General features: G+C 43.0%; 72 protein-coding genes, 3 tRNA genes, 1 pseudogene and 1 riboswitch (1 of these 77 only partly in view). Of the genes and pseudogenes, 47 read left to right on the forward strand and 29 right to left on the reverse strand.

From position 1 onward, the window contains the following. From DI53_RS20660 to DI53_RS15735, 4 genes and pseudogenes are all read left to right on the forward strand, one after another. Window positions 1–490, forward strand: a pseudogene (locus DI53_RS20660) (RagB/SusD family nutrient uptake outer membrane protein); it begins 1,121 nt to the left of the window's first position. Window positions 491–660: 170 nt separating this feature from the next. Then, window positions 661–1,626, forward strand: coding sequence for a glycoside hydrolase family 18 (locus tag DI53_RS15725; RefSeq protein ID WP_037501842.1), 966 nt, complete (start codon window positions 661–663; stop codon window positions 1,624–1,626). A gap of 26 nt (window positions 1,627–1,652) precedes the next feature. Continuing rightward, on the forward strand, window positions 1,653–2,771 hold the full coding sequence (locus DI53_RS15730) for a DUF1735 and LamG domain-containing protein (protein WP_037501845.1): 1,119 nt from the start codon (window positions 1,653–1,655) through the stop codon (window positions 2,769–2,771). 39 nt (window positions 2,772–2,810) lie between these two features. Continuing rightward, window positions 2,811–4,256: a BT_3987 domain-containing protein gene (locus tag DI53_RS15735; RefSeq protein ID WP_037501848.1), complete on the forward strand. Its 1,446-nt coding sequence runs from the start codon at window positions 2,811–2,813 to the stop codon at window positions 4,254–4,256. A gap of 173 nt (window positions 4,257–4,429) precedes the next feature. Here the strand turns inward: DI53_RS15735 and DI53_RS15740 are convergent, their stop codons facing one another. The 8 genes from DI53_RS15740 to DI53_RS15775 form a co-directional block, all read right to left on the reverse strand. Then, window positions 4,430–5,722, reverse strand: a complete 1,293-nt coding sequence (locus DI53_RS15740; RefSeq protein WP_037501851.1) for a hypothetical protein — start codon at window positions 5,720–5,722, stop codon at window positions 4,430–4,432. 18 nt (window positions 5,723–5,740) lie between these two features. Beyond that, window positions 5,741–7,801 (reverse strand): hypothetical protein, encoded by a 2,061-nt coding sequence (locus tag DI53_RS15745; RefSeq protein WP_037501853.1) that lies wholly within the window; start codon window positions 7,799–7,801, stop codon window positions 5,741–5,743. A 1-nt stretch (window position 7,802) separates the two neighbouring features. Then, window positions 7,803–8,486, reverse strand: a complete 684-nt coding sequence (locus DI53_RS15750) for a hypothetical protein (RefSeq protein WP_241462450.1) — start codon at window positions 8,484–8,486, stop codon at window positions 7,803–7,805. A 584-nt stretch (window positions 8,487–9,070) separates the two neighbouring features. Then, window positions 9,071–10,252, reverse strand: coding sequence for a homoserine dehydrogenase (locus DI53_RS15755; RefSeq protein ID WP_037501856.1), 1,182 nt, complete (start codon window positions 10,250–10,252; stop codon window positions 9,071–9,073). 70 nt (window positions 10,253–10,322) lie between these two features. Next, on the reverse strand, window positions 10,323–11,630 hold the full coding sequence (locus DI53_RS15760) for an O-acetylhomoserine aminocarboxypropyltransferase/cysteine synthase family protein (RefSeq protein WP_037501859.1): 1,308 nt from the start codon (window positions 11,628–11,630) through the stop codon (window positions 10,323–10,325). Between the two features lie 230 nt (window positions 11,631–11,860). After that, window positions 11,861–11,974, reverse strand: a riboswitch (SAM riboswitch). A 157-nt stretch (window positions 11,975–12,131) separates the two neighbouring features. Next, a tRNA-Phe gene (locus DI53_RS15765) sits at window positions 12,132–12,204 on the reverse strand. 78 nt (window positions 12,205–12,282) lie between these two features. Next, window positions 12,283–12,358 (reverse strand) — tRNA-Phe (locus DI53_RS15770). Window positions 12,359–12,437: 79 nt separating this feature from the next. Next, a tRNA-Phe gene (locus DI53_RS15775) sits at window positions 12,438–12,513 on the reverse strand. A gap of 181 nt (window positions 12,514–12,694) precedes the next feature. Here DI53_RS15775 and mnmA point away from each other — a divergent pair. Continuing rightward, on the forward strand, window positions 12,695–13,786 hold the full coding sequence (gene mnmA / locus DI53_RS15780; RefSeq protein ID WP_037501862.1) for a tRNA 2-thiouridine(34) synthase MnmA: 1,092 nt from the start codon (window positions 12,695–12,697) through the stop codon (window positions 13,784–13,786). A gap of 82 nt (window positions 13,787–13,868) precedes the next feature. Here mnmA and gap read toward each other — a convergent pair whose 3' ends face one another. Genes gap through pfkA form a run of 3 tightly spaced genes read right to left on the reverse strand, consistent with a single transcriptional unit; the run spans window position 13,869 to window position 16,709 of the window. After that, a complete protein-coding gene (gene gap, locus DI53_RS15785) occupies window positions 13,869–14,864 on the reverse strand; it encodes a type I glyceraldehyde-3-phosphate dehydrogenase (protein ID WP_037501864.1) in 996 nt (331 codons plus the stop codon). 4 nt (window positions 14,865–14,868) lie between these two features. After that, window positions 14,869–15,717, reverse strand: a complete 849-nt coding sequence (locus DI53_RS15790; RefSeq protein ID WP_037501867.1) for a hypothetical protein — start codon at window positions 15,715–15,717, stop codon at window positions 14,869–14,871. An 8-nt stretch (window positions 15,718–15,725) separates the two neighbouring features. Continuing rightward, complete coding sequence (pfkA, locus tag DI53_RS15795; RefSeq protein WP_117624904.1) at window positions 15,726–16,709, reverse strand: 6-phosphofructokinase; 984 nt, start codon at window positions 16,707–16,709, stop codon at window positions 15,726–15,728. Between the two features lie 156 nt (window positions 16,710–16,865). Here pfkA and DI53_RS15800 point away from each other — a divergent pair, with 156 nt between their 5' ends. The 6 genes from DI53_RS15800 (at window position 16,866) to DI53_RS15825 (ending at window position 24,762) form a co-directional block, all read left to right on the forward strand. Beyond that, complete coding sequence (locus DI53_RS15800) at window positions 16,866–17,528, forward strand: NUDIX hydrolase (RefSeq protein WP_052072471.1); 663 nt, start codon at window positions 16,866–16,868, stop codon at window positions 17,526–17,528. Between the two features lie 135 nt (window positions 17,529–17,663). After that, entirely contained in the window at window positions 17,664–18,269 is a 606-nt protein-coding gene (locus DI53_RS15805; protein ID WP_037502027.1) for a TetR/AcrR family transcriptional regulator, read from the forward strand. Window positions 18,270–18,292: 23 nt separating this feature from the next. Further along, entirely contained in the window at window positions 18,293–19,636 is a 1,344-nt protein-coding gene (locus DI53_RS15810; RefSeq protein ID WP_037501876.1) for a TolC family protein, read from the forward strand. A 93-nt stretch (window positions 19,637–19,729) separates the two neighbouring features. Beyond that, complete coding sequence (locus DI53_RS15815) at window positions 19,730–20,788, forward strand: efflux RND transporter periplasmic adaptor subunit (RefSeq protein WP_037502030.1); 1,059 nt, start codon at window positions 19,730–19,732, stop codon at window positions 20,786–20,788. A 17-nt stretch (window positions 20,789–20,805) separates the two neighbouring features. Then, the gene (locus DI53_RS15820; protein WP_037501879.1) at window positions 20,806–23,991 is read left to right on the forward strand and encodes an efflux RND transporter permease subunit; all 3,186 of its coding nucleotides are present in this window, start codon (window positions 20,806–20,808) and stop codon (window positions 23,989–23,991) included. A gap of 180 nt (window positions 23,992–24,171) precedes the next feature. Then, window positions 24,172–24,762: a cupin domain-containing protein gene (locus tag DI53_RS15825; protein ID WP_206538047.1), complete on the forward strand. Its 591-nt coding sequence runs from the start codon at window positions 24,172–24,174 to the stop codon at window positions 24,760–24,762. Between the two features lie 19 nt (window positions 24,763–24,781). On the opposite strand, the gene DI53_RS15830 is transcribed toward DI53_RS15825, so the two are convergent. Beyond that, entirely contained in the window at window positions 24,782–25,927 is a 1,146-nt protein-coding gene (locus DI53_RS15830) for a cytochrome-c peroxidase (RefSeq protein WP_241462451.1), read from the reverse strand. Window positions 25,928–26,034: 107 nt separating this feature from the next. Between DI53_RS15830 and DI53_RS15835 the strand changes: the two genes are divergently transcribed. The 4 genes from DI53_RS15835 (at window position 26,035) to DI53_RS15850 (ending at window position 32,998) form a co-directional block, all read left to right on the forward strand. Continuing rightward, a complete protein-coding gene (locus DI53_RS15835; protein ID WP_037501885.1) occupies window positions 26,035–28,812 on the forward strand; it encodes a TonB-dependent receptor in 2,778 nt (925 codons plus the stop codon). A 96-nt stretch (window positions 28,813–28,908) separates the two neighbouring features. Continuing rightward, the gene (locus tag DI53_RS15840) at window positions 28,909–30,225 is read left to right on the forward strand and encodes a DUF4876 domain-containing protein (protein ID WP_052072473.1); all 1,317 of its coding nucleotides are present in this window, start codon (window positions 28,909–28,911) and stop codon (window positions 30,223–30,225) included. 52 nt (window positions 30,226–30,277) lie between these two features. Continuing rightward, a complete protein-coding gene (locus DI53_RS15845; protein ID WP_131555321.1) occupies window positions 30,278–31,831 on the forward strand; it encodes a DUF6850 family outer membrane beta-barrel protein in 1,554 nt (517 codons plus the stop codon). A gap of 174 nt (window positions 31,832–32,005) precedes the next feature. Continuing rightward, window positions 32,006–32,998, forward strand: a complete 993-nt coding sequence (locus DI53_RS15850) for an NADP-dependent oxidoreductase (protein WP_052072474.1) — start codon at window positions 32,006–32,008, stop codon at window positions 32,996–32,998. 126 nt (window positions 32,999–33,124) lie between these two features. Here the strand turns inward: DI53_RS15850 and DI53_RS15855 are convergent, their stop codons facing one another. After that, a complete protein-coding gene (locus DI53_RS15855; RefSeq protein ID WP_037501891.1) occupies window positions 33,125–33,478 on the reverse strand; it encodes a hypothetical protein in 354 nt (117 codons plus the stop codon). A 295-nt stretch (window positions 33,479–33,773) separates the two neighbouring features. On the opposite strand from DI53_RS15855, the gene DI53_RS15860 reads away from it, so the two are divergent. Beyond that, on the forward strand, window positions 33,774–34,271 hold the full coding sequence (locus DI53_RS15860) for a glutathione peroxidase (protein WP_037501895.1): 498 nt from the start codon (window positions 33,774–33,776) through the stop codon (window positions 34,269–34,271). A 289-nt stretch (window positions 34,272–34,560) separates the two neighbouring features. Here the strand turns inward: DI53_RS15860 and DI53_RS15865 are convergent, their stop codons facing one another. Beyond that, window positions 34,561–35,775, reverse strand: a complete 1,215-nt coding sequence (locus DI53_RS15865; RefSeq protein WP_071790514.1) for an NYN domain-containing protein — start codon at window positions 35,773–35,775, stop codon at window positions 34,561–34,563. 83 nt (window positions 35,776–35,858) lie between these two features. Further along, window positions 35,859–36,221: a hypothetical protein gene (locus DI53_RS15870; RefSeq protein ID WP_052072475.1), complete on the reverse strand. Its 363-nt coding sequence runs from the start codon at window positions 36,219–36,221 to the stop codon at window positions 35,859–35,861. 185 nt (window positions 36,222–36,406) lie between these two features. Here DI53_RS15870 and DI53_RS15875 point away from each other — a divergent pair, with 185 nt between their 5' ends. The 3 genes from DI53_RS15875 to DI53_RS15895 all read left to right on the forward strand — a co-directional run bounded on the left by DI53_RS15875 (window position 36,407) and on the right by DI53_RS15895 (window position 39,916). Then, entirely contained in the window at window positions 36,407–37,468 is a 1,062-nt protein-coding gene (locus tag DI53_RS15875) for an AI-2E family transporter (RefSeq protein WP_037501898.1), read from the forward strand. Between the two features lie 875 nt (window positions 37,469–38,343). Further along, a complete protein-coding gene (locus tag DI53_RS15890) occupies window positions 38,344–38,577 on the forward strand; it encodes a 4a-hydroxytetrahydrobiopterin dehydratase (protein ID WP_037501906.1) in 234 nt (77 codons plus the stop codon). A 577-nt stretch (window positions 38,578–39,154) separates the two neighbouring features. Next, entirely contained in the window at window positions 39,155–39,916 is a 762-nt protein-coding gene (locus DI53_RS15895; protein WP_037501909.1) for an SDR family NAD(P)-dependent oxidoreductase, read from the forward strand. Window positions 39,917–40,003: 87 nt separating this feature from the next. On the opposite strand, the gene DI53_RS15900 is transcribed toward DI53_RS15895, so the two are convergent. Next, window positions 40,004–40,417: an OsmC family protein gene (locus DI53_RS15900; RefSeq protein ID WP_037501912.1), complete on the reverse strand. Its 414-nt coding sequence runs from the start codon at window positions 40,415–40,417 to the stop codon at window positions 40,004–40,006. 212 nt (window positions 40,418–40,629) lie between these two features. Between DI53_RS15900 and DI53_RS15905 the strand changes: the two genes are divergently transcribed. From DI53_RS15905 to DI53_RS15955, 10 genes are all read left to right on the forward strand, one after another. Beyond that, window positions 40,630–41,181: an RNA polymerase sigma factor gene (locus tag DI53_RS15905; RefSeq protein WP_241462452.1), complete on the forward strand. Its 552-nt coding sequence runs from the start codon at window positions 40,630–40,632 to the stop codon at window positions 41,179–41,181. A 12-nt stretch (window positions 41,182–41,193) separates the two neighbouring features. Then, the gene (locus DI53_RS15910) at window positions 41,194–41,517 is read left to right on the forward strand and encodes a hypothetical protein (protein ID WP_037501917.1); all 324 of its coding nucleotides are present in this window, start codon (window positions 41,194–41,196) and stop codon (window positions 41,515–41,517) included. Between the two features lie 246 nt (window positions 41,518–41,763). Next, entirely contained in the window at window positions 41,764–42,057 is a 294-nt protein-coding gene (locus DI53_RS15915; protein ID WP_131555323.1) for a hypothetical protein, read from the forward strand. A gap of 24 nt (window positions 42,058–42,081) precedes the next feature. After that, window positions 42,082–42,549, forward strand: coding sequence for an Hsp20/alpha crystallin family protein (locus DI53_RS15920; protein WP_052072476.1), 468 nt, complete (start codon window positions 42,082–42,084; stop codon window positions 42,547–42,549). Between the two features lie 234 nt (window positions 42,550–42,783). After that, window positions 42,784–43,494 carry a DUF4198 domain-containing protein gene (locus tag DI53_RS19725; protein ID WP_052072477.1) on the forward strand — a complete coding sequence of 237 codons (711 nt, stop codon included), beginning with the start codon at window positions 42,784–42,786 and terminating at the stop codon, window positions 43,492–43,494. Between the two features lie 437 nt (window positions 43,495–43,931). Continuing rightward, window positions 43,932–44,231, forward strand: coding sequence for a hypothetical protein (locus tag DI53_RS15935; protein WP_037501926.1), 300 nt, complete (start codon window positions 43,932–43,934; stop codon window positions 44,229–44,231). Next, window positions 44,221–45,855 carry a PepSY-associated TM helix domain-containing protein gene (locus DI53_RS15940; RefSeq protein WP_037501928.1) on the forward strand — a complete coding sequence of 545 codons (1,635 nt, stop codon included), beginning with the start codon at window positions 44,221–44,223 and terminating at the stop codon, window positions 45,853–45,855. Before DI53_RS15935 ends, DI53_RS15940 begins: the two co-directional genes overlap by 11 nt. A 299-nt stretch (window positions 45,856–46,154) precedes the next feature. After that, window positions 46,155–46,343, forward strand: coding sequence for a hypothetical protein (locus tag DI53_RS15945; RefSeq protein WP_037501931.1), 189 nt, complete (start codon window positions 46,155–46,157; stop codon window positions 46,341–46,343). A gap of 121 nt (window positions 46,344–46,464) precedes the next feature. Beyond that, window positions 46,465–47,334, forward strand: a complete 870-nt coding sequence (locus tag DI53_RS15950; protein WP_037501934.1) for a DUF808 domain-containing protein — start codon at window positions 46,465–46,467, stop codon at window positions 47,332–47,334. A gap of 226 nt (window positions 47,335–47,560) precedes the next feature. Further along, window positions 47,561–48,742, forward strand: coding sequence for a metallophosphoesterase family protein (locus tag DI53_RS15955; RefSeq protein WP_052072479.1), 1,182 nt, complete (start codon window positions 47,561–47,563; stop codon window positions 48,740–48,742). A 22-nt stretch (window positions 48,743–48,764) separates the two neighbouring features. Here the strand turns inward: DI53_RS15955 and DI53_RS15960 are convergent, their stop codons facing one another. Beyond that, complete coding sequence (locus DI53_RS15960; protein WP_037501937.1) at window positions 48,765–49,457, reverse strand: arylesterase; 693 nt, start codon at window positions 49,455–49,457, stop codon at window positions 48,765–48,767. 37 nt (window positions 49,458–49,494) lie between these two features. Here DI53_RS15960 and DI53_RS15965 point away from each other — a divergent pair, with 37 nt between their 5' ends. Beyond that, on the forward strand, window positions 49,495–50,163 hold the full coding sequence (locus DI53_RS15965) for an ABC transporter ATP-binding protein (protein WP_037501941.1): 669 nt from the start codon (window positions 49,495–49,497) through the stop codon (window positions 50,161–50,163). After that, on the forward strand, window positions 50,160–52,691 hold the full coding sequence (locus DI53_RS15970; RefSeq protein WP_037501944.1) for an ABC transporter permease: 2,532 nt from the start codon (window positions 50,160–50,162) through the stop codon (window positions 52,689–52,691). Before DI53_RS15965 ends, DI53_RS15970 begins: the two co-directional genes overlap by 4 nt. 157 nt (window positions 52,692–52,848) lie before the next feature. Here DI53_RS15970 and DI53_RS15975 read toward each other — a convergent pair whose 3' ends face one another. Together DI53_RS15975 and DI53_RS15980 are read right to left on the reverse strand one after the other, a co-directional pair. After that, complete coding sequence (locus DI53_RS15975) at window positions 52,849–53,040, reverse strand: cold-shock protein (RefSeq protein WP_037501947.1); 192 nt, start codon at window positions 53,038–53,040, stop codon at window positions 52,849–52,851. Window positions 53,041–53,076: 36 nt separating this feature from the next. Next, window positions 53,077–54,216 (reverse strand): DEAD/DEAH box helicase, encoded by a 1,140-nt coding sequence (locus DI53_RS15980; protein WP_037501950.1) that lies wholly within the window; start codon window positions 54,214–54,216, stop codon window positions 53,077–53,079. 526 nt (window positions 54,217–54,742) lie between these two features. Here DI53_RS15980 and DI53_RS15985 point away from each other — a divergent pair. Next, window positions 54,743–56,233, forward strand: a complete 1,491-nt coding sequence (locus DI53_RS15985; protein WP_037501953.1) for an acyl-CoA dehydrogenase family protein — start codon at window positions 54,743–54,745, stop codon at window positions 56,231–56,233. A gap of 114 nt (window positions 56,234–56,347) precedes the next feature. On the opposite strand, the gene DI53_RS15990 is transcribed toward DI53_RS15985, so the two are convergent. Then, complete coding sequence (locus tag DI53_RS15990) at window positions 56,348–56,599, reverse strand: hypothetical protein (protein ID WP_037501957.1); 252 nt, start codon at window positions 56,597–56,599, stop codon at window positions 56,348–56,350. Window positions 56,600–56,922: 323 nt separating this feature from the next. On the opposite strand from DI53_RS15990, the gene DI53_RS15995 reads away from it, so the two are divergent. Further along, a complete protein-coding gene (locus DI53_RS15995) occupies window positions 56,923–59,112 on the forward strand; it encodes a GH92 family glycosyl hydrolase (protein WP_206538048.1) in 2,190 nt (729 codons plus the stop codon). A 273-nt stretch (window positions 59,113–59,385) separates the two neighbouring features. Here DI53_RS15995 and treZ read toward each other — a convergent pair whose 3' ends face one another. Together treZ and glgX are read right to left on the reverse strand one after the other, a co-directional pair. After that, complete coding sequence (gene treZ, locus DI53_RS16000; protein WP_037501963.1) at window positions 59,386–61,203, reverse strand: malto-oligosyltrehalose trehalohydrolase; 1,818 nt, start codon at window positions 61,201–61,203, stop codon at window positions 59,386–59,388. A 23-nt stretch (window positions 61,204–61,226) separates the two neighbouring features. Beyond that, entirely contained in the window at window positions 61,227–63,365 is a 2,139-nt protein-coding gene (glgX, locus tag DI53_RS16005) for a glycogen debranching protein GlgX (RefSeq protein WP_037501966.1), read from the reverse strand. A gap of 216 nt (window positions 63,366–63,581) precedes the next feature. Here glgX and DI53_RS16010 point away from each other — a divergent pair, with 216 nt between their 5' ends. Then, on the forward strand, window positions 63,582–64,394 hold the full coding sequence (locus DI53_RS16010) for a DUF421 domain-containing protein (RefSeq protein ID WP_241462453.1): 813 nt from the start codon (window positions 63,582–63,584) through the stop codon (window positions 64,392–64,394). Window positions 64,395–64,409: 15 nt separating this feature from the next. Here DI53_RS16010 and treY read toward each other — a convergent pair whose 3' ends face one another. Continuing rightward, window positions 64,410–68,513: a malto-oligosyltrehalose synthase gene (gene treY, locus DI53_RS16015; RefSeq protein ID WP_037501972.1), complete on the reverse strand. Its 4,104-nt coding sequence runs from the start codon at window positions 68,511–68,513 to the stop codon at window positions 64,410–64,412. A gap of 201 nt (window positions 68,514–68,714) precedes the next feature. Here treY and DI53_RS16020 point away from each other — a divergent pair, with 201 nt between their 5' ends. The 6 genes from DI53_RS16020 (at window position 68,715) to DI53_RS16045 (ending at window position 73,360) form a co-directional block, all read left to right on the forward strand. Continuing rightward, a complete protein-coding gene (locus DI53_RS16020; RefSeq protein WP_037501975.1) occupies window positions 68,715–69,221 on the forward strand; it encodes a hypothetical protein in 507 nt (168 codons plus the stop codon). Window positions 69,222–69,324: 103 nt separating this feature from the next. Then, the gene (locus tag DI53_RS16025; RefSeq protein ID WP_037501978.1) at window positions 69,325–69,831 is read left to right on the forward strand and encodes a pyridoxamine 5'-phosphate oxidase family protein; all 507 of its coding nucleotides are present in this window, start codon (window positions 69,325–69,327) and stop codon (window positions 69,829–69,831) included. Window positions 69,832–69,899: 68 nt separating this feature from the next. Next, window positions 69,900–71,648 carry a glycoside hydrolase family 15 protein gene (locus tag DI53_RS16030; protein WP_052072480.1) on the forward strand — a complete coding sequence of 583 codons (1,749 nt, stop codon included), beginning with the start codon at window positions 69,900–69,902 and terminating at the stop codon, window positions 71,646–71,648. Window positions 71,649–71,872: 224 nt separating this feature from the next. Continuing rightward, entirely contained in the window at window positions 71,873–72,352 is a 480-nt protein-coding gene (locus DI53_RS16035; RefSeq protein ID WP_052072481.1) for an adenylyltransferase/cytidyltransferase family protein, read from the forward strand. 35 nt (window positions 72,353–72,387) lie between these two features. Continuing rightward, on the forward strand, window positions 72,388–72,858 hold the full coding sequence (locus DI53_RS16040) for an adenylyltransferase/cytidyltransferase family protein (protein WP_052072482.1): 471 nt from the start codon (window positions 72,388–72,390) through the stop codon (window positions 72,856–72,858). 49 nt (window positions 72,859–72,907) lie between these two features. Next, complete coding sequence (locus DI53_RS16045; RefSeq protein WP_037501981.1) at window positions 72,908–73,360, forward strand: PA2169 family four-helix-bundle protein; 453 nt, start codon at window positions 72,908–72,910, stop codon at window positions 73,358–73,360. Between the two features lie 193 nt (window positions 73,361–73,553). Here the strand turns inward: DI53_RS16045 and DI53_RS20790 are convergent, their stop codons facing one another. The 5 genes from DI53_RS20790 to DI53_RS19730 form a co-directional block, all read right to left on the reverse strand. Beyond that, a complete protein-coding gene (locus DI53_RS20790) occupies window positions 73,554–73,709 on the reverse strand; it encodes a type II toxin-antitoxin system mRNA interferase toxin, RelE/StbE family (protein ID WP_206538049.1) in 156 nt (51 codons plus the stop codon). Window positions 73,710–73,824: 115 nt separating this feature from the next. Further along, window positions 73,825–74,019 carry a hypothetical protein gene (locus tag DI53_RS16050; protein ID WP_037501984.1) on the reverse strand — a complete coding sequence of 65 codons (195 nt, stop codon included), beginning with the start codon at window positions 74,017–74,019 and terminating at the stop codon, window positions 73,825–73,827. 158 nt (window positions 74,020–74,177) lie between these two features. Next, entirely contained in the window at window positions 74,178–75,095 is a 918-nt protein-coding gene (locus DI53_RS16055) for an AEC family transporter (protein ID WP_037501987.1), read from the reverse strand. 2 nt (window positions 75,096–75,097) lie between these two features. Continuing rightward, on the reverse strand, window positions 75,098–76,615 hold the full coding sequence (locus DI53_RS16060; RefSeq protein WP_037501990.1) for an FAD/NAD(P)-binding protein: 1,518 nt from the start codon (window positions 76,613–76,615) through the stop codon (window positions 75,098–75,100). A gap of 120 nt (window positions 76,616–76,735) precedes the next feature. Then, window positions 76,736–79,330, reverse strand: a complete 2,595-nt coding sequence (locus DI53_RS19730) for a PAS domain-containing protein (protein ID WP_052072483.1) — start codon at window positions 79,328–79,330, stop codon at window positions 76,736–76,738. Window positions 79,331–80,119: 789 nt separating this feature from the next. Here DI53_RS19730 and DI53_RS16070 point away from each other — a divergent pair. From DI53_RS16070 to DI53_RS16080, 3 genes are all read left to right on the forward strand, one after another. Further along, window positions 80,120–82,066: a PEGA domain-containing protein gene (locus DI53_RS16070; RefSeq protein ID WP_131555325.1), complete on the forward strand. Its 1,947-nt coding sequence runs from the start codon at window positions 80,120–80,122 to the stop codon at window positions 82,064–82,066. A gap of 26 nt (window positions 82,067–82,092) precedes the next feature. Further along, window positions 82,093–82,332, forward strand: coding sequence for a hypothetical protein (locus DI53_RS16075; protein WP_037501993.1), 240 nt, complete (start codon window positions 82,093–82,095; stop codon window positions 82,330–82,332). Between the two features lie 238 nt (window positions 82,333–82,570). Next, window positions 82,571–89,380, forward strand: coding sequence for an RHS repeat-associated core domain-containing protein (locus tag DI53_RS16080; RefSeq protein ID WP_052072485.1), 6,810 nt, complete (start codon window positions 82,571–82,573; stop codon window positions 89,378–89,380). Between the two features lie 59 nt (window positions 89,381–89,439). Here DI53_RS16080 and DI53_RS16085 read toward each other — a convergent pair whose 3' ends face one another. Beyond that, window positions 89,440–90,294: a DUF6263 family protein gene (locus DI53_RS16085; protein ID WP_037501996.1), complete on the reverse strand. Its 855-nt coding sequence runs from the start codon at window positions 90,292–90,294 to the stop codon at window positions 89,440–89,442. A 457-nt stretch (window positions 90,295–90,751) separates the two neighbouring features. On the opposite strand from DI53_RS16085, the gene DI53_RS16090 reads away from it, so the two are divergent. From DI53_RS16090 to DI53_RS16105, 4 genes are all read left to right on the forward strand, one after another. Continuing rightward, window positions 90,752–91,414: a hypothetical protein gene (locus tag DI53_RS16090; protein ID WP_131555327.1), complete on the forward strand. Its 663-nt coding sequence runs from the start codon at window positions 90,752–90,754 to the stop codon at window positions 91,412–91,414. A 3-nt stretch (window positions 91,415–91,417) separates the two neighbouring features. Beyond that, complete coding sequence (locus DI53_RS16095; protein WP_037502001.1) at window positions 91,418–91,927, forward strand: PH domain-containing protein; 510 nt, start codon at window positions 91,418–91,420, stop codon at window positions 91,925–91,927. Between the two features lie 209 nt (window positions 91,928–92,136). Next, entirely contained in the window at window positions 92,137–92,610 is a 474-nt protein-coding gene (locus DI53_RS16100) for a hypothetical protein (protein WP_131555329.1), read from the forward strand. Between the two features lie 498 nt (window positions 92,611–93,108). Next, window positions 93,109–93,441 (forward strand): DUF1493 family protein, encoded by a 333-nt coding sequence (locus DI53_RS16105; RefSeq protein WP_157836790.1) that lies wholly within the window; start codon window positions 93,109–93,111, stop codon window positions 93,439–93,441. The last annotated feature ends 581 nt before the right edge of the window (window positions 93,442–94,022 follow it).

Consider the following 94,022-nt stretch of genomic DNA (forward strand, 5'->3'; position numbering starts at 1 on the left):
ACGCGGCTGGAATATGGGTGGCACTGCCCAGAGTTTTTATGAAGACGGAGTTCGGCTGGCTTTTACTCAACAAGGCGTTTCAATGCCTGCGGACTATTTGAGTAATGCCACTGCGCGACCGGCTAACTATGTGGACTATTCAGCGGGCAATAGGTACAGTATGGCCGCACGCAGTAATATCACGATCCAATGGGAGGGTGCGGCCAGCTTCGAAAGAAATCTAGAGCGCATTATCACCCAAAAATGGATCGCGATGTATCCAAATGGTGCTGAGGCTTGGGCGGAGTTCCGGCGTACCGGTTACCCGAAAGTATTTCCTGTCGGCCTGAATAGAAGTAATGGAACAGTAAACACAGAAACTCAGGTGCGTAGATTACCGTATCCGCTGCAACAATATCAGGAGAATGGAGCAAATGTTGCAGCTGCGCTGACTCTTTTAGGTGGGCCAGATAATGGAGGTACCAGATTGTGGTGGGATGCGAAGCCGTAATGAGCTATTGTAATCGAGGGTACAAAAAATGAAAAGATCATCTGTACGAAAAAAGACCATATAAAAGGCTTATGATTATCAGATACGAGCATCTTGGAAAAAAAACAGGAATGTTTGATATGACAGTAAAAATAACGAGCGTAATGCGCTCATGAACTAATTATTTACACATGAAAGATACAAAGATCATACTATATACATTGTTGGGAGTCAGCACCCTACTTTTAGGAGCTTGCGAAAAGCAAAATCTACCGACACCAGAAGCTGTTGAGCGTCTTGTTGAGGCGCGTAGCGAGGATTACTATACCAACCTTCGCGCTTATAAAAAAAGTGATCATCAGATCTATTACGGTTGGTTTGGTGGCTCCGGGGCCGCCGGCGGCCCTGATATTATAACGGTTATGGACCATATCCCGGACAGCGTGGACATCGTAAGTATGTGGGGCGGGTTGCCACCGTTAGGATCCTACAATCACAAAAAAATGAACGAAACACAGCGTATTAAAGGTACGCGTTTTATTAGTGTGGCGCTCGCATTTGATACTTTCTTAGACCGTTATGCTGAACAAGACTTCGTGACAACATTTGCTGGACAAGGTGAGGCACGATTGATTGAGGGATTTAAGCTGGTGGCGGAGAATGTGGCCAAGCAGGTAAATGAATACGGTCTGGACGGCTTTGATTTGGACTATGAACCGAGTCCTCGAGATTTGTTATACAACAATAGGAATGCGGAGTTACTCATCATCGAGTTGGGAAAAGTTCTCGGGCCGCAGTCCGGCAGCGGTAAACTATTGGTTGTAGATATGTTCACCGAAAGGTTGCCCGCCACTGTTGTTCCGTATCTGGATTATTTCGTCGTACAGGCATACTCACCCCAGGGGGGCAATGTAGCTTCCCTACCTAATCGTTTTCGTCAGATCCCCGGTATGCCCTTTGAAAAATGCATTGCAGGCGAAAATTTTGAGACACTTTGGGAAACGGGTGGGCTCTTAGCGGCATACGCTGCCTGGAATCCACAAGGTGGCAAAAAAGGCGGTATTGCGGCCTACTTGCCTAATTACGAGTATGCACTGAATCCAGAGTATCGCTGGACTAGAGCGGCCATTCAAATCATGAACCCAGCCGTTCGCTAATTATACATTTATAAATAGGAATTATTATGAAAATTAACATATTTCATTTTTTAACTAGCCTCGTTTTATTGGGAGGAATCGCCTCGAGCTGTAAAAGAGAAAATCCGAATACCGCCTCCATTTATCTCACCATGGCTGAAGAAACGACGGATGCACGATTGACCGTAGATGCTACCGGGGGTGCCCAGGTGATAACGATCAGCTCATCAGCGCTTGCTGACCGCGAAGTATCGGCAGAGATCGCGGTAGATACGCTATTGATACAAGCTTATAATGAGCGAAATGGTACCGCTTACAAAGCACTTCCTGATGCTGCTTATTCCTTATCAGCAAATAGGGTGGCGATATCTCCCGGTACGAATGTGTCGAATGCTATTTCTTTTCAGGTACATGGTACGGAGCATTTTCGGGTAGGTGAAGCTTATATGATGCCGATTACAATCCGCAATGCATCTGGGATGCCCGTTATCGATGCTTCCAAAACAATTTACCTTGTTGTCAACCAAGTAATAATAACCCGTGCAGCATCCCTTGCAAGCAACTACTTGCGGGTAGATTTTTCGACCAATAATGAAGCGCTACGCGCAATGCGAACGATCACGATGGAGACACGTGTTATGGTCAATAGTTTTGCTACAAGAACACCTTTTATTAGTTCCATAATGGGTATTGAGGAAATGTTTTTGATGCGCTTCGGGGATGTAACGGTAGCACCTAATGTCTTGCAAAGTAGTGGCATCAATGTAGATCGATCATTCACGACAAATACCTGGTATCATTTGGCCGTCGTCTCCGACGGAAGCCAAGTGCGGATTTATGTAGATGGGCAGCTGGCAGGAAGCCGAAGCGGTACTCAAACAGTTGATTTGACTAACATGTGGGCAGGGGGATTTCATTTTGGGTATTCCGCAAATGGTCGTTTATTGAATGGTGCTATTAGCGAGGCTAGACTTTGGTCAAGGGCACTATCGCAAGCAGAAATTAATAACGGACGCTGTGGGGTTGACCCGAATAGCCCTGGCTTGATCGGGTATTGGAAATTTAACGAAGCCGAAGGGCGTACGGTACCGGACATCAGCGGAAATAACCGCCATGCAGTAGCCACTCGCGATATACAATGGGTATCTGGCGTGCGCTGTGAATAGTAAAACTAACCGTTATAAGAAACATAGATTAATTATTTTATGAAAAGAAATTTAAAGAAATGGCGTTTCGCTCAGCTGCGCAGCCTCCTGTTACTGACGCTCGTCGCCATGCTTAGCAGTTGTAGTCGGAATGATCTACCTACGCCACAGGATCTTATTATATATATGCCTACTGGATCAACTGCAAACAGCATGGATGCTACCTTTGTCACGGCGCGCGGTAACGTTCTAGAGGGATCAGGAACGGCATTCCCGGTACTGCTTACCCGCGCGTTTGATCGTGATGTGCAGGTCACTGCAGCAATTGATACATCCCTGCTTGCGGTTTACAATCGCGAGCACAACACTGAAACCATAAAAATACCCGATGGCAGTTTTATATTAGAGGGCAATGGTCAGGTACATATTCCCGCAGGTCAAGAGCGGTCTGCTGATTCGTTGAGGATAGCACTAGGCACGCAGGCAGGAAGCTTAGACTTCACAAAGGAGTACGTATTGCCCATTCGTCTATCTAGTAGCAATTCCGATCTACCCTTAAGCAGCAATCGCGCAGTTATGTATGTTCGGGTTAGATTCAGCCAGATTACAACGCAACTAAATGGTGCGCCGGCCAATCGCGTCATACCTCTCCGTATCAGTCGGACGCCCGCTGGTGATATTGTAAGCGGTAACCTTAATCTAACTGCGGCTATTAATACGCGTTTTGCAACACCGCTAACGATCGCTCTTTCGGATCGGCAAGATTGGTTGGCAAGTTACAATCAAGCCAATCAAACCAATTATATAGCGTTTCCTACGGGTACTTTCTCACTTAGTCCAAACAATGTATCTATCAATAGTGGAACGTTATCGGCCGACATGCCTTTCAGCTTGATGCTAAGTAATATGCATGCGTTTGAAACTGGACGTAGTTACTTGCTACCGGTAGGTATTGTGGATGAAGGGCCGGTGCCGCCGCATGAGGCCGAAGGTCGCGCCTATTTTGCTTTAGACATAGCATTGCAAAACATTCATCCTGATAATCCAGCACCATCGGGTAGCCGTGTCGATCGCGCAGATTGGACGGCAACGGCTAGTTCGACAGATACACAATATGCCCCAGGGGGGACGCCCGCTATGGTCTTCGATGGTAACCCCGCCACTGGATGGCATTCGGACTTTGGAGCGCAGAATGTCGTTTTCACTGTAGACATGCGAAATACCAAAAATATTCGAGGCTTCAGCTTTACGCCGCGATATTGGAATTTCTATAATTCTGTCTTCATCTCCGCGATAACGGGGATGGAGATTCTTTCCAGTAATGACGGTATTAACTGGACAAGTCAAGGTTCCTATGCTGGAAGTATGCCAGGTGGTACCCCTAGCAACCCAGAGCTTCGCAACCTCAGTTTTTATACGCCGGTACAGGCTCGCTATTTCCGGTTTGCCATTACGCAATATGGACAGTATATGCCGGGCTTTGGAGAACTATATGCCTACGAATAGCTAGCTGAAGTTCGAAGACATTTTTCATACTTAGTTGTTGTTTGTTAGGAAGCGTCCGGTATTATGCCGGCGCTTTTTTATTGAAATAGATTGAAAAGGAGGTACTTCACCATAACCTAGCGCATTTGCTATACAAAGACCCTTTTAAAACATGCCTGCAAGGTTCCAGATGTCTAAAATAATGATAAGAGTGGTTCGTTTGCGCTGATTTCGCCCGCTATTTTTATCCCGTTTTCTCCTACTGCTGTTGCCCTTAGTGTGGCTTCAACTCCCGCCTGCTGCATGGTGTTGAAAGGCGCTATCAACCAGTTGTCCGGCCAATTAACCATACGCAAACAAAGCATAAAAATATATGGACTTTCCTGGTAGCTGATGTTATGCTCAACGGATTTCTTCGTGGTAAGCATTAGGGCATCTGCCTGTTGGTGTTTGTACAGCTTATAGAAAAACTTGTCAGGAAGTTGTTGCGCAAGATCTGTTTTACCTTGCCAAAGGCTTTCGATAAGGGGAACATTAACAGTCTGCAGTACATTTGTTTCCATGCTATTGAAATCTTCATCGTATTCATAGCTAATAATAGAATCCTGCTGTTCGACAAGTTGCCTGCGAATAAGCAAGTCAAGGTAGTTTGGCGGATCACCGCGCAGGCCATCGGCATCTTGTCCTGAAAATCGAGCTATTGTTTTGTAAATCGCAGGTATATCCTGCAATGGCAGTCTGCTCCAAAGCATCAAAGCCATATCCTCGCTATCCATTTTCCGAACCATATAGGGAGCGGTTTGTACTTTTGTGCGGGTGGTCCAATGGCCGTCGATAGCAAGTTTTTTGCCGGAAAGTTTTGCCGTCGCAGACAATCTCCCATTCGACTGCCAATAGGTTACATGATCTTTGTGTTTTAATTTTTGATAAGAGTCAATCTCTGCAAGCGGTATCAAATCGCCCGATTGTTCTAACAAAATCATCTCCTCTTTATTCCAGCTTGCATCTGTTGCCCCAAATCGAAAAAGAACATGAGTGCCGTTTTCCGCCGCCTGCACATATTGATGTAGCTGATGAAACCTCATCTTTTCTGTGTTGTGGGGGGACGAATTCCCCTGCGAATATTTTGTTAACAATTGACCCCAATCTTCTCTATCTTTTATTTTGTGGATACTGTAAAAAGTCTCCCGGTGCTGCGGTATGCTGAATAGCAGCAGGTCGGCGGGAATAGCAAGACCACTGTGCATGAAGTCTCCCAGGGATGGGAGTTTAGTGCTGTCCGTTTTAAGGGTATCTTTCGAAGTTGAACGTATTAACTCGCTGATATTATCGATAAATAGATCGTCGACGGATAGCATAAGAAAAGATTCGCTATCCTTATGTACCAGTTGGCGTTTAGCCCGATAATCTCTTACATAGTAAAATACTATTGCCGCAATAACAATTGCGGCAATAGAACTTCCAACTATAATTGCGGCTTTTCTCATGTGCTAGCGAAACTCTTTTTAATTCATCGTATCGATAATGCTCTGAAGCAAGTATTGTAGCGCATTATTTTCTTTTAGCGGAAAAGCCACAGAAAACTCACCTTCAATTCTATTCTTTTTTATCCCATTCGCTTTTAACGTGATGTCGCCATACTCCGCCAGTGAACTGACAGTTTTGTGTTCCCTACCGACAATCGGGATGCCCAGTTTACGAATAACTTCTGGTATTTGAGGAGTATGAACCGTAGCGGTCATGTTGTTTGCAAAAATTTGCTTTTTAACGGATGCGTCTTTGCTCGTTTCAAATCGGTTGTCTTTAATAGCCGAAAATTGCGCTTCATCGTTCCCCACAAAAACAAGGTCATCTTTGAAATAAATATAGACGGGCATCGATTTTTCATCTTTCGCAATCTTGAATATGCCTTCGGACTGGCTTGCCTGATTCTTTTTCTCAGCAAAAAGTAATAAGCGTTTAAAGATACGCTGATCTTCTGAAGTAAACATCCAAAGGAAGTTAGGGATCTCTTCCTCTTTTGTCTTAGTAACTTCTTTGTAATTATAGTCCTCGTCGTATTCGTAGTCTATGTAATCTGTTTTTACTTTTTTGAGATCGTTGATAAATACAACGTGATCCCCTCTCATAACTTTCGCAATCGCTTTTTCATCAAGGGCAATTTGCAATGTCGTCCCCGCAATATTGATCAAATCGTCATATTGAAACAGCATAGGGGCATACCACCGTTCAAACAAGAGCGGAATACTATTGAGGTAAGCTTCTGTGTTGATGTTCAATGAAACATAGCCTAAATGATTTTCTGGAATATATTTCGCAAATTTACGATTCACTTTGCTTTTATACATCTTAGCAAATAATCGCTGTATGTCTTTATCTAAACCAACAGAGCCTTTAAGTGTCAGTACATTTTTATCTTGAACGAGGTCCAGCACGGCATCCTGATAACCATAATTCAAATTTTTCATATCTATACCAAGTCCCATTCCCAGTTCGTCGAAAGGAAGCGCACTGCGATAAACTTCATCCAGATCTTTTACCCAAACATGAACAAGCGTATTGTTTTTATCGTACTTGCCAATTTGCTTATGCACGGTTGACGCTTTTGCTAGGTGTAAGTGCTGTTCCAGCTCTGTAGTTATCCATGCTTTAAAAAGGGAATTTTTTATTGAATCGTTTTTTGCATTACGGATCATTTCTTCTTTGTAGCTATCATCATTATAGCTATCATATTGCGTGTCGTAATAGTCATCGTATGCTATAGCGGTATCAATAAGTGCATCATCCTCATTCCAGTCTTCCGTGAGGACGGGTGGGGGTACTGCTATTACCACAGGTGGAGCAATACTATCTTGCGGCGTTATTGTAGTTGTCTGCATGGCTGTATCTGCCAGGGCCACATTCAAATCTGCAATACTGTCTGCTATCACTTGAATGCTGTCTGCTATTGCATCAATGTTTTCAGTGCTAACATTTGTCGGAGGCGAATATGCCAAATCAAGTGGGCTAAAAGGACGATCATACCCATTATCTGCATAGGCTGGCTGTTCAATGCCAAAGGAGGCAGCAACGCTATCGTTTCGAAAATAATGACTTTTGTAGTTGCCCGTGAGGATAAGCAGACTATTTTCATTCCAGGCCAGTTGTGTTTTTTTATCTTTGGTCGTGGTTTGTCGAAAACCGTTGGATAATGTTGCGGTAGGAAGCGCGGAAAAGAGGTTTTTCTCGATGTTGTGTCCGGATTTCAGCGGAATTAGTATCCCTACATAGTAGGCACTATCCGAATCTGTTCGATACAGATAAGCATTACGGTCGTAGTCCAAATCGAAATCCTCAATGTTGTCCACAGTACGTTGTTGATCACCCTGCAACGCATCAAAAGCACCGAGCTGAGATAAAACTTGGTTCAGTTTTTCAATAGAGCTGTGTTTTACTATAGCTTGATTATTCAGCACCGCGACCATATCCGCATGAGCGGGTATACGTTGCGCTAATTCTTGTCCATAGGTTAAGCTCGAGAACGCTATGGTGAATAACCCGATCAGGCATTTCTTTGAAGACGTCATGTTATTTTGTTAGTGTAATAGTATTTGCTATACTTGTTGATCCATTGATCAGGTTGGTAGCCGGAATTTTTAACAGTACGGCTTTGCTATTGCTTGCCACCTTCGCCGATTTATTGACTTGCGACTTAACCGCACTTTCAAATCGGATGATGTTTGTGTAATACGCATCCTTAAACAGTTGCCGATCATCATTCGGTATTCGTGCAAATTGCTTGGCAATATCCGGCGAATAGGTATAATTGCGCGAGAAAACCTGGGCCGAAGGATTGAAGGCGTAACTGTTATAGCTTGTGAGCTTAACTTTGAACTGCTTAGATAACGTGCTGCTAAATTCATTCAAAGCTTGAATCGATTTAAAATCACAGGACAGCGTTGCAATATAATTTGTGAAATCGAGGCTGTATTGTACGTTGCTGATGCCGTTTGTGGTCCTTAGCGTTTTAACCGCATTTTCCATTTCCTTCTTGACAGTTGCTTCCGTTGGTATTGTAATGCCATTAACGGATTTCAACCTCATCAGCGAGGCCACCTTTGTTTTGCTTTTGCTTAAATTCAGCGTTGCTTTTATAGTTCCCGATCCATTTCGCTTCATGTCTATTTGCTCCACTAAATCAAAACAACCCGTCAGGAGGGAGCAGCCAAAAAAAGCGATCAAAAGGGGTAAAATTCGTTTAACTATCTTCATATATTTCTGCAATGTTAATAAGCGCGTAAGTTTTTAGCTCCTATTCAGCCGGGGAAAGTTCATACCTCAGCTTGGCTTAAACCTGTCGATTAAATCAAGCCAGGTAGAGCAAAAAGAACGCCAATATCTATCTTCAGATACCTGTTTTTATGCATTTGATAAGTAAATAGCCGCATCCGCAATTTTCGACTGGGCGAGAGCTATATCCCCTAAATCCACCATTTTTTACATGCAACATCAAATGGCATATTTACGAGTGACAAAAAAGAAAATCCTGAAGTAGAGCACTCCAGGATTTTACCAAACCAATTATTAACCTAAATTATGAAATTATGAAATTCTCTTGCTTTCAATATATAAACGCTATTGTTATACCGATCGTATGTCAATATTTCATTTTAACATTTTTTAACATATGAACGTTGATCTGTATCGCGCAACTCTTGCTCGGCAAAGATTTCGTCTTTTTTCCAATCGAGCCGTGAAGCGCTCATCAGGCTATAGCAGATCATTTGGGCATTGCAATCTCCAAAAGAGTCAAAGCCTGCGGTGGGAAATACTAAATCAGGATCGGCGGTAAGTGCCTACAAGATTTCCGCTATAAAATTTCCTGCTTGATTGATGATATGACGCTTGGCAATAATCTCCTGCAAATTTATCTTTCCGATAATATACATAAAATCTTCCCCATAAAAACGCTCAGTTACGGAATCGAAATGTATCTCTTCTAAGCTGCTGTCATCGGCGTATCTGAAATAAACGGATAGTTCGTAATTGGTGCTGTATTCAATCTGCCCCGCATCAATATGTTTTTTATACTCATAGCGATATCCATAACGCAGTGCGGCGATATCAGATAGGACGGCTGATCCTGTTGGATGTCCACCAGCCCCTTTACCGTAGAAGAACTGCTCATCGGCGAATGCCGCTTTCACCAGCACACCGTTATTTTCATTTTCAACGTTATATATAATGTTATCCGGTCGGACGAATTTGGGAAGAACATACAAAACCACCTGTTTGCCATTGGTTTCTTTCGCCAAGGGCAGTAGTTTAATTTTAAACCCTTTTTCCTTCGCAAAGCGAATATCCTGGTCACCCAGCTTATCGATGCCGAGATTAAGTATTGTTTCCGGATCCACGTAAATACCATACGCATGGGATGCAACAATAGCCAATTTATATTTCGGATCGTATCCGCCTACATCCAGCGTAGGATCGGTTTCGGCAAAACCCAATTCTTGCGCTTTTTTTAGCGCATCCTCATAACTCTGTCCTTCATTAAAAATCTTTGATAAAATATAATTGGAAGACCCGTTAAAGATACCACTCACGGAGTGTAAGAGTTCATTATCGTAATACTCTTCCAAATTCCTGATAATTGGAATGCTCCCGCAAACGGCGCCCTCATAGAGTAATGAGGTACCATGGGTCTGTTGTAATTCTGCCAATTCTTCGAGATGCGAGGCGATCATTTTTTTATTTGCAGAAACCACGTTTTTTCCCTCGCTGAGTGCGCGTTTTACAAAGGTAAATGCTGCATCGGCATCATCTATAAGCTCTACCACCGTATTGATTTCGGTATCAGCAAGGATTGATTCTGGGTCTGTGCTGAACAACTCCGCCGGCAGGGTTCTTTTTTTGTCGGCATTTTTTATGACGAATCTTTTAATCTCTAAATTAAGCTTTTTGGTTTTTATAATATCATATAGACCTTGCCCTACAACGCCAAAGCCAAACATGCCTATTATCAATTTCTCTCTCATTTTCTGTGTTATTTTTTATTTAAAATCTCGTCAATACTATTTTAATTTTATGAGCGAATAAAGTTGCTCCCTAGCTCACCTTATCAAAGGCGGTCTGTAAATCGTCTTTAATATCATCGATATGTTCGATCCCTACGGATAGGCGTAGCTGCCCCGGGAACACCCCGGCATTGCGCTGCTCTTCGGCTGATAATTGCTGATGTGTGGTGGCTGCTGGGTGAATGATTAATGTCTTGGCATCGCCGACATTTGCCAAGTGGCTAATTAGTTCGAGAGCATCAATAAATTCATTCGCTTTTTCAGGTCCTCCTTTGATGGTAAAAGATAGCACAGAACCATAACCATTTTTAAGATATTTTTGAGCGCTTTCATGGTACGGGTGGTTTTTTAATCCCGGATAGCTCACCTTTTCCACTTGTGGATGGGCTTCGAGCCATTGCGCTATTTCATATGCATTATCAACATGTCTTTGTACACGTAGCGATAGTGTTTCCAACCCTTGCACGAGGAGGAATGAATTGAAAGGAGACAGTGCAGGGCCGAAGTCGCGCAATCCTTCCACGCGAGCGCGGATGATAAACTGTATATTTCCGAAGGGCCCGTTTGCACCAAAAACGTCAGCAAAGACTAAGCCATGGTAACCTTCCGACGGCTCGGAAAATTGTTTAAACTTGCCATTGCCCCAATTGTAATTCCCACCGTCAATGATCACGCCGCCAATACTTGTGCCGTGCCCACCGATCCATTTTGTTGCTGATTCAACAACGATATGGGCGCCGTGTTCCAACGGTTTAAAAAGATAACCACCGGCGCCAAATGTGTTATCAACGATCAGCGGAAGATCGTGTTTTTTTGCTAAGGCGGATATCTTGTCGAAATCAGGTATGATATAACTGGGGTTACCTATTGTTTCTACGTAAATTGCTTTTGTCTTATCATCGATCAGCTTTTCAATATTGTCGGCATCGGAATTTGCCGCAAAGCGGGCTTCTATGCCTAGGCGTTTGAAAGATACCTTAAACTGATTATAGGTACCGCCGTATAGGTTTGCGCCCGCTACAAAATTTTCGCCGCTCTCGAGAATATTTGTCAATGCGATAAACTGCGCCGCTTGGCCTGATGCTACGGCTAATGCTGCCACGCCGCCCTCTAATGCCGCAATTCGTTTTTCGAAGGCATCAGTAGTGGGGTTCATGATACGCGTATAGATGTTTCCAAACTCTTTTAATGCAAAAAGATTGGCGCCATGCTCGGCATCGTTAAAGACATATGAACTTGTTTGGTAAATAGGCAGTGCACGTGCTCCTGTAGTGGGATCTACTTCTTGACCGGCATGCACTTGCAACGTTTCAAATTTATGGTTTTTATTTAACGACATTTTTCTAGATTTTAAGGATTATACAAGATGTTTGTTTTACACTCGCAGCGATCGGGGCATGTGGTCATTCTCAAGGCTGATGTACAAAGATAGGGGAGTGCATGCCTATCCATAATCAAGAATGACTAACGCATTCGTGCAATGAACGCGGTTAGAAAACTCGCCAATGCTACTGAATATACTACTAAATTGAAAAAATGTAACTGTTGTTCTGCTATCATGTCTTATCTCATTTATATGCTCCAAGGCGGTATTGCCTCAGACAGGAATTGGCACCTTTTCAACATGTGCTGAAGGTTGCCAGTGGGTCATCGAGCCAGTCTCTCGCCACTTCTTTATAAATCAAGACCTAGTAAGGAAGGTGCTGATTAGTGTACCACGATTGAGGTACAGGGGCAAATATAGTTGTTTTTATAGATAATCCAAATTATATTTTAGAGGGCGGGCAGGTTTTATAGGCGTTAAAAAAGAGAAAAGCCCCATCTACAGACGAGGCTTTCGTGGTGCCAGCTGGATTCGAACCAGCGACACAAGGATTTTCAGTCCTTTGCTCTACCAACTGAGCTATGGCACCATTGCGCTTATTTAAATTTCACTGAGTGAGTCTTAATACGCTAAGTTTTTGATTATCCTCTGTTACTTTCAGATTTTGTGGTGGTGCCAGCTGGATTCGAACCAGCGACACAAGGATTTTCAGTCCTTTGCTCTACCAACTGAGCTATGGCACCATTGCGTTTATTAAAAATTCATCAGGTGAACCTAAACACGCGGTAAGTTTTTGATTATACTCTGTTACTTTCAGATTTTTGGTGGTGCCAGCTGGATTCGAACCAGCGACACAAGGATTTTCAGTCCTTTGCTCTACCAACTGAGCTATGGCACCTTTTGCAACTATTTTTCCTTCGTTGCGTTGCAAATCTAGGTTCTTTTTTCGAATTCTAAAACTTTTGCTGCAAATATTTTTGCTGGTAGAATCAACTGATTGATTCTGATCGAGATAAAATTACATCAAATAAACACTGTAGAAGACCAAATACGCTATCTTTGCACTTCACAAAATTAATATGAGTAAAAGAGGAAGAGTTTTGGTCGCAATGAGTGGTGGAGTAGATAGTTCTGTTGCGGCCGTGATGTTGCATGAACAGGGCTATGACGTCATCGGGATTACGATGAAAACTTGGGATTATGCTTCGGCAGGCGGGTCATCCAAAGAAACCGGATGCTGTAGTCTGGATAGCATAAATGATGCGCGTGCACTGGCAGTTGGCTATGGCTTCCCTCACTATATTTTGGACATTCGCGATGAGTTTGGTGATTACGTCATTGATAATTTTGTTGACGAATATATTGCAGGCCGAACGCCTAATCCCTGCGTATTATGTAATACACACATCAAATGGTCGGCATTAATGAAGCGCGCGGACAAGCTAGATTGTGAATTTATTGCCACGGGGCACTATGCAAACATCCGTATGCATGACAATGGACGTTATGTCATATCCAAGGGTCGTGATGAGAATAAAGATCAGTCGTATGTGCTTTGGGGTGTTTCGCAGGAGAACTTAGCGCGCACACAGTTCCCGTTGGGAAGTTTTACGAAGAAAGAAATTAGACAGATGGCGATGGAGATGGGACAGGCAGAGTTAGCTCAAAAATCAGAGAGTTATGAAATTTGCTTCGTGCCAGATAATGATTATCGTGCGTTTTTACGCCATAAGCGACCAACACTTGATACCGAAATAGGGCCTGGGAATTTTATCTTAGCAGATGGTACGGTGGTTGGACAGCATATTGGCTACCCCTATTTCACGATAGGGCAACGCAAAGGATTAGGAATTGCTTTGGGCAAGCCTATGTTTGTCATTGAAATTTTGCCGGAAAGCAATTCCGTGGTTCTGGGTGAGGAGCATGAGTTGGAGAAATCACAAGCTTTTGTTCGTGATATCAATTTAGTCAAGTATGCATCGTTAGAACAGCCGCTGGAAGCCGTTACAAAAATTAGGTATAAAGATGCGGGTGCGCAATCGATCTTGACACAACAAGGGAATGTGATGCAAGTGGATTTTGCACATCAGGTGAAAGGAATTGCGCCTGGACAATCCGCTGTATTTTATGAAGGAAATGACCTCTTGGGCGGTGGATTTTTAATGAAGTAGTCCGCTGTTGTCCAGAACCTTATTACAAAAAAGGGGATGCATTTTAAATGGCATCCCCTTTTGTAGGAGTTATCGTCGCCGATTAAAGTTTAGCAACTTCTTGTGCTAGGTCGATAATTTTGTTGGAATATCCCCATTCGTTATCATACCATGCAACAACTTTTACGAAGTTGTCATTTAGAGAGATACCCGCTTTTGCATCAAAAATTGATGTGCGCTCATCGCCTAAGAAGTCTGTAGAAACAACTTCATCTTCTGTATAACCAAGAATTCCTGCCAAGTCACCTTCAGCAGCCTCTTTCATTACTTTCTTGATATCTTCGTAAGAAGCACCTTTCTCTAAACGTACAGTCAAGTCAACAACAGAAACGTCCGCTGTAGGAACACGAAGTGACATACCTGTTAATTTACCTTTCAACTCTGGTAAAACCAATCCTACTGCCTTAGCTGCACCTGTAGATGAAGGGATGATGTTTTGGTAAGCACCACGTCCACCTCTCCAATCTTTAGCAGATGGTCCATCGACCGTTTTTTGCGTTGCTGTAACCGCATGTACTGTGGTCATCAATCCTTCAACAATGCCGAAGTTGTCGTTTAGTACTTTAGCGATAGGAGCTAAACAGTTCGTTGTACAAGACGCGTTAGAAACAATATTATATTCCGCTTTAAGTTGTTTATGGTTTACGCCCATCACGAAAGTAGGGGTGTCATCCTTTGCCGGAGCGGACATTACTACTTTCTTCGCACCAGCATCGATGTGTTTTTGCGCTAGTTCCTGCGTCAAGAAAAAGCCTGTAGACTCGATGATTACTTCAGCACCAACTTCGTCCCATTTTAGGTTTGCAGGGTCTTTCTCCGCTGTGATACGGATAGTTTGTCCGTTGACGATTAGGTTGCCATCTTTTACTTCCACAGTACCATCAAACTTGCCATGTGTTGAATCATATTTAAGCATATAAGCCAAGTAGTCAGGCTCCACCAAATCATTTATACCAACAATTTCGATATCGCTGCGCTTGATTGCTGCTCTGAATGCTAAGCGGCCGATACGGCCGAATCCGTTAATTCCAATCTTCATTTTATTAATTTTTATTAATGTAATACTTAACTAAATTTTGAACCGGCTCTTTTATGATTTCGCCGATGTTCAGTCCATACTCATTTCCCAACTCCCGCAGGGTGTCTGCATAATTGCTCGCTACGGAACCCGTAAAGTTTAATTGATTATCGGGGTACAGTTCAGCAAGTGGGATAAGGTAGGTTTTTATGTAAATTTCCAGCCCCTTTTTAATCTGCTGTGCGAAATAGGTTTCTTCTCTGTTTTCGTAAATAAAATCTGCGAAGCTTGTCAGGAAAAGGTTGGGGTTGGGGTTGTAGTATATTTTATCCAAAATAAGGCGGCGGTCTAGGCTGTGTTTCTGCAGTAGCTTTTCTTGTATACCGCTCGGCATGCTATCTGTTAGGAAATCTTTCAAAAGCTGTCTGCCAAGCCAGTTTGTAGATCCTTCATCCGCCAGGATATAGCCCAGGCCATAATTGTTGGGCATGAGCTTTTTCCCGTTGTAATAAGCCGCATTGGATCCGCTTCCTATAATGCCGATGATTCCTTTTTCGTCGCCAAACGTGGATATGGCCGAAGCCAATACATCATGACTCGCTTTTACCTTTGCATTTTTGAAAAATTGCATAAATACGCGCTCTATCTTTTCCTGACGTTCAGGCGAAGAAGCGCCGGCACCGAAAAAATAAATCTTTCGTATCTTCTCGGCATTATTTATAAGATGTGTGTTTTTATTCAGCAGTTGCGTGATGTAGCGGTCGTCTTGAATATAGGAATTTATTCCAGACGTTCGAAAACCGTGGAGAACACGATTTTTATCGGCTATCCGCCAGTCTGCATATCTTGAACCACTAAAAACAACTACAATCATATCCTTTATTAAATTGCCATAATCTTTGCAATCTCGACGAGGTCTTCATTTAGCTTCAGCTCTTTCTTGCTCAATGCTTCTTCCAAAGGTGTCGTCACGATCTCCGAACCACGGATGCCCACAGTTGCTCTCGAATTCCCTTTCAATAGTTCATTGACAGCGTAATATCCCATACGCGTGGCCAAAACACGGTCTGCGCTACTCGGGGATCCGCCTCGTTGCAAATGCCCTAAGATACTAACTTTTGTGTCAAAATTATCAAATTTTTCTTTGACACGTTTTGCCACGTCGGTCGCGCCGCCGTTTTTATCTCCTTCGGCAACGATGACGATCATCGATGATTTGTTGCTGTCCGCACCTTGAGATAGCATGTCTATCAACTCTTCAATGGCGGTATCTTTTTCAGGGAGCAAAATCGCTTCCGCACCCCCAGCGATCCCCGCATTCAACGCGATACAGCCCGAATCACGGCCCATCACCTCTACAAAGAAGAGACGGTTGTGGGACGCTGCCGTATCTCGAATCTTATCTATGGCTTCAATGACGGTATTGTTTGCGGTGTCATAACCAATCGTCAAGTCGGTGCCATTTAAATCGTTGTCGATAGTGCCGGGAATACACATCATGGGGATATCGTATTCTCTGGAGAAAATCTCTGCACCTGTAAAAGTACCATCCCCTCCAATAGCTACTAATGCATCAATACCTGCGGCCTTGACATTTTCATACGCTTTCGCGCGTCCCTCCACGGTTTTAAACTCCATGCAGCGGGCTGTCTTTAAGATGGTACCCCCCTGTTGTATAATAGAGCTGACCGAAGGGCTATCCATGTCAAACATGCTGTTATCAATCATGCCTTGATAACCGTGGTAGATGCCTGTCACTTTTTTTCCTTTGTATATGGCGGTTCTTACTGCGGCGCGAATTGCCGCGTTCATGCCAGGCGAATCTCCACCTGAAGTAAAAACACCTATTCTTGTTATTTCTCTCACGCGATTAATCATTTTAGGTATTACGAATATAGTGTGTATTTTTTACACTATTAAATTTTTTTTGCTTTTTTTGGATTATTGTGATATAATTGGGGAGGATTGGCAACGCTTTTGACAATTTGGTTATGAAAGAACGCACTTAAATTTGAGATTATTTTGCAGACTCATTTTACGATAGACTGTGTCATCTACAGTTTTAACGAAGGAAAGTTACAGGTATTGCTGACGGAGAGAAACGAATATCCTTACAAAGACTGGTGGGCATTGCCCGGATTTTTCGTGGATAAGAGCGAAGAAATGGAAGGCGCGGTCAAACGTATACTCTATGAGCACACAGGGCTGAAAGATATTTTTATGGAACAACTCGGCGCTTTTGCAGGAGTAAAACGCCATCCCCAAGGTCGGATTTTGACCGTTGCGTTTTCTACTATTGTAAAGTACGAAGACGTGAAATCAAAAATTAAACCTACAACATCCTATATGCGACAAGCACGTTGGTTTCCTATTGACGCTCTACCAGAGTTGGCGTTTGACCACAACCAGATCATTCAACAAAGCTTGCAAAAATTAAAATATACCATAAACTATTCCACCGCGGTTTATGAGTTTCTACCCGAAAAATTCACATTAACCCAACTCCAGCAGGTTTACGAAGCAATACTGGGGAAAGAGCTTGATAAACGCAATTTTCGAAAGAAAATAGCCAACGATGGATTTTTAAAAGAGTTGCAAGAGGTGCAGAAAGGAGTTTCTTATCGTGCCGCAAGACTCTATAAATTTGACAAACGCAAATTTCAAAAGCACATCGGCGTAGCGTAAAACCGACTTAATCGTCATCCATTTGTTAATTTACTATTAAATTTCAATTCTTAAGCGGTTGATCCTTTGACAGTATTTGACTTTTTTATATTTTTGAACGTTTTTAGAAAAAAGTCAGAAAGTATAAAAGTAAAAATGGATAACAAAAAGGAACAGATCATTCAGTCAGCTTTAAAAAGATTTGCACATTATGGTTATAACAAGACGACCATGAGTGAGGTTGCTTTAGACATGAATATCACCAAAGCTAATCTATACTATTACTATTCCGATAAGACCGCACTGATTAAAGACGTGATGGTTTATATTTTCACGGACATGCTTAAAAACGAGTACGCTATTATCGATAGCTACCGTGCAAATTTGCTGGACGTGTTAAATCTACTTCTGGAAACCCGGGCTAATTACCTGCGTGATTATTATGTGTTGTATATCAGCGAAAACCACGAGTGGATTAAAGGGCAGGGGGTGAGTACGGTTTTGGAAGCGATGCACGAGAAGCATATAGAAATGATGACGGTATTATTTACCAAAGCGATAGATCAGGGAGAGGTGGTTTTGAACGATGTGAAGCAGGATGCAGCTTGCTACATCGAATTGATAAAAGGTCTTAGCTTGATTCGTAGCGTAACGGACGTATTATCGGGAATGCCAAATGTCGAACATGTTGATGAGATTTTGGACACCCAAAAACGTGCTACCGCTTTTATCTTTGAAAATAAATTAATCAGCAAAAACTAATATACAGATAATCCTTCTTAAAAATGAAATTTAAATTTTTGAGTGTTATAACCGCTAGTCTGCTCTTTTCATGGGGACAGACCTATGCGCAGGAAATTTTGACACTGCAGCAAGCTGTAAAATTCGCTTTGGATAATAAAAAAGAAGCTAAAAATTCAAAGCTTGATTTGGAGAATGCGCAGTATCAAATCGACGAAGTGCGTTCTGGCGCATTGCCTCAGGTAACGGGCGTCGGTAGCTTGACCTACAACCCCTTAATCCAGCAGAACGTGATCGTCATGGAGGATCCCGCTACAGGGCAATCTGTTTCTACTGTGATTCAGTTTGGACAACCTTGGCAGGCAAATTCGAATCTACAGGTTACGCAGCAGATCTTTAATCAAGCTCTTTTTACAGGATTGAAAGCCGCCAGAACAACGCGTGAATTTTATCAAGTGAATAAAGAATTAACAGACGAGCAGCTGATTGAGAAGGTAGCTAATGCTTACTATCAAGTCTTCCAATCGCAATTGCAAGTGGCGACGGTGGAAAGCAATTTAGGAAATACCGAGAAAAACCAGCGTGTTATCCAAGGCTTGGTAGACGCAGGTTTAGCGAAAAAAATTGATTTGGATCGTACCACAGTTCAGGTCAACAATCTCAAAGCCCAATTACAGCAGGCGAAAAATACAATGGAAATTCAGGAGAATGCATTGAAATTTGCGATGGGAATGGAAATTACCAATCAAATTGATTTACCAGACGAAACGTTTGCTATTGACGCGCAAGCATTGGAAAATTTACCGATCGATCTGGATAACCGCACAGAGATCCGCGTATTGGAAAAGCAAACGGAATTGTTGGAGCTGGATAAAAAGGCAAAAATTGCGGACTACTATCCTACATTATCTTTTTCCGGAAATCTAGGTTATATGTCTTTCGCTCAACGATTCCCTATTTTCAATGGCAACGCGACGAAGACAGCCTATTCGGCACTCGGACTCAATTTGTCAATTCCAATATTTAATGGGGGAAAAACAAAATCGCAAGTCAGTCAGAAAAATATCGAGATTTTACGTGCTAAAGTAGAGCTGGAAGATACCAAACTGGCATTGACTATGGCTAGCGAAAATGCGAGAACACAGGTTAAAAATAGCTTAATCACGATCAATTCCAACGAAGGGAATGTGAAGCTGGCCAAAGAAGTGCTAGACAATACGGAAAATAACTATAAGAATGGATTAGCGACATTAACGGAGCTCCTCGATGCTGAAAATGCTTACGCCGATGCGCAAAACAACTTAAACAACTCGCTACTAGATTATAAAGTGGCAGAGGTTCAGTTGATCAAATCCAAAGGAAATTTAAAAACATTAGTAAACGAATAACTAACTTACCTTTGAAGTATCCACGATTGCAAAGCAGGTACGCTTAAATTTTGGATGTTAGATAAGGACCATAAAAAGACAAATTATACAGATATGAAACGTACAATAATTACGATAATCGTCGTAGCTGCTGCTCTAGCAGGGATCATGTTGTTATTGAATAAGAATAAAGCGAAGAACGAAGCGCAAACCGCCGTCGTAGCACAAAAGAATGCGGCCGTTGCTGTGCGCGCAGATGTGGCGGATATTCGTGAAGTTAATACGCAATATATTACCAATGGTTCTTTTTCGCCAAAGCAGGAGGTTATTCTTTCCTCAGAAGCAGCAGGCCGCGTCATAAGAGTTTTGGTAGATGAGGGCGACGCTGTACGTCCGGGGCAAACCTTGGCTATCGTCGATGGGGATAAGCAAAATGTTGATTTAGCGAATACACAAGCAAATTACGAGAATGCGAAGGCAGACCTCGCGCGTTACGAAAACGCGTTTAAAACAGGTGGCGTTACACAGCAACAGGTAGATCAAGCAAAGTTAAAGGTTGAAAACGCAAAGAATAGCTTGCAATCTTCCAGATTGTCTGCTTCCGATGCTAATATCTCGGCTTCGTTCGCCGGTGTGGTTAATGCACGCCATATTGAGCCGGGTACATACGTTTCTCCGGGTACACAGATGTTTGAAATTGTTAATGTGTCCACATTGAAGTTGTTGGTCAATGTTGATGAAAAAAATATTGGACAGGTAAAGGTAGGGCAGTCGATTAAGGTGGAATCTACCGTATTGCCTGACCAAACTTTTAATGGCGTGGTTAAGTTTATCGCACCTAAAGCGGACGCTAGTCTGAATTTTCCAGTGGAACTGGAAATCAGAAACAATGCGTCTAACGATCTTAAAGCAGGTATGTATGGCACAGCGTATTTTGGTAGTGACGCCAAATCTAATGTGCTTACGGTTCCCCGCAGTGCATTTGTTGGAAGTGTGAGCTCCAATCAAATATTTGTAGTTAAAGACGGTAAAGCTACCCTAACCAAGGTGGTGTCTGGAAGAAGTTTTGGTGACTATATCGAGATTGTATCAGGCATAGAGCAAGGTGCACAAGTTGTCACTTCTGGACAAATCAATCTCTTGGACGGAGCCGCCATTGAAATCATTAAGTAATTAGCGAAATCTATTCAATGAAAATATCAGAAATATCCATAAAAAGGCCAAGTATAATTATAGTACTCTTTATTATACTTACGCTTGGTGGTATCTTCTCTTATTCCCAGATGGGATACGAGCTAGTGCCGAAATTTGAGGTTAACGTAATCAACGTTCAGACGGTTTATCCAGGAGCCTCGCCTTCTGAGGTGGAAACATCAGTGACGAAGGTTATTGAGGATGCCGTGGCGAGTTTGGAAAACGTCAAGAAAATAGAGGCAAAATCGATGGAGTCTGTATCCATGGTTATGATTCAGCTGAACACGGGAGCCGACGTAAACTTTTTGCTCACGGATGCACAGCGGAAGATCAACGCCGTAATCAATGAGCTTCCTGATGATGCCGAGACACCTGCGTTATCGAAGTTTTCGATTGATGACGTGCCGATCATGAACCTATCGGTGACTTCTAAATTGACTGAAAAGGAACTTTACGATCTTTTGGATCAGAAAATACAGCCGGTCTTTGCCCGTATCAACGGTGTCGCAAAGGTTGACATGGTTGGTGGTGAGGAGCGTGAAATACAAGTAAGCGTCAATCCTGGCAAGCTGGAGGGCTACGGCCTGTCCATCATGCAGGTGCAGCAAGCTATTGCTGCTGCTAACTTGGATTTTCCTACAGGAAATGTGAAGACGCGCGACAACCAAACCACCTTACGTTTATCCGGTAAATTTACATCGCTTGATGAATTGCGCGAACTGCCGATCACAACGCCCCGCGGCGTTATGATTCGCTTGAGCGACGTGGCTGACGTACAGGACGGTATCAAGGACATTGAGAAAATAGCACGTATTGATCGCCAAAATACGATCATGCTGCAAGTGTTTAAACAGTCAGATGCAAACGCCGTGGCGGTTTCGGAGCTTGTTCAGGAGATGATCGGGACCGTTGAACAGGATTTTTCGGATCAAGGGGTAAAAGTAGGGCTTGCAAACGATACGACGGAATACACCTTGACTGCTGCGGACAACGTGGTGCACGATTTAATGATCGCCATTGCATTGGTCGCATTTATCATGTTGTTTTTCTTACACAGCTTGCGCGATGCATTTATAGCTGTTGTAGCGATACCTTTGTCGCTTATCGCAACATTCATCTTCTTGAATGCGTTGGGGTACACGCTTAACTTGATGTCGCTTTTGGGCTTATCGCTTGTGGTTGGTATTCTTGTGGATGATGCAATCGTAGTTATCGAGAATATACACCGCCACATGCAAATGGGCAAAAACAAAGTGCGCGCAGCATACGATGGTGCGAAAGAAATTGGGTTTACGGTATCTGCTATTACCTTGGTAATTGTGGTCGTGTTCTTACCTATTGCGATGTCTTCCGGGCTGGTATCTGATATCTTACGTCAATTCTGTGTGACGGTGATGGTATCGACACTGTTATCGTTATTAGTGTCGTTTACCGTTGTGCCTTGGTTGTACTCCCGTATGGGACAATTAACGCATTTGGATAATAAAACGTTATTCGGACGTATCTTGACCGGGTTTGAAGCCGGGTTAACCAAGTTGACGCATTGGATTTCTGACATTTTGGAATGGGCGTTAAAAAGTCGCTTGAATAAAGTGTTGACCTTATTGCTTTCCGTTGTATTGTTGGTTGCTTCCTTCAGTTTGGTTGGGATGGGCTATATCGGGTCGGATTTCTTCCCGGGCAATGATAAAGGCGAGTTCTATCTGCAAATAGAGATGAACAAAGATGCTTCGTTGGAGCAAACCAACTTTATGACGCAAAAGGCAGAAAATTACCTCTCGCAGAAACCAGAGATTGAGCGTATGATTACGACAGTAGGGCAAGCGTCTGACGGTACGATGAGTACATCTGGAACGAAATATAAAGCTGAAATACACCTTATTATGAAAGATGGGTTTAATAAAGAACATCCAACCAAGGTATATTCCGCTGAACTGCGTCGGGAAATGGAAAATGTGCTTGTGGGCGCAAAGGTGAAAACAGTAAACATGGGTATTATGGGTGCAGAGCAAGCGCCGCTAATGCTGACTTTGATTGCTTCATCACAGGCTGATGCCTTGGATGCTGCTCGCAAATATGAAGCTATCTTACGCAATATCCCAGGTGCATCCGAAGTGAAGTTAACATCGGAAGACGGTAATCCTGAAATTAGCGTGAAGGTAGATCGGGACAAAATGAACTCTCTTGGCCTTGATGTTTCCACCGTTGGTATGACTATGCAGACAGCCTTCTCTGGAAATGATGATACGAAATTTCGCTCAGGTGATACAGAGTATGACATCAATATCCGATTTGATGAGATTGGTCGTGGTAACATCAGCGATGTACAAAACCTGAAATTCATCAACAAAGATGGACAGGCAATGCGTTTAGAGCAGTTTGCCGATGTATCTTACACCTCAGGTCCAAGTTTATTGGAACGCCGCGACAAATCACCTTCGGTATCCGTTCAGGCGCAGGTCGTCGGTCGTCCTTTAGGATCCGTCGCAGCAGACTGGCAAGCTGAGTTTGAAAAAGTGCAGTTGAAACCTGGCGTATCGTACAAGTGGGGCGGTAACATGGAGAATCAGGAAGAAGGTTTTGGTACCTTGGGTATCGCTTTATTGGCCTCTATTCTATTGGTTTACTTGGTAATGGTAGCGTTATACGATAGTTTTGCCACCCCATTTGTCGTGTTATTCTCTATCCCGTTATCGTTTATCGGTGCGCTTTTAGCCTTGGCCTTGACAAATCAGACCTTGAATATCTTTACGATCCTCGGTATCATTATGCTTATCGGGCTGGTAGCGAAGAATGCGATTATGTTAGTTGACTTTGCAAACCACAAGAAGGATGCTGGTGCGACGACTTATGATGCGTTGATTGCAGCAAACCATGTGCGTTTCCGTCCGATTTTGATGACTACGATAGCCATGGTTATCGGTATGGTGCCTATTGCGTTGGCAACAGGTGATGGAGCTGATATGAACCGCGGTATAGCAATCGTTATTATTGGGGGTTTACTATCGTCACTATTCCTGACCTTAGTTGTCGTGCCTGTTGTGTATTCAATTTTTGATGGTCTAGGGCGTAGATTCGGTAAAAAAGAAAAAACACCATACGCCGAGCTGATAACAGCTGAATATGAACAAAGTGAAGACTATGTGGATGAGATGGAGGTTCAGCACGAACCCGTATCTTAAATACATTTTAGACAATCTAGTAAGGCGAGCGATGTTTCTACATCGCTCGTTTTTTTTATTCGAAGAGGCTGATGGATAGCACATGGCTTTTCGGATGTGTAAATCGGTAATACTTTCTCCAGATAAAAACCGAAACGTATTTGGCCTGTTATTGTGTTGACGACTTTTATATTATTGCTTATGAAAAGTTTTAAATTTCTAAAGGGCACACCTGTGCTAACAGTAATGAGTTTACTTTTTCACGAAAACGGATCTGTTCATACGCACAGCGATCCGCAGACTTATTTTTTTGAAGACGATGGCGTCATTCCGAACAATACCTTGCCTTTACTCATTTATCAAGATGCTTTCAGACAGCATGGGGAGGAAGGTGCAAGCTGGTTGGAAAAGTATTTCGAAAGTAACAACTGGCGTAATAGTTGGCGATCGGGGGTATACCCATTTCAACACTACCATAGCAATGTGCATGAGGTGCTCGGTTGCTATCAAGGGACAGCTTTGCTACACATGGGTGGGGATCGCGGTGAGAAGATAGCAGTTAAGGCTGGCGATATCTTGATTATACCTGCCGGTGTAGGGCATAAATGCTTAGAGCATAGTGCAGATTTTAGGGTTGTGGGCGCTTATCCAAACGGAGATAATCCCGATTTGATGAGAGGGGAGGCCGACGAACGACCTGCTGCCGACGAACGTATCGCTGGTGTGCATATTCCTCATAAAGATCCCCTGACTGGTGAGGAAAGTGGTTTAAAGACGCTTTGGACTATTTAAAACATTGAAGTAAATATCCTTATCGCGGAAGACTGTCGGGACGGCGCATACGATATTTCGTTGCGGTGATGCTATGCAAAAATGCCTCTATATCCTGGATCTCTGTTTTGCTGAGGTTCAGCTTTTTCATTAATGGATCCGTGACGGGATAGTTGGGGTCTGCTGCTTTCTGTGCAGGGCTAGCCGAATTCATCTGCATGCCGCTATTGTATAGGTTTAGCAAGCCAGTCATGTTCCAAAATAACCCGTTGTGCATCCATGGATCCGTATTCATAACATCCCGGAGTGATGGCGTTCTAAACTTTCCGATATCTGCTGGATCGTTCGTAACAAGGTAACGACCTAAATCCTCGTATTTCCGCTTATAGTATGTAAGACCTATGTTATGGAAAGCTTCGTCAGTAAAGAACTTGCCGTTATGGCAATTCATACAGCGCGCTTTAGTTCGGAATAAGTGCAGCCCCTTAATTTCTTGGTCGTTAAGCGCATTGTAGTTACCTTCTATAAATTCGTCAAACCGGCTTCTACGACTCGTTAACGTTCTTTGGAAAGCGGCCAGCGCTTTCATAATTTCGGGCATAGCGTAATCTTCATCGCCAAAGGCCGCTATAAAGAGTTTGTTGTAAGCGGGGATAGCCTTTAACTTTGGAACAAGTTTATTCAGCTCCATGTTCATTTCATGATGAGCCGCAATAGGACCAAGCGCTTGCTCCTCAAGACTTCCCGAACGGCCATCCCAGAATAGGGTTTTACGAGCGTACACATTTAATAAAGAAGGCGTGTTGCGTGTGCCCTCCAAATGGTCATTGCCGATGGGCACGGTATTTTTATCGGCCCATGAAGTTTGTGGATTGTGGCAACTGCTGCAGGATATTTGGTTAGAACCCGACAATATTGGATCGAAAAACAGGTATTTACCCAGGACTACCTCCGGTGATTCCATCAGGTCGAAGTAATCTCCATCCACCTTGGGCAAGGAACTAAACTCTTCCCATTTTACACCTGAATCGATCGTAGGTTTAGGCCACTTTGCAACCGGCTGTCGATAGTGCTGTACTAAAGAATCAATTTCACCTCCCCAATATTGGGTTGGCATTTGATTCACCCAAGATACTGATATCACCATTAATAGAACTAAGCCTGTTGCTGCAATTTTATTCATCATCTTCTTACAATGCTGCAAAAATACAAATTGTTTATAATTAATCTAAATTAAATAATTGTTTTGCTATATTTGCAGTCCTATTTAAAATCATTCAAAATAATAACCGAATGAAAGTAACGCAAAAAAATGCAGGCGCTGTAATGTGGCTCGTCTGTATTTTTATACCATTTTCAGTATGTTTTTCGCAGTCCAGAAATTTCACGGGCAGGGTTGTCGATGAAAACGGACAGCCACTCGTTGGCGTATCGATCAAAATTGAAGAATCTAATATACAGCTTCATTCAGATAAGAATGGACTTTATGAGTTAGTGATGTACGATAAGCTAGATCGTCTGACCGTTCGATACAGTTATTTGGGACGTAATGCCGAAGTGAGGGTATACGATAAGCCTACGGCGCAAGAATTACCCAATGTTATTTTGGCGCTCTCCACCTTGTCATTGGAGAAGATTGATATACAGGCTAAAGTCGGTGCACAAAGCAATTCCTCGCTGGTCATTGACCGAGAGATGATCGAGCGATATCCCTCATTAAGTTTAAATGATTTGTTAAACTTCTTGCCTAATAGAAAAATAGTGGCGCCATCGGTACAAAGCATGCAAAATTTGACGCTCCGTGGAGCATTTGATAGGCGTACTGGCGCAGCCCGCAATGTAGATGAAATGAATAACGCCTTCGGCACCGCGATCATAATCGATGACATGGTGCTGAGCAATAATGCGAATATGCAAAGCCGCAACCCAAATGTCCGGGGTATTTCCAATGCGAACCTTTCCGTTACCAACGGATATGGGTTACGCGGGGATAACACTGCGCAAAGTTACAGTGGCGAGAGCTCGTTTGGCGGTATAGATCTCCGGCAGATACCTACCGAAAACATCGAGCGATTGGAGGTGATTTCGGGCGTAGCACCTGTTCGTTACGGCGATATTTCCGACGGTGCCGTCATATTGGAGCGACAAGCTGGGCAAACACCAGCTTTTTTAAGGATTCAAAGCCGCGATAACGCAACATCATACGGCATATCGAAAGGCTTCAGCTTATCACCAAGTTTGGGCGACCTGAATGTAGATTTTTCCTACTTAAACTCTTACGCCGATAATCGGGATAAACTGAAGCAATATAGACGGATAGGAGGGAGCGCTATATGGACGACGCGCTATGGTAACGACGACAAATGGAAGCAGACTTTTTCGGCAACGTATAATAAAGTGCTGGATGGTGTGAATAAAGATCCAGACGATCCGGAATCTACTGCAATATCATTTGGAAGTTGGAATTTTAATGCGTCGAGCCGCTTGGCCTATCAGCCTAATGGCAGTTTTCTAAAGCGTGTGGGGCTAAACTTAGGGATACAGAATGCGCATCAAGTTTCTTACCGCGAATCGTATTACAATATACCATATGTCCTTTATACGGATACATTGGGCACTGGAATCGTGGAAGGCATCTACGATCAAGGTCAGTACACCGCTGTAGAGCATATCGATGGTCGGCCATTGACGCTGAGCGCCCGTTTGGAAGCAAACGCAACATCAACCATTGCAGGTGTAAAGCATCATTTGAACTTCGGCGCTACGGTAGATTATTCCAAAAATAATGGGCGGGGCAGGCTCAGTGATCCCAGTCGGCCGCAAAGAAATATACAAAACTATTCAGAAAGATACTATGACTTCTCTTTATTGCACCCAACAGTCAATGTTGGTTTATACTTGGAAGATAGGGTTCATACCTCGCTTTGGAACCGGCCTTTAAATGTCACGGCAGGTGTACGTTATGACATCCAGAATGGAAACCCATCCATCTCACCCCGGACGAATATCAACTACGTGGTAAGTCCAAACGTCAATGTGGGATTCGCTTACGGGATGGCATTCAAGTCTCCAAGTTTAGCACATTTGTATCCAGGACCCACATTTCAGGAAGTATTATTACTTAACGCTTACAACGGCAAAGTTAATGAAAGCACCAGCCGCATCTTCGTCCAACGTTTTGACCCAGTAAGTGATCAATTAAATGCACAGTTTTCGCAAACCTTCGAAGCCACATTCCGCTGGCGTAAAAATGGACATGCGTTATCGATAAACTCATTTTATAAGGAGAATAGACGGGGGATAAATTCGGTCTCCGTCAAGCAAATTACAGCGTTGCCGATGTACAGTTCCACGCCGGTTACCGGTCAGAAACCATATGTAGAGATTGTCGGGATGCGGAAATACATGTACGATTTTTCCAATTTGCAGAATGCTAATGACCGAAACAACTACGGGTTTGAAGTCATGTACGCCTCGCCAAAAATAGCCTCAATTTTTACTTCCTTTGTGATGGCGGGCGGATTTACCCTGGCGCATTCCAATGACTACTACAATACCCAGAAAGGGTTCAATGAATCTGGTTCTGATCTGAACGACATCGTAATCGGTGTTTTTCGACCATTCAGAGATCGCAATTATCTAAGCAACGGTCGGGTTGGTTCTGTAACGCACCTTTCACATTTGCGGCTGGTGATTGAATTAACCGCTGATTTTCAGTTCTTAAATAGACGACGCTTGGCGGAAAGCCAATACATCCCCGTGGGCTATTATACCCGCGATTTAGAATACCATGCAGTGGATGCATTTGATATGGAGAACGTAAATCACCGCTTCCTTTATGATCAGCGAAGATTGGAAGTAATTGATGCGAACGCCGCCGCCGATCTTATATTTGGTAATTTCCACCTGAATGTGGCGAAGGAAATTGGGAAAAACCTTCGTTTTTCGTTTAACGTGTACAACTTTTTGGACTACCAGCCTCGCATGCGGCCCGCTGCTGGCTCTTCGACAACGATCTTGACACCCAACCCGCCGCCAAGTTATGGCGCACAGATAACGTACAAATTCTAACAAATTTATATAAAATGAGCTGTATATACGATCGATATTTGGAATGAACATCATCTGCAGCCAATCCCTCAACAAATCTCAAACACAAATTAAACAATGAAAAAAATCATCTTACTCTTTCTAGCCATCTATAGTTTGGCAGCTTGTAAAAAAGATGGCCCAGACGCGGTCACTTCTAATTTAAATGTAGACCTCTCATTTTCAAATACAGCATATCAAGAAGCTCTTGGAAATGGCGAAGTAACAATTCGCTTAAAAAATCTTCTAAACGGGTCTGTTGTAGAAAGCAAGCATAAGATGGGCGCGGTGCAGTTTACATCAATAGCTTCAGGTGCCTACGATATCGAAGCAAGCGTTTCCTTTACGAAAGACGAGTTTTTAAGTCTTACGGGCGAAGATGCAGGGGCAGCAATAATTACGTTCAACGCGTCGGCAAAAAATGTTAACATTACCAGCGATACGCAATTGCAGTTGCAGCTTATTGCGGGCGTAAGCGGCGACTTCGTTATCAAGCAAGTTTACTACGCAGGTTCAGATAATAGAGATGGTGCCAGCTTCCGCGATCAATTTTTTGAAATATACAACAATACAGATCGCGTATTATATGCGGATAGCCTTTATTTCGGGCGTTTGTGGGGTAAACAAAGTGCAAATGATGCATCGCACCACTTTCAAGCAAACGGTCAGTTTGATTGGAGCAAATCAATCGACATGACCATAGGAGCGGAGGCAAATAGTGATTATATCTATGCGCGTGATATTTTTATGATTCCGGGTTCTGGTAAAGACCATCCTGTAGCGCCAGGTGAAAGCATTGTTATTGCACAAAATGCGTTAAACCACAAAGTGCCGTTTACGGGAAATAACGGCCGGGAAGTGACGGTAAGAGACCCATCTCTAACCATCGACCTAAGCGGTGCAGATTTCGAAACTTACTTTGGGGATTTGCCGGGCGAAACACCTTTCGCATCTGATATTGATAACCCTAACGTGCCAAATGTGCAGGTTATCGTTTACCAAGGTAATGATTGGCTATTGGATGCGCCAGGGCGAGATAGCTATTACATATTCAAGGGCAAAACGCGGCAAGAGGTTACGGCTTTGAAAAATTACTATGCGCCGTTGTTAAGAACGCCTTCTACATCAACAAGAAAATATACGCAAATACCTGCTGCTTGGATCATGGATGGCATTGATACACAACCCAGTGTGGCAAGCAGCCAAATTCCGAAGAAATTATTTCCCAGCATTGATGCGGGCTATACGTTTGTTACCGAAGGATCATACTCTTCGCAATCTGTGATGCGGAAAGTGGCTCGTGAAGACGGTGGACGTAAGATTCTGCAGGATACCAATAATTCCACAAATGATTTTGTAAGTGGAAGAGCAAATCCGAAAGGCTTCGCAAACTAAAGCACATTTTCGGCAGGCGCTCCATAGCGCCTGCCTGATTAAACAGACAGCAATGAGAATACCTATTGTTTTATCAATTTTTCTGGCAGCTATAAAGTGCATGTGTATCGCTGATGTCAACGCGCAAAGTACAGCGATGGATAGCTTGTCCAATTCGGCTTATGCACAATCGTATAGCTGGCAGCAGCTTTACGACTTCACTGTGTTGAACAAGGTGTGGTTAAAGGACGAAGTGAAAAGCAATTTCAATCGTTTAGACGCAAATGCTTTTTTAGCAAAGGGAAAGTGGATCGATGCACAAGGAGCCACCCAACTGCGCACCCTCAATTTGGGTACTGAAGGTAAAACAAATCTTGGCCGTTTCTCGGTGTGGGGGAAATTCAACTACCACCGCTCGATGGAAGATAGTACCCGATTGCGGCATCAAACGCGAACGAATGCTGACGCGCCAGTGTATTTTGGATCCCTGAGAAATAACTATTACGAGCGTAACGTATATACGATGCAAGCACTCGTCCAGTACGGTTTTGATCAGCAACGTCTGCCCGTGACCTTGGGTGTGGACTATCTTGTGGGAAACCATTTTTCAAACAACGACCCAAGAGGCCGGGTCTCTGACTTTCAACTTGATCTGTCCGCAGCTGTGGGGCGGGTATTGTCAAATGGAGATATACATGTAAAGCTGTTATATGGTTATGGACGTGAGCGGGTAGGCGTGGGTTACAAGAACGATAGATACGCAAATAATACCGCTGATCCATTATATATAAACTATTACATGAACGGCTTTGGTCGTGCGAAGGATCAGGTTCGAGACATTCGCTACAATGATGATTTTATCCGATATGGCACCGATCTCTTATTCTCGTGGAATGTCTTTACAGACTACAAGGTATTTGCAAAAGCTGGGTGGCTTTATGAACAGCAGTTTTTTAAATTTTATGACAGTACACCCTTAACCTATAGCCCTCTAAATAAGTATAAGCGAAATACTTATGACTTGGATGTCTTGTTAAAATCGAGTGCTTCGGATGCAAGTCCACGAGTGTACCGATTGCGTGCGGGTGTTGTCGATGGACGGGACTATAATTACGAAATAGCACAAAATAATTATGTTTATAGAAAGGAGTCGTTGTTGCTCGAAGCCTCAGATCGGTTTAAAAATACGAGTGTTAAAGCGGCATTAGGATACGAATCTACGGATTCTGAAGATGGTTCTGTAGCCGTTAGCTTAGCTTATCAAACGCTTAAACCTGCTTTAGAGATCAATCAGCAAATACCAGTAGCGGTACAATCTTCCCTCATTCCTCGTATTTCTATTTCATATAATCATGTGCTGGATTCCGAATTTTCACTTCCATCGGCTTTCATTCCCATTTTCACACAGACGATCATGCAGCACAACTATCTCTATTACAGCACATCGTCTTACCAATTAGGGCTTGGCTTGGATTATCAGGTAAATCATGCGCGGTTGGGCAATGTAGTAATTGGTTTGTATAGCGACTATTGGCAACCCAGCGCTAGTATGGAAAAAACAAACGATATAGCCGCCCCAGGGAAGGATCGTTTTCAAAGCGGCATTCGCCTCACTGCATTCTTTTAATAAGCTGATTGATTGAGGTATCATTTCTTTTTTCGTGATGTGTGTCTCTTCGTTTGCATAATCGTAAATTAGGCTGTACGATCCAACGGTCATTTAATAAGAACATAAAACGAATTCGATATGCTCACCGTTCTTTAACCGAACAATTTTTTTTGGCATTTAAGTAAAGAGGAAATGAGTAAGCAATGGATATTAAAAAATAGGCCTGACGGTACGCCCAAAGACAGCGATTTTGAATTGAAAGATGTGGAGCTGCCAAGCCTAAAGCAAGGAGAAATCAAGATCAGAAACAAATATATTTCTGTCGATCCCTATATGCGGCCCAAGATGAGCGCAAACGAAGACAGTTATACCGAGGCTTATGCGTTGAACGGTGTCATCGATGGCATGTCAATTGGCGAAGTAGTAGAATCGGAATCCGATAAGTTTGAAAAGGGTGATCTCGTAATGAACTTTTCAGGTTGGGTTGATGAAGCTATAGTGAGCGAAGATAAGGCGAAGAAAGTGGACACCCGTGGACTGCCTGATGTCTACTTTATGAGTATCCTGGGGATGACTGGCGCTACGGCCTATTTTGGTCTTTTGCATGTGGCGCAGGCAAAATCGGGAGATACCGTTTTTGTTTCCGCAGCGGCTGGCGCTGTCGGATCCACCGTTGTACAAATTGCGAAAGCAATGGGCATGACCGTTATAGGCTCGGCCGGGGGGCGGGAAAAGGTAGAATTTGTAAAAAGCTTGGGCGCCGACGATGTGATTGACTATAAGGATGAGCAGCCTGTTTACGAACAACTCAAAGCATTTGCGCCGGATGGAATCGACGTATATTTCGATAACGTAGGCGGTGACCATCTCGATGCTGCGCTGGGAAATGCAAAGGTCAATGCCCGTTTTGCTATCTGCGGGATGATCTCAGGCTACAACAAATCGGACAACGTCGAATTTGAAAATTTTTGGCAAGTCATTGCAAAAAGAATACAAATACGCGGATTTTTGTATAACGATTTCCAGTCGAGCTTGCCAGAATTTGAATCCCAACTAGCGGTTTGGTTGCAAAAAGGTTTGGTAAAAGAAAAACATTCGGAAGTGCAAGGCATTGAAAACGTAGTAGAAGCTTTCAAAGGTTTGTTTGAAGGAAATAACATCGGGAAAATGATTGTTAAAGTTTAATAAGGCAAATTGAAAGAATTCTCAAGATAAGGTCATATCTAGTATGATTTGAAAAGATAAACTTCTCACCTGAAAAATCAATACGTTAAAAGTTCTTTGCATGCAAAAAAAACTTTAACGTATCGATTAGCTGTTAAGCAAAATAATGATTTTTGGAACAATGAGAATTGTGATAAGTATACAAAAGCAAACGACGGTCGTTGTAAATCTATGTCTAAATGACATCTTCCAAATCGGGAGCAATATGATTGGAAGAATGAGCGCTATCCAAAATATTAACCCTGCTAAACGACTGATACTTCTTGACCCCTCGGTCAGGTCTCCTTTTGTGATTTCTTTAAGATATTTTACACTATACAAACCATCTACCACATAATGGCGAATGGCATTTGTTCCTCCAAAAGGGCCAAACATGTAAAGTAGAAAAACGAATAGGCAAATGCCAACAATAATGAAATACAGAATTTTTTTTATCATCATAATACTATCTTAAGTCAATTTCGATTACGTTCGAACAATTATTTTCTATATCGCTTATAGGCCTTTTTCCGTATAGAACATCTTTAACTTTCTGCCAATCTGTTCTTACGGAATTTGCAGCACCGACCGTAGCTGAACCGCCATTCATATTTACAAAGTTAGAAAAACCCGACTGAAAGGGGGTCCAAAGATTATCAGCTCGGCTAAATGGAAAACTTTCGTTAAGAAAAAATTCCGTTAAATCATGAAGATCAGTACTAAGAATATCGTATATTTAATATTTACACATTTCACAATGAAAGAAGCTACGTCGCAATCATTCTATGATCTATCTGCAAAATCTCCCGCAGGGAGGGAAATCGCTATGGAAGATTTTAAGGGAAAGGTCGTTCTTATTGTCAATACGGCTACGCGATGTGGCTTGGCTCCGCAGTTCGAAGGATTGGAAGATTTGTATCAGCAATATAAGGATCAAGGACTTGTTGTACTTGGCTTTCCATGCGATCAGTTTGCTGGACAGGAACCTGAAAGCAATGCGGATATGGAAGAGGCTTGTAAAGTCAACCATGGCGTTACCTTTCAGCTTACCGAAAAATGTGATGTGAATGGTTCCCATACGCACCCCGTCTTTAAATATCTGAAAGGCAAACTACCAGGCATATTGGGTAACCGAATAAAATGGAATTTTACCAAATTTCTGGTCGATCGACAAGGGAAACCGGTCAAACGTTTTGCGCCTATAACTAAGCCGGAGAAGATCGAAAAGGACATTGTGAGTCTACTGCACGCGTAATTTTTGCTTGCCAGGCGTTATAGCTGCGAAATCCGTATTAATTTTTGTGATCTGAATGATTGCGACGACGCCTTGTCTTTCGCGTCCTGTTAATGATTAAAACGCATATGGCGACAAAGAAAATTCCGAAAACATAAGGATATAGCATAGTTAATTATTTGCTATATGAACAGCTTAAGATGTGAAATGGTTTCCAACTTCTTGAACAGCTATATCAATATGGAAAAAGCCTTGATTGTGTGTACAACACGTGTCAAGGCTTTCCGAACGTTCATTAATCGCTATTGTGCTATGCTTTCATATCCTTCTCTTCTAGTTTTTCCAATTTGTAAACGAATTCATCAAGCTTTGTTAAGCTATAGGATGCTCCTTCTTGCAATTGAAGTTCAGCTGCGGCGACTTTTCCTAAATTAAGTACATGTGATCTATCCCCCCGGTAAGAAAACCGGCATTCGAATTCGTTAACAATAACAACCTTAATCTTTCTCGTGCGATTGGGGAATAAGGTTTTGAAATCTTTTGTTATCCGTATTTGGTTTTTCTTAACGTCATCCGCCGTAATTTTATTGCCGCGTGATGGTAGTATGGCTTGGATAGGAGGCTGCGCATCAGATTCTGCTGTACTACTGTCTGCAGGAGTAGTAGGAGTCGCCGTTTTATTGATGATGTTTCGGATGTAATAGAGTCTGTTGCGCGATTTTTCATTGGAGCGCTCATCGATTTCGAAATCATCTTTTCTGGATTTAAATAAATGGGATACTTTTTCAAACCCATAATTTCTCGCATCAAAATCCGGTTTTCTTTTCAAAATAAGGCTGCCGATCTCGCCCAAAAATGCCCACCCGTTTTCATCAGCAGTGTCATCCACTGCATCTTTAAGCATCAATAGCGTGTCATCATCGAGTTCGGTGATGTTTACCTCCTCCGGTAAAGTCTGCGGTTCAATGCTGGCCATGTCGTTACGACTGGTAGCTTGATTATCTTCTGGGGATGGCGTCTCCACTGGAGGCGTCTTAGGCGTCGTATGATTATTTTTCCTATTATTCTTCTTTGCCGGAGCGACCTTCTCCAAAATTTCTACATAGATAAACTTGTCACAAGATGCAATAAACGGTTTTGGCGTTTTACGTTCACCGATGCCGATCACAAGTTTACCTGATTCCCGCAGCCGCGTTGCCAGTCTTGTAAAGTCGCTGTCACTGGAAACGATACAGAATCCATCCACCCGATCAGAATGCAAAATATCCATTGCATCGATAATCAACGCTGAGTCGGTAGAATTCTTTCCCTGCGTATAGCTGTACTGCTGGATAGGCGTTATAGCATGAATAAGAAGGCTGTTTTTCCAATTTTCCACATAAGGTCGTGTCCAGTCTCCGTAAATTCTTTTTATTGTTGGAATCCCATAGCGGTTGACTTCGTTCAATATTTCCTCAATCTTCTTCGACGATACATTATCTGCATCGATCAATATTGCAATTTTTAAATCTTTTTGATTTGCCATTATTGTGCTGTCCGTAATACAATTTGCCCAACTATCCGCTGGGCAAATGACAAAATACGATATTCTAGACGTGTTTGCAAGTACTAAGACTGAGGCTCAGTAACCTGCATAACCTCATCCTGGCTGACACTGACTACGCCTTTCACTTTTTTAAAATAGGCAATGGCCTTTTCAATAGACTTGCCTTTTGGAATCTGAATGGCCACCCCGTGCAAGTTTTCATAATCAAATAGAAGTTTAGCGCCATACGCTTCAATAGTTTCAAGCAGTTTTTCTTTCCCAACCGCAGGGTCGTAATACATGATCAAGTTTCGACTTGCGTTAGCTGCTTGTTCATTTTGTTTGCTTGTTGGCGTTTTACTACGCATGCTGGTGCTGCTACAATTTGTAAGAAATAGGCCGCTGATGCAGAGCGGCAGTAGGAACTGAAGAAATCGTTTGTTCATTGTTTTTACGCATGTTGTTTATAACAGGAGGATGTCAAAAAACTTGCCAACAGCATAAACGGTTACCTATTTAAGCGCTTGGAGATATATTTTATAAGAATGAATGGCTGAATAGGCTGTTCGCTTAGCTTCTAAACAATTGTACAACGATCGTTGTTATTTGGAAGACCAAAGTTCTACGACACATGAAGGAAAGCGTTAAGAAGCTTACAGTATTAGGTAGTTTCAATCAGGTATTAATTTTTTTAGTGCTTTTATTTGCCATTTTACATTTTGCAAAATCTTTTTTAGTACCCATCGTTACTAGCGGATTATTTGCTATGCTGCTGGTGCCCGTATGCCATAGATTGGAACATTGGGGCATGAAGCGCGGCTGGGCCGCAGTACTTGTGGTACTCGTTACGATGCTATTGATTGTAGGCGTGTTGTACGTTTTAGTAAAGGAGCTTGTGGGGCTTGGGGGAGATTTGGTCATTATTGGAGATCGGGTAGGAGAGATGTTGGATCAAGGCTATAATTTTGTTTCAGATCGATTTAATGTATCAAAGTTAAAGCAGAAGGAATACCTCAACAAGCATATAGCGCAGTGGTCAAGCTCGGCAGGTAAAATGGTGGGTGGGGCAATATTTTCTACGGTTTCCGTCTTGGGCAATATGCTCATTATTACCATTTACACCATTTTGATGTTGATCTACCGAATTCGTATCAAGCGTTTTGTGTTTCAGTTGGTGAGCAGACATGCTGGATTCAATGAGGTGGGGCATGCCCGTAGTATTGTTGAAAAAATCACGAAGGTTTCCAGTTTATATGTCGGTGGTATTTTTTTGGTCGTATTCATACTATCCATCATATACTTTCTCGGGCTTACCATTATTGGTGTCAACAATGCATTATTTTTTGCTATTCTAGCCGCTTTAATAAATGTGATCCCTTATATAGGCTCGGTAGCCGGTGGCGCCATTGTGGTGCTTTATACTTTAGTAACTGGGGATACAATGACTTTGCCCATCGTGGTGGCTGTGTTCTTTACCGCAGTGCAACAGCTAGACAGTTATGTGTTGACGCCGAAAATAACAGGCGGACAGGTAAAACTAGGGCCACTATTTACAATTATGGTGTTACTTCTCGGGGGTATGGTGTGGGGTGCCGCAGGTATGATCTTGTTTATCCCTTTGCTAGGCATTTTTAAGGTGATTTTTGATAATGTGGATCCGTTAAAGCCTTACGGACATTTGATAGGAGATTAATCAGGATTCACTTTTTTCACCCTTTTTAGCAGTCAATTTTTTGTAGTATATTATACATTTTATCACAAAGTAGCTTAGCGCAATAAGCATCGCAGTCAGTCCAATAGCGATCGACACATAGTTGATCGACAAAGAATTAAATTTGTGCGCGAAGCCCATGAACGTTAAATGTAAGCCACCGTAAAAAAACGCTGTGAACATTAAAACCCGCTGTATGACTTTCCTCTTCAACTATAGATAGCTTTGTGTAAAATAAAATATGCGTGAGACCCCTGTCGTTAGTTGTCTGATAGAAACGGTCTACTTTCTAACACCTGATTTAACCAAAGATATTATATTCACCGCTGCTTTGCAAAAAATGAAAGCGAATATGTATTTGAAACGCCCATAATAAATTGATGAACAATGGTTTCTACCCGTGGAAAATATGTTATTTTTAATACTTACCTGACCTAACTCGTTGTGGAGTCCTGCTCGCGACATTGGTCAGGTTTAAATAAGTGATCACGCATTTAGTAATACAGTAGGCTGTCGCGATAAATATGAACAATGCGCCCACAATTAAGGATGAAAAATTAAATATGTTTTCATCAAATTTCGATTCCAAACCCACACCAACTAAATTGATCCCTACATAGAACAGGACGAATAACTTAACGAGTTTTTGTATTAACTTTCTTTCCATTGTACGCAGTTTATAATGTGAAAAAATGATTAGCACTGTTGATAGAACAAAGCTAGACGTTTTTCATTTTGGCTACAAATCGAGCTTTTGAAATGTAGTATTTCAATTACACTCGAATACTATTTATAAACAATTACTCGAGGAAATCGTTTCCTATAAAATGTTGACAATCATCTAATACAACTAGAATATGTGGTCCCAAGAAGAAAATTGTTTATACGGCTCGTTTAGATTTACGGATTTTTCAGAAGCGTTTGCCTTTATAACACAGGTTGCACTGTTAGCGGAAAAATACCAACACCATCCTACAATAAAAATTACATTTAATAAAGTCGAACTTTGGCTCAATACGCACGATGCAGGTGACATCATCACAAGTAAAGATACCAAACTTGCAGAAGCGATATCGGAACTACTCGCTTGATAAATGACATGTATATCTCGGTAAGTAAATGGGAATTCTCGATGAGGAATTTCGATCTATTGCCAATAGTAGGTAAATAAAAAAAGGTTTTCAAACGGGGAGAATGAAAACCTTTGCTAACCAATTATAAACCTAAATTATGATGGTACAAATATAGTGTAATTTATACACTAAGTGCAAATTTATTTTTATTTTTTTTGAGGGCCTTTAAAAAAGTAAGATGCGCTAGCAAAAGAAATCCCGGAATGGAGTGTCCCGGGAATCCTAACTTAATTACTAACCTAATTTATGAATAATGAATCTTGCCTATAGAACGATGCAGAAGTGAATTGGTTCTGACGATATGATAGGCATGTTGAAGTTTCCTGCCTGAACCATCGCGCTTCTCGCATAAAAAAATGGTATTCAAAGAGGAATTGTCTTCAAGAATCTTATTTATTATTATGACCTACAGATGAAAGGAACGTGATCGATAAAAGATTAGCTTTACCTAACGTATTTTTAAATGGAGTGTTGATTCATACAATAACCTCAACCTGTTTACGACTAAAGCGTTTTTAAATAAAAATAACAGCATATGAACACAGCAAAACTAGCCCTTATTACGGGAGGAAGCCGCGGTTTGGGACACGATATGGCTTTAAACCTGGCAAAAAATGGTAATGATGTCATTCTTACCTACCTCAGCAACGAAAAGCAAGCCCTCGAGGCAGCAGCACAGATTGAAAAGTTGGGACAGCGAGCCTATGTTTTTCAATTGGATACCCGCGACAGTGGTAAATTTGATGGCTTTATCAAGCAGCTGATGGATGGTTTAGAGGCGGAGGGACGCGAGCCCAAAATAGATTTTCTAATTAACAATGCGGGCACGGCACTTTATGCCAGTTTTATGGAAACTACCGAGGAGCAAATAGACGAGATGTTTCATATACATTTTAAAGCGGTGTTTTTCTTAACGCAAAAATTAGTGCCTTATTTGCGAGACGGCGGCCGTATTGTAAATATCTCATCCGGGCTAGCACGCTTTTCTTTTCCCGGCAGCTCCGGTTATGCCGCTATGAAGGGGGCTGTGGAGGTCTTGACCCGGTACTTGGCAAAAGAGCTGGGTAGCCGGAATATCGCGGTAAATGTAGTCGCACCTGGCGCTATTGAAACTGATTTCGGTGGCGGCCGCACACGCGATAATAAAGAGATTAATGCAAATATTGCGGCGGCGACGGCACTCGGTCGTGCCGGTCTTCCTGAAGATATCGGCGCTGTCGTAGCGTTTCTCTGCTCCGATGATGCACGCTGGATTAACGGCCAACGAATTGAAGTTTCCGGTGGGATGCTGTTGTAAAAATTTTTTGAACGCAAACAAAAAGGATTTCAGCATTGACGCTGAAATCCTTTTTGTTTTAATATGTTAAGTCTATTCTGTATTGCGTTACTGCGCTAGGCTGGCGGTCAACGTAATTTCAAAGCTAAATGCACCGCTTACTGGGCAATTCTCTTTTGCTCCTTTTGCAATTTCTTGAAACTGGTCATCGGAGATGTTAGGTACGGTGGCCTCTAAAGTTAGCTCAGATTTTACAATTTTTCCATTATCTAAAGATATGATGGATTCAGTTTGCAATTTTTCAGGTGTAAACCCTGCCTCGGTAAGATCCAAGCTTAACTTCATGGTGAAACACCCGGCATGTGCAGCCGCCAAAAGTTCCTCGGGGTTAGTGCCTATGCCATCTGCGAAGCGGCTATTAAAAGAATATTGGGTTTGGTTTAGTACTGTACTCTGCGTAGTGAGGTGTCCTTGTCCTTCTTTTACGGTTCCGTTCCAAACGGCTGTTGCTTTACGTTTCATATTACTTACCTTTATTTTACCTATATAACAATCGCTATCATAAATGGTGTGTGTATTTTTTGAAAAAAAAACGCTCGCGTTCGTGTACAAGCATATCGGTTTGGTACGTTATCGACTATTCATCAAGTCCTTTGTCATTTTTATTCTTATTTTTAAAGTAATTAACAACATCAGACGTCTTACTTACCATGGACGTTTCACAGCATTTAGAGATGGCAGACAGAAATTCCAAATCAGTAGCAGATTTGATCAAGACTTACAGCGGTCAACTCTTGCGTTTTGTGAAGGGAAGGGTGAAAAAAGACGAAGACGCGGAGGATATTTTGCAAGATGTCTGGGTTCAGTTTAGTCGGTTAACCAATATCGAAGATTTGGAAAATGTGGGCGCCTGGCTATACCGCGTTACCCGCAATAAGATAACGGATAGCTACCGGAAGAAAAAGGTAGACACCTTGGACGACATGCTCGACACGAGCGATGAGGAGAGCTTTCCTATACGCCAGCTTTTGATAGCGGACGATTCGCAAAATCCGGAATTGAAAATGTTCAAAGACATTTTTTGGGATGAGTTAATGAAAGCGTTGGCGGAGCTGCCGGAGAAACAACGTCAGGTCTTTATTATGAATGAAATCGAGGATATGACTTTGCAAGAGATTGCAGACCAGGAGAACGAGAAGCTGAAAACCATCATCAGCCGAAAAGGATATGCGGTGAAACACCTGAGGTTGCGGTTGCGGAGTTTGTACGAGGAATTAAACTATTAAAATATACAGCACATGGGATTCACGACGAAAGGAAAAAAGAAGGGCAAATTTGTATTTGTTTTGTTCGCCATACTTCTTGGTGTTGGGCTACTAATTGCGTTCCTGCAGTTTTTATGGAATACATTAGTGACCGATATTTTTGGATTGCGGGCGATCGGTTATTGGGAGGCCTTGGGATTATTTATTTTATCACGAATACTCTTCGGACATGGTTTCGGTAAGCAAAAAAGAGGGGTAAGAAAGCGTTCCGAAAATGAAAAAGAGCTAAGCGAGCAGGACAGGGAGAAGTTGAAAAGTGAATGGCGCCGCCGCTTCGAAGAACGTTTTAAATGTTAACGATAGCGGGCAAAGATGAGATAGTACATCAGTATTCGCCATCTAGGGACTTGTCAGTATGTGCGATAATAAATACCGTAAAGTTGAGGTATATTAAAGTAAACAGCGCACACAACCGTCTGCTTCAACAAAGGCCTTTAGCAGTTTTAAACGAAGTCAACGCGACCAGCTAGCTATCTTACAGCAAGTGATGTCTCGATGGCTTCAAACCTCAAAAAAATGATTTATTTAAAAAAAAAGAAAAAAATGAAGAACAGATTTAAACATGGGCTACCCAGATTATTCGGTGGAATTGTAGTCATCGGGTTGGTCGGCTTTTTAATTATAAGCATTATTAAAGCTTTGTTGCTTATCGTATTTACGGGTGCTTTTGTAGCCTTAATCATGGCTTACCTTTACAAAAAGCGTTTAAAACGACGGAACCGATCGGCTTTTAGCAGCCATGCGAAACGCAGCCGTTTTGACGGTTTTCCAAATAGCGTAACGCCTGCTCCATTATTTGCCAGCAGGACGAAGGCAGCAATAATGCCTATTCGATAACCGCCATATCTAAATCTTGCTATTATGTTTAAAAGAGATCAAAACACAGCGACCGATCAAGATCGATCAGGCCCATGGAGTGGACGATTCCGAGAAAAATTTGAAAGAATACAAAAGCATCTGTTTGATGCGGATGCAGCGCTAGGGGGGAGTGGTTCCATGAGCGCAAGATACGATGCGCCTGTTAATATTGTTGAGCACTTGGATTATTTCGAACTACAGTTATTTGCAGCTGGAAGAAAAAAAGAGCTTTTTACTATAGCTATTGAAAATACTATATTATCGCTGTCTTACGAGGAGCCCGCCGAACATAATCAATCGACTTTTGCGTACCGCGAACACATACCGTCCTCCTTCAAACGTAATTTCCTGTTGGATGAGCAGATGCTGACCGACAACATTCAAGCCAGTTTTGAAGAAGGAGTGCTGACTGTAATTTTGCCTAAAAATCCGGAGGCAATAAAACCGGCGAGAGTAGTGAAAATAGATTAGACCATCAAAAAGTATTTAGTTCTGTAGCAACCTTCGGGTTGCTTTTTTTTGTCGAAAGGCAAAGGCAGTACTTGGCCAAGTAAAAGAAGACATGATTTATTGGTCTTTTTATGTAATTTAATTATACTAATTCTAAATAATAAAAGTTTGTTTATATTTGCCCAAACAACATACGGGTTATCCAAAGAGTGGACCGTTGTTTAGAGCGCAGTTTAATACGTTAAATTACATACAATGAAATCATTACCTTATTTATTTCTTGCTTTTATAGCACTTGTGCTAGGTACACAAGCGGCATCTGCCCACGCCATTTGGTTAGAAAGTTCAGCAAAGGCTACAAAAGGCCAAGCTCAGGAAGTTCGTGTTTATTACGGCGAATATGCTACAGGAGAATTGGAAAAAACGACTGCTTGGTATTCCGATTTAAAATCATTGGAGGTATTTGTAGTGAAGTCTGACCAGTCTGAAGAAAAATTGACCTTACAAGATAAAGGCGATCATTTTGTAAGTACATTCACACCGACGGAAGATGGCGTTTATTTAATTTATACCTCGCATCCAACGAAAGATCTGGGCGGAAAAACGCGCTATGAGTTTACATCGCAAATTGCAGTTCAAGCGGGGAAGTCTGAAGCAGTGGCCAAGAGCAAACTACCTTATCAACTGACCATAGGTACAAAAGCTATAAAAAAAGGTGGAAAAGTTGCACTTCAAGTGACGAATAACGGTCAGCCGGTAAAGGATCAAGATGTGTTGTTAATGTCTGAAGCAGGTTGGTCAAAAACATTTAAGACCGATGCACAAGGCATTGCGAATGTTGATGTGCTTTGGTCTGGGAAATATGTGGCAGAATTTGGTCACAGCGAGGAAGTGAAAGGCACTTGGCATGGACAGGAATATAACGCGACTTGGCAAGGGCTAACGACAAGTTTTTTAGTAAAATAGCTGCATAAATTTTCATATGTTGTATCGCCACAGTTGGTGGTGGTACAACATATATCTAAGAATTAATCTACATCACTTATAGCAAATTTCGATAGCACCACGTCATGTTTACCTTGATCATATTTACCTTTTTTGCAGGCTTTCTATGTCTAATGAATACTTCCAAGCGCATCAGTTGGCCGGAGAAGCATCCTTACCTGCTACGCCTGAGCGGCAACACCATGAAATGCCGACTTTCCGCAGGTACACTGTTCATTTTGGCTACTGCGTTAAGCATCTATTTTCTGGGCCTAGGAAGCGGAATATTCAGTGCTATCGTTATTTTGATGGCTGTTGGTTGTCTTTGTGTACTTTTTTTTCCGTTTCGTTATATCAACCGCGTTGGTATCCTTTCTTTATTATGCATCAGCTTGTTGCTAGAATTGCTATTTTAAACCATGCCAGCAAATAAAAAATACTTAACCAAATCGCCATGGCTTCGCCTCAGCAAAATATTGGCAGGGACTATTGGTGGTTATACCGTAATGATTAGCTTCCATCTAGCGCTAGCCACATTTTTGCCGAAAGATGCTGTAGTAGCGACATCGTTTATACTTGGCTACCTGATGTGGGCGTTTCTATTATTGTGGGCGTTTGTGGCAAAAAACGTATGGCGCGTTTGGCTCACATACCTCATACTTACAATACTTTTTCTAATACCTTACTTGTCTACCACAACCTTTAATTATGGATCCTAGAAAATATAATATCTATTTCCATACGCATACCATCAGTGGCATTATCATCGCCGCACTTCTCTATGTCATTTTTTTTGCAGGCTCATTTTCTTTTTTCAAAGATAATATTACCGCTTGGCAAAAAGGAAAATCTACTAAAGCAGAGCCTATATCTGCCGATTACAACTATCTCTTAGATTCGCTGGGTAGCAAATATGACCTTCGCGGACGTAATATTGATTTTTTCTACCTCAAGCAAGGGCAGGGAGCGTATGTCAGCATGAGTACCTCACAGGATACTATGGTGAGCAAACCAAAACCTGTTGTTAAGAAGGAAGGCAGGAGGGGGCGGCGCGGTGCGGAAGAAGATTCAGCCTATTTCCTATATTACTTTGCCGATAAAACGCCGAGCTCCTACGCTGAGGGCTACGATATGGGTGAATTCCTTTACCGCCTCCACTTTCTGGCGCAACTAAACCAGTTGCCTATTCGTATAGGAACACCTTTCGGCTATCTGCTAGCCGGTATTGTGTCGTTTTTATTCTTGTTTGCGCTTATCACCGGGCTATTTTTGCACTGGGAGAAAATTAAAACTAACTTCTTTCTATTTCGACCATTCAGTAAATGGAAGACCGTATGGACAGATATGCATACGGCATTAGGTGTTATTGGCTTTCCTTTTCAACTTGTATTCGCTATTACAGGGATCATTCTCATCGTAAATTTTGTGCTTATTACGCCATTCAGTAAGTTGCTCTACGAGGGCAATGAAGAACAGGTGTATGAGGATATGTTGTTCAACAAAAATATTAAGGTGGACTACACCTACACGCCTATGAAGGAGGGCTTCGATCTAAACGCTTTTGTGTCCAGCTGGGAGTCGAAATGGAAGGATGCTACGATTTCCCGGATGTATATTCGTAATTTTCAGGATCAAAGTATGCAGATAGGCGTTGAGTTTAAACCAACGTCTTCTGCTGCGTTCTCCGGTTCGGGCTATGCTTTGCAGGAAATTTCGTCGGGTAAGGTTCTTTCCTATAAATCTCCTACAGAAGATGCTACGTATGTTGATGGCGTTAAGAGCATTATCTACCACCTACATTTCGGCGATTTTGGAGGCAAACCGTTGCAAATTGTATTCTTTATCCTTGGATTGACAGGTTGCTTGGTGATCATATCAGGCATCGTAATATGGCTGGTAGCTAGAGATAAAACAAATGTTCCACACTATAAGCGTAAATTTAATTTTTGGGCATCCAATTTTTTCTTAGCAGGATGCCTGAGCATGTTACCCGTTACTGCGTTTACTTTTGTCATGCTAAAGGCGCTGCCCGTAATTAATCAATCTGTTATTTACAACGTATATTTCTACAGTTGGCTTATTTTAGGTATTTATTTAATGGCGCTGCGCAACCTAGCCCGGATGAATAGGCATGTGCTTTTTCTTTCTATTATTACCTGTTTGGCTGTTCCTTTCGCAAATGGATTTAGCACGGGGCTTTGGATGTGGAAGGCTTGGGCTATCGGTGCAACGGATATCTTCTTTATTGATGTGTTATTTATTGTCTTGTCTGGTTGTTGTCTATATGCCTTTCTCAAAATGAAGAAACAAGCTAAACCTTTTCAGGTGTTGGCAAAAAAATAGCTATTTCAATATTTTAATGGTAAGAAGGTGTTTAAAAGTGATTAGTTTCCGTTCATTGCGAGAAGGAGGGACGACGCAATCTTAGCAAACAACAATCCAGATTGGATTGCTTCGGAGCTGCCATCGGCGGTCGTCATACTTCCTCGCGATGAGGCATTTTGATGTTAATCAATTATCTTTTTAGACAGTCCTTTTTGTTGTAGGCGCATGATTAATTTAAACATGGCTCATCAGCTCGAGCGAGGTCAGTCAAACGTTTTTCCGATGTTGCTTGTTCATCATAAAAACTAAAACATCATATGGAACAGATCACAGTAACAACAGAGCGAGGTATTGAAAAAACAACGACATTAAAAAATGGCGATGTGCTTCTTGAAATAGCCGCTCTTGAAAAAATTGATCAGTTGGAAAACCATGCCGTTGCCTACTTTATCAATCATGAACCCGTTGATCAGCAGACCTATCGGACTCGACTGCAACAGGGATAATCTATGGAGTGGGAGACCTCCTGCTTCATCGTGGCATTTACGTATATCATGAGGTTGTGCAAATGTTTGCCCGCAAAAAATTGGATAAAATTTTATATTTTTAGCGCTTAAAAAAAGATACATGGCATCAGGAATTTTTGCAATATTCGACGATATTGCGGCTTTAATGGACGATGTTGCGGTAGCGAGTAAAGTGGCTACGCAAAAAACGGCAGGGATCCTCGGCGACGATTTAGCGGTAAATGCAGAAAAAGCTACAGGATTTCTTTCTTCTAGAGAGCTTCCTGTTTTATGGGCAATCACAAAAGGATCTTTATTGAACAAGATTATTATTGTACCCATCGCCTTGCTGTTAAACATTTTCTTTCCCATTGCCATTACGGTTATTCTCGTATTGGGTGGGTTTTACCTAGCTTACGAGGGTGTTGAAAAAATTATCGAGTACATATTTCATCGGTCAAAGACTGGCGAAGAGGTCATCGAGGAGCGGAAGGAGAATGGAGCTGACTTGGAAAAAGCGAAGATCAAGTCTGCAGTGATGACGGATTTCATACTGTCGGTGGAAATTGTCATTATCGCGCTAGGCACTGTTCTGGATCGCGAATTAACCGTACAGATCTTAACGGTATCTGTGGTGGCCATAATTGCCACTGTTGGCGTGTATGGGATAGTCGCGTTAATCGTGCGGATGGACGATGCCGGCTACGCGCTCATTAAGAAATCCGATGATAAAGGTATTTGGTCGAAAGTTGGACGTATCTTGGTAAAATCTCTGCCAATTATTATCAAGTCATTAGCCGTGATTGGTACAATCGCCTTGATATTGGTGTCTGGCGGTATATTCGTTCACAACATTGCTTTTTTCCATGATCTTCTACCTGGGAAACCGTCTATCGTTAAAGAAATGGGAATAGGGTTACTCGCCGGCTTATTGGTTGTCGGTGTGGTCAATATCTTTAAAAGTATATTCAAAGTGAAGCCGCAAAGCTAGCGAAGTCTCTGATAAATTATATGGCCATTGTTGGACGGAGAAGCATGTTAATAGAGAGAGGCTATCTTTTGTATCCTCGCCTGGCTACCGATTAGACAATTGGCTTCTCTATAATCGTTAGCTAGGGTTTCCTCTACACAACGGAGAAGTTCGTTACGATTTCTTGCCATACCTTGAGTCTATCGCTGTTAATCTGTTCTTAATATTGGTTTCTTATATTTGAGTTATGAAAGAAAATAGAGTCAAAAGCGCGGTAATTTTAAAAGAAACTGTCGACGATTCCCACAAATTTAGACCGCTGCCAGTTGCCACAGGATCCTACCCTTATAGGCTGAGGTTGGATGATGTCCTGGATGATGCGGCTGACGCTTTTCAGGATAAAATATCTTTTCATATGCTTGGCGATACAGGAAGTCCGAGATATTCCGCGTTTCAGGCCGTTGTTGCACATGTTTTGAACGGACAGAGTAATCGCGAATTGCATGCTGAAAATACACCAGCCTTTTTATACCATCTTGGTGACATCGTCTACAACCATGGTGAGGCTTCCGCCTATCCAGATCAGTTTCTAAAGCCATATGAGCGCTATGAAGCACCTATCTTTGCCATTGCAGGCAACCATGATGGAGACATCAACCCGGAGAGTAAGGTTCCTTACAAAAGCTTAGCAGCTTTCATGGATGTTTTTTGCGATACGGAACGTCGACCAATAGATTTTGCAGGCGGTACTACGCGCAAAAGTATGATTCAGCCTCATGTTTATTGGACACTGGAAACGCCTACGGCCCGTTTTATCGGCCTATATCCAAACACTCCTAAACATGGCGAAATCGACGCCGAACAACGCGATTGGTTTATCAATGAACTTCGGCATGCGGATACCTGTCGCAGCGAGCAAGCTATTATTGTTTGTATTCATCATGCACCATTTTCTGCAGATACGAATCATGGTTCAAGTGAAAAGATGATTGATTTTCTCGAGAGCGCTTTTCTGGAGGCCAATGCAAGACCCGATATTGTGTTTAGTGGACATGTGCACAACTATCAACGCTTTTCGCGCAGCTACACCGATGGACAAACGGTTCCTTTCATCGTAGCTGGCGCCGGCGGCTATGTAGATTTGCATAGTGTAGCAACAACTGACGACGATTTCGTCAAAGAGATGCCGGTAACAGAAGGCACGGTGTCTTTAGAATCGTTCTGTGAAGATCGTTATGGTTTTCTGAAAGTAAGTGTGGAACGTGCACCGGAAGGGTTGCTCCTTCATGGTGAGTATTACATACTTCCTGAAACGGCTGAGGATTTGCAACGTGTGGAAGCGTCTTTATTTGATCGTTTTTCCGTTATAATTAATCGGAAGACGCATGCATCACAGGTCGTTTCAGCATATACAGCTTCGCTTGATTAATGGAGGTGTAGTGGTTCTATTTTCAGGGTTGTAACAGTGGTTTTATTGTCTGCCAGACATTTTCTGCCACTTTAATTTGGCCTTCCTTAGTAGGGTGTATACCATCCGACTGGTTTAGCTGCTGCACACCGGCCACATCTGCCAATAAAAACGGTATCAAATGCATATTTTGCTCCTTTGCTAAGGCTGGATAAATAGCTTTAAATTCTTCAAAGTATTGGGTTCCCACATTGGGTGGCACGAGCATGCCGGCAAGCACAAGTTTGCATGAAGGGTATTTATCACTAACCTTTTTGACGATATTACGCAGATTCTTATACGTCGTGCTAGGATCGACGCCACGCAGGCCATCGTTAGCGCCCAACTCTAAAACAAAAACATCAACGGGGTTTTTTAAAAGCCAATCAATGCGTTCATTACCTCCAGCACTTGTCTCGCCGCTTAGTCCAGCATTCACCACTTTATAAGGTAGATTTAGCGCATCTATCTTCGTTTGTATAAGCGCCGGAAATGCATCTTCCGGATTGTCAAGGCCATATCCCGCCGTTAGGCTATTTCCAAAAAACAAAATAGTTTTGCTGCTATCTTTTTTCGTGACGGATTTCACCGCTGCATCTTTATTTTGCTTATCAGCATTGCTTTTCACGCTGTTGTTGCAGGCAATTGAAAAAATGACAACGAAAAGAAACAGGCAATGTTTATAAAGTGAATTCATATTACTAATTTAATAACAAAGTAATTAAACGACAAGTATGTCATCAACTATATTAGCGTTAAAAAACGTGTCAAAATCCTACGGACGTGGTGCTGCCGCCGTCCAGGTGTTAAACGATATTGATTTGAAGATTGAAGGCGGCACATCACTTGCGATAGTTGGTCCTTCTGGAAGCGGAAAGACCACTTTGCTTGGATTGTGTGCAGGTCTTGATCAATCGACCGGTGGCGAAATTACATTAAACGGCGTTTTATTGAACGGCCTCAATGAAGATCAGCTCGCTGCTGTACGAAATGAACATGTCGGATTTGTGTTTCAGAACTTTCAATTGTTGCCCACGCTTACTGCACTCGAAAATGTGATGGTTCCTCTCGAGCTGCGAGGTATGAAAAATAGGAAGGCAAATGCACTTAACCTTTTAGACAAGGTCGGCCTTGCCGACCGCGCTACGCATTACCCCTCACAGCTTTCTGGCGGCGAACAGCAGCGCGTTTCATTGGCGCGAGCATTTGCGAACAACCCCAAGATCTTATTTGCCGATGAGCCTACAGGAAATCTCGACGCGGAAACCGGCGCACTGGTTGAAAGTCTGCTGTTTGATTTAAACCGTTCTTCGGGCACTACCTTGGTGCTGGTGACGCACGATTTAGATCTCGCAGCGAAGACAGATCGTATTGTACCGATAAAGGGGGGAAGGATAGGATGAGTTGGAAATGGATATTTCTCATGGCTTGGCGCGACAGTCGCCGGAGCCGATCTCGCTTATTTTTGTATATATCGTCCATTATCTTAGGTATCTCGGCGTTTGTGGCGATGGATTCGTTCAAATCAGATCTGCAGCGCAATATTGATAGCCAAGCGGCGGAATTACTTGGCGCAGATTTCGAACTGTCTGCACGAGCAACACCAACTAAAGTCGCTTCTGCCTTTATCGACAGCATAGCAAAGTTAAGCGACCAAGCGGCGAAGGAAGAGCGTTTTGTTTCCATGCTTCGCTTTTCAAAGAAAGATGAATCGCGTCTTATACAGGTGCGGGGCCTGTCATCGGGCTATCCATTTTACGGTAAGGTGGAAACCCAGCCGCAAGACGCTTTCCAACTTTTAACGGATTCATCTGTCGTCTTGCTGGAAAACGAACTAATGCTACAGTTTGATGCGGAGGTAGGCGACTCGGTGCAGATTGGGAAGAAGGTGTTCACTATCGGCGGTAGCATAATAAAAATGGCTGGGCGTACTTCTTTTGCCAGCAGTATGGCTCCCTCGGCCGTCATGTCTCTAGAAGCGATGGCACAAACTGGGCTAAAGCAGACAGGAAGTCGGGTGGAATACTTTTACTATTTCAAAATGCCCAGGTCATTTTCTACCGAGGCGTTCGTAAATGCGAATGATGAACGGTTTGAACAAACAAAATTGCGTGCGGCCAGCGTGGCCTCCACGAAGGAAAATACAGGCAGATCATTTGCTGATGTAACGCGGTTTATGCAATTGGTAGGCTTTGTGGCCCTACTTCTGGGAGCTATCGGTGTTTCAAGCGCGGTGCACGTTTACGTACAAGAGAAAATGGTAACCGTCGCTATACTGCGCTGTCTCGGTGCCACAGCCAAAAAGACATTTGCCATATTCTTGGTTCAATTTGCCTGTATAGGTTTGCTAGCTGGTGTATGCGGCGCAGCATTGGGCATACTTATCCAGTATCTGTTGCCTTTTGTTATGCAAGAATTCCTTCCTGTCGCATTATCGTCTACAATATCTTGGACAGCAGTTGTACAAGGCATTTTCCTAGGCTTTACAATCGCAGTTTTATTTGCGCTCCTGCCCTTAGCAAATGTGCGAAGAATTTCGCCCTTAAATACCCTTCGTGTGGTTGCCGATTTGCCAAAAACCGGCTTTGATGTTTTAAAAGTTTCCCTATATATCTTAATTACGCTATTTTTAATCGTCTTCTCACGATTGCAACTCGAAGACTGGACGCAGACCATGTTCTTTATTTTGGGAATTTTTGTCACGTTTCTGACATTGTACGGAACAGCTGCACTTTTGATGTTTCTTGTCCGCCGTTTTTTTCCACATAAATGGCCGTATGTATGGCGGCAGGGTTTGTCCAACTTGTTCAGACCTCGCAATCAAACAACAATCATTATGCTTTCCGTAGGCTTTGGGACAGCTTTGATCGCGATTTTATTTTTTGTGCAGGATATGTTATTGACCCGGGTTAATTTGGGAAACAGCGACGATCAGGCTAATGTGGTATTATTTGATATACAGCCGGCGCAACGTGCAGGTCTTAAAGCAATTATTGAGGCGCAAGGGTTGCCTTTGATGGAAGAGGTTCCTATCGTCACCCTGCAAATAAGTGAAATTAACGGGCAATCGTTGCAGAACGTTGTTGCAGATTCTACGTTGGGATATTCCGCCAATGCATTCAGGGGGGAGATCCGCGCTACCTACCGTGAATCTTTGGGCGAATCTGAAACGTTGACCGACGGGAAATGGGTGGAGGAGGTTGCACCGGATGATACCGCCGCAGTATCGTTGGAAGAAGGGTACGCAAAACGGATAGGAGTGAAGATCGGTGATGCCTTATTGCTTAATGTTCAGGGGCTGTTGATGCCTGCGAAGGTGTCAAGTTTTCGTCGGGTAGACTGGAATAGATTTCAAACGAACTTTAGAATGGTATTTGCCAAAGGCTCTTTGGAAGAGGCTCCGCAATTTTATGTATTTATGACCCGAACAACGGATGAATCGCAATCGGCACTATTGCAACGCGATGTCGTTCGTACCTTTCCCAATGTGTCTATTGTAGATTTGCATAGCCTCATTGTCGTCCTGAACGAGTTGCTAGACAAAATTGGCTTCGTTATCACCTTCATTGGTTCATTTAGCATTTTTACGGGAATTGTAGTGCTATTATCATCGTTGATGATCAGCAAATTTCAGCGTCTAAAGGAAAATGTATTGCTACGGACGCTCGGCGCTACGAAAAAACAGATCCGTTACATCTTACTTTCCGAATACCTCTTCCTAGGCTTATTCGCAGCGCTTACGGGTATCTTGATCGCTCTTTTAGCAACAAACCTGCTCGCAGCCTTTGTGTTTGAAGCCGTATTTGTGCCATCTATTCTGTTCATCTTACTATTGATTTCAGCCGTCACACTGATCACCGTTTTTATTGGCGTTTTTAACAGCCTTGGTCTTTTAAATAAGCCGACATTGACCGTACTAAGAAGTGATTAACAGCGAATATTCATCTTTGTAAGAGGTTGAAAAGACCTCTTACAACAATCCTTATTTATCAAAGGAGTTTTAGAAATGAAGCACATACCAGTTGGCACAAAAAAAGCTCGCTATTCCATGCGGAACAGCGAGCTGATTTTTACCTTACGGCGTTGGATTAGATAACGCGTACACGTACAGCGTTAACACCTTTTTTACCGTTTTCAACTTCGTAGCTTACGTTGTCATCTTCTCTTACTTCGTCGATCAAACCTGATACGTGTACGAATATGTCTTGACCTCCATTAGATGGAGTAATGAATCCGAAACCTTTAGTTGTGTTGAAAAATTTGATTTTTCCTTCTTGCATGATAATTGTTATTAAATGTATTTTTTATTTTATTGTTTAAGCCATTGCGGCATATTTATTTCTGGTTTTAACGACCTGAATAACATTGCCGGTAAGTTTTTGTATACCTTCGAGATTTTTCCTTTCCTCGCTACTGCATAGAGAAACTGCTGTTCCTGTTTTTCCTGCTCTTCCTGTACGGCCTATTCGGTGCACATATGTTTCAGGAACCTCTGGAAGCTCATAGTTTATCACATGCGGTAGTTCTTCTATATCTATCCCACGCGCGGCAATATCGGTAGCTACCAATATCTGTACCTTGCCATTTTTAAATTCGCTCAGCGCCTTTTGACGGGCATTCTGCGATTTATTACCATGGATGGCCAGCGCACCGAACCCTTTTTTATTCAGCATTTTGCTCACGCGGTCGGCACCGTGTTTCGTGCGGGTGAAGATCAATGTTTGCTGCGCACCATCTGTTTTAAGTAATGAAACAAGGAAAGAAGGCTTATCCGTCTTCTCTACATGGTACACAGATTGCTCAATTAGTGGTGCTGCAGACGATACCGGATTAACGTTGATCTCTACCGTATCGCGCAATATGGAAGTTGCGAACTTACGGATGGGAGGGGGCATCGTTGCCGAGAAAAATAACGTTTGACGCTTGGTAGGCAGATACGTTAATATCTTCTTAATATCGTTAACAAAGCCCATATCCAGCATGGTATCGGCTTCATCCAATACCAAAATTTCTATGGCTGATAGTTTGATTTGGTTTTGACGAGCCAGGTCTAGCAAACGGCCAGGAGTAGATATGATAATATCTGTTCCCTTTTTTAAGTTGGCAATTTGATTGTTGGCAGATACGCCACCGAATATCAACGTTTGTCTGCTTTGTACATACTTTCCGTAGAAACGAAAATTTTCTTCTATCTGTACCGCTAATTCACGGGTAGGGGTCAAAACCAATACACGTGGGGCACCGACTATTTTAGCTTTTGACTGTGTAATTTTTTGTATAGCAGGGATTGCGAAAGCAGCAGTCTTTCCAGTACCCGTTTGCGCACAACCAATGAGGTCGTTATTACCTAAGATGACAGGAATTGCCTTTTCTTGAATCGGGGACGGACTGCTATAGCCCATTTCGCTAATCGCTTTTAATATGGGAGGGATAATGTTTAAATCTTGAAATGTCATGATGGATACTCCATCTTATCGTTCTTTGTTGGAATGTGATAAGTATCGAGCGTATGGAGGATTAAAATTAAATATTTTTGTAAACTAAATCAACTGCAGTCATCTCTTATAATGTAGATTTCCTAATATGGGCAGCTGATAAAGCGACAACTGAAAGAGAAACGATATGCTAGACTCGATCAGAAATAGCAGAGGCAGTAGCCTTATACTTTACAAAAGTAAGTTAAATTTTTTATAAACCGTGTATTTATTTTTTTAGTGGCATGATGAACTTATTCATCCCCGCTAGGGGGATAGTCAAAAAACAACGTTAGCGCATCATTGATGGATTTGATAGACAGATTTATTCAATACTACGTATTTTGAATTTTATTTTTAACGAACTGATAAACAATAATTTTTATCGCGTTTCCCCAAAATAACATCTATCGACACATTTTAGCAAGCAAAGAGCCTATGTTGAATAGTTATTTTATTTTGTACATTTACAAAAATCGATATAGTATACATTTCGTCGGTTAGCCATATGAAAGAAAATTATCAAGTGTTTTTAGACCGCTTTGAACAAAGTTTGCATAACCTTTTCCATAGCGAAGCTAATATTAATGAGTTGAGTGTGAACCGTGGTCTTCCGAGCGAGATATGGAACGGAATTATGGAGCATAAGCCCTTATCGGTAGCCATACCTGAAGCCTATGGTGGTCGGGGAAGTCATGTAAAAGAATGTTTGGGTATTCTTGCTGCGGCCTCCTACGAATCGCTCCCGCTCTCACTAACCTTCGGAATAAATATTGCGCTGTTTTTGGAACCGCTCTCCAAATATGGTGCTGATAGTATTAAGCCTTACATTTTCGGCAGATTTTTGGAAGGACAGGCTATGGGTGGATTGATGATCACGGAGCCGGATTTCGGAAGTGATGCGCTCAACATGCGAACCTATTACACGCAAGAACAAGATTCGTATCGTTTGAGTGGTCAAAAACACTGGCAGGGGCTGACCGGAATGGCCGAATTTTGGCTTGTAGCGGCGCGCAAGCAAGTTGCGGGCGGCGAATTGGCTCGCGATATCGATTTCTTCGTTACAGACAATAACAAAGATGGTCAGCGTATTCATGTTGAGCATTATTTCAATAATTTGGGTCTATATATGATTCCATATGGACTAAATACAATTGATATTACCGTTCCTGCCGAACAAAAGCTACAGCAACATAGTACAGGCATAAAAATGATGCTTGACATCTTGCATCGTAGCAGGTTGCAATTTCCAGGAATGGGCATGGGCTTCATAAAACGCATGCTGGATGAAGCTTTGGCACACTGTATCAACAGAAAAGTTGGCGCACAAAAGCTGTTGGAACTGGATTCTGTACAGTATCAATTATCGCGTATACAGGCGTCCTACTCCTTATGTTCGGGAATGTGCGCACGAAGTTCTTCCATCAGCGGTATCGAGCATGATCTTGCCACAAAGGGACTAGAAGCAAATTCTATGAAAGCATTGGTAACTGACCTCATGCAGGAGGCGGCGCAAATCTGTGTGCAGCTTTCTGGTTCAAGTGGTTATAAAATAGATCATGTTGCTGGACGTGGCATTGTAGACAGCCGCCCGTTCCAGATTTTTGAAGGATCCAACGAAATGCTCTACACGCAGATTGCCGAGATCATCGTCAAGCAGATGAAAAAGGAAAAGCAAACAAATCTTGGCCAATTTATCCAATCGCTAGAACAAACGAAATTAATCGGCGACAGATTTACTAAGTTGCTCGATTTCAGCTTGCCTGACGGATTAGTACAACGTCAACTTATTGTTCTTGGTAAAGTAATTGCGCGTTTGATAACCCTTCAATATGTTTATGATATGACCGGAAAAGGTTTCCGCAGTGATCTTTTTGAGAATAGCTTCAAGCATATGCAAACCGATATCCGTAAACTGTTATCAGATTTTTCTAATGTGAACAGCGCTTCGCCGATTGTGGAATATCAAGATGCCTCCAATTGGATGGATTTTATTTAGCAGACAAGACGCAATCAAATACGGATATTTAAGCAAACAGAGCGAGGAACGAAATGGGTTCCTCGTTTTGTTTATTGCGTTTTGCCATTTCCGCTACAAGCGGCACCGTCGTTCTTATTTGGAACGTGTGTAATCGAACCGTGTGTCTTCAGGTTCGAGGTATATAATGCTTTGCGGCTTGTTTAGCAAAGCAGCCACTTCGCGAACGGAACCCTTTACATCGAAATACAGCTCGCCCGACAGTTTGATACGTGTAAATCGCTTCTCGTCCAAGTCTTCTTCTTCATCTAGATTGGTAATGTTTGCCACGCCAAAAACTTGTGTTATTTCGTCCTCAGACGCTTGCAAGGTGAAAAATAGTGCCATAATTTATCCTTATTTGCTGTTACATCAGCGCAACGCCCTGTAACTTTTTTCTAAGAACGTGTGCTAAACGATATTGTTCTTCAGAATTTTTGACGATTCGTCGATGTCAAACCCACGCGTTGCGTTATCAGGATATGCTGATGGGGCGAGGATAAACTATAACGAATAAATTACCGCGTGTTTGTGATAGAATTAGTTTCTTTGTCTATTGGGCGAACGACGTTTCAGAATTCTTCATACGCCCCATTTGTTACTATCTTATTTTCTATATGCATCGATTCATTACATGTTATTTAACTTTTAGCCTACTATTTGGCGTTGCTATGGCACAGAAGCAACCTGTCGACTATGTCAATCCGTTCATAGGCACTACGAACTATGGTACTACGAATCCTGGCGCGCAGGTTCCGCAAGGACTCATGAATGTATCGCCTTTTAATGTGATGGGCTCAACGCTTAATAAGGTCGACAAAGATGCGCGCTGGTGGTCCACACCCTACGAGCATAATAATAAATTTTTAACCGGCCTTGCGCATGTCAATTTAAGTGGCGTCGGGTGTCCTGATATGGGAAGTTTACTCCTTATGGCGAGTAGCGGCAAATTGAACGTGGATTACCATGCCTACGGGAGCACTTACCGGGAAGAAAAAGCCAGCCCAGGATATTACACAGCTTTATTGGACAAGTATAATATCCGGCTGGAATCTTCAGCTACGGCACGTGTCGGCATTACGCGCTTCACTTTTCCTAAGGGCGAGCATAACATTTTATTAAACCTCGGCGAGGGATTAACCAATGAAACTGGGGCTACTGTGCGTCGTGTAAGCGATACGGAGGTGGAAGGATCCAAGCTACTGGGGTCTTTTTGCTACACAAATAACCAAGCTGTGTATCCGATTTATTTTGTTATGCGTATTAACAAGGCGCCGGTTAGTGCCGGATACTGGAAGTTCCAGCGTGCCGGAGAGGAATGGGAAAATGATTGGAACAAGGACGCTGGCAAATACAAGATTTTCACAGACTATCGGGGCGAGCTATCGGGCGATGACATCGGCACGTTCTTTACGGTGAAAACCGACGAGAACGAAGCGGTGGAAGTACAGTTGGCCGTATCGTTTGTTAGCATGGAGAATGCACGCCGCAATTTGGAGGCGGAACAACCTGTGGGCGGCTTTGACGCCATTCATAAGCAAGCAAAGGCCGCATGGAACAAAGATCTATCAAAGATAGAAGTGACCGGCGGCTCCGAAGATGAACGCACGGTGTTTTACACGGCTTTGTATCACGCACTCATCCATCCAAACGTCTTTCAGGATGTCAACGGCGAATATCCAGCCATGGAAAGCAGACAGACGTTGCATACCGATAGAAATCGTTATACTGTGTTTTCGTTATGGGATACCTATCGAAACGTGCAGCCGTTGATGAGTTTACTTTTTCCGGATAGGCAAACGGATATGATTCGTTCCATGATCGGCATGTACAAAGAGAATGGTTGGATGCCCAAGTGGGAGCTTTACAGTCGGGAGTCCTACACCATGGACGGAGACCCTGCTGTCCCGGTTATCGTAGATGCGTGGATGAAGGGTCTACGCGATTATGATATCGAATCGGTATATGAGGCTTTTTATAAATCTGCTACGGTGACGGATAGCACAAACCGCATTCGTCCAGACAATGCCGACTATACAAAATTGCATTATGTGCCTTTGCGAGACTCATTTGATAATTCTGTATCGCATGCAATAGAATATTACGTAGCGGACTGGAATTTAGCGCAACTTGCAGCATCCTTAGGAAAAACGGCAGATGCCGAAATGTTTGCAAAGCGCGCGCAAGGGTACAAAAATTACTATTCGAAAGAATATGGGACGTTCAGACCTATTTTGCCAAACGGCAGCTTCTTAACGCCATTTGATCCTTTGATGGGCGCAAACTTCGAACCAAACCATGGTTTTCATGAAGGAAACGCTTGGAATTATTCCTTTGCGGTTCCGCATGACATCCCCGGGCTCGTTAAGCTTATGGGAGGCAAGAGAAATTTCGTGGATAAGCTTCAATCGACATTTGATAAGGGCTTCTTTGACGTAACGAATGAGCCGGATATGCTATACCCGCATATATTTTCGGAGATCGATGGGGAGGAATGGCGTACGCAAAAGTTGGTCAGCAATATCTTAAAAACACATTTCACCAACATGCCCGGCGGTATTCCCGGAAACGACGATACCGGCACAATGTCGACTTGGGCACTGATGAATATGATGGGCATTTACCCGTTATGCCCCGGGCGTCCAGACTATACTGTCGTGACACCGGTTTTCGATAAGGTGGTTATCCACTTGGATCCGGCTTACCATGATGGTGCTTCGCAAGTCGTTATTCGTAAAGCAGGTACAGGAAACTATATTAAAAACATCCGCATCGACGGGAAATTAAATAAAGGTTTCAAAATAGCCCATGATAAATTGATTCATAGTAAGGAAATTGTTATTGAGACAATGAATAGGTAGTGTTTTGAATTAGCGTTTTACCTGTTGACGGTAGCGCGTTTTTTAACGGATTGTCCCTCGCATAACTAATTCAAAATTCAAAATTAAAAATTAAAAATTCAAAATTAAAAATTAAAAATTAAAAATTCAAAAGTGAAAATTCAAAAGTGAAAATTAAAAATTCAAAAATAAAAAAAGTATATACCATAGCAACTCTATATACTCTCTACTGATAACTAATCTTTATACGCACTACGCACTACGCACTACTCATTACTCACTACTCACTACTCATTATGCACTAACTAACGCAAGCAATATCCCTGACGTTGAGGCGACGGTCACACTGCTATCGACAGCATCCCCCATATTACTGTCGCCCGCCCATTGCCTGTCGTTGCTGTCGAGCATAATCTTCCACTGGCCATCAACTTCATAGCTTTGCGTCTCTGCTGAAAAATTTAGGATTGCCAACATCTGGTTTTTTCCGCTGCCCATTGTAAGAAGGATGCTATCCTTTTCTTTATCATGCTCTACCGCTAATTGCTCTCTTCCGAAGCTGCCCGACGCCTGCAGCTCGCGACGTAGCTTTATCAACTTCGTGTAGTAGTTCAACATTTTTTGCTGTGTGTCTGCTTCAACTTCATTCCAGTCTAATACGCAGGTATTAAAGGTCGCTGTCGCTTGCGGATCGGGCGGTGTACCTTCGCTTTGGAAATCTGCAAATTCAGCTTTTCTGCCTTCTCGTACAGCTTCAATCAGCTCTTCATCGCCATGGCTCACAAAGTACTGAAACGGTTTTTCGGTACCCCATTCTTCACCCATAAATAACATCGGTGTATACGGGGAAAGTATAACAGCCATGGCCATGAGCCGTTGCACGCTTTTCGAATATAAGGCTGCACTACGTTCACCCAGCATTCTATTTCCTACCTGATCATGATTTTGGGAAAAGACAATAAAGCGCTCCCCACTTAGCCCGGCTGCTGATGTGCCGAAAAACTTCTCCCGATGTGTAGAATAATTGCCATCAAAAACGTAGGCTTTTTCGTAGGCCTTTGCCAAGTCTTCCAACCCATTAAAATCCTTGTAATACCCTTTTTTCTCTTCTCCGGCTGCCACCCGTAGGGCGTGATGAAATTCATCAATCCACTGGGCATCCATTGCAAATGCATTGTTCTGCAGCGGATCTAAGTACCGCCTGTCGTTTAAATCGCATTCAACGATCAGGTAATGCGGTTTTTTGCGAGCTGCGATAATATCGTCTGTGAGTTGACGTACCTCCTGCAAAATATGTTTTGGGCTAAAGTCCTTTATAGCATGCACGGCATCCAGTCGTAGCCCATCGATGTGGAAATCTTCAAACCACATACGGATGTTGGCCAATACAAAATCGCGAACACCGTGGCTATAGGCATCGTCATAATTGATCGCTTTACCCCAGGGCGTGCTGTATTTTTCCGTGAAGTAGGGACCAAAGTTGGGAAGATAGTTCCCTTCTGGTCCGAAGTGATTGTACACCACATCAAGAATCACGGCTATCCCTGCTTCATGGCAAGCATCAACAAGTTGCTGCAAACCCTTTGCGCCGCCATAGCTGTGTTGCACGGCGAAAAGAAAGACGCCATCATAGCCCCAGTTTCTATCACCTGGAAACTGGGCTACGGGCATAATTTCAATGGCATTGATCCCTAATTTTAGCAGATGCGGAATACGTTCGATAACGCCAGAGAAGTCATGGCTAGCGGTAAACGTTCCTACATGCAGCTCATAGATAATGAGCTTATCCAAAGCGGGAGGGTGGTAATTTTCATCCCGCCAAGGATACTGCAGATCGACGATTTGCGAAGCGCCATGCACGCCCTCGGGCTGCGCTAGCGAAGCAGGGTCGGGGTAAGGCTCGCCATCAATTTGAAAGCGATAGGAATCGCCTTCCTTTAAGGCATCACTCTCCGCATACCAATAGCCATATTTTCCAATGGCTAAAGGAATGTCTGCACCACGTTTCTCCACTCGGCAAATAACCGACTTCGCGTCTGGCGCCCATACATTGATGTGCGCCGTTCCATTTCGAAGTGATACACCTATATTATTAACTCCTGTTTCAAACATAAATTTAAATCGTTGCAAAAAAACTATTTTGTTGGCTGTTCGATTTCTTTCGACATAAGTAGCACGATAGAGCGCGATTGTACGGCAATCTTGCTACCAGCATCATACTCTTCATGCGCTTCAATAACGTCCAAGCTGGTGTCTAACATCTTGACCCATTTTTTGCCATATTTTTCTGATGGTAATTGGTAGTCCAACGTTTCCCAGTACGCATTGAACATCAAATAAAAGCTATGATCCAAAATCTTCGTACCGTCTTCATTCACGGAACGGATGCCGTGACCGTTTAGGAATACAGCCAAAGAGCGTGCGAAATCGTGCTGCCAGTGCGAGTCTTCCATTTCTTGGCCTTCTGGTAAGAACCACGCGATATCCTCGAGTCCTATCCCTTTTATTGGCATGCCTTGAAACCATTTCCGACGTGAGAACGTAGGGTGTTCTTTGCGAAACGCTATCAACTGTTGTGTGAATTTTAGCAAACTTTCGTCCTTACCAGCCCAGTCCAGCCATGAGATCTCATTATCTTGGCAATAGGCGTTGTTATTCCCGCCTTGCGTGCGGCTAAATTCATCACCAGCAACAATCATAGGAACACCTTGCGATAGGAACAGCGTTGTCATCAAGTTTCGCTTTTGTTTAGCACGAAGGGCATTTATCGCTTTATCATCTGTAGGGCCTTCGGCACCGCAATTCCACGATCTATTGTGGCTTTCACCATCATTATTATCCTCGCCATTTGCCTCGTTGTGTTTCTCGTTATAGGAGACGAGGTCATGCAACGTAAAGCCATCATGTGCGGTAATAAAATTTATGCTGGCCGTCGGCTTTCTGTAATCATCCTGATAAAGGTCGGACGAACCCGTTAACCGATCTGCAAATTCGCCCAACATACTATCCGCACCAATCCAATAATCGCGGATGCAATCCCGATACTTGCCGTTCCATTCCGCCCATCCCGGAGGAAATTTACCGACCTGATAACCACCCTCGCCGATGTCCCAAGGCTCGGCAATAAGCTTCACCTGAGAGATAATAGGATCTTGGTGTATGACATCAAAGAAAGAGCTTAATTTGTCTACCTCATGCAACTCTCTAGCCAATGCTGAAGCCAAATCGAAGCGGAAGCCATCAACATGCATCTCCTGAATCCAATAGCGTAGACTGTCCATGATCAACCGCAAAACACTCGGATAGCGTGCATTTAGCGTGTTCCCTGTTCCCGTATAGTCTGTGTAATAGCGCGCATCCTCCTCCAAACGATAATAGGCTGCATTATCTATTCCTCGGAACGACAAAGTCGGCCCCATTTGATTGCCCTCGCCCGTGTGGTTATACACCACATCCAAAATAACTTCAATGCCGGCCTTATGCAAGGCTTTCACCATTTCCTTAAATTCATTAACTTGTTGTCCCTGGATACCGTTTCCGGCGTAGCGCACATCAGGAGCAAAGAAGCCTATTGTATTGTAACCCCAATAATTGGTCAAGTCATTATCTTTCAGGTGCCGATCTGTTATAAAATGATGCACCGGCATCAACTCTATAGCCGTGATGCCCAAATCCTTTAAGTAATTGATGGTAACAGGATGTCCCAAGGCTGTGTAGGTTCCCCGAATTTCTTCCGGAATATCAGGGTGCTGCTGCGTAAAGCCTTTGACATGTGTTTCGTATATGATGCTCTTATGCAAAGGAGTGTGCAGCAGCTTGTCGCCTTCCCAATCAAAATTATTGTCTACTACTACACATTTCGGTATAAACGGGGCACTGTCGACATCGCTAAAACTTAGATCTTGGTCCGGGTGTCCAACATCGTAGCCAAAAAGCGCATCGTCCCACTGCAAGGTACCTGCAATCGCTTTTGCATATGGATCGATAAGCAATTTATGCGGGTTAAAACGGTGCCCGTTCTGTGGGTCGTAAGGGCCATACACACGGTACCCGTACAATTGCCCGGGATGCACATCGGGAATGTACACGTGCCATATTTGGTGTGTACGTTCCTTAATACGAATTTTTAAAGATTCTGTAGGGTCTTCGCTACTATTAAAAAGACAAAGGTCTACGCCTTCAGCATTTTCGGCGTAAATAGAAAAGTTCACCCCCTGTCCATCATACGTTGCCCCTAAAGGGTAGGGCGACCCCGGAAATACTTTCGTGTCCATGTTTTAAATAATTTCTTGTAAGGTTATGGCGTACATATCCTGCTTCATACAATACCCATACATGTAGTGCTATCGACAAAACATGTGTAATGGTATTCCAGCATGACGTACGTTATGTTTGTGCTATCATAACAACTTACCGACTCGCTAAGTTTTGCGAATAGTATTTTATTTTATTGCGGCATACCCTCGCTCAAATGTTTTAGTAAGCTTTTGATGGAGTGGACGAACGTTGGACCACATCGCGCCTGCAGCTTCATGAATAGATATGTAGGGCATTCCTTAATAAGGCTTTGTGTAACAACTTTTTTCTGCAAAATAGGTTATACATTAAAACGTATTCCTGCTATGCTAGAAATTGAAAAGTTGTTTGTGGGTGGTGCCGATTTTGATTTTTTGACAGAGATTATTTGGCGAACGGTCATCATGTTTATTTTGATATTGATCATCTTGCGTTTGTCCGGCAGGAGAGGGGTTCGGCAGCTCACGCTTTTCGAAGTGGCAATAATTATAAGCCTCGGCTCCGCAGCGGGCGATCCCATGTTTCAGGAAGATATTCCTGTTGTCTATTCAGTGATCGTTTTTGGTTGCGTGATGGGCGTATATAAGCTTGTTACGTGGTTGGCTTCGCGTCTTAAGTGGGTGGCCGTCATGATGGAAGGCAAGGCAATGACGATCGTGAAAGATGGAATGTTTGATGTGCGCCATGAGAATCAGCACGATTTTTCCAAAATGGAATTTTTCGCCGAGCTTCGCAACCTTTCTATCGAGCACCTCGGCCAAGTGCGTGAAGGCATCCTGGAAGTTGATGGCACGATGAGCGTGCTATACTATAGCGATGAAGATACGAAACCTGGGCTGCCGTTATTTCCGTCACACTATATTGAAGTTAAACCGGCTGAGCGTACCGGACCTTTCGCATGCATGTATTGTGGCGCGGTGCAGCATGAAGTTGTGCTAGGCACCCACAAATGTGATCGTTGCGGACGAGATAGGTGGACTTTAGCTTTAAAAACCAAGCGCGCCTAATCTCGCCCGATAACTTTACAACCTATCGTATAGCGTAGCGTATAGCTTTAGCTGCTGTATCTTCGGCTGTTTAAAAGCGTTAGGCAGCATGCGCCACGACCAATTGCTTACTGTACTCGATGGCGTGTTCATGCGGTGTTTTTTTCCAAGCGATAATACGTCTTGCATAGGGATAATGACCGTGTTTGCTACCGATCCATAAGCCACTTTTGTAAGCAGGTCCGCCACGTTCTTGGCATAAACCGTAGAGGATAAGTATGCCTGCAGTCGGCTGCGGGAATTTTGGTCTATATCCGCCTTAAACCATCCCACCGTCGTATTGTTATCATGCGTGCCGGTATAAACGACAAAGTTTTTCCGGTAGTGATGCGGTATGTGTGGCGACTGCGGCAGGTCGTCGCCAAAAGCAAATTGCAGCACTTTCATTCCTGCCAATCCATATTTGTCGCGGAGCGCGTAAACCTCGTCATCAATATCTCCTAAGTCTTCTGCGATAAAAGGCATCTCACCGAAAGCAGATTTAAGCCTATTGAACAAGTCCCTTCCGGGGCCGGTCTTCCATTCACCTTCTGCTGCAGTTTCAGCGGAAGCGGGGATACTCCAATAGGCGGCAAAGGCCCGGAAGTGATCCAAGCGAACCTGATCGAATAAAGCTAAATTTTGCTTCACACGAGCGACCCACCACTGGAAGCCTTCTTTCTTATGGTTTGCCCAACGGAACACGGGCATTCCCCACTGTTGACCGTCAGCGTTGAAGTAATCTGGCGGAACGCCGGCCATTTCCTTGATCTGTCCATTATTATCGAGCGCAAATAAATGGCGGTTTGCCCATACATCGGCAGAGTCATGGCCGACATAAATAGGAATATCACCAAGAATCTCGATATTCAATCCATAACAATAGGCTTTAAGTTGAGCCCACTGCTTGAAGAATATGTATTGCAACCACTTTTCGCGCTCCAGAAGCTTTTTGTTTTCATGTGTGAATAGTTGTAAGGCTTGCGGATCACGTTCTTTGTATTCTTTTGCCCATTCGTGCCAAGGAGCATCTTGATGGTACTGCCGCAAGCTCATAAATAGGGCGTAGTCATTGATCCAAAAATCTTGTTCTGAACAAAATGCAGAAAAAGCAGCGTCATTACTAGGGTCGGCACGTTCAAAGGCTTGGTACAGGCATGGCATTTTTGACGATACGACGCTATCGTAATCTATGTTATTGGAAGCTTCTGCTAGTTGTTGTTGTAATTCTTCTTCATGCAAGAGATTTTCTTTCACCAAGGTCTGAAGATCAATAAAAAGCGGATTGCCTGCCATGGCACTTAATGTGCTGTATGGCGAGTATTGTTGCTGCTTGGAAAGCGGGTTAAGCGGAAGCACTTGCCAAAAGCGCTGCCCGGCAGCATGTAGATTCCGGGCAAAGGAAAATGCGCTGTCGCCTAAATCGCCGATACCATAAGCGGATGGCAGAGAGCTGATGTGCATCAATATGCCGGCACGACGTGGGTTTGGCGCTATTTCATACGCCAACACCGCAATAGGAAGCTCTTGGAATAATTCGTTTAAATTTACCTGACCTCCCGATCCTTCGCCTGTGTACAACACACTTTTCCATGTTATAGCAGCCTGTGTAGGTAGGATTACCCGTGTATCTTCCCAGTCGAAGTCACGTAATTGGTTTTGCTGTAGCTTGGTGATACCGGCGAGGTGCAAAGGCAAAATCACGACAATTGACTTGTTGTGGTATTGTCGTGCAAAAGCCATAACATGCTGTTGATATTTCCCTTCGACCGGCAACGGTTGATAACTTCCCTTCTCAAAAGCCTCGGTTGACGAATGCCTGAGTTGCGCTAGCGTATGTAACAACCATAGTTTAATCTTCCCGTTTTCACGTTCTTCCCAAAGGTTAGCCAGCCGGTTCTGATGAGGTATCTTGGTTATGTCATCCAAATACTCCCTTCGTTTCTGATAATCGACAGGTCGGCGGTTATCCGGATCCACAAAGCTAAAATCCCATAGTTCTGTACCTTGATAGACATCAGGCACACCTGGCGCGGTAAATTTTAGTGTGAGTTGTGCTAACGAATTGATGACGGCGAAATCGTTGAAACTGCGGAGTAGATCCTTTAGCGACTTAATAAACTTGCCTTCCGGCTGAAGCAAGAAGCGGGCAAATTGATGTACAGTGTCTTCATACTCCTCGTTCGGTGTTGCCCAATCCGATCGTTCCTTACCTTCGCGCAAGTACTTTGTCAAGAATGCTAAAAAGCGTTCCTCGAACGTCGTATCCTCTTCTCCCGACATAGGGTATGCGCCATATAGCGATTGGTAAATGGTATATTCATCATTCGGATGAGGGAAGGGGCCATCATACGTTTTCTCCAATATGCTGTGCCATTTTTTTACCGCTGCTATCCAGCGTGATGGCCATGCCGTGATCACTTGCAGACGGCTTCGGGTGTCTTCTGCTCGCTTCGTGTCATGCGTACTGCTGCCGTTCAGCGCCAATGGCCAGTGCTTTTGCCTTGCCGCCATCAGTGTATGGAAATCTTCTACCAACAGTCCGAAATTTTCCGGATGGTCGCCCACTTCGTTACTACCTAGATAGCGGTTGTATGTATACATCAATGTATCTTCAACCCCTTTCGCCATAGCAGGGCCGGCGAATTGCATACAGCGTGTAAAAAATGTAGCTGCTCGTTTTTTGTAATCTTCGCTATCGGAAACTTGTGCCCGTCTTAGTGCTTCGACAAATTGCATCACTTCTGATTTATGATCAGGGTTCATCTTTTTGACCTTTTTAAACACCTTTTCCAACTGCTGATAATTCTTAGCGGCTAAGGGAAAACTGCTGTCGTAAAACCGATAAACGGGAAATTCAATCAATAAAGATGTGATAACCTCTGTCATTCTCCTTTTATCAAGGACTTTACTATCTTCTGCAAGTTCAAGATCAAAGAACAGCGCGCAAAGATTATCCATTTCGCCTTGCATATGCTTCTGCAAAATAGCCGTCTTCTTTTCGCGCTGCTGCTGCTTAATAGATAGTTGCTTTCCTACAAATTTGTTGTAAAATTTATCTAGCTTTTTTCTCCCCCCACGGTCTACCAGTAGATTGTTACTTGCGGCTAAAAACTCATAACCAGAGGCGCCCTGGATGGGCCAGTCCGCAGGCAGGTCTTCTCCATGTTCCAAAATCTTCTCTGCAACGATGTAAGTCTCCGGACCGCAGAGCTGGCGAAGATCATGAAGGTATGCGGTGGGATCGTAAATACCATCGATATGGTCTATGCGTAAACCATCAATAAGCCCTTCTTCGAGTAATTGGGCAATAAAACTGTGGACATCGTTGAAAACCGCTGCTTTATTAATATTTAAGCAGATAAGGCTATTAACAGTAAAAAATCGTCGAAAATTAATTTGACTGTCGGTTTCCTGCCAATGACAAAGCCGATAGTGCTGCTCTTCTAATAGGCTTTCAAGTTTGTCGGGAGACTCGTTGATTTCCGTAAGGTATGCAGCTAACTTTTTTTGATCAGAATTGCTAAGATTCGTTCCATCAACGTCGCTAATACGATATTTTGAGAGGATTGCCTGCGCGCTTTCAGCTGATAGTGGCCATTGTTGGTCAAAGTATTTTACGTACAGTTTTTGATCATGGTAGCATATACCGATTTCCTGATCAGCAATTGCCTCCGAAAGAGATTTCCCTAGCGTAGGAACCATCAATTTTTCCTTTGCAAACCAATCTCCGCTGTAGCTGGTGTCGAAATAATCTTTGTACTTCGATTCAGCGCCGTATTCGAGTAAGTCCATCAGCCATGCATTAGATGGATCAAATGCCATATGGTTAGGTACAATGTCTTGTAGCCAGTTTAAACCTTCAGTGTCAAGTTTGCTTTTAAGCGCTCGCAACTGTTCCAGACTGCCTATTTCTGGATTTACCTCCTGCATATTGATACCATCGTAGCCGTGCATGCTACCTGATACGGCACTTAAAATCGGTGACGCATAAACCGTATCTATGCCAAGCTTGCTGAGGTAGCTGTGTACATTTTCTAAATCGCGCAGCGTAAAGTCTTTATTAAATTGTATGCGGTAAGTCGCTAGTGGAGCTTTCATGGTTTGTTTATCGTTCTTTATCTAACAGGATGAACAACGTTTTATGCGTAAAGTTTTAGATTGAAAAACGGTAAAATTTGCAAACGATTTCATATCCTGAACGTTCATCTCGTGTATGAAATGTTTAGCATTTTCAAACTGAAATAAGCTTGAAAATAATCGGGACATTTCAGTTGACGGATAATAGAATGATGAGACACTATGAAATGGCAAACGAAACTCCAGTATTACAATAGTTATTTTAGAGCTACTTACAATCTTGGCGATTTTGATCTCCCTTTCGGCATTGATAAGCTCCTTTGTAAAAACGAAGCACTCCGCTCGAAGAATAGAACGCTTTTCCGTGATTTCCTTTTGGAACATGACGCTGCTCATCTGGAAGAAGAGATGCAAAGTTTTGACCACGCAGCAAACAATCTCATTATGTTGGATCAGGCAAGTGTGCAGTATTTCCTTGAAGAATCTGGTGTTAATATGCTTCGCTCGGATATTTGGATAGACGACGAAGACTGCATTTTTAAGGTAGTTGACGTCGCTGAAAAAGACGTACTATTTGAGCTGGATAAAACCTTGACCGCTATTGTCGGTGTGAATGTGCTTCCGCAGGAAATAGTGGGGCACAGCTGTTCATGGATCGATGTGAGCGAATTTAGCCACAATCTTAACCGCACGAATTTAGATAAGTACCGCGCCAGAATCGCCTCGTAGCTTACCGACGGCTACGAGCGTTCCTCGCTGAAGAGCCGAAGATAATCTCTACGTTTCGATTCCGATAAGCGTCCGCAAAGCAAACCACAAAAAAGTAAATAATATGAGTACAGAAAATTTATACAACGCAGAAGCTATTAGCAAATTAAAAGAATTGGTTGATAGTATCGATATCGGTATGTTGTCGTCATACCCTGCAAACAGTGATTACGTCCACGCGGTGCCGATGAGTCGGCAAGAGGTAGATGACGAAGGAAACATTTGGTATTTGTTTTCATCTGAAAGCGAAAGTTTTGACCACTTAAGTGCAGATGATAAAGTGAGTCTATTGTACAGTGATGTCAGTGACTACAAGTTTTTAAGTATAAATGGTACAGCCGAAATTAGCGAAGATCGAGCGCGTATCGACAAATATTGGAATAAGATGGTGGAGGGCTGGTTTGACAAAGGCAAGGAAGATCCGCGCATCCGTGTTCTGAAAGTAATCCCTGCTGAAGCACATTATTGGGACACCAAGTCCAATAAGTTGGTAACATTCTTCAAAGTTGCCGCCGGTGCGATAACAGGCCAAAAAACTGATAGCGGCAGACAGGGCAACTTGGAATATTAATTTGCCTTTTTTAACTTCTTTCGCAAAGCAGTCTTATAAACTGCTTTGTTCTAATTTTTACATACCATATGGTAAAGACACCGCTAATAGAAGACTTAGCAGTTTTGAGCGATAGAAATACGTGTGCGGTCCTAGATCGGTCGGGCAGCATTGCTTGGTACTGTCCTGACAGGTTTGACAGTGAGCCGCTTTTATCGTCCCTCGTTGATCCTGCGGACGGCGGCTATTGGTCTGTCAGTGTGGAAAACTCTGTTCCAAAGGATCGCCGATATTTGGATGGAACGAGTATTTTGGAACATGTCTTTGAAGATACTTCCGGAGCGAGAACAATCTTTCGCGATTGGATGCCAGTTTCCAAGACACAGCACGGCATAATCAGAGAAGTCGTTGAATCGGCACAGCCACTGCATGCAACACTCCGTATTTGGAACACCGTAAAGCAACGCGCTGGCCTACCCGAAATGGTTCACCAAAATGCGGTGAGATTTGCGAACGAAGGATTATACCTGGTGAGCAGCCATCCGATTCATATTCTGGATGATGCTACGGTTAACTTCAGCATAAATACCGGTGAAAGCGGTTGGGCTTTTTTAACCAAGGATGAAGAAAGCCTGGAGCTTTCAGCCCTTGATGAACTCTTTGAGGACACCAACGATAGCTGGCGGGAGATAACGGGTCTTTTTGACTACGAGGGGCTATACAGGGAAGAGGTGTTAGCTTCTATACGCAGCATCCAGCAGCTTACATGTGGTGTTACCGGCGGCGTTTTGGCGGCAGCTACCACCTCCTTACCAGAGGTGATTGGTGGGGAACGAAATTACGATTATCGTTATGTATGGGTGAGGGATGCGGCGCTTATCACGGCGGCTTTGACGACGCTAGATGTGGAAGGAAAAGTCGAGGTGAAGTTTCTGGAGTTTATCTATCAAGCGATGCGGAAAAATAGGGATAAATGCGTTTATCCGCTTTACACCATTGATCACGAAATTATTGATCATTTGGATGAGCTCCTGGCTGATGGCTATGAGGGAAGCAAGCCCGTGCAGATTGGCAATATTGCGGGGGATCAGCGGCAGTTAGATGCTGAAGCGAACATACTCATATCAGCAAAAATGATCTATGATAAGTATGGCGAGCGCTATCACTGGAAATCCGTTCGTGCAGTCGCTAATCATGTCTGCGATCATTGGCAAGCTCCTTGTCATGGAATATGGGAAGAGGGCGCGGAATTGCAATATACCTGCGGTAAAGTGTTTGCCGCGATCGGCTTGGAAATGATCGCTAAGTTTTCGGATAACCCCGTAGAGGCAAAGCGCTGGCGGGATGCAGCTAAAGAAATTCGGAATTTTGTAAGTACCCATTGTTTAACAGATGATGGAGCCTTCGCTAATTATGCAGGCTCGCAAGACGTGGATGTATCTGCAGCACTGTATGTGCTTTGGGATTACGTAGCGGCAGATGCGCCTGAAATGCGGGCCACAGTACGCCGATTGGAGACGGATTATTGTCAGGACAACCTTTATTGGCGCACCCTTGTGGAATTTGAGTCCAAAAAGGAAGGTGCTTTTCTCGCTGGGTCTTGCTGGATGGCTCATTACTATGCCGTCGCTGGCGATTTTGATAAAAGTAAGGCGATTCTAGATGCGGTGAAATCATTCCAAAATGATTTAGGTTTTTTATCTGAAGAGGCTGACGTAAAAACAGGTCGCTTACTGGGCAATTTCCCGCAAACATTTGTGCAGTCGTCTTTCATATGTGCAGCAAATGGATTAAGTCGCGAGCAAGAGGGGGTAGATACCGTTACACGCGTTGAATAAATACGTGGCTACTAAGGATAAATCCACTTTTATTGAACATAATTGTCGTAAAAACTCCTGTTTTGATAATATACAAAGATAAGTGAAAACTTGGTCGCAAAATTGCCGTTATCTATGTACTAATGATGCTCTGATGCTGTTACCATTTACAGGTATGATGAAGGATGATGCTGTGCTAGGGTGTTTATTAGTGAAACTACTTGGAAAAACATAAGATTTATACGATGAAAATAGGTATCACTTTCTCTGCTTTCGACCTCTTACATGCGGGACACATTAAAATGCTTGAAGATGCAAAAGATCAATGCGATTACTTGATCTGCGGTTTGCAAACAGACCCAACACTTGACAGGCCTGAAAAAAACAAACCTACGCAAACGGTTTTTGAACGGTATATGCAACTGAGAGGCTGCAAACACGTGGACAAAATTATCCCGTATGCAACAGAACAAGATCTAGAGGATATTATGCGCTCTTTTAAAGTACATGTTCGCATTTTGGGAGACGAATACATGGATAAGAATTTTACCGGAAGGTCTTACTGTGAGGAGAAAGGAATCGAATTGTATTTCAACAGACGTGAAAATCGTTTCTCCAGTTCATCGTTGCGCAAGATCATCGCGACAAAGCAGGATGCAGCTGATACAGCCATCGTCACGCTGAAAGAAAATTTTGAGTTTGAAACGAAACGGGCTAACGCTTAATTCAAGGTAACGTCTCTTAAAATTGGGAATAAAAGATGAAAATAGGAATCACGTTTGGAGTATTTGATTTATTACACATTGGGCATTTAGTGATGCTTGAGGAAGCGAAGCGCAATTGCGATTATCTCATCGTAGGTTTGAAGGCGGATACGATGGATATTGACGCGGAAAAAGCGGCGCCTGCACAAACAGTCGTAGAACGCTTTATAAAGTTGGAAGGCTGCCAGTTTGTGGATGAAATTCTTCCATACGAGTCTGAAGAAGATTTGATGGATATATTGCAGTCGCTTTCTGTAGACGTGCGGTTTATTGGTGAAGAATACAAAAATGTAAATTTTATCGGTAAGCAATATTGTATTGAAGAAGGGATTGCCATCCATTATACGAAAAGAAAACATCGTTTTTCAAGCAACGGGCTGCGCACCATTGTTACGGAGAAGGAAATCGCGAAGTCGATGTTGTCGAAACCTGCAGAGAAATCGACATTTACGCTCCAACGTTCATAATAGAAATTAATAATTAATAATTTTTTTAATCATAAACAATATATACATTATGGGAAGTATAGCAATTTTAAACGATTTGACAGAAATCAATAATGATCGTGTAGCTGGGTTTGAGAAAGCTTTAGCGGATATCAATGACGAAAATGTAGATTTAAAAGCCATTTTCCAACGTTATGCTGAACAAAGCCGCAAATTTAGCCAGGAACTTAGTGCGTTAGTTGCTAGTCACGGCGGAGATATCGAAACTGGAAACAGTGTGAGCGGTACATTGCACAGAGCGTGGATTGATGTGAAAGCATTGTTTGGAGGATCTGATCGCGTAAGTATCTTAAACGAAGCTGAACGCGGTGAAGATGCGATCAAAGCTGCTTATAAAACAGCATTGGAAAGAGGCGAGCTAAGTGGTGAAGCACATTCAGTGGTTACCAATCAGGCTGCCGAAATCAACGAAGGGCACGATGAAATTAAGGCACTTCGCGATGCAGCGCGTTTAAGCGAATAATTTGTTCAATATATTTTCAATGAAGGCTGTGCTTGTGCATGGCCTTTTTTTGTTCATGGGCCGTGCAGGCTACCCGACCGCATCAAACCAATTTTCTTAAACGCCTTCCTATTTTGACAAACGGTAGAAGTGAATTGAAAAGCGTGTTTTTAGTGAAAATGTAGCTGTTTCTTCTAAACGATCAGAACGATCCTTAAAACAAGTCGCCATGTGTACCCGTTCTTGTCAATGTAATGAGCCGAATGATGTCATCCTGCTCCCAAACTAGCAGCCAATTTGGTTGGATATGGCATTCCCAAAATCCCTTATAATTACCTGTTATTTTTGGGGTTTGTTTTTTTGAGGCAATACACCGCTTGTAATTAGACGGGTAACGACCTCATCGAGGAGTTGCATATCTAAGCCACACTTTTTTGCGAGCTTGATATCTTTTTTGAATTTCTCTGTCAGTTCAAGCTGATACCTTACGAGTAAAGATCCTCTCTGAAATCCTCAAGCGTGGTTTTCGTTGTCTTGCGCAATTTGACTTCTTTAATTGCCTTTTCCGTATCTTTAATATAACGCGGCTCTTCAAGCTGTACAAAAGGGAGTGTTTTGAGATATTCGTAGAAGACCTTCGCTTGTTTGCTTCGCTTATCTATTCTTATTGTGATTTCCATATCCTTATATTTTAGTGAAATCTATTTCAAAGTTATTAAAAATATGAAAAATGGGATAATATCTAGTATTACATAATACAAATTAAGATGTTAGAATATAGTACCTAGCATGTAGAGAGGGGGTGAGTGTAGCATCAGTAAAACGTAAAACCTTGACTTTAAAACAGTAAAAGGCTAACCGCTGGCGTAACGAACAGCGACACTATAGCTGATAAGCCAACCAGCACGGCAGCATTTTCCTCCTCTGTCTCTAAGAATGATGCAAATACCACAAGATTAGCTGCAATAGGGAAGGAGCCCATAAGCAACATCAGCATACTTTGATCCTCATCTAAAACGCCGATAAACTGTTTCTCGGCCAATACAAATAATATCAAAATTAAGGCACCGGCTATATAACGCATACCCAGAATTTTTCCTAGTGCAGCATAAGCAATTTTCTTGAAGTGTATCGTGCCCAGCGTAAGGCCAATGATCAGCATCCCAAGCGATGATACAACCCAACTCACAACGTTTGCTATACTTTCAGCCTCTTCTGGCAGTTTCACATTCGCTACATTCAGCCCTATTGCTAAAATGCAGGCGTAAATGGCCGGTATTTTAAATACTTTCGTCGCTGCTTCTTTAACAGAGATGCCTTTCGTTCGCGACATCAAGTAATATCCAATGGTATCGCCATACAGCGCATTTCCAACATAGGCGCTAATAATCAATGGCATTTGTTCTTCGCCAAATAGAGCCATCACGACCGGAATCCCAAACCAACCTATGTTATAGTACGAAAACGCTCCCTTGAGCAAGTTACCGTCGAAATCATCACCTACAAATTTTTTGGTAAGCAGCGCAGGAAGATTCATAGCCAAGGCCAGCAAAAATATCATGGAGCCGATGACTGCAGTTTCTTCCAAATCTGCCTTCAATAAATTTTCGACTATTAAAAAGGGAATTAGGAGAAAGAGAAGTAATTTTGATATCCAGCGGCTGCTGAGATCCCATTTCTTTTTAAGCCCCCAACCGATAAGCATAAAAATATACAACGGCAACACCTTTGTGGCAAGTTCTTGTAATACCTCCATTGCTAAATATTTTTTAATAAGCTTTCTGACAATAGGTCAGACTGTTCTACATTAAACCAAAAAGCGTTAATATCGAGCTGCAACCCGGCGAGTTGATGACCAATCACATAAAATGGGGAGGGGCGTTTCCGGCTGCTCGTTACCACACGTAGCGTATCCAAATCGGCATGGATGCCTCCAGCCGCATATTCCTCAATATACTTTTTCTTTAATAGCCGTGGCAATAGCGGCTGATCTATTATTTTCTCCACGATGGCGGCTGGTCCAGAGGCGTTAATTACGTAATCCGCTTCACTACTTTCGCCTTTTTCCGTCGTCAGAACAAACCGATTTTCTTTCCATTCAATATCATTCGTATTACCAATGATGGTAAGCTGTCCGCTACGCAAAACCTCGCGAATCTTCAGCGCGTTTTCCATCGGCATAGCGTGGCGGTTAATATCGAAATAAGGTTTCATCCATTTCAAAAACAAGAGCTTTTGATCTGCCGGCAACAGCTTCCACATATCATAGGTTTCTTCGCGTAAAGAATAGAGGATATTTTGGAGCAAGCATTGTTTCCCTGCAGCTAATGCAATGTCTTCTTCGAGCAGCGTCAGTTGATCCTTGTCTTCCCGCTCTTCAGCGGCCCAATCAAGCGGCTCTTCGCGGTAGCTTTCTGCTTCAGACCGAAACATGCGGATGAGATCGGTGAGGCGTAAGGACTTTTGTTTTTCCCGAACATGTTTACGGACATTCGCCAGTGTTAGCACTTTGCGTATATAGGGGATTTCCGTGGGCGATTGCACGCGCGGCAGCAGCCCTTTCAACGAGAAAAAGCTGATAGGCCCCTCATGCCCATTGCCGATAAGCGTGATCAGGGCGTCAATAGCCGTGAGGCTACTGCCAACGATACTCACACGTGCTGTCTTATCGGTAATTTCTGACAAAATACGGCTAGACGGCCATGGAGAAGGGAAAAAACGCTTCTGTTTGGCAAGCTTTTGGAAGGTATTGGAGGCTGGATTTCCTGTGGCCAGTATCGCGTAATTTGCTTTATGCGTCCTCCCACTTCCAGTTTTTAATGAAACACGATTATCGCGATGTATTGTAGCATCCACCACCTCGTCCTGAACGAGTTGCACGTCAACACCATGCTCTTTTGCTATTTCGCAATATTGATTAAACATCGCTTGCACGTAACGGCCGAACAGCATGCGTGGCGGGTAGGCATCTGGATGGATACTGACCTGTGGAAATTCTTTGGCAATCATTTCCTGGTTTTGGTGCATCCATTGCACGAAGTGCATGCGCTCATAGGGAAATATCCCCATCAAACCCGCTTTCGTATTCAAAAGATGACCTTCTTGTCCTGTGCCAAAGGCAAGCCCCTCACCAAACTCATTTCGTTTTTCGAAGATATGGATGCTGAGGGGCTGTTTGACTTGGCGAACTATGTATTTGAGGACTAATTGAAGGAAACAAGCTGTCCCACTTGCCCCGGCGCCAATAATGGCTATAGTTTTTGATCTTTCGTTCATACCTTCGGATGAACAATTCGAGCTCCTGATAAGTTCAGAAAAAAGTGGAAATAAATCCGCAACCGCTCTGCAGTTTTAAAACCATGCGCCGATGATCACAGCAATCTTGCATGCAGATTGCTACTCGATTTTCCCCAACGCAGGAATACTAAACCAAAAAGTGGAACCATGCCCCGGTGCGCTGTTAAGCCCGATAGTACCGCCATGCAGATTTATGATTTCTTTCGATATATATAGCCCTATCCCGAAACCACTTACTGCTTCGGTGTATGTATTTTCCACGCGATAGAAGCGCGTAAATATTTTTTGTTGATCTTCCGCTGCTATTCCGGCGCCCTGATCGGTGACCGCTATATAGAGATTGCTATTTTGCTTTTTAGCTTCTATAGTAATGGTGCTTCCGGAAGCGGAATATTTTATAGCGTTATTTATAAAATTAATAATCACTTGTTCTATCTTGTCCCGATCTGCCAATACCATATGCTCACCGTCGGTCTGTAGGTCAAACGTGTGGCTCGTTACCGTCTGCTGAAGCATTTGATCAATGTTTAATAGCAGCTCATGCGCGTAGAACTCCGTTTTATTGAGGCGTAGCTTGCCCTCGCCTATGCGAGCAATATCGAGGAAGCTTTCGATAAGCACCTTCATACGCACACTTTGACGGTTTGCACTCACGATCAGCTCGTGAAACTTTTCATTGCCCAAGGCTTTGCTTTTAACCTGTAATATTTGAAGATAGCCAGATAGGGATGTCAATGGTGAACGCAACTCATGGCTGACGATGCCTAGGAAATCGAGCTTTCTTTTTTCTTCCATTTTCTGGGCGGTGAAGTCAATAATCACACCGTACGCCATTAAATTGTGATTTTCCTCATTCCAGATCTTGCTGCCCACTATACGAAGCCATTTTTTGTCGCCCAGTGCATTTTGTAAATTAAATTCTAGATCGAAATTGCTTTCTTCCCGAATGACTTCAAAGATCGTCTCGTCCTGCTCTACATCGCCAATGGTGTATCTATGCTGAAAAAGATCCTGCGACGTGACTTCTGCATGGTCTTCAAGGCCATACATTTGCCGGGTATGCTTGTTGATAAAGGTTTCATTTGTTGTCGGGTTGTAGGAAAACGTACCGATTCTACCTGCATCAACGATTAGTCTTTGCTCCAGCGCACTCTGTGCTATTGCTCTGTTGAACGCATCAATTCGCTGCTGCGACTGAATGCGGTCGCTAATATCCAATATGGTTCCGGAGAAATGAACAGGCGTGTTTTCGTTGTCGAAATATGCTCTCCCTTTAGCCTGCACCCAAGTAAGGCTATCTTTCATCTGGCCTACCGTTCGAAACTGTATATCGTAGTAACCTTCTGATGCGGGTGTCTGCGCATAACTGATCGCATCCGCAACAGCCTTTCTATCTTCCTCATAAATATACTGAAGCGCAAGCTGATAGGGGATTTCTTCCTTCTCATCCGCCCCAAATAGCTCTCGGCTTCGCTCGTCCCAGTGCACGACCTCCGTTGCGATATTAAACTCCCAAATACCTATTTTTGCGGATGTTAGCGCCAAATTTAACCGCCGCTCACTGTTCGACAGCTGCTCAAAGGCTGTCTGAAGATTGGTGTTTACCTCGACATTCACTTGTTCGGAATGCCTTAGCTGTATGTTAGCAGTCGCTAGGTCATCATTCACGTTGGTAAGCTCCTCCATGGTCGCCGTAAGCTCTTCCATGGTCGCCGCGAGCTCTTCATTCGTATCTTGTAATTTGCGTTCGCGATCTTCCAAAAGCTTTCTGGATAAGACTGATTCAGTGACATCCATCACCGTTCCGATAAAGCGAACCGGCTTATCGGCCTCGTCAAAATACACGTTTCCAATGGCGTGTACCCAAGTGATTTTGCCATTTGTCTGGCTCAATGTCCTGTAGTGTATGTCGTAGCGTCCGCCGGTCAATTTGCGATCGAAAGCGTCCTTGACAGCCGCTAAGGTCATCTGCCTATCGTCGGGGTGCAGGCCCGTAACGAAATCCCGCGTATAGCTTACCTCGCTTTCTGGAGGTACGCCAAAAAGTTCTTTGCAACGGTCGTCCCAAACCAGGATGTCTTGCTGCACATCGAGATCAAACATTCCTAAATTCGAAGCTTCTTTGGCCCTTCTGGATTGGTCGAGCGCAAAGTCTAACTGTTTGTAGGAATTGCTTAGCTCGTCAACGGTGTTTGAAAGCTTTTCGTTGATAGCCATATATTCTTCGGTTAGCGCTCGTTGTTCTTCTATGCTGGAACGTAGCTCTTCATTTAGTGCTGCTTCCTGCATTTCCTTCTTTCGAACGGCAGACCATGCCTCCAGACGACTTGAAACTTCCTGCGCGGTATGCAAAATGGCATAGGTGTCTTGATTTTCATTTAGCAGCGCTCTATATTCGAAATCGAAATAAAAAGTCGTGGGAATACCATCTAAAAGAATGTTAGCGGGCACATCATTTGCCCGGTAAGTTTCTCCAGTACGCCACACCTCTTTTAAAATACCTACAAAACCCTGTGTTTCAAATTCTGGGAAACTATCTCCTAGATTTGTGCCAAGTACGCGATCCGTCGTTGACCACATGTCAAGCATATCTTGATTGGCATAAGCAATATGCAAATTTTCATTATCATAAATCGCAGTTGCTTGCGGAACCTGTTGTAATATGTTAAGGATATCTTGCGGCGAATTAATCATAAGCAAATGTAAATCATTTTCGTATCGACATCAAGGAACGATTATGCTATCGTTGTGAAAACGTATTTATTTGCGAAAATACCGAAAATTACGCATTGCGTATAAATGAAGCAACAATTTTTTCTTGTCGATCAGTAAAGTCATGGAAGACTTTAGGCCCGCTATTCGTCTCCGAGGTCTTGATTTACCACATTTATTCGCAGATCGCTATTAAATGTATGGATAACAGCCGGTACTTTAAATGTTCGGGAATAGAACAATTTATAACTGCAAGTAGAGCTATGTGCTATTCAAAACTTTTAACACATTAGAATGATAAGAAACTCAATGAATCGTGGCTAATTTATTACACGCTTCTTTTTTGTTTGATAACTATCTGTTTATCAGGTTTTATTATGTAAAATTTGGTAACGAATCTTGACTGTTTACCCTCATTTATTGATTTTTATCGATTGAAAAATGTCTTTTCTTTTTAACTGTAGTGTTAATCCTATAAATCTATTTATATTAATAAATTAACTTTATAAAGATATTTTAGTAGTACATATCTTTTTTTTGTTCTATTAAGTTTATGTTATTTGTTGTAGGGTTTGTATTTTATTGTTAAGAGTAGGTTTAAAGCTTCTCCTATATAAAAGGTCTAAAAATTAAAAGGATCGACGCCAACCTTCAGACCTACAAAACTACCATCAGTAAAATAACGAGGGTGCTAAGCAATGAGGATAAGACACAAAAATTAACGCATAATCCCCGCTACATGCAACTCAGCTGTAGCATAATTGAATTTGTATGATGACAACAAAAGAAGAATTAAAGAATTTATTTAAGAATGGGGATGTTCCGGGACAGGAGCAGTTTTGGACATGGATGGACAGCTATTGGCATAAAGAAGAAGCCATTGAAGCGACATCTACACTTTACAGCAATCCGCGACCAACGCAGTATGAAGTGGGGGGCGTGCCTATAGGTACCTCGTTTGACCGCATTCCAATACATGAAGTATTGGATTTTATACTGTATGGCAAAGCTCAGCGCACGCTAACCATTACCACCATACCGCCAGATGCTGTGATAACGATCAATGGTGTTGTGGCAAGCTCACTGCGCGTATATGAAGGCGCCAATATAACCTACACGGTAGAACGGCCCGGATATTTTTCGAAAACAGCTACTGTTAAGGTGACGGAAGATATGACGGTACACGTCGCCCTGGAGCCCGATCTATCCAACACGGAAATCAAGTTTAAAATTCGTACATCGGAACCAAACCAAGAAGTTCCAATTGCCATGCTTCGTACATCCGACACGCAAACACTGGCGAAGATAACCTACGGTGATGGGCAGTCAAACTTGGTATCCGTACCCGCATACAATGGTTCTGAATCTTGGACAGATAATGAGGGAAATATCCATCATGTTGATAATGGGAATACATTTTACCATGTTTATGAAAAGGTGGGCGATTATGAGATCAGCATCAACGCGGGTGCGAATGTGAGCTATGTACGTTTTTGTGAAGGACTGACCAGCGATCCGCAAGGTTATCTTGCACCTACCGTTAATAATTTTATACAAGAAATCTCTGTATTTAAATCAGACTCGATAACGAACCTGGATTATACATTTGCGGGATTGTCGCTGGCTAATGTGACGCCTGGTTTCAAACTGGAAACACCCGAGGCAACAACTTTGATTGCTAGCTTTTACGGATTTGGAGCGGGCCGGGAATTTGAAAGTTTCCCAGCAGATATGCTTTCGCTGATCAGCAAGCCCACGGTATTGCGTGGAACCTTCTTTAGGGCCGGTCTTAGAAAGATTCTTCCGGGGTTCTTGGATAGCTTGACGGAGCTGCAGAGCGTCTTCGAATGTTTTAAAAACTCTAAATTAGGAAAGGGCTACTATAATGGCGTGGATGCCGGACAATTCCCAACAATGGCCGTGCAGGGAAGCAATGACTTTGTGCCCGTGTCACTTTTCTGGAACAACGCTAAATTAACCGATATCAGCCATGTGTTTAACTATATCGGTGAAGGGTGGTTTGGCAATCTCAGCAGTGGATACTTGGCCTACTTTGTCATTCGTAGAGAATTATTTTGGAACGGCAAGACATTGGGTAATGCCCAAGGAACGATTGAAAGTGCATTCTACGCCTTTGGAAAATGTAACCGGATATTGTGCGAACCACATATTTTGAAACATGCGCCTGAGATGGTATACATCGGCGGATTATTTACGCAGACCAATACTATGCAACATGCTGTGGGCTGGGGAACGATGGTTCCTGTTGCCGCCAGCGAATCAGAAGTATATCAATTTGCGGAAAGCGAAGGAAATTATACAGCGACAGCAACGGCCGGAAGAGGGTTGACATTCGACCTCAGGGTCATGTTTCCAGAAGCAACTTATCCAAAGATCACCTGTATCTCTGGCGCCTTTACCACAGCAGCAACGGGCGAGGTAATGGGCTTCCAGCATGCTATTGACTATACGCCAAATGGTCTGCCAGCTAAGCTTGATCTGAGCATGAGCGGTGCTGATTTTCTCGCAAAATTCCCAAATGCCAATGCCGGTAGTATGGATGTTTACGCGAAATTGATCCTTGGACAATCGGGCGGTACGGATTCAGACAAAAATGATGGTCGGCATGGTGTATTCCATCTCTTGGATCAAGACAATAGGATTAGTGACAAAGCATCTCTACCAAGCTTGGTTTTTAATAACGCTATTGCCTACTAATTTAACTCGTTTAAAGTAATTTGTATATGGACACGAAACAAATGAAGTGGGCGGCGAGTGCGTTGTCTGCAGAGGCTGTGCAGGTTGCAAACTTGCGTGCAGATCTACCTGCTGAGGATGGCGTCATGCGCATTGGGGCTACGCGAATAGGCCATGCCTATATATTTGAGCGAGGAGATCCAAATCCAGCGTCAGACTCCGATCTGCTATTTGAATATGATGCGGCAGGAAATCAAATCCGCCGGGAAGTGAAAAAGGTAAGTTAAGCAGCGTCGTCAAAATACCGGGGGAGACAGGCAATTTAACGCCCCCGGCTTTCCATGCCTTCGTCGGACGGAGGAAACTTGTACGTGCAGGCCCAGCTTACATGATGCGCTAGCAGAAGTTTATCAAAATATTTATAAGCGCCAATCTGCAGGAAAAGCATGTAGTGCGGACGCTAAAGCCACTAGATGGCCATTAACTAACAAATGAGCGTTAGGCTCTTGAAATAATGATTTACATATGGACAATTCAACTGTTATAGCAAGTGTACCCAATCTCGATATACTTCCAACGGAAGCCGAAGACCAGCATATAAAGCGTGAAATCAGCACTCTTTCAAATGCGCCGCAAGCTCTTCAGGCTGCTGTGAGCTATCAGGAACCCAGTGAAACGCCGGATACGATCTCCTTTCATGATACCCAAGGTACCATCGAGGTAAATGGGAGTGGGCAGCTTCAGTTTACCCTGCCTATCGCGTTGCCGCCCGCGGTCAAAAGTGTGGCGCCTCAGGTCAACTTGCTCTACAGCAGCGGGTCTGGCAATGGTATCGCAGGTTATGGCTGGGCCCTTTCCGGGGTAACCGGTATCTCGCGAATGGGGCGAAGTATGGATAGAGACGGGGAAATTCGAACGATCCAGTTTGATTATACGGACTATTATATGTTTAGCGGTCAGCGTTTAATCTTAAAATCTGGCGAGTATGGAAAAGACGGTGCAGCATACGCGACGGAGAAGTACTCTAATACAAAGATAAGATCTATCGGCGAAAACGCTGAGCGGAATGGCCCTGCGTATTTTGAGGTAACTTTCGAAGATGGATCGCAGGCACTATACGGAAGTAGTGCCGACGCCCGCACGCCGATCGAATACAATATCGTGAGCTGGCAAGATGCACAAGGCAATGCTATCTCCTACAGCTACACGCAAGCCAATAATGTCGTGGCCATATCGCGTATTGAATGGGGCGGCAATGTACGTGCGGGCACGCCGCATTTCAATAGCATTGTATTTAACTATCTGCCTAGGGAGCTTCGGGAACATTCCTATGCCAACGGAACACTTTTCGTACAGGATAATTTGCTATCTGCTATTGAAGTGTATGCCAACAACACGATCTTCAAAACGTATAGGCTGATGTATGAGAAAGACGATAAAGGCAACCGCTATCAATTTCTGAAGTCCATTACCGAGTCCAACGCCGCAGGCGAATCTGCAAATCCCGTAGTATTTAATTATGCAAAATCCAGTCCCGGCCGATGGACGAGGTCATCCATTACCAATGATAAAAATCAAAAACTGCTGTATGGCGATTTCGACGGCGATGGCAAACTTGATGTCATTAAATACGCCGATGCGTTTAAGGGCTGTTTGCGTTATGAAAACATCTACCGTCCAGGAGATGTCACAGAGAACGACAATTCGCAGACGGGCTATTGGGAATCCTATTGTACAGAGCCCATAGATTACCCGGCAGGCATTTATCATTTTGGGAGTGTATTTGATGACGATAAACCACAGCGGATAAATGTAGGCTCTCTGATTAGTAGGGCGCAGCTGGAAAGGGCGAAGGTGTTTAACCTAAAAAATGCGCAAGGCGAAATATTGTCGAGACAGGGGTTTTTTACATATGAAACCCTACCGTCGACGACGAGCTTGCAGCCAGGGCGGAACGATCTGCTTATTAAGGGGTATTCGTTAGAGACTGATAGCGAAACAAATACCAGACAACTCAAAGAGGAATTTGTACGAACAATACGTGCAGATCAATGGGATAATACACGTCCTAGAGACTACGAAAACCCACGCGAAATTAATCATTGGTTAGATACGAGCATTGTAGAGGTGCACGAAATAGACGTCGATGGGGACGGTATATCAGAGCTGATCTTTGTTCTTAGAGACCACATGTTTTGGGAAGAAAAAGATTACGGGCCAGGTGGACAACAGCAGCTTCCTACGATTAGAGAAGACATCGTCTATCGTTATCTTTTAGTATACCCAAGCGAGTCTGACCCAACGAGGCTGGCAAACCCCATTTTTCTTAATCCTACAACTAATTTTTTTGATGGGAACGTATACCAAGGAGATTTCAATGGTGATGGATGTGCTGATTTCATCCATTTTGACAGTGCGCGTAGAGTCTATTTAACCAAGTTTGAGCAGGACGCTTCAGGCAATTACTATTCCTATGGATCTCAATTTTCAGATATACGTATTGACGGTTTTAGATCGCGGGCTATTGTGGGGGATTTTACGGGGGATGGAAAGACAGATCTCCTGATTCCGCAGGCGATCGATAGCGAGCAGTGGAAACTTTATATTTCTACGGGTACGGGATTCCGCGTGCAGGTGTTGGACGGCTTTCAGCTGTATAAAGAGAGTTTTGACTTTAAAGGAGATACACATTCTCGAAACATCAGTAGACAGTATTTTGCCCAGGATCTGAATAAGGACGGGAAGGCTGATTTCCTGGCATTTTACTCGCACATGCTTTTTCGTTATAATCAGGAAGAGACAACAACCAAGTTTATGATCTTGTATCATGAAAACAAAGGAATAGATGCGCAGGGAAATGTTATCTTCGAGAAGAGAAATATAGACGGAAGCCAGTTGCGGGGCCGCCGTCGGTACAAGATGGATTGGTACCCGGAGGAATATGATGTGTATTGGACCGATGTACAGCCTTATGCTTCGCATTTTCAGAAAACCGATAAGCCAACTTTAGCGCATTTTTCGCCACTGATTGGTGATTTTCGGATCAATAATTTCAATGAAAACATCTTGGTTTTCCGGGAAGGCAGTTTGGTAAAATACGCCCATTACAGCGTTGCTGACGAAACATATATTACGGCGATTACGCAAGGCGGTATCGTTACGCAGGTTAAATATGACGAGCTTGATCCGCAGGTAAACCCCGGTTTTTACGCCGCCGTCAAAAAAGAGCAATATCCTTACGTCGAAATGGATCGCTTATCGCGCACCTTCGTGGTTTCCCAGTTGCAACAGGAAAATAAGAAGCAAGATTTTAAATACCGCGGCTTTGTGGCCCATGTGCTTGGAAAGGGGATGCTTGGGTTCAGACAATCAGCCCGTTCATCCTGGTACACCGATCAGCTGAAAGATGCCAAGGTCTGGACTGGCGTTGAAATGGATCCGTTGAACGAAGGCCTCCCGATCAAGGAATGGACGGTGCGTACCCAAGATGATAATGCGCTAATTTTCCCGGCAGACCTCTCGCCTAATAATACACAATTGCTCTCGTTTAAAGCGATTACCTACGCTCATGCCGAACCTTCGCCGGGCGTGACCGCTATTGTGCCTGTGAAGACAATCGCGAAAGATTTTTTAACAGACGTCGTCGAAGAACGTACGATGGAATACGGCGAGTATTACCTTCCCTCCAGCACAACGACAGTGATCAACAATGGCTATGCCACGACAACCACTGTTTTAGCCTATGCACACAACATTGCCGGTACGGGGAGAGATTATTATGTGGGTCGGCCGACGAGCAAAGTAGAAATTGTTCAAGCCTACGCCGATACCAAGCAGCAACACGAGGAGTATACCTACGATGACCATCTGTTAACAGCTAAAAAGACGTATAACAGAGATGGCTCAGGTTGGGTGCAGGAAGCCTATGAACACGATGTTTTTGGTAATATTGTTAGCAAGACAATCTCCAATAGCGTGGATGCCATGACCCAAACCGATACCACTGCATATGAACCTATGGGGCGCTTTGTGGTTAGGAAAACGGACAATCTAGGGCTGGAAACGCAGATCAGCTATAATGATTTGGGACAGGTGCTAACCCAAAACGACCCCTCGGGCATGATTCAGACCAACGTGTATGATGGCTGGGGCAAGATGCTTTCTTCGCAAACGAACCTGGGCGGTACGACAACATATGTCTACCAAAAAATGACCGACAAAGGCACGCGGGTAACGGAACAGCTGCCTGATGGAACCACGAAGACGGTCTTTACCAATAAACTGGGGCAGCAGATTAAAAGCAGACAGCGTGGGTTTAATAGTGCGGGATATGTGATTATTAGCGGTGATCTACACTTGTCTACAGATCCGGAACAAAATAATCTAATATCAACCCTAACGGTGTATGACGACCTGGGGCGAAAAGTTATGGAGTCGGAGCCCCACCGCGACAGAGGTCCCGATAAATGGAATACAGTTAGTTATGACGATAGCGTATTCCCTACTGTAGTCACTGCGCTTGCTTTTACAGGAAAGCAAATGCGTAGCCGGCAGGAGGGGCGAACGAGCATTGCGGAAGAATCAAACGGTTATCTACGGGTTAACAAACAAACATCCGATCCCCTTGGAAATGTACTTTCTTCGGAAGACGCGGGTGGTATTATTAACTTCTCGTTCAACGCAGCGGGCGAGCAGATCAGCGCTCAATATGTAGACAATACCGTCCGAACAGCCTATGATGCCTGGGGGCGGCGATCGCTTTTCGCCGATCCTGCCAATGGGGAATACAGCTTTGCCTACAACGGCTTTGGTCAGATCACGAAAGAGGTCAGCCCAAAAGGATATAAGGAGTACCGTTATAACGACAAAGGGCAACTGATCGAACAGATTGAAAAATCAACAGAAGATGGCATTACCGACAAGACCATTAACTATCGCTATGATGCTAAAGGGCTTTTGTTGGAGCAGTCTGGCACCGCAAACGGTGAGCCATTCCGGACGTTGTTTACCTACGACAGCTATGGCCGGTTGCTGGAAAACCGGGAAGAAAGCTTCGGCCGCGTTTATATGCAGCGCGATATCCAATATGATGATAAATCCCGGATTGTGTCCTACGTAAAAAGTCTGCAATCTGAGGGCGTTGAGACGCTGGCACGCATTCAGCATAGCTATGACCCCTGGAGCGGTCTGCTGTTTAAAATCAACGATGCCGATACCGGCAGGGAGCTATGGCGTATAGACGAGAACAATCCCAACGGCCAGATCCTGCGGAGCAAGTTTGGCGAAACCCGCATCAAGAATACCTATAATGAGCAGAATATGCTGACGGAGACCTTGCAGGAGTCAAACCAAGGACGGATTTTGGGGCAGCAGTATGTATTTGACCCGGTTCGCAATGAGCTCAACAGCCGCGTGCGGAGCGGGAACATCGCGCTCACGGAAAGTTTCGCCTACGATAATAACAATCGGCTGGTGGAGTGGACTAACCCGGTAACGGAAGCGCAATCAACCAATACCTACGACATCCAAGGACGCATTATTGCGCTCGATAACATTGGTACAGTTCGCTTCGATAACGCGGGGCAGCAATATAGGCCATCGGGCATAAAACTAAACAGCACAGGCAAGCAACATTACACCAATGACCTGATTCAGGAAGTTGTTTATAACGAAAACAGCGATCCGCGGCAGATCTTAGGAACGCAGGCCACTATTGCATTTGACTACGGACTTGGTGCTATGCGCCAGCGTGTGGTATTGAATGAAAAGGTGCCAACTGGGAGCTCCAAAGGTCAACCAGCTGTGAGTTCTGGAGGCAGCTTTACCAAGTATTACAGTGCAGACGGCAGTTGTGAGGTCATCCGGAACAATGCCACCGGGGAAGAGAAGCACATCCTTTTTATTGGTGGCTCGCCTTATGAAAGTAGTATCGTATATTTGAAAGACTACGCAGAGCGTAGGGGTTCTTATAAATTTTTGCACAAAGATTATCTGGGAAGTATCCTGGCTATCAGCGATGAGAACGGGCTTTTGGTTGAGGAACGGCATTTTGATGCCTGGGGTAACCTGTCCCATGGTAGGATGGAATTGCTGGATCGTGGTTATACATCCCACGAGCATTTCGATCAAGTCGGCATTATCCATATGAACGGCAGGTTGTACGACCCAACCTTGCGCCGCTTTCTCAATGCCGACGCCAATATCCAAGAAATGTTCAATACCCAGAACTACAATAAATATGGGTATGTCCTGAACAATCCGCTTATGAATACAGACCCCAGCGGGCAGTTTTTTCTAGCTTTTTTGGGACTTTCTGCTTGGTTAACCGCTATTGTAATTGGGGCGGTTGCAGGTCTTGCCGCCTATACAGTGAATCTTGTAGTAACAGGTAATCTCGGTATGTGGAATCTTGGGGGAGCGTTGAAAGCAACCTTCTTCGGTGCCGTATCCGGAGCAGTTACTTTTGGTATTGGTTCCCTTTTCCGCGCTGCAGCAAGCTTTGGCAATGCACTACTGCAAGCAGGTGCTCATGGACTGTCACAAGGCGTTTTGGGGTTAGTCCAGGGGCAGAGCTTTCTTAGTTCGGCTATTTCCGGTTTTTTAGGAAGTTTAGGAGCTTACGGTTGGGGAAAGGCCATGAATTTACTTGGCTTGAGCCAATTCTCACAAAGCGCCTACGGTACGATCTTATTCGGAGCGCTATCGGGCGGCGTTGGTGCGGAATTAAGCGGTGGAAACTTTTGGCAAGGTGCTATTGTTGGTGGTGTTGTTGCGGGATTGAATCATGTGATGCATAGAATGGGTGGACCGGGAGACGATGAGTTGGCAAGCTTAACACCTGAACAAAGGAAACAACTGGAGCAATTAAAATCTGGAACTAAATTGACAATTGAGCAATTACAAAAAACAGGATTAGATAAAATATTGGATAGTTGGATTGAGAGATCAGATTTAGGTAAAAGATTAAAACTCGGTAGTACAGATTTTATAGAAATCGGTGGCGAAATATATTATGATTATAAATTGAAAACCTTTGGAGGTATTAACGAGAATGAATTTAATTTTAGGTTTGTAATTACTGCTTCAAAAGGTCTAGTGAGCGGATATTTTGGGGCTGCAGGAGGAGCCTATGTAGGCACTTTAAGTGCTACGTATGTCGGTTCGACCCTCGGTAGGGTCGTGGGGAGCTATGCGGGAATGTTAATCGGAGCTGCGGTTGGATTATATATTGATCAGACATATGTACGCGGAATTAGGTTCTTTGATCGATATATGACCGATTTTTCTACTAACCTTCAAAACCAAGCTATATATAACATTGGAAACTACAGGTAGACATTATAGCAAAGTGATCAGAGAACGCTGATCACTTTGCTAGTTAACTGCTATTTTTCTCATTTGAAATTATTAATCAAAGAGGTTAGCTCGGAAGATTTTGTCAAAATTGTAGTTGAAAATCTTAAACCATCCTTTGTAGTTTTTGCTACGATGTGATAACACGTTATCTTACGTCTCGTAAATTGATTTTCAATGTCGAATTCCAATTTTCCATGACCACTACTGGTGGGAGAAATTTCGATAGAATCTTCCGAGTTACTCAATTCTAAAGATACTGTAATATCGAAATATGCTATTCCGTTATTAATAGAGTTTAATTTGTATTTTGATTTGATATTGAATTCGATAGCCCCAATGCCTATAGCCGCCGAAGTCATCGTTGAAGATTTCTCAAAAAAATCACCTACTTTAATCGGGCTTTTCTGATAAATGATATCTTGCTGTCTAATTTGATTTTTCAAAGCCTCTTTTTCTTGAATACTTAATTTTTTATTAACAATAGAATCTACCTTAATTATGTTTTGAAAATCTTGTGTATCATAAAAGCCATAAACATAGCTATCATAATGAGGGTTGTCTACCTCTGATGTTTCCCCATTGATTGTTTGACTTGCGCTGTAGTCAAAATATCTTGCGATATAGGCGATTGAATCATTAACTCTATTTTTTGTTTCTGTAGATGATTTCCATGCGCTAATCCCTTCGATGGTAACCGGCGAGAATATCCCTTGTTCATACAACTCGGCTGAGAGCTCGGTACTCCTCGCAACATTAACTACACTCTTTATCGAGTACATATTTTCAGACGAATAAATACGGTTTTCCTGGGGGACAAATTTAAAAGCTACTGTTTTTTGCCCGTTAGCAAATTGGCAGAATAACAGAAACGTTATCAGACATATTTTATACATTTTTAGAGTTCTAATATATGTAAAGATAAATATTTGTTGTTGATTTAGGGGTTAATGATTTTATATTCTAATTTTTATGTAGTTGTATGTTTACTTTTTTATTAATGCTATAGGTTAGTTGCTTTATGATAAAAGCAAATGATAACATTTTTGTTAATTTAGTATTTTACAAACAACATTTTGAAATTGAAGATGTGTATGTAGGTATTGATGAAGTTTTTTGAAATTACATGAAGCGTAAAAATGGTGTCGTGGGGGAGACGAAACCGCGGTATCTTTTAGCAGCAGCCGATCGGGCAAATGGATAGAGACCCAATAAGATTGAGGCAACATCTGGGAGTAGTGAATGTAAGTACTATACGCTTTTGGCATTGGTTCCCTTTTCAGCGCTGCAGCAAGCTTTGGCAATGCGCTACTGCAAGCAGGTGCTCATGGACTATCCCAAGGTATTCTGGGCTTGGTACAGGGACAGAGCTTTTTTAGTTCGGCGATTTCCGGACTGTTAGGAAGCTTAGGAGCCTTTGGTTGGGGGAAGGCCATGAATTCACTCGGCTTAGGGCAATTCTCACAGAATGCCTACGGTACCATTGTATTCGGAGCGATATCGGGCGGTGTTGTTGCGGGATTGAATCATGTGATGCATAGAATGGATTCGCCTTTGCCTAATGACGCCGAAGGAGAGGATCCACCGGGAAAGAAAAACGCAAATAGGATAGAGCAAGCAGCAAACGTTGGTAAAGAGATAGGAACTTCTGCCGAACTTATTGAGGCAATAGATAAGAGTTTAAAGGGAAATAGTAAGGTTTTAGGAAAATTCGCGAAAGTTGGTGGATATTTATCTGCGGGCGGACAAATAATATATGATGGTGTTGAGTATTACAATGGAGAGATCAGCGGTTATCGTTTTAGTTTTCGATTTGGAGCGACAGTTACATCTGCCGTTGTTGGAGCAGAAGTTGGAACGGCAATAGGTGGTCCTGCTGGTTTTGTGGTAGGGACCACTATAGGAATTGGAGCTGGAGTTACAGAAAGTGCTTGGGATAATTGGTGGCCACAATTCAAGCAAGGTTTTAATGGATTTATAAATAGAGCTACAAATAATTGGATGCATTATAGATAATATATGGATTTGAAAATATCATTAAAAAGTCAACTATATGCATTGAGAGAACTACTTATAATAAGTAATGTTTATTTTGGTCTTATTGGTTTTTTGTCTTTCAACGCAGAATTTAATTTGTTTAAAATATTGTTCTTTTCAACATTTTCTTTTTATTTTCTTGTTTATCTTCTTCCTGTAATTGTGTTGCATGTTAATTATTTAAATAACACATATAAGCATGTCAGAGTTGAGCGAAATAAGCTAACCGTCAATAATGCTACTTACACAGAAAAGGAGATTGATAAGATTAGGATTTATGCAACATCACAACATTTTAGTGATTCTGTTGGAGTTTCTGCCTTACCGTATAATGATTATTACTATCATATTGAAGTGGTTTTAAAAAATGGTAAAAAAATCAACCTCTCATCGCTGATAGATTATAAACTAGATACAATAATTACAGAAAACTTTAGGACTATTGAAATAATAGAACAACCGTCTACTTTTGTAATGTTGCTGACGAAATAAAAACTTAAAACAAGGACTCCATGCAAAAGCGAGTAGTTTTATCCGAAAAATAAAGTAAACTCATTTTCTAAAGGAATTAAACCCTATTTCCAATATCAAACCAGAAACAATTTTACATCATGGTAAAGCAACTGATTGTAATCGTTTTATGCATAGGTGTCGTTTCCTCTTGCGCTCCAACACTAAGATTAAGAGACGGTCAGAAAATAATGCTCAAAAAATATCGAAATATCGATAAATTTGATCCTTCAATTTACGAGCAGATAGACACTAATTATCTTTATCAAGAAATCGGAACTTGTTATGCCGATCGTAAGGTAGGGAATATAAGAGATTTTAAAAAGGAAGAAAGGAATGTAAGAATTCAGTTCTATCCGAGAGGCTATTTGCGATTGATAGCTTTTTCGGAAAAGCCCGAGGGGCCGGATCCAGAGGTTACCGGAGCTAGGGGTGTTATTTATAAAAAAGGCGGGAAGACTAAAATTGATAGGCAAATTGCAGACCAAGACGGGACGCTACAACGGGGGATATTTTTAGTGAGAGTTGACGGAGATCGGATTTACGTCATGTACGCTCCCGTCGTTACAAATTATTTATTTTTCGATAATAGCTTCGAATGCGATGTTTATCAGAAAGCAGAGAAAGTTCCTGAGGATTGGAAGAAATACAAGCCGGATTGGTAAGTGAATTTTAGTAATGTCAAGTAACATGCATAACCGACTATCCCATCGCACATCCTTTCCGTCCTTTGCCAGGACAGGGCATTCCTTTTGTAGGGCAAAAGGAACCAAAACCCCGTCGCTTGAAACCTTTGCAAGGGATGGCTTGTGCTATAGAAAGTAAAATGTAATAAATAATACGTAATAAAATGTACACACAGTACCATTTCTATATACTAAGTACTAAATACTACAATCTATAAAAGATGCGACATGTTGGTTAATAAAGGGGAGTGCAATTGTATCTATTCGGTTGATCGGCCCCCTTCGAGCTAGGAACTGATTAACGGCGCTCTACGTTCCATTGCGGCCCGTCCCGGGTAGGGACATAGCGGTGGGTTTTTCTTAGCTCGGCAATTTCCGGTCTGTTAGGAAGCTTAGGAGCTTACGGTTGTCAAATATTGGATACAAGACGTAAGCTGACACTTTATAACACACAAATTATATACAATGGTATTATCGATGGAAAATAGAAATTACAATATTGTTATAAAATATATATCAAAGGAATTTGGTATTAAAGAAAGAAAATTAGGAGCTTATACGTCCCTTTCCGATTTAGGTTTGGATGGGGATGATGTTCTAGACTTTTTGCTTGAATTTTTTGATTTCTTCGAAATTGAATATGAGGATACAAACTACAAAGCATTTATCCCGCGAGAAGGGGGGGGTATAGGCAAAACTTTGTCAAGTATATTTAATAGAAAAGTGAGGCGATCTGATAATGAGATTTTTATACAGGATTTGGTGATATCGTTGGATAAAAAGAAGTGGTGTAAAATTTGGATTAGCTAAAGAGTAGACTTCAACTACATGTTTTATAAAGTTTCGGGAGCAGATGACGGATTAACAAATGCTATTCGCATATCCTTTCCATCCTTTGCTAGGACAAGATGTGGGGCGGACAATCTGTTTTATAAACAGAACTTGAACTTGCTGCGGCAGATCGCTTGTCCCTAGCCGGGACGGGGCCATACTTTTTCAGATGAAAAAGGTACGCAAAAAATCTTTGTTTCATCGAGGCGATCTTGCACACAACCCAACCCGCAGCGGAAGGCTGCCTATCAGGCTAGATGACATCCCAAAATCCCTTTAAGAATGGATTTCGGGAAATAATCTCATGCCTGCCCATACCCTCAAAGCCACGGCAGCGTTCCGCTTTTTCCATCGCTTGATGAAACGTAAAAGTGCCGTTGATAGGTTTTTATATGACCAAAGTTGTTTAGTCGCTCAACGCCTTTGCGTGGTGCAAAAGGTAAAGAATTGTTATACCTGCACCTCCTGTTATGAACGGGAAATGTCTCATCGAAAGCGATTAGTACAGTGTATTGCGTAGAGCGTAGTGAGAAATTAGAAAAGATACTACAATGCACCGC

This window comes from Sphingobacterium deserti (genome assembly GCF_000757725.1).
Classification (GTDB): Bacteria; Bacteroidota; Bacteroidia; order Sphingobacteriales; family Sphingobacteriaceae; genus Sphingobacterium; species Sphingobacterium deserti.

Coding starts and splice junctions, on each gene's coding strand:
- DI53_RS15975 (WP_037501947.1), bottom strand. CDS start 53,040: ATGCAAGAAGGAAAAATCAAATTTTTCAACACAACTAAAGGTTTCGGA.
- DI53_RS16035 (WP_052072481.1), top strand. CDS start 71,873: ATGAAAATAGGTATCACTTTCTCTGCTTTCGACCTCTTACATGCGGGA.
- DI53_RS15745 (WP_037501853.1), bottom strand. CDS start 7,801: ATGACGTCTTCAAAGAAATGCCTGATCGGGTTATTCACCATAGCGTTC.
- DI53_RS16020 (WP_037501975.1), top strand. CDS start 68,715: ATGAAATGGCAAACGAAACTCCAGTATTACAATAGTTATTTTAGAGCT.
- DI53_RS16070 (WP_131555325.1), top strand. CDS start 80,120: ATGATGACAACAAAAGAAGAATTAAAGAATTTATTTAAGAATGGGGAT.
- treY (WP_037501972.1), bottom strand. CDS start 68,513: ATGAAAGCTCCACTAGCGACTTACCGCATACAATTTAATAAAGACTTT.
- DI53_RS15945 (WP_037501931.1), top strand. CDS start 46,155: ATGGAACAGATCACAGTAACAACAGAGCGAGGTATTGAAAAAACAACG.
- DI53_RS15890 (WP_037501906.1), top strand. CDS start 38,344: ATGTGGTCCCAAGAAGAAAATTGTTTATACGGCTCGTTTAGATTTACG.
- DI53_RS15825 (WP_206538047.1), top strand. CDS start 24,172: ATGAAAAGTTTTAAATTTCTAAAGGGCACACCTGTGCTAACAGTAATG.
- gap (WP_037501864.1), bottom strand. CDS start 14,864: ATGAAGATTGGAATTAACGGATTCGGCCGTATCGGCCGCTTAGCATTC.
- DI53_RS15910 (WP_037501917.1), top strand. CDS start 41,194: ATGGGATTCACGACGAAAGGAAAAAAGAAGGGCAAATTTGTATTTGTT.
- DI53_RS15935 (WP_037501926.1), top strand. CDS start 43,932: ATGCCAGCAAATAAAAAATACTTAACCAAATCGCCATGGCTTCGCCTC.
- DI53_RS15740 (WP_037501851.1), bottom strand. CDS start 5,722: ATGAGAAAAGCCGCAATTATAGTTGGAAGTTCTATTGCCGCAATTGTT.
- DI53_RS15995 (WP_206538048.1), top strand. CDS start 56,923: ATGGCACAGAAGCAACCTGTCGACTATGTCAATCCGTTCATAGGCACT.
- DI53_RS15815 (WP_037502030.1), top strand. CDS start 19,730: ATGAAACGTACAATAATTACGATAATCGTCGTAGCTGCTGCTCTAGCA.
- DI53_RS15970 (WP_037501944.1), top strand. CDS start 50,160: ATGAGTTGGAAATGGATATTTCTCATGGCTTGGCGCGACAGTCGCCGG.
- DI53_RS15820 (WP_037501879.1), top strand. CDS start 20,806: ATGAAAATATCAGAAATATCCATAAAAAGGCCAAGTATAATTATAGTA.
- DI53_RS16055 (WP_037501987.1), bottom strand. CDS start 75,095: ATGGAGGTATTACAAGAACTTGCCACAAAGGTGTTGCCGTTGTATATT.
- DI53_RS15735 (WP_037501848.1), top strand. CDS start 2,811: ATGAAAAGAAATTTAAAGAAATGGCGTTTCGCTCAGCTGCGCAGCCTC.
- treZ (WP_037501963.1), bottom strand. CDS start 61,203: ATGTTTGAAACAGGAGTTAATAATATAGGTGTATCACTTCGAAATGGA.
- DI53_RS15810 (WP_037501876.1), top strand. CDS start 18,293: ATGAAATTTAAATTTTTGAGTGTTATAACCGCTAGTCTGCTCTTTTCA.
- DI53_RS15980 (WP_037501950.1), bottom strand. CDS start 54,216: ATGACATTTCAAGATTTAAACATTATCCCTCCCATATTAAAAGCGATT.
- DI53_RS16105 (WP_157836790.1), top strand. CDS start 93,109: ATGGAAAATAGAAATTACAATATTGTTATAAAATATATATCAAAGGAA.
- DI53_RS15900 (WP_037501912.1), bottom strand. CDS start 40,417: ATGAAACGTAAAGCAACAGCCGTTTGGAACGGAACCGTAAAAGAAGGA.
- mnmA (WP_037501862.1), top strand. CDS start 12,695: ATGAGTAAAAGAGGAAGAGTTTTGGTCGCAATGAGTGGTGGAGTAGAT.
- DI53_RS15950 (WP_037501934.1), top strand. CDS start 46,465: ATGGCATCAGGAATTTTTGCAATATTCGACGATATTGCGGCTTTAATG.
- DI53_RS16010 (WP_241462453.1), top strand. CDS start 63,582: ATGGAGTGGACGAACGTTGGACCACATCGCGCCTGCAGCTTCATGAAT.
- DI53_RS15850 (WP_052072474.1), top strand. CDS start 32,006: ATGAGTAAGCAATGGATATTAAAAAATAGGCCTGACGGTACGCCCAAA.
- DI53_RS15940 (WP_037501928.1), top strand. CDS start 44,221: ATGGATCCTAGAAAATATAATATCTATTTCCATACGCATACCATCAGT.
- DI53_RS15920 (WP_052072476.1), top strand. CDS start 42,082: ATGTTTAAAAGAGATCAAAACACAGCGACCGATCAAGATCGATCAGGC.
- DI53_RS15750 (WP_241462450.1), bottom strand. CDS start 8,486: ATGAAGATAGTTAAACGAATTTTACCCCTTTTGATCGCTTTTTTTGGC.
- DI53_RS15840 (WP_052072473.1), top strand. CDS start 28,909: ATGAAAAAAATCATCTTACTCTTTCTAGCCATCTATAGTTTGGCAGCT.
- DI53_RS16030 (WP_052072480.1), top strand. CDS start 69,900: ATGGTAAAGACACCGCTAATAGAAGACTTAGCAGTTTTGAGCGATAGA.
- DI53_RS15875 (WP_037501898.1), top strand. CDS start 36,407: ATGAAGGAAAGCGTTAAGAAGCTTACAGTATTAGGTAGTTTCAATCAG.
- DI53_RS16100 (WP_131555329.1), top strand. CDS start 92,137: ATGCTCAAAAAATATCGAAATATCGATAAATTTGATCCTTCAATTTAC.
- DI53_RS16050 (WP_037501984.1), bottom strand. CDS start 74,019: ATGGAAATCACAATAAGAATAGATAAGCGAAGCAAACAAGCGAAGGTC.
- DI53_RS16025 (WP_037501978.1), top strand. CDS start 69,325: ATGAGTACAGAAAATTTATACAACGCAGAAGCTATTAGCAAATTAAAA.
- DI53_RS16045 (WP_037501981.1), top strand. CDS start 72,908: ATGGGAAGTATAGCAATTTTAAACGATTTGACAGAAATCAATAATGAT.
- DI53_RS15830 (WP_241462451.1), bottom strand. CDS start 25,927: ATGATGAATAAAATTGCAGCAACAGGCTTAGTTCTATTAATGGTGATA.
- DI53_RS15985 (WP_037501953.1), top strand. CDS start 54,743: ATGAAAGAAAATTATCAAGTGTTTTTAGACCGCTTTGAACAAAGTTTG.
- DI53_RS16075 (WP_037501993.1), top strand. CDS start 82,093: ATGGACACGAAACAAATGAAGTGGGCGGCGAGTGCGTTGTCTGCAGAG.
- DI53_RS15895 (WP_037501909.1), top strand. CDS start 39,155: ATGAACACAGCAAAACTAGCCCTTATTACGGGAGGAAGCCGCGGTTTG.
- DI53_RS15730 (WP_037501845.1), top strand. CDS start 1,653: ATGAAAATTAACATATTTCATTTTTTAACTAGCCTCGTTTTATTGGGA.
- DI53_RS16095 (WP_037502001.1), top strand. CDS start 91,418: ATGGATTTGAAAATATCATTAAAAAGTCAACTATATGCATTGAGAGAA.
- DI53_RS15915 (WP_131555323.1), top strand. CDS start 41,764: ATGAAGAACAGATTTAAACATGGGCTACCCAGATTATTCGGTGGAATT.
- DI53_RS15990 (WP_037501957.1), bottom strand. CDS start 56,599: ATGGCACTATTTTTCACCTTGCAAGCGTCTGAGGACGAAATAACACAA.
- DI53_RS15960 (WP_037501937.1), bottom strand. CDS start 49,457: ATGAATTCACTTTATAAACATTGCCTGTTTCTTTTCGTTGTCATTTTT.
- DI53_RS15760 (WP_037501859.1), bottom strand. CDS start 11,630: ATGTCGTTAAATAAAAACCATAAATTTGAAACGTTGCAAGTGCATGCC.
- glgX (WP_037501966.1), bottom strand. CDS start 63,365: ATGGACACGAAAGTATTTCCGGGGTCGCCCTACCCTTTAGGGGCAACG.
- DI53_RS15725 (WP_037501842.1), top strand. CDS start 661: ATGAAAGATACAAAGATCATACTATATACATTGTTGGGAGTCAGCACC.
- DI53_RS16060 (WP_037501990.1), bottom strand. CDS start 76,615: ATGAACGAAAGATCAAAAACTATAGCCATTATTGGCGCCGGGGCAAGT.
- DI53_RS15835 (WP_037501885.1), top strand. CDS start 26,035: ATGAAAGTAACGCAAAAAAATGCAGGCGCTGTAATGTGGCTCGTCTGT.
- DI53_RS16085 (WP_037501996.1), bottom strand. CDS start 90,294: ATGTATAAAATATGTCTGATAACGTTTCTGTTATTCTGCCAATTTGCT.
- DI53_RS15870 (WP_052072475.1), bottom strand. CDS start 36,221: ATGAACAAACGATTTCTTCAGTTCCTACTGCCGCTCTGCATCAGCGGC.
- DI53_RS15905 (WP_241462452.1), top strand. CDS start 40,630: ATGGCAGACAGAAATTCCAAATCAGTAGCAGATTTGATCAAGACTTAC.
- DI53_RS15860 (WP_037501895.1), top strand. CDS start 33,774: ATGAAAGAAGCTACGTCGCAATCATTCTATGATCTATCTGCAAAATCT.
- DI53_RS15865 (WP_071790514.1), bottom strand. CDS start 35,775: ATGGCAAATCAAAAAGATTTAAAAATTGCAATATTGATCGATGCAGAT.
- DI53_RS15805 (WP_037502027.1), top strand. CDS start 17,664: ATGGATAACAAAAAGGAACAGATCATTCAGTCAGCTTTAAAAAGATTT.
- DI53_RS15790 (WP_037501867.1), bottom strand. CDS start 15,717: ATGATTGTAGTTGTTTTTAGTGGTTCAAGATATGCAGACTGGCGGATA.
- DI53_RS16040 (WP_052072482.1), top strand. CDS start 72,388: ATGAAAATAGGAATCACGTTTGGAGTATTTGATTTATTACACATTGGG.
- DI53_RS19725 (WP_052072477.1), top strand. CDS start 42,784: ATGAAATCATTACCTTATTTATTTCTTGCTTTTATAGCACTTGTGCTA.
- DI53_RS15955 (WP_052072479.1), top strand. CDS start 47,561: ATGAAAGAAAATAGAGTCAAAAGCGCGGTAATTTTAAAAGAAACTGTC.
- DI53_RS16080 (WP_052072485.1), top strand. CDS start 82,571: ATGGACAATTCAACTGTTATAGCAAGTGTACCCAATCTCGATATACTT.
- DI53_RS15845 (WP_131555321.1), top strand. CDS start 30,278: ATGAGAATACCTATTGTTTTATCAATTTTTCTGGCAGCTATAAAGTGC.
- DI53_RS15855 (WP_037501891.1), bottom strand. CDS start 33,478: ATGATGATAAAAAAAATTCTGTATTTCATTATTGTTGGCATTTGCCTA.
- DI53_RS15755 (WP_037501856.1), bottom strand. CDS start 10,252: ATGAGAGAGAAATTGATAATAGGCATGTTTGGCTTTGGCGTTGTAGGG.
- DI53_RS15965 (WP_037501941.1), top strand. CDS start 49,495: ATGTCATCAACTATATTAGCGTTAAAAAACGTGTCAAAATCCTACGGA.
- DI53_RS19730 (WP_052072483.1), bottom strand. CDS start 79,330: ATGATTAATTCGCCGCAAGATATCCTTAACATATTACAACAGGTTCCG.